We start from the raw sequence: 115343 nt of genomic DNA on the forward strand, positions 1-115343 counted from the left end.
TTTTTTCCGGTGGTGACTCATCTGGATGAGAATGATATTAGCCTGGAGTTTTTTGGCGGTGAAACAGGATATGAAAAATGGAGAAGGCGATATAAGCTCCATGATACGCAGAAAATATTTATTGAACCGAATATTCATTTAACAAAAGTTGTTACGCTCATTCCGCCTGAACAAAAAGAGGATAGTGATTTTTCAGCGATTTATCCTGATGGGAGTACCGAAAAAATTCCGTATATTTATCCTAATTACGAAAAACTGCTATCCATGAAATAACGAAGTCATTATGAAGTTACCTTCAGGGAGGAAAAAGTTGAATTCTCAGTGTAAATAAAGCCCCGCGGGTCTGCACCGGTGGGGCTTTGTCGCGCGGTGCTGATATCTTAAACCTGCGCCTCCAGCCTCACCCGCTGCTGTTCCATCCCGGTAAAAATAGCGTCTGCCAGTTCAGGAGGAAACGAAGCAGGGAGCTGCCTTGCGACATTTTCAATAACGACCGGTACGAGCTCGATGATCTCATCGATCATGGTTTCTATTTGCCGTTTACCTAACCCGCTCTGCTCGCCCTGCTTAATCCAATGCCTGCGCAGGATCTTGCTGATCAGGTAATAAATTGTCAAAATAATCGCGAACCACATTGCCGCGATGCACCTGATTACCCGGCGTAAACGGCAGGGAAAGCGACAAAGGTCGCCCTTGTGAGTCTTCTGTCCATTCGGGCGAGTACTGTAAACGATCCTCGCCTTTTTGCTTTTCCCAGTACCCCACAGGAATACCGTTCATCCATATTGCTAAACGCTGCTGCGCACGACGCATATCATCACCATTGTTCCTTTCTGGCGGGCGTACTTAAATAATCCGGCTTAATTTCCTCCATAGAAGGCCTTTCAGGATCGGATTGTGAGGAAAACACCATCTCAATGCCCAACACATTAAATACCCGAAACAGCCGGTCAAGGCTGGCAGTAGCAGGGTTTGCCTCCAGTCGGGCATATGTCTGCTGGGTCACGCCCAGTTTTTCTGACACATCCTTTTGCGTCAGACCTTTTTCCTTACGGAACCCCACCAGTAACGGACGGAGCTGGTTAAGTGTTTTTAACGGATAGACTGTCTTCATTATGGCGGCTCTGATATCTCTCGTCTTATACAAATTATAAGCTGTATTGAGAACAATACACCCTAAAAGCTGTAAAAACAAAATACAGCCTGCAAGCTGTTAAAGATAAATACAGTTTATAAGCTGTAATTTGCCCACTACTGCCCCCTCATGCTCAAATACCGGTTTCACGCCCGGATGAAACCTCATGAAAAAAAGCGAATTTATCGCTCAGGATTTACTGAGCAAGATTTATCAGAACAGCGGATCGCTGCCGGAGAAGTTACCGCCGGAGCGCCAGTTAGCGGAGGAATACGGGGTTTCGCGCTTTACCGTGCGCAAGGCGCTGGAAAAGCTGGTGAGCATCGGGGCGGTGCGCATTGTGCAGGGCTCGGGAATTTACATTAACCCCGGCGTGAGCAGTAATCCGCTGGTCTACAACTCGATCACCGAAAAGAAATTCGCCGAAATCAGCTTTAAAATGCTGGAGCTGCACAAGCGGCGGCCGGATAAAGAAGAGCAGCAGGTTTTCGATCTGAGTGTGGATGATTTTATCTGGGCATTCACCCGTTTGCGGCGTATCAGCCAGCGCAACGTACAGATTGAATACTCCCGTATGCCTGCCCGTGAATTTGGTGATCTGAATCAGAAGACCATCGAACATTCCATTCAGCAATATGTTCTGAGCAAGGGCTATGCGATTTCACATTCCCTCACCCGCTATCAGGCGGTGACAGTCAATAAAGAACAGGCGCACATCCTGGGATGTAAAAAAGGCATTGCCGCCATGCACATTACCAACAGAGGCATTTTGCAGGGCGGCAAAGTTTATGCGTTCAGCGACATTATCGACATCGATTATTCCTGCACCTATGTCATCCCGTTTAATCAGGACAATCTGGCTTTCCGCCAGAAGTAATACCCTGTTGTCAGGGCGTGTGGATCACACCGTCCGGCAGGCGGCTTTGCGTCCATTCATGCGGACGGTACACCACCGGAAATTCAGCCGCAGCCTGGCTGTTAAAGCCCACGCCAATGCCCGCTTCTTCTCCCGGATAGAAATACCCGTTTTCTGGTACCTGCGCACCGGGGAAGACCTGCTGCGTGTTGGCCGGATACGCGACAAATTCCTGAATTGCCGCATTATGCAGATGAATATTCAGATGCGTATTCACGGCTGCACCAATCGGCGTCATATCAGGCGGACAATGCCACGCCAGTCGCACGCCAAAGCTCTGACAGAAATGCGCCAGCTTCAGCGCCGGGGTGATGCCGCCGATTTGCGAAACATGGCAGCGGATGAAGTCGATCCGGCGATTGACGATCAGATCTTTCCATTCCGCCGGATTATTAAATAATTCACCGGTCGCCAGCGGCACCGCGGTCTGGCTGCGGATTTGCGCCAGCCATTCGTTCTGGTCCGGCGGCAGAATATCTTCGATAAAGTAAGGCCGGTACTGCTCGACGGCTTTGGCGAACTGCACCGCCTGCTGCGGGAACAGCCGTTCGTGAACGTCGTGCAGAATGTGGAACTGATTGCCGTATTTTTCACGCAGCGCTTTGAACATCGCCAGCGTGTTGTCGATGTACTGATCCTGATCGTAATACGCACCCGCCGTCGGTTGGCGGGTGCTGTGGAAATCACGCGCATTACCGCCGTAAAAACCTAGCTGGCAGCGGATGTGGCGGTAACCTTCAGCCAGTAAGCGATCCACTTCTCCGTACAATTCTTCCAGCGTTTCACCGGCCGCATGGCTGTAGGCCGTGACGGCATCTTTCGATTTACCGCCAAACAGATGATACAGCGGCATATCTGCCAGCTTGCCTTTGATATCCCACAGCGCCATATCAATGCCCGCAATGGCGTTATTGATCACCGGTCCGTTACGCCAGTAAGCGTTCACCATCATCATCTGCCACAAATCTTCGATGTGATTGGCATCGCGGCCGATCAAAAGCGGTTTGAGATATTCATCCACCATCAGTTTGACCGCCAGCGGGCGCTGCTGGAATGTCGCGCAGCCCAGACCGAAAATACCACGGTCAGTTTCAATTCTGACAACCACTAAATTATGACGATCAGGGCGCGTTATCTGACATTCGATATGAGTAATCAGCACAGGCTGCATGATAAATCCTTAATAAAGACCGTAATTCCTTTTCACAAAAAGGCGGCGGGAATATTCGTATAGAGGTTATTTCAACGTATTTTCATCCTGCTTGTAAACCTAAAATTCAGGCTTTTATTTTGGTTTGAAAGCATGGCTTAATATCACCAAAAAACAGACCAATTTAACCATGACCCACTAAACCCGCACCGATCAGTGAAGTTCTGTGACGAGGATCCTGTTTTATTGGTTTGTTTTTAAAAATATCCCTCATTACACTCCTCTTCACTCAAATAAAGAATAATTCATTTTTTCGTCGCGGGGTTCAGGGTGAATACAGAAATAATGCTCTCGGTAATTAAACTGGTGGGCGGTGCGGGGAATATTAATAAAGTCTGGCACTGCATGACCCGCCTGCGTTTTGATTTACGCGACGAAAATAAAGTGGCCTGGGATGAGATTAAAAATCTGCCCGGCGTGCTCGGCGCGCAAAGCCAGAGTGATCAGGTGCAAATCATCATCGGACCAAAGGTGAATGTCTGGTACGAGGCCATCGTGTCGCAACTGGATCCGGTGAGCGGCAACGCCGAAACACCAACAGGAAATGTTTCCACAAAAGGAAGAAAAAGCCTGGTGTCGATGTTCATGGATACTGTCTCCGGCGTGTTCGGCCCGATCGTTCCGGCCATTGCGGGCGCGGGGATGATTAAAGGTTTGCTGGCCGGACTGATTGCCCTGAAAGTCATATCGGCTAAAAGCGAAACCGTGATGATCATCGATTTGATCGCCAGCGGCGTATTTTACTTCCTGCCGTTTTTCCTCGCGGTTTCTGCGGCGAAGATCTTCAAAACCAATGAATATCTGGCCGCTGCCGTAGCCGCCTGCCTGATGTACCCGACGCTGATGGACGCGGCGAAAGCACTCGCCAGCCACACGGCCGGGGCACCGACCGCGCTGTACTTTATGGATGTGCTGCCGGTGTCTGTTTTCAACTATTCGGCAAGCGTCATTCCGGTGATTTTCTCGGTGCTGGCGCTGAGTTACATCCATCGCTGGGTCGATAAAATCATGCCGGATGTGCTGAAAACCGTCTTTACGCCGACGCTGACCTTGTTTATCGCGGCGCTGGTGTCACTGACGCTGATTGGTCCGGCGGGGATTTATCTCGGTAAGTTGCTGGCGTTTGGCATTCAGGGATTGTTCGATGTATCGGCGGTGTTTGCGGGCTTTATTGTCGGCGCGATCCGCCCGGTGGCGATCCTCACCGGCATGCATCACGCGATGACGCCAATTGCCTTGCAGAACTTCACCGATCAGGGCTGGGACATGCTGATGCCGATGATGTTTATGGCCAACATGGCGATTGCCGGATCGACCTTTGCGATTTATTTCCACGTTAAAACCCGCGAACAAAAATCCGTGGTGCTCTCTGCGGCGATTTCCGGCTTGCTGGGGATCACCGAACCGGCTTTATTCGGCGTGCTGACGCGCTACAAAAAAGCCTTTATCGCCACCACCATCAGCAGTTCCGTGGCGTCAGCATTTATCGCGTTCTTCGGAGTGCGTTTGTACGGCTATATTCTGTCGAGCATTTTCAGCCTGCCCGCTTACATCGGTCCCTATTTCATTTACATTCTGATGGGCGTAGTGCTGTCACTGGGGCTGTCGTTTACGCTGACCTACCTGATGGTCGTCAAAAACAAAGGCACCGAACAATCGGTGCCTTTGGTGAATCAAACGCGCTGAGATTTATCAGGCCGCTGTCTTTGAATGCGTAAGCTCAGACAGCGGTGCATTCTGAATAAGATTGGTCAGACGCCCGATATTTTCGATTTCCACTTCAATCTTGTCATTCTCATGCAGGAACAACGGCGGTACGCGGGTTTTACCCACACCGCCCGGTGAACCGGTCATGATCACATCGCCCGGAGAAAGCTGGGTGAAGGTGCTGATGTAGGCAATCATCTGCGGAATGGTGTGCACCATATTGGCTGTGGTGTCGTCCTGCACCAGCCGGTCATTCAGCCAGGTTTTGATACTCAGATTTTGCGGGTCGCCGACTTCATCCGGCGTCACCATCCACGGGCCAAATGCGCCTGTCGATGGCCAGTTTTTACCTGCGGTATACCATTTATGCTGCCAGTCGCGTACTGAGCCATCCATGTAGCAGCTGTAACCGGCGACAAAATCGAGTGCGTTTTCTGCTGAAATATTGCGGCCCGTGCGGCCGATAATAATCGCCAGTTCGCCTTCATAATCAAACTGCTCAGAAGAAGCCGGTTTAATGATGGTGCCGTTGTGACCGACCTGCGAATCCGCGAAGCGGACAAACAATGTCGGCGCGTCGCTGGTTTCATTAAATTCTTTGCGTTTTTCCGCGTAGTTCATGCCCACGCCGAAAATTTTGCCCGGCCTGTCGATAACCGGCAGGAAACTGATGTCATTCAGTTGAAGATCCGCAGCGGACTCAACATAGCGTTGCAGTTCTGCAAGTGAATGGCGTGCCATGAATTCGTTAATATCGCGGCATCCTGAGTGACTGCCGACGTCGACAATCCCCTCTTTTTGGTAGATACCGAAGCTTTTGGTGTGGTCTTTATTGATGGTGAAATTAACAATTTTCATAGATGCACTTAGATTCTTATTTTACTTAAAACAGGTAAATTCGCTGGCGTTCGTGTTGCGAAAACGGCGTGCCGGTCACAACGTTGGCGTGATTATTGACCCTGCCTCTCATGCCTTCTACTATATTTTATTATCAAATTGATGAATTTCAGGAATCAATGTTAAATAACAGAGACTTAGAGTATTTCGTGACGGCTGCGCAGATAATGAATTTGAGACTTGCGTCACAAAATTTAAATATAACTCAACCTGCGCTTTCGAAATCCATCACCCGTTTAGAGAAAGAACTGAACATCAAACTGTTCAAACGGGCAGGTCGCGGGCTGGAACTGACCGAGGCGGGACGGGTGCTTTATCAGCGTGGTTTAGCGCTGCAAAGTTCCTATCTTGAGCTTGGGGAAATCATGAATGAACTGAGCAGCGGCGCGGGCGGTATCGTTCGCGTGGGTGTCTCAGGTTCTGCGACACAATTCTTACTGCCTGAAATCTGCAAAATGCTGCAATCGCAGGTGCCGAATATGAAACTGGAAATCCAGATCGGCATGAACGACGTGCTTTTCACGTTGCTGGAACGTCATGCAATCGATGTGATCATCGGTCCGCTGGTCAACTACGACAGTCCGGTGGTGCAGTTGCCGGTAACCGCCGACCGGGTGATCGTCGCCGCGTCACGCGATCACCCGCTGGCCGGTAAACCCGCCAGCCTGCGTGAACTCAGCCGTTATGGCTGGATTTTACCGGCGAAAACCGTGTCGATGCGCCAGTGGCTGGATAAAATGTTCTATGAAAATCATTGCTCACCGCCAGACGTGAAAGTGGAAATCAGCTCACTGGCGTCGGTGCCGGGGCTGATTGCGAAAAGCGGATTGCTGAGCTTTTTGTCGGAGAATATTCTGGTCGAAGAAGAATTCCTTTCGCGGCTGATCCGTATCGATAACGACCAGTTAGTGATGGAACGCCGGGTCGGGATCACCTGGCTGGAAGGTGCGTTTCTTTCACCGGCCACACAGAAAGTGATCGACGTAACCAAAAGCGTTGGGCAAAAAATGCAGATGGAAGCCCGCCGGATCATGGAAGACTGAAATCCGGCAGGCTTGTTTTTACACCAGATGGCAGGCCACGTGATGACCGCTTTCTACCTCACGCAGTAACGGAATTTCTTTATGACAACGGTCGGTTGCACACGGGCAGCGGGTATGGAAACGACAACCGGCAGGCGGTTTTGACGGATCCGGAATTTCACCACTGACCATCGCCACCGGCTCACTGTCCGGATCCAGCGTCGGCACCGCCGCCAGCAGCGCCTGCGTATACGGATGCAGGGGCTGACAGAACAACGCATCGCGGCTGGCCGTTTCCACTAACTGGCCGAGATACATCACCGCCACGTCATCACACAGATGTTCCACCACGCCGAGATCGTGCGAGATAAACAGAAACGTCACGCCGTGATCGTCACGTAAATCCGCGAACAAATTAATGATCTGCGCCTGAATCGACACGTCCAGCGCGGAAATGGGTTCATCGGCAATAATGAAATCGGGTTGCAGGATCAGTGCGCGGGCGATGCCGATACGCTGGCGCTGACCGCCGGAAAACTCATGCGGGAAACGGTTGTAATGCAGCGGCGACAGCCCGCAGATCTTCATCACCTCCAACACTTTCCCGTGCAGTTGCGCCCGCGTACACAGTTTGTGTTCCAGCATTGCTTCACCGATAGCATCACCAATGCGGATGCGCGGGTTCAGCGAACTGTAAGGATCCTGAAAGACCAGCTGGATTTTCGGACGTAACGCTTTCAGTTGCTTAGGTTTCAGTCCGTGCAGGTCTTCGCCACGAAATTTTACGCTGCCCGCCGTTTTGTCATACAGCCCCAGCAACGTGCGTCCGACGGTGGTTTTACCGCTGCCGGATTCACCGACCAGCCCAAAAATCGTGCCCTTGCGGATGTTAAAACTGACGCCATCCACGGCCCGCAACTGCCCGGTTTCCTGCCCGAATACGCCGTCACGGATCGGGAAATACTTTTTCAGGCCATCCACTTCAATCAGATATTCAGCGCTCATGGCTGTAACCCCCTGTTTTCCTTCTCACTGACCGCGTTCAGTCCGCTATAAAAACATGCGGCCTGCCGGAACTGACCTTCCAGCGGCGGAATGCCCTGGCGACATCTTTCCGTGCCGCGGGAACAGCGTTCGGTGAATGCGCAGTAAGGCGGCAGCGCGGCCAGATCCGGTACCTGACCGGGAATGGAATACAAGCGGCGGCGGCGTTCGCCCGGTGTAGGCCTCGAGGCAATAAGTCCCTGGGTATACGGATGCAGCGGATTGCGCAGCACATCGGCGGTCGCCCCCTGCTCAACAATTTTACCGGCGTACATCACGACCACGTAGTCGGCCATCTGCGCGATCACGCCCAAATCATGAGTGATCAGCATCAGTGCCATATGATTTTGCTGCGCCTGTTCACGTAATAAACGCAGGATCTGCGCCTGCACGGTGACGTCCAGTGCAGTGGTGGGCTCGTCAGCAATCAGCAACTGCGGCTTACAGCTCAGCGCCATCGCAATCATGATGCGCTGTAACATACCGCCTGAAAGCTGATGCGGATAACTGGTCATCAGGCTTTCCGCACGCGCCAGCCCGACGTTGGTGATCATCTCCGTCGCATGTGCCCACGCCAGTTTCGGCGATTCACCGCGGTGGCGGATCAGCGGCTCGACAAGTTGCTCACCGAGGGTCAGCACCGGATTCAGCGCGGTCATGGGTTCCTGAAAGATCATCGCCAGCTGGTTACCGCGCAAATCCGCCATTTGTGACGGTCGCAGTTTAAGCAGGTCACGCCCCTGAAACAGAATTTCACCGCCATCAATACGTGCGGCCTGTGGCGGTAACAGCCCCATCAGCGACATCGCCGTGACACTTTTCCCGCAGCCGGATTCACCGACAATACCGACAGTTTGACCTGCCTGAACGTGAAAAGTGACATCCTGTACCGCGCGCACACGGCCCTGATCGCTGGAGAACGACAGCGAAAGCTGATTAAAACGGATCAACGGTTGTGTCATTTCTTGCTCCGTTTCAGTTTTGGATCGAGCGCGTCACGCAGGCCATCACCCAGCACGTTAATCGCAATCACCGTAATAAAGATCGCCACGCCAGGCGGCATCCACAACCACGGGCGACGCTGGAAGTCGATCAGACTGTTCGCCGCATCCATCATATTTCCCCATGACGGCGTCGGCGGCACCACGCCTAATCCCAGATAGCTGAGTGCCGATTCGCTGAGAATGGCGTTCGCCACGGCCATCGTGGCCATCACCACCAGAATTGGCACCGTGTTTGGCAGTAAATGACCGAACAGCCGACGGCGTGAAGACAAGCCGAGCACCTGTGTCGCCAGCATGAAATCACGTTCACGCAGGGAGAGAATTTGCCCGCGCACCAGACGTGCCAGCTTCGGCCATTCCAGCAAACTGAGCATCACGATCACCATGTACACACGGGAATCCGGCGAAAAATCCAGTTCAGAAAGCATCGCGCCCATGAGATACCCGAGTGTCACAGACAGCAACATGGTCAGCATGCCGATAATCAGCGAGATGCGCCCCGCCAGCAGCAGCCGCGTATAGACATCACGCCCGAGAAAATCGGTACCCAGCCAGTGTTCTGCATTCGGCGCTTTGTTGATCATCAGCGCATCGGTGGCATCATCGCGCCAGGGAGAATAGTAAGGACCCACTATGCACCAGACGGCCATAACCAGCAGCAGAACTAAGCAAAACATTGCCAGCCGGTTTTGGCGCAACGCCCGCCAGGCCTGTCGCCAGGGTGACGGTGTCACCTGAGCCAGCACCGGAATTTGCGCTTCGCGCAGACGGCGGTTGGTTGAAAATAAAGAGCCAAACATTACGACCTCACACGGATACGCGGATCAGCCCACGCATACAACACGTCGGCAATCAGATTGCCAAGAATGGTCAAAACCGCCAGAAACAGCGTGAATCCCATCAGGACCGGGTAATCACGCGCTGCCAGTGAATCAATATGAATGTGCCCTGCACCCGGCCAGTTGAAAACTTTTTCGGTGATCAGCGCCCCGGAAAACAGCCCCGGCAACTCAAATCCGAGCAGCGTAATAATTGGCAGCAGCGCGTTTCTCAACGCGTGTTTGAGGATAACCGTGCGTTCACGAAGCCCTTTGGCACGCGCGGTACGGATGAAATCCATCCGCACGACGTCCAGCATACTGGCGCGAAAATAACGCGTCAGGCTGCCCGCCTGCAGCATCACCAGCGCAACGACCGGCAACACCAGATGCGCGGCCACCTGCATCACCCATGCCCAGCCGGTCGCGTCACTGCCGGTGTTAGTCATCCCACCCACCGGCAGCCAGTGAAGATCCACGGCAAACCATTTAATCAGCAGCAGGCAAAGGAAGAAGGTCGGGAAGGACATCGCGGCAAAAATCACAATGCTCACCACATGGTCGAACAGGGAATAAGGCTTCATCGCCGAGACAATGCCAACTGCCAGCGCGATCCCCCAGTACAACACCATCGCAATGGTCGCAAGCAGGAAGGAATTCCAGATGTACTGATTCAGCAACTGGCTGACCGGGATCTGATATTGCAACGAAAAACCCAGATCCCCCCGCAACAGATTCCCCAGCCAGTGCAGATAGCGGCTGAGCAGCGGTTGATCCAGGCCGTATAAGGCTTTCAGTTCAGCAGCGCGTTGTGCAGTCAGCGTAATATTACCATCGATAAAATCACCCGGCGTTTTGGCAAACAGCATGAAAATCAGCAGCGAAGCGAGGAACAACATCGGAATGGTTTGAAGTAAACGACGCAGAATGAAATTTCTCATGACTTTCTCATTGAAGCTGCCGGAAGATCCCGGCAGCGGCGTTATTTCTGATTATTTGACAATTTTGACATCCGGCAGACTGCCGGTCAGGCCGTTGTAGATGTCCGGTTTAAAACCGGTCACGCGGGCGCTGCTGGCTGAAAGAATTTTGCGGTTACCGAGCAGGATCGCCGGCGGATCGTTTGCCAGCACTTTGTACAGCTCGTGGTAAATCGGCTTACGCTTTTCGATATCCAGCGTCGCGTTCCCTTCGTTGATCAGCTTATCGACTTCAGGGTTGTTGTAGCCGGATTCGGTAGCCTCGGTGCTGTAATAATCCCACACGCCATCGTGGGGATCGTTAAGCGTGCTGGTGCTGAACGAGGCCAGATCGTAATTACCCGCTTTACGCTGTGACATCAGGGCGTTGAAGTCCACAACCTGCGGTTTCAGCAATACGCCAATTTTCTGATAGTCTTCTTTTGCGATCGGGATCAGCGCATCGTTCAGCACTTTTTTGCTGACCAGCAGCGTCAGTTCGAGACGTTTACCGTCTTTCACACGAATACCATCAACGCCAACTTTCCACCCTGCTTCATCCAGCAATTTATTGGCCTGCGCCGGATCGAATTTATACGGATTCACGCCATCAGTGTTGTACGCCCAGGAGATAGGCGCGATCGGCTCAATCGCCACAGAGCCGTAACCCTGATAAACCACGTCGATCAGTTTCTGGCGATCCAGCCCGTAGATCAGCGCCTGACGCACTTTCACATCCTGCAACGCAGGGCGATGAACGTTGAATTCAATTTTGCTGTAATCGCTGGATCCATACAGGTTGATATTGGCAAAGCCGAGCATTTTCAGCTGCTCGATGTCATCCGGTCGGGAAGTGAAGGCATCGTAATCAGTATCGCCGGTCTGGAATAACTGGAAGTTAGTCGACGGATTGGTCACGCGATAGATAAAGCGCGGAGTCGGCGGTACGCCGCGATAATAATTGGTGTTGGCGTGGAAACGGATCTCCTGCCCCGGGATGTACTTATCGTACACATACGGGCCATTACCCAACGGTTTGCCATGCAGCGTGCGCAGGTAATCAAGGTTTCCCCGCTGATAGCCTTTGCCGTAATACGCTTTCGACAGCACCGGCCCGCCGATTTTTTGCAACGTGGTAGCCCCCGGCTGTGTGGTGGTGACCTGCAACGTCAACGGGTCAATCACTTTCAGACCACTGATGCTGTCCGCCTTGCCCTGCTTATATTCATCACCACCGGCAATGTGCGCCAGCGTGATATCGGTATCACCATCGTATTTCGGGTCATACAACACCGTCAGCGTGAACGCGACGTCTTCTGCAGTCAGTGGTGAACCGTCACTGAATTTCAGGTCAGGACGTAGTTTGATGGTATAGGTTTTGCCATCCGGGCTGACGGTCCAGCTTTGCGCCAAGCCGGGAACCAGTTTGCCCTGGCTGTCCCAGTCAATCAGACGGGCGAAAATCACGTTAGTGACATTTTCATCCCAGCCGTTGACGAAGAAATACGGGTTAAAAATCCCCTGAGGTTCGGAGATCCCGGCGATCACTGTATCAGTGCGCAGTTTTGCAGCCGCAGGAACCTGGATGACATCTGTTGCCGGTGTGATGCCTTCCTTTAATACATCATCAGCGAATGCAAAAGAAGACAGCATCACGGCGCTGGCCAGTAATGCGATTTTGAAAGAAGCAGTACGGTGCGCGCGTTGTGCGGCTGGCGCGAATGCAGAGCGTAATAACGTAGCCAAAAGACATCCTCATCATAAGTGTGCAAACGGTTTACAAAACATGACAAAGAGTAAGGATGCCGTTTACCCTTGTCTAACAACGAAAAAATATGGCTTATAGCTTTTAAACAGCACGCAGAAAAAGTCGCCAAAACGGCTAATGTGGAAAGATTTCCTGATATTACCCAGTAAGCGCTTACTAACCCGTAAAGCCTTATTTAGAAGGATATGTACGGTGAATACTTGCATTTTGGACAAAAGAAAAACGGCGTATCTCGTGAAAGATACGCCGTTTATTTTTATTTCTGCTTCAGGGGATCAGGCAGCGACTTTTTTGCTACGCGAACTGACTTCTGCCAGGATCGCTTTATGCTTACTCTTCTCGCCGATCAGCTTATACCATCCAGAAAGCTTACGCAGGTCCGGCAAGGTAGCCTTCTCATCCACATCGTAAGCGCTTAGCTTGTCGAGATATTCTTCGAAGATCGTGATGCAACGGCGCGCCCACTCGCCTTCAAGCGCCGATCCGGCAACAGCTCGCGGACGTCGCGGTAAGCGCGGGCGCAGTGGTTTGCTGGCTTCTGGCGCGGATTCATCCACATAGGCAAACTTGATGGATACCACGGTTCTGCCCTGCTTTACTGGCTCCCAGACCACCGAAATATCGGTATTGGCGTTGATCCGGTTGATCGTCGGCTCAAGGAGTTTCTGACGGAAGTCACGATAGTCCTCGTATTTGCCCGCCAAACCGGCCTTCTCGCGCATCCAGTTGAGATCCAGTGTCACTTCTATGGCTTTACCGCTGCGACGCCCGTAGAGGTTCTTAGCTTTGATGAGCCAGCCATACAGCCTTACGGAGAACGGCGTATCAAGTTTTGCGATATTAGCAAAATTCAATTTGGTAAAAGATTCTTTAAGTTCATAAAGATACGGGGCAACATCCTGTCCGAATCGCAGAACCACTGCGCTGTGATCGTCGCTGCTCACATACTCAAGACGTGAAAACCAGGAGAGTTGTACAGTGCGGACCTTGCCGGTTTTTACATCCGGTTTGTAGATGGTGACCGGCTTTTTCATCAGGCTTTCAGCGGCTTCGCGCAACTGGCGGTGGCTGCTGGTCGGGTTTACCCCGTAGATCCGCTGATAGTCCTGAGGGAAAAGTCGATAAAGCGTATCTGGCTGAGGTTTCCTGCTATCAATTTGTGCCAGCGCCAGATTTAGCAGGCGCATTTCATCCAGAGTGACGCTGTAAGCGCCTTCAAGAAGATCATTCCCCTGAACTACGGTGAGTTTATTCAGTTCCATGTAGCAGGATCCATAAGTGGAAAGTAGGTAAATTATTCCACATAAAAAATACCGACGTAAAGTAAAAACAAGGGTTATTTATCCTCTTAAAATCAGTACTTTAAATAAGGATCCGAAAAACCTGATCAGGAAAAATCTCCACATATTGTTTTCAGCGCTTCCAGGGATCCTTTTTCTAATACGTTGGATCGTCGGTTTTTTTACAGGAAATTATTCCACATATGCGGGTGATAACCTTCGCTGAATTTTATCAGCAATGCGCAACCAGACCCTAACCGCGATCAGAAAATCATTCCACATTTGAAGTGCCCATGCACATAAAACCATCAAATTTACCTTTGTGATCCCCTTCTCACTTCGTTCCGGTCCAGGGTTTCTCACCCTGAGCTGATGCACAGGAAAACTTTCCACGTATAGCCAGCATGGGGATCAGAAAATGTCTCCACATTAAGAGGCAATGATCGCGTCAGCAGGAAATTACTCCACATAAGAAACCCGATGGCGCTCACAGAAAATGTTTCCACATACAGACCGGGACGGGATCAGGAAATTTCTCCACCTAAAGTCATGCAATGTGGTTTTTCACCGGGTAAGCATCGTGAATATCATCATCTTTGATCAGGAAAACATTCCACATATAGAGACGTGACGTTGTCACAGTTATTTTAATATGCTGATTTATAACAATTATTATGCAGTAGCGATGAGAAGATGCTTTCAAGGGATCAGATAATGTTTCCACATAGGGAGGTTCAGGATCAGGAAAAGCTTCCACATATCCGCTTCCCTGACCGCCTCAAAGAGGATGGGTCTGCCCTGTCTGCAGGTATTTGGGATCCGTTATCGGAGTACGTGACATAACGTGACGCTGTCACAGGAAATTGTTCCACATATTAATGTTAGCTATGGGATCAGGAAATCCTTCCACTTATGAGAAACGCCTGTTGTGACAGTCGGTTAGGCAGGTGTTAAGCTTACTGCGGCTGTTGACTGGCGGGTAACCGAGATATCCACAGAAAATCATTCCACATAGATAATAGATTGATCCGTAAAGAAATTATCCACAGAAAAAGACTCTACATTTGGCATGAAAAGGATCCACATCCAACAGGAAGGATCTCCACCTGAAGCAGGAAATACCTCCACAATACGTGTAGTAACCTATTGATAATAAATAGTAAAAACCGTCTCTAAAGAGAAAGATCTAAACTTAAAAAATAAACAAAACATTATTTGATCTTGGGATCTGATCACCCCGGAGTAGATAATTCAAGAAGGGATAAGTTAGCGTTGAAGGCAGACAGAGCAATGTTCTCAGGCAAGATGTCATCAGAAACGGGCCTTGGGAGACCCGATCCAGCCAGTAATCAGCACATTATGACCGTTCGTTGGTGATGAGCCAGGCTTCGATCAGCTCTGTCAGGACGTCTTTCATTTCGCGATCTTGCAGGAAGCAACTGGTTTTAAAGCGGCGATGTAGCTCTTCATCGATATTGGTCTGCAATTTCTTCACTGATGCGGGTGGTTTAGATACCGCTTCCAGTGCAGTCGTCAGTTGTCTGTGCTGGCCAAGTTTCATTTTCATTTCAGCAACTCCGTAATTTCTTTGGTCATAATTTCAATTTCACCTTTCGCGTTTCCGTCTGTCGTATCGAAAACGGTGCCGCCATCCATCATTGTGCGGATGTAAACCTGGCGCTGGGTCGTACCAGTACGCAATGCGGGAACGCCGGTATCGGCAATGGATTCTTTCAACACTTCAAGCATTTTAGCTGACGCGACTTTTTTGGTGATAAGAAAACGGGCAATCACCGGCTGCAAGTTTTCGCGAGCTTCCACGACGGCCAGAATAGCGCCACAGGCAGCAAAATCTAAAGGTGACGGTGTCACGGGGATGAGTACAAGGTCACTCACCATCACCGCCGCGGAAGAAATAGCTGATATTGCAGCAGCACCATCGATCACCACGTAATCGTATTCTTTCAGTTGCTTACGGACGGTATAGACTTCTTTTTCTGAAGCCGCTTCTGCAAGATCGAACAGGCATTTGCTTTCGTCATACCAGTTGCTGATACTCCCCTGCGGGTCGGTATCCACCATTACGACCTTGTGCCCTTGCCGGGCAAGACAGGTTGCTATGTTTATAGACGTCGTGGTTTTCCCTACTCCACCCTTCCCGTTCAGGAAAGAAATAATTTTCGCTGCCATGACAACCTCTGATGAAGCGTTCAGTGAAGATAACATGATTCTAAAATCATAAGATTTCAGGATTCATAAACTTTGTAATCATAGGATTCTGAGATTTTTAAATCCATGAATCACAGGATTGTGCTGCTACTATAAAGTTTGCATCCGGGGATTTCAATATTTTAGGATTATCGAATTATAATATCTTGTGATTATGCAATCTCAAGATTATGAGATTATGAGATTATGATGCGTGAAGCCAATGACTAGTCAATCTTGTGATTCCAGGATGATTAAAGCCTGTGATTATATGATTCAGTGATTAGGGTTAGAACGCAGTGGTGATGTCAAAGCAAGTCGGGCATAAGCAGAGTCATCAATGTACATCTCCGGATTTTAGGATTTTTAAATCTTAGGATTACAGGATGCAATGATTCCTTATGAGTTTTGCATGTCTTAAGTACATACAGTTTTACGCCAGACATATGAACATCCTGCTATAAAATCTCACCATCTCACCATCTCACCATCTCACCATCTCACCATCTCACCATCTCACCATCTCACCATCTCACCATCTCACCATCTCACCATCTTCGGATTGCGTGATTTCAGCAGTGGCAGGATTGTTTGATTACAGGATTTTTCCAGTCTCAGGATTTCATTCAACCGGACATAATCTCTTAATCCTGGAAGTATTGGAATCCTGTGATTATCATGAACCAGCTGCTAAATATCTTTGAATCCTGGAATCTCTAAATCCTGTAAGGCTGCTATCTTAGGATGAAAGACGGGCTAAGATTATCCTGTACCAGCCTCCAGGTATTCTATGATTACAGGATAATAGAATCCTAATTAAGATTATAGGATTTCAGGATTACATTAATTAAATACTCTGCTGCCTGGCTATCATGAGATGCAATTGAGAGAATCCTGGAATGCCAGGATGCTTATGTGATTGCAGGATTAACCTCACATTTAGGATTACAGGATTCAAAGATTAGTTGATGTTTTACATGTAGTTACGTCAATTATAGTGATTTCATTTAATGTTATGATTCTGTGATTACAGAATCCTATTAAAGGATTACGTAATCCTGAGATTCCTATTGAGGATTATATGATTACAGGATTCTATGGTGGATCTTCGATTGCAGGATACCATGTGGTTAGCGTCTCAATAGAATCCTGTGATTCTGGTTATCTGAGATTATGCAATCCTGAGATTATGATTGGTCATTCACCTGTACAAATGATTCAGAGATATTGGGATTAAAAGATAGTGGGAATGTCAAATCACCGGATTCGAAGATGCAGGGATTTCAGGATTATGAGAGTGCAAGATGAGGAGATAGTAGAATATAGGTATAGTGAATCCTGACATCTGGTAATCATTGAATCCCAAGATAAAGAATCTTAGGATTCAACAATCATACAATCATACAATCATACAATCATACAATCATACAATCACATAATCAGGTGATTAATGCGTGACAACATCAAGTGCCCGGAGATGTTCAGGTTGCCAGGAAAGAAGCACTTCAGCGCCGGGTTGCCACTCCGGTTTCATGGCTGCTGCAGAAAGTTTGACCATGAAATTATCCTGACCGGCCACTTCTGTCATCATGCGTACGTGATCACCCAGATAAATGAATTGCTGAATTCTTGCCTTCACCTGTTCCGTTCCGGGTTGCGGATTATTTACGTGAATACGCTCAGGGCGAATAGAGAGCAAAATCTTTTTGCCCGGCGAGCTTGGGCGAATTTTTACTGCACGCAGTTGAGTGCCGTCATCGAGTGATGCGCGGTAATAGTCGCCTTCGGCAGCATTGTTGGTGGCCAGCAGGCTGTTATTCTCGCCGATGAACTGAGCCACGAATGCATTATCCGGTTTTTCATAAATCACATTCGGGCTGTCCATCTGCTGGATCACACCATCATTGAACACCGCAACACGGTCAGACATCGTCATTGCTTCGCTCTGGTCATGCGTCACATAAACAATCGTCAGATCCAACATTTTATGAAGTTGCTTAATTTCCATCTGCATATGTTCGCGCAATTGTTTATCCAGCGCACCAAGGGGTTCGTCCATCAGCACCAGCTTAGGTTCAAACACCAGTGCGCGGGCTAACGCAACACGTTGCTGCTGACCGCCCGACATTTGGGCAGGGTAGCGGTCAGCCAGAGATTTGAGTTTGACCATGTCCAGAATGCGGTCAACTTTCTCTTTGATATCAGATTTATTAAGCCGTCGAATGGTCAGTGGAAATGCCAGATTTTCCGCCACGGTCATGTGAGGGAAAAGCGCATAGTTCTGGAACACCATGCCGATATCTCGCTGATGTGGTGGCAAATTATGCAGAGGTTTATCGCGTAATAAGATTTCACCCTGGGTAGGCGTTTCAAAACCTGCAAGCATCATCAGACTGGTGGTTTTGCCGGAACCGGAAGGGCCCAACAGCGTCAGAAATTCTCCTTCGTGCACATCAAGGTTGAGGTTTTTGACTACCAGCTTGTCCCCGTCGTAACTCTTTTTGATATTTTTGAAGCTGACATACGTTCTCATCACAGGCACTCCGCAAATAAAATTATCGAAAATGGGATGACGCGATACGGCACAATTTGTGCATAAAACATCCTCAGAAGGATTGTTTGTCTGGCGTTATTAAAAATCTTTACCATCCGCATCTGACGCTAACAAGCATTTTTTGACAAAATAACACAAAAAATAAGCCTGAGAGAAATCTCGCAGGCTTATGAATTTTATTGTTATTTTTTATTTTAAAAGAGTTTATTGCTAGCAGTAAGATCTGTGTTTTACGCAGGATCAGGCAAATCACCTTGCAGGGTCAGCAGCCTATGGTCAGCCCCCGGGATTGCACCACCGGCTTGCAGCCTGTGTCGCAAACACTCCACGATGTGCCCGAAAGCCGTTTCAATTTCTTCTTCAGGAACGCAACCGTAACCGAGCAAAAGCCCGCGCCGCGGGGCAGGGCGCAGGTAATATGCCGACAGCGGCCGAGTGAGAATTTTTTTCTGCTCCAGCTCTGCGCTCAGCGCCACATCATCAATCGAATCAGGCAGTGACAAAATCAGATGCAAACCGGCGTTGCTGTTTTCACACAGGAATTCCGGACCGAGTTCCTGTCCGATAAGCCGTATCAGGGCATTACGTCGTCTGCCGTAAAGCAATCGCATCCGGCGGATGTGGGCGGCGTAATGCCCTTCGCGAATAAATTCCGCAAGCGTAAGTTGCGTCAGTCCGTTACCGGCACGGTACAACTCGGAGTGCGCAATTTTGAGGCGCGAGGCCAGCGGGCGCGGCAGGACGACATAACTGATCCGCATTGCCGGATACAATGTCTTACTGAACGTACCGATGTAAATCACCGGCGCATCGCTGCTCAGTCCCTGCAACGCGGGGATCGGACTGCCCGAATAGCGAAATTCGCTGTCGTAATCATCTTCAACTACCCAGCTACCTTGCTGGCTGGCGATGGCAAGAATTTTTTGCCGTCGGGCCAGGCTCATCACTGAACCGAGCGGATAGTGATGTGACGGTGTCACGCATATCAGCTTAGGTGCGCGGTCCTGTGGCGGGCTGTCAGGCGGGTTCAACCCGTTTTCATCCACCGGCACCGGCTGAATATCCACGCCGTTGATGGTCAGCACATTGCGTATTCCCCAGTAGCTCGGTTCCTCAATCCAGGCAACATCGCCCGGGTCACAGAGCATTTTTGCCAGCAAATCCAGCGCCTGGTGGGTGCCGGCGGTGATCAGGATCTGATCTGCCGTGCAGTCAACAGACCGCGCTATACGCAAATAATCTGCCAGCGCATGTTGCAGTTGCGGGCAGCCACCATGGCGGGAGTAGGTGAGGAATTCGGGGGGCAGACGACGGCTCAGACGGTTCTGCAACTTACGCCAGATGTCATGCGGAAATTTTGTGACGTCCGGAACCCCGGGCATAAACGCGCCCCACTGATGCGAGGCAACGCCGGTACGCGTCAGCAGTTGAGAACCGCGCTTGGAAAGTGACACGTGGCTGCGAACCGGTGCGCAGCGCAGAGGCGTTTTATCGGCGATCACGCCGTCTTTCGGTAAATCTGCGGGAACAAAGGTTCCGCTTCCGGTGCGGGTCTGAATGTAGCCTTCGGCCTGCAACTGCTCGTAGGCAGCCAGCACCGTGTTGCGCGAAATATCCAGCTCTTTGGCAAGGTCTCTTGAGGCGGGCAAGCGGCTGCCAGGCGCAATACTGCCATCAAATATAGCCTGTTGTAATGCCTGATAAACCCGCTTGTTCAGCGTGCCGGGCCGGGCATCTGAAAGCTCAGTGAGACGTTGCAAAATGAGGTCTGAAAGCAATGAGCGCAAAAGTGGATCCTCAAAATAAATGAAACTGGTTCTGGATTATAGAGCCGCTGGCGGGATAAAAAACAAGTACAGATTGCTAATTCGACAAATTGTTCATCTCGCAACCGGCAATCTATAAAACATCAACCTGAAGGCAGGAGCGAAAGATGAGTCACAGTGAACTGGAAAAACGCCGTAAAGAAGCGACGCCGCGTGGTGTAGGTGTCATGTGTGATTTCTATGCGGCGAAAGCAGAAAATGCCACGCTGTGGGATGAGCACGGGCGGGAATACATCGATTTCACTGCCGGGATTGCGGTTCTGAACACCGGACATCGTCACCCGAAAATCGTTGAAGCCATCCGCAACCAGCTTGACCTGTTCACACACACTTCCTACCAGATTGTGCCTTATGCCAGCTTTGTGAATCTGGCTGAGCGCATCAACGCGATTTCTCCGGTGAGCGGCAAAGCGAAAACCACTTTCTTCAGTACCGGCGCGGAAGCTGTCGAAAACGCGGTGAAAATTGCCCGCTCCGCCACCGGTCGCCCGGGCATCATCACTTTCTCCGGTGCATTTCATGGCCGCACGCTGCTGACTATGGCGTTGACCGGCAAAGTAGTGCCTTACAAAGTGGGCTTCGGGCCGTTCCCGGCCTCGGTCTTCCACGCCCAATATCCCAACGCCGTTCACGGTGTCACCACTGAAATGGCACTCGACAGTATTGAACGTATTTTTCGCAGCGATATCGCGCCGCAGCAAATTGCTGCGATCCTGTATGAGCCGGTACAAGGCGAGGGCGGTTTCAATATCGCGCCGGAAGATTTTGTGAAAGGGCTGCGCGGAATCTGTGACCGTCACGGCATCGTGATGATTGCCGACGAAGTACAGAGTGGCTTTGCGCGTACCGGTAAAATGTTCGCGTCAGAATACTATCCCGATGCCAAACCGGACATCGTCACGATGGCGAAAAGCCTCGGCGGCGGTTTGCCGATCTCGGGCGTAACCGGGCGCGCCGGGCTGATGGACGCACCGGAGCCGGGCGGCCTTGGCGGTACTTACGCGGGTAATCCGCTGGCCGTGGCCTCTGCGCTGGCAGTGCTGGATATCATCGAAGAAGAAAAATTGTGCGAGCGCGCAAATCGTCTGGGTGCAGAGCTGACTGAAGTGCTCGGGAAAGCCAAAGCGAATTGTGCGGCACTGGTGGATGTCCGTGCGCGTGGTTCAATGGTGGCGGCCGAATTTAACGATCCGGTGACCGGAAAACCTTCTTCTGAACTGACCAAACAGTATCTGCGCAAAGCGCTGGACGCCGGATTGCTGATGCTCAGTTGCGGTGTGCATGGCAACGTGATCCGTTTCCTTTATCCGCTGACCATTCCTGATGTGCAGTTTAAAGAAGCCCTGGCAATTTTGTCCCGTGTGCTGACTGACTGAGGAAACCTGTGCATCGGGCTGAGTGATTAGCCGTTCAGACAGAGTGCACAGATGCACGAAAGCAGTGCCAATAATAAGAAACTGAGTGTCATGAGGCATAAAAAAATCACATAACGCCTCTTCAATCCCTGTCCGCCCGCCGTTCTGTGCGTGGCGGATGGACTCAACCGGAATGGCATGGTTTATGCTTTATTATAAAATATGATGCATCATATTTTTAACACTGCCGTTCTCTTAGCGTTTTTCCTTACTTTTTCGTTAACCCAGGAGTCACAGCATGTTCAAGAAAATAGCCCTTACCACGCTTCTTGCAGGGTTGGTGTTTCAGGCTCAGGCGGAATCCCTGACCGTGATTTCTTTTGGTGGCCTGAATAAGGACGCCCAGGACAAAGCATTTTACAAACCTTTTGCGGCAGCAGGAAAAGGCACGATTGAGCCAGGAGAATACAATGGCGAAATGGCGCGCATCCGTGCCATGGTTGAAACCAAACAGGTTGGCTGGGACGTCGTGGAAGTGGAAAGCCCGGAGCTTATCCGCGGCTGTGATGAAGGGCTGTTCGAACCGCTGGACTGGAACAAGCTGGGCGACAAAACGCAGTACGTGCCGGGCGCGGTCACCGAATGTGGTGCGGGCATCTTCCTGTGGTCAACCGTGCTGACTTATGACGCCAGTAAACTGAAAAAAGCGCCAACCAGCTGGGCCGACTTCTGGGACGTGAAAGATTTTCCGGGCAAACGCGCACTGCGCAAGAGCGCCAAATTCACGCTGGAAATCGCCTTACTGGCAGACGGTGTGAAACGTGAAGATATTTACAAAGTCCTGGCAACCCCTGCGGGCGTTGAACGTGCTTTCAAAAAACTTGATCAGATCAAACCGAACATTCAGTGGTGGGAATCCGGTGCACAGCCGTTGCAATGGCTGGTGTCCGGCGATGTGGTCATGACCTCTGCGTATAATGGCCGCGTCAGCGCCGCGCAAGGTGAAGGCCACGATTTCAAAATGGTCTGGGACAACAGTCTCTACGACCTCGACAGCTGGGCCATTGTCAAAGGTTCCAAACACAAAGATCTGGCCGAACAGTTTATAGCCTTCGCCAACAAACCTGAAAACCAGAAAGTCTTTGCCGAAACCATCCCCTACGGCCCGACCGAGAAGTCGGTCACCGGCATGATAGACGCGAAATATGCTCAGAATCTGCCAACCGCTGAGAAAAACCTGGCAGGCGCTTTGCAGGTAGATACTAACTTCTGGATTGAGCATGGTGAAGATCTCGAGCAACGGTTCAACGCCTGGTCTTCTAAGTAGTCGGCCCTTCATCCTTCAAGCTGCACCTGCGCTGGCTTCACTCGTGAACCCCGGTCACATACTCAAGTATGCTCCCGGGGATCCGTCTCGTTCGCCGCCTTGCTGCAACTCGAATGAGTTTGGGCTGTGAGCCCGATAAAAGCATAAAAACCTCGCAGCGGGAGAAAAACATGAGTCAAACCGAAATGTTGACCACACCGGTGACGGAGGGATCAGCAGAAGGGCCAACATTGCGTCAGCGTCTGCGTAAAGTGGAAGCGGCGTATACGCGTCGTTCTTTATTGCTGATCGCGCCGCTGTTGCTGTTTGTTATTGTCAGTTTTCTGTTCCCGATTGCGTCCATTCTGGGCAAGAGTGTGACTAATCCGGAACTGGGCGCAACCCTGCCGGAAACTGTGGCGCAGCTTGCACACTGGGACGGCAAAACCGTGCCGGATGAAGCAACGTTTACTGCACTGGTCACTGATTTGCGTCATGCCCGCAGCAGCGGTCAGATGGCAACCATTGCCAAGCGTTTAAGCTACGAAGATAACCGTTACCGCAGCCTGATCACTGGCACATTACGTCAAGTACCCGCGGGAGGGGGCGCGATCCGTGAACCGTTAATCCAGAGCATGCCGCTGTGGGGTGAACTCAGCACCTGGCAGACGCTGCAACGTGCTTCGGGTCCGGTGACTTCTCTCTATTTATTGTCGGCGTTCGACCGGAAGGTAGACGTGGATACCGGCAAAATTGTCGCACTGCCACCGGATCAGGCGCTGTACGTCAACGTGCTGCTGCGCACATTGTGGATGGCGCTGGTGGTGACGATTTGCTGCGTTGTGCTGGGTTATCCGCTGGCGTACTGGCTGGCAAAACAGCCTTCCGGACGCGCGAATTTGCTGATGATTCTGGTGTTACTGCCGTTCTGGACGTCGTTGATTGTCCGCACGGCCAGCTGGATTGTGCTGTTGCAATCGGGCGGCCTGATTAACCGGGCGTTACTTTCCACCGGCATTATCGATCACCCGCTGGTGATGGTGTTCAACCGCCTCGGCGTTTATATCTCGATGACGCACATCATGCTGCCGTTTATCGTCCTTCCTTTATATGCGGTGATGAAAGGCATTTCGCCTAATTATGTTCGCGCCGCGATTTCATTGGGTGCGCATCCTTTCTCCGCTTTCTGGCGGGTATACGTGCCGCAAACTTACGCGGGTGTCACTGCCGGTGCATTGCTGGTGTTTATGATGGCGATTGGTTACTACATCACGCCTGCGTTGCTGGGCGGTCCGGGCGATCAGATGGTCAGTTATTTCGTGGCGTTCTTTACCAATACGACCATGAACTGGGGCATGGCCGCAGCGCTGGGCAGTCAGTTGCTGGTGATTGTGGTGCTGCTGTACATCGTTTACATCCGCGTTACGCGCACTAAAGCTGAAATTGCAGCGCATTAAGGAGCCCGAAGATGAAACACGCAATGAGACAAAAAGGGGCGTTAATCCTGCGGTTATGGCGCTGGTGTTTTAATTTCTACAGTGCGGCGGTCCTGCTGTTTCTGATTGTGCCGGTGCTGATCATCGTGCCGCTGTCATTTAACGCCGGTTCGTTTCTCAGCTATCCGCTGACAGGGTTTTCGCTGCGCTGGTATCAGACGTTTTTCCATTCCAATGAATGGCTGAGTTCACTGGGTAACAGCCTGCTGATTGCGCCACTGGCGACTTTGCTCGCCACTCTTCTCGGCGTTCTGGCTGCGGTCGGGCTGGTGCGCGGTGAATTTCGCGGTAAATCACTGGTGATGGCCATTCTGATTTCGCCGATGATCGCGCCGGTAGTGATTATCGCCGTTGGCATGTTCTTCTTCTTTGCCCGCGTATCGCTGCTCAACAGTTATCTCGGGCTGGTGCTGGCACATGCATTACTTGGCGTGCCGTTTGTGGTGATCACGGTAGTGGCGATACTCAAAAATTACGACCGCAATTTATCCCGCGCCGCCGCCAGCCTCGGCGCGTCGCCGTGGACCGTATTCCGTAAAGTTACGCTGCCGCTGATTGCGCCGGGTGTTTTCTCCGGGGCGCTGTTTGCGTTTGCGGCGTCATTCGACGAAGTGGTGGTGACGTTATTTCTTGCCAGCCCGCGTCAGCGCACGCTGCCTATCCAGATGTTTGCCGGTATTCGTGAAAACCTCGACCCGACCATTGCGGCGGCGGCGTCGCTGATGGTCGGTGCATCGCTGATTTTGCTGCTGGTGATGGAACTGCTGCGCCGCCGTGGCGAACGTTTGCGTCATTCGCCGGCAACACACTGACGTTAAATTCATCAGAGGACTTTACAGGTCCTCTTTTTTTGATTATTCCTGATGCATCAAATATCAAAAGTAACGGGAGCCATTTCTCATGACTGACACAACTCAGAAAAAAACGCTTTTGCTGACCGGCGCAAGCCGTGGCATTGGTCACGCGACGGTCAAACATTTCTATGCTGCGGGGTGGCGGATTTTCACCGCATCGCGGCAGAACTGGGTGGATGAATGTCCGTGGGCAGAGGGGTTTCTCAATCATATTCACCTGGATCTGGAAGACATCGACAGCGTGCAGAAAGCCCTGCCGATGATCAAAGAACGCCTCGGCGGGCGGCTGGATGCGCTGGTCGATAACGCGGGTATTTCACCGAAAACCCCCACCGGTGGCCGTCTCGGTGTGCTCGACAGTGATTACGCCACCTGGTTGCAGGTGTTTAACGTCAACCTGTTTTCAACCGCCATTCTGGCAACCGGATTATTTGATGAACTGAAAACCGCACAGGGCAGCATTATCAACGTAACCTCGATTGCGGGCAGCAAAGTGCATCCGTTTGCCGGTGTGGCCTATGCCTGTTCTAAAGCGGCGCTCTCGACGCTGACCCGCGAAATGGCACACGAATTCGGCCCGCACGGTATACGGGTAAATGCCATTGCGCCGGGGGAAATTGATACCGCGATTCTTTCTCCGGGCACGCAGGAAATTGTCGAGCGCAGCGTGCCGTTGCAGCGACTGGGTAAGGCTGAAGAAGTCGCTTCACTGATCCATTTTCTGTGCACATCGGGCGCTTCTTACGTGAACGGCGCCGAAATACATGTGAACGGCGGTCAGCATGTCTGAAGCGCCGTCATTGCTCACCACGGAGGTACCGCGTGTCAGCAGGTCGCAGGCCGAAAATATTGCTGCGCAGGTTTACGGGCTGGAAGGCAAAGCGGAGGTGCTGGGCGGCGAACGCGACAGCAATTTTTGCCTGACCACGGGGCCTGGTCACGCTTACATGTTGCGGTTTGTTAATCCGGCGGAAGTGCCCGCAGAAGTGGCTTTCCAGACCGCCATTCTCAGCCATCTGGCGATACGCGACAGCCAGTTGCCGGTGCCACGGTTGCAGGAAAGTCGCCACGGTGAACTTACGCCGCAGGTGACGGTTGACGGACGAATGCTGACGCTGCGTGCTGTCAGTTATCTGCCCGGTATCGCGCAATATCAGGTGTCGCGTTCAGCGGTGCTGATGCGGGAAATTGGCGACACGCTGGCACGGCTGGATATCGCGCTGAGCGATTTTAACCATCCCGGCGCACAGCGTGATCTGCTGTGGGACATCAGCGACATGTCACGCCTCGAGGGCTGGTTAACGCAACTCACTGACCCTGAGCAGCGCCGCACCATTACCCGCGTGCTGGAAACCCACCGGCAAAAAGTGGTTCCGGCCAGCCAGCGGTTGCGCAGACAAGTGATCCACAATGACCTGAATGCCCATAACGTTCTGGTAAACAGCGCTGATCCGCAGCGTCTCGCGGGCATTATTGATTTCGGTGACGCCCTTCACGCGCCCCTGATTAACGAACTGGCTACCGCCCTGGCTTATCAGCTCGACAGCGACGGCGACGATCTTTTCCTTTATTGCCGTCCGATGATTGCTGCGTATACCGCGCGTTTGCAACTCACCGGTGCCGAGCTGGATGTTTTACCGGAACTGGTGGCGTCACGGCTGGCGCTGAGTCTGCTGATTGCCCAGCATCGTGCGGTGCTGTATCCGCAAAACCGTGATTATATTTTGCGTAATCAGGTGCATGCATGGGGAAGTTTATCGCGTCTGATGGCGCTGCCGTTTTCGCAGACTGACCTGATATTTCGTCAGTCATGCGCGTTTGAACAGAAATAAGAGGCCGTTATATGCTCACTCCGAAACAGGTTTTAGAAGGTCGTCAGCAATTTCTTGGCGGCGGTTACCGGCTGTTTTATCAGGAACCGCTGCATGTGGTACGCGGCGAAGGCGTCTGGTTATATGACAGCGAAGGGCGGCGCTATCTGGATGCTTACAATAATGTTGCGTCTGTCGGTCATTGCCATCCGGCGGTGGTTGAAGCCATCACCACGCAGGCCGCGCAACTCAATACACACACGCGTTATCTGAATGATGCGATTGTCGAATTTGCTGAAGATTTCCTGACCGAGTTTCCTCCTGAGTTGCGCAACCTGACCATGACCTGCACCGGCAGCGAAGCCAACGATCTGGCGCTGCGTGTCGCACGACAAATTACCGGCGGGCAGGGCGTTATTGTGACGAGCTGGGCGTATCACGGTGTGACCAGCGCGCTGGCAGAACTTTCCCCCTCGCTTGGTGACGGGTTTGAGCAAGGCAAAAATGTCTGGCTGACTGATGCGCCGGACACGTTCCGCCATCCCGGCGTATTCTCTGCGGGCGTGGAGCGCGCGCTGGAAGAAATGAAACACGCGGGCGTGAAACCGGCGGCGCTGTTAGTGGACACGATTTTCTCCAGTGATGGTGTATTCAGCCCGGACCCGCTGGACATGCAGCGCGCCGTCGGGCTGGTGCGTGCGGCAGGTGGATTATTTATCGCAGACGAAGTGCAGCCCGGTTTTGGCCGTACTGGCAGCCAGCGCTGGGGCTTCGCCCGCTACGGCGTGACGCCTGACCTGGTCAGTCTGGGCAAACCGATGGGTAACGGTCATCCGGTCGCCGGGCTGGTCGGCAGACCGGAACTGTTCGCGGAATTTGGCCGTCGTCAGCGCTATTTCAATACTTTCGGCGGTAACCCGGTTTCCTGCCGCGCCGCGCATGCCGTTTTACAGATTTTGCGTCGTGAAGAGTTGCAGCAGAACGCGCAGATGACCGGCGCAATCTTGCGTGAAGGGCTACAAAAACTGGCGCAACGTTATCCGGTCATCGGCGATGTGCGCGGCGACGGTTTGTTTATCGGTGTGGAACTGGTGAGCGATCAGCGCAATACGCCTGCGCCGGAACTGGCGGCATTTATCGTCAATGAAATGCGCCAGAAACAGGTTTTGATTAGTGCTACGGGACCGGCGGCGAACGTCCTGAAAATTCGCCCGCCGCTGGTCTTCCAGCCGGAACACGCGACGCTGTTGCTGCAAACACTGGCAAGCGTGCTGGCGGAGATGCCGGGATAAGGAACGCACATTTGCGAAACCGAATGTGCTATAGAATTCAGGAACATCGGCTATCCGCGTAATGTATGCGCCTTTAGCTGATGAGGTACTGAATGTTGGGTCTTGAATGTGGCGATTTAAAAATCTTAGTCAATTCATAACAAAAACAGAGTTAACTCTTTATCAAAAAGATCTTTGTTGAAGACCTGGTGAGTGGTATTTTAAAATCACATGAGGGAATTATAAATTACTTGAATGTATTAAGAATGTGATGGTTACTCAGGGAGTAAAGAATGATTTATTCAAGTTGGAAGTGGGTAGTATTACTCCCGTTACTTACAAAACCTGTTTCATTTGTTTTATTTGGTGGTGTGGTCTCTTCACTTATTATTTTCCCTTTATTGTACAGCCAGGATGTTCAGGAGTGGAAAGGCAATATTAATAACATTCAAAATATGGGCAGCTTTTATGATTCAGATAATTTGCAAGGAGATATCTCAGCAGGAAACTATATCAGGAATCCTTCACAATACACTGAGGTGCAAGTTAAGACTTTACTGTTCTCTAAGTCAGGAAATCCGCAAGAATGTAACGCCAAAATCCGAGAGTTTTTAACTTCAGTCAAAAAAATACAGCCTCATAATATTCCCGTTGTATTAAATAAAGTGTGTGCTAATCGTGGATTTGCTATCGGAAGGTTTGCTGATGAGAATACCATCATTTCTATTTTACCCTTGCATGATAAAGGCTACAGTTTAGTCGGGGTTAAAATACGTAAATACTCCATTCTGGGAAAACCCGCTTTCTCGAAATCTATAATGAATTTTTCGAACGTCTGGCCTGCATTAATTATTATCATTTTATCGATGGTTATTAGCTATTTACTGTCATTAATAGCAGGAGGATATCTCCGGGTACTCAATGAATATGCATCTAAAGATGGATTAACAGGATGTTTACGAAGGGAGGCATTTTACGCGAAAGCAAGTTACGAATTAGAAAAATCCAAGAAAAATAACGTGCCTTTTAGTGTTTTAGTGATCGACCTTGATCATTTAAGAGACGTGAATAACACCTATGGCCATGCCAAAGGTGATACGGCTATTTCTCTGATTGCTGAAACAATACTTAAGAGCTTACGTGGAACTGACTTTGTTGGCAGGGTGGGAGGCGATGAATTTATCGTTATACTTAAAGATACCACACCTGCAGATGCATTATTAATTGCAAACAGGATCCGTCATTCAGTGAAGAGTTTAAAACTTGATGATTTATCTTTATCAGTAAGTATCGGTATCTCTCAGTGTGAGAAACAGAATGCAACATTACAAGAAATCATTTCTAAAGCCGATACGAATCTCTATCTGGCAAAGCGTCAGAGAAATGAAGTTGTTTTTGAAAATGATATCCTCAGGTAATTTCTGTTGTCACAGTATGCCAGTTACTACTGGCTGATGTTTTCCTCTATATGTCAAATAAGTGATATTTCACTTAATACATTAAAAAGAGTCCGCGAGATAATCTCAGACCCCCTGAATACCCTTTTTTCTCAGCGCATACGTTAGCACGCACGCTACAGGACTTCGCGACTTACGCTCAGAAACTCGACCATCTTCTGGCTGCCGTCGAGAATGTCTTCCTGAATGGCACGCCTGGCGGTTGCGCCGTCGCCTTTACGCAGTGCAATCAAAATCTCTTCGTGATGTTCAATGGCCATACGTTGTGAGAAATGAGCATAAGCCTGTGCAATCAGCGGGCCGGTGCGCATCCATAAACTGTCGATGAAATTGCTTAAAAGGGGCATCCGCGCACTTTGTGACAGCATCAGATGGAACTCGCTGTTGAGGCGCAGTGCTTCGGGCAAATCTTCGCTGCTGATGGCTTTGCGGTTATCTTTAATATTCTGCGTAATCCGTTGCAACTCATATTCCGTTACCGATTGTGCTGCTTTCTCCGCCCCGAGACCTTCCAGTTCCAGCCGTAAGGTGCGAATTTCCTGATATTGCTGTTCATCGAGCTGCGGTACGCGGATGTCTTTCGGCGTACGCATTTCCAGCGCCTGCTCTTTGGCCAGCTGTAAAATCGCATCCCGCACCGGCGTGACACTGGTACCCACTTGTTCGGCCAGTTCGCGGATACGTAAACGATCATTAGGTTTCAGGCGGCCGGTAATCAGTGCCTCGCGCAAGGTGGCGTAAACGCTGCTGCCCAGATAGGCGTGATTAATTGAGCTGATGGGATAATTCAAAAGTTCACCGTAGCAATGAGAGTGCGCATACCCGGAGTTGGGAAGAGGCCGTGGAAAACGATTATACAACATGATGCATCAAATGTGAGGATGGCGGGGGCAGGCTTTTCTTTCTTTTGAAGTGACTGCCTGGCCAGATATCATGCTGACCAGGCAGGGTTATTACATGACCAGCTTAACTTCCTGCTTCCTGCGGAGCAGGGTCATCCTGCAAGTGCTTTTTAAAGTGTTTCTCAATCTGTTCTAACGTTTTGCCCTGTGTTTCCGGCGCAAAGATAATGGCAAATATTCCGCCTGCGACACCGATGGCGGCAAAGCAGAAGAATGACATCGTCAGCCCGATAGACTCCAGCATGATCGGGAACATAAAGGCGATGGAGAAGTTGGTCATCTGCATGGCAAATACCGATACGCCGTTAGCCATGCCGCGGATGCGCATCGGGAACATTTCCGACAGCAGCAGCCAGGTAACAGGCGACAACGCGCCCTGCTGGAAGCACAGGAAAATCAGCATACCGCCAAGTACCAGATAGCTGCGAACCGCATCGGGATGACCGTTGACAGTTTCCGGCATCAGCCAGGTGACTAATCCGATGGCAAGCAGCGTCAGGGTACAGCCGATCTGACCGGTCAGCAGCAGCGGACGGCGCCCGAAACGGCTGAGCAGCATGATGCCCACAAACGTCATGATCACTGAGATGACCCCGTTGGCGATAGTCGCCATCAGAGACGCATTAGTGCTTAACCCCGTGGCCTGCAACATGGTCGGTGCGTAGAACATAATGGTATTCACGCCGGAGAGTTGTTGCAGCATGGCGATACCAATCCCCAGAAATACCAGGCGTTTCATCCAGACGGAAATAGTCTTCTGGCGGCGGGAATGCTTCTCGCTTTTGGAACTCATGGAACTGCGGATCTCGCTCAGCTCTTTCTCTACTCTGCCTGCCTTACGGGTACGTTCCAGCACGTCACGCGCTTCGCGATAGCGGCCGTGCATGGCATACCAGCGCGGAGTATCAGGCAGGAAAAGCATCCCGACCCACAACACCACCGCCGGAACGCAGGCGACACCCAGCATCCAGCGCCAGGTGGTTTCGCCACCCCACACTTCGTTGATGGCCGCATTACTGGTATACGCAATCAGCTGGCCGGAGACGATCATCAGTTCCTGTAATGTAACGAACTGCCAGCGGCGATGAGAGGGGACGATTTCCGCGATATAGATGGGCACAATCGCTGCCGCGCCACCGACTGCCAGCCCCAGAATAAACCGGCAGATGATCATTATCACGACGTTGGGCGCCATGGCACAACCGAGCGAACCGGCCATAAAGATCAGTGCCATCACCAGAATGACTTTCTTACGTCCGAAACGATCAGCCACGCGACCAGCACAGACTGCACCTACAGCCGAACCCAGTATCAGGAAGCTGGTGACCATCCCGGTTGTTAACGATGTCAGATGCAGATCGTGCTTCATGAACAGCAAAGCACCGGCAATCACCCCGGTATCGTAGCCAAAAAGTAAGCCACCCAGGGTGGCAATAAAGGCAATTACTTTCACCAGCGGTTCGGTCGGTTGTGAGGCTTTCGCCGCATCATCCCGACCGCCACTGTTTATTTTCTCACTCACAGATGCTCCCTAATCATTACTTTTCTTATGGTTTTTGTGTGACTCATGTCACACATTATAAATCTAACGCATAATCCGGATATTGAAAGGAAACGGGAAAAATGAAGGGAAACGAAGGCTGGTGGCGCTGAATTTAACGGGGGGGATGTTACTTTTTGTGACGAGATATTCGTAAAAGTGATTAGTAATGCTTAACAAATAAACATCAAGAATGTCAGGCTCCATCAAACGATGATGAAACCTCTATTCTTACCTAAAAGTGAGTCACCGCGGCATAATTGTGGCGAACGTACCGCGCGCGGCTCGACGCTGCTGGCCACCATATCCAGCTTTCCGCAGGCAGCACGCTTTTCACCACATTTATCCTGATGTATGCCGCTGACAGCCTGAATACGCAGGAAAAATGGCGCGTTGCAGTACCTGCCATGTTGCTGGCTTTTGTCGCCGGTGCGCTGGGCCTTGTCGCTTCAACCGCGCATCTGGGCTATCCGCTGAATGCCTTTCATGCACTGAGTCATATCAGCAGTTCCTGGCTGAGCCGGGAAATCGTTTTCGCCAGTCTCTATCTCGGTATTCTGGGGTTGACCAGGCTGATCGGGCTGGTAGCAAAACGCGTCGTGACTTCTCTTCTGCTGCTCGCTTCTCTTTTGGGCCTGATTGATCTCTTCTGCATGAGCGCGATTTACGCTCATACGTCTGTCGCGACCTGGATGCACATCAATACTAACGTGATGTTTTACCGCGATGACCGGCTGGTGATGCCGCTGACTCGCGTTGCGCCCTGTACTGAAGAATTGCTGATGTGGCACAGCGAATACGGCATCCGTTTTGTTGAGATGAACGCGGAAAGCGCGGCTGGCTGGTTTCAGGCCATCGCCACGCTGAATGTTCGCCTGAAACGAATGCAGGAACCGCTGTGGAATATTGTGCCGCCGTCCCGGCAAACGATGAACGGTTCACGCCGCCGGTGGTTGCATCTTAAAAACGAAGGCGCTTCTGCCGGTAACGTACCTGTCGGGCGTCGGCCCAGGCGCGCCCGTTTTACGCAGATCAGTGAATATCACGTTGATCTCGGCAAACAACGTTGCGTTCTCTGCGGTGCCTGTAGCCGTGTCTGTCCCGAACAAGCCATCCGCCTGGATAATCTGGCATTAACGCTGGATCCTGTTAAATGTACCGGTTGTGGCAACTGCGAGGTGGTGTGCTTCGATGGCGCTATCTCCGTATCCGCGCGTGAAAACAGTGAAAGTCCGTTAACCGTTTCCAGGCTTGAACAAGCAGAATGCCGGGTGTGTGGCTGCATATTTCCCGCCTGGTCTGCGCAGGATAATGAATGTCCGGTATGCCGCCGCCATGTTTTTGGAATGCGTGAGGCCTGAAATGAACATCCAGGCGGGACTGCGTTACACTACAGAGATAATTTTTGGCTCAATTTTTATGCTTTCTGCCGAAAACGAGCCTGTTTTCGGGTCAGAGAACTCTGTTTACACGGCGAAGAAGCGTCAGGTTTTGCCTGAAACGGCGCAAACCTATATTCTATCGGCCAATTTACTGAGACAGTTGCAATGAGGTCTATATGATTATCAAACCACGCATCCGTGGCTTTATCTGTGTTACTGCCCATCCGGAAGGTTGCAAGGCGAACGTTAAAGAACAAATCGACTACGTTACCGCGCAAGGCAAAATCGCAGGCGGTCCTAAAAAAGTCCTGGTGATCGGCGCTTCTACCGGTTACGGCCTCGCTGCCCGCATCTCAGCTGCTTTCGGTTCTGACGCAGCAACGCTGGGTATCTTCTTCGAACGTCCGGGCGATGAATCCAAAACCGCCACTGCGGGCTGGTACAACTCAGCCGCATTCGAAGAATTTGCGGATGCCAAAGGTCTGTACGCAAAAAGCATCAACGGCGATGCGTTCTCTGACGAAGTGAAGCAAAAGACCATTGAGCTGATCAAACAAGATTTAGGTCAGGTTGATCTGGTGGTTTACAGCCTGGCTGCGCCACGTCGTACCCATCCTAAAACCGGTGAAGTGTTCAACTCCACCCTGAAACCAATCGGTAAGCAAGTCACTATTCGCGGCATCAATACCGACAAAGAAACCATCAACGAAACCACACTGGAACCGGCAACACCTGAAGAAATCGCGGGCACCGTGGCAGTGATGGGTGGCGAAGACTGGCAGATGTGGATCGACGATCTGAAGGCTGCCGGTGTGCTGGCTGAAGGCGCGAAAACTACCGCGTTCACCTATCTGGGTGAAGAAGTGACGCAGGACATTTACTGGAACGGTTCTATCGGTGAAGCCAAGAAGGATCTGGACAAACGTGTTCTGGATATCCGTAGCACACTGGCAGAGCAGGGCGGCGACGCACGCGTTTCCGTACTGAAAGCCGTTGTGACGCAGGCGAGTTCTGCTATTCCTGTGATGCCACTGTACCTGTCACTGTTGTTCAAAGTGATGAAAGAGAAGGGCACTCACGAAGGTTGTATCGAGCAGGTTTACGGTCTGTACAAAGACAGCCTGTATGGCGCTGAGCCGTTAGTCGACAACGAAGGCCGTCTGCGCGCTGACCTGAAAGAGATCGCGCCAGAAGTGCAGGCTGAAGTGGGTAAACTGTGGAATGAAGTCACCAACGATAACATCGCTGAACTGACTGATTTTGCAGGCTACAAAAGCGAATTTATGCGTCTGTTCGGCTTTGGCCTGAACGGTGTTGATTATGCTGCCGACACCAATCCTGACGTGAAAATCAAACATCTGATCCAGATGTAATCTGATTTAGCGTACAGAGATTATGCGAACCCGCATCTGCCGAAAGGTGGGTGTGGGTTTTTTTAATGTTTAGTAGATTTCAAAAAGCCACTTTGAAAGCGGCTTTTATAATCAGATAATTAAACTCAACCGTATTTTTTGGCGAAGTTTTCATCTGAATCGCACAGATAAATAATGAATTCAATGAATGCAATTATTGAAGGAATAAACGTCCAGCAGAAGATGAGGTATAAGAACCCTTGCCCGATTTTACCCAGATAGAACTTATGAACACCAAAACCACCCAGGAAGAAAGCTAACAACGCTGCAGCAACCCTGCTTTTAGTCCCCTGAGGATTAATACTTTGAGTGGCGCCACAATGAGGGCATGATTTAGCCGACTCATGGATCTCCTTTCCGCATCCTCTACAAAAAACCATAGATCCCATTTCTATTTCCTTACATGTTATTATTCGGACTAATCTTACCCGTAATTATCATTAAGAAAAAGAGAATGATGATGCTCCAGGCTGATGGGGCGGCGCTCCACCCGTGTACCGCGCGGCCAGTGAATGGTCTTCAATATGCTTTCTCATCAATAAATAACGCCGCAAACCCTAAAGCCTGCGGCGTTCTTATTTCATGACACTCTGCTCGGCACATCAGCCATAGGCCACTTTGTGATTGATATGGTAAAAGGTCGCGGTGGCAGCCATAACGTGTTGCTGCTCTTTACCCGGTTTGTGCGATTCCACATGGGTAATGTGGTAGCCGACAGCGCCTGCATCCAGTGCTTTTTTAACAAATGCATTGTTGAGTTCTTCCATGGAGGTGGCCCAGGACACCGTGCTCACGCCGACAGCTTGCAGCGAGGCGATCTCGCGATGTGATAACCCTGAGCGAACCAAAACAGGCTTAACCGCTTTGGGTGAGAATATGGATAAGACATCATTCACTAAGCCTTTCATGGATTTACTCCTCATCAGGTCATTTTTCTAAATCGGATATTAAGCCGCACCGTTAATCGATCGTTGTGATGACGCATCTGAGATATTTAACGAGCGCGAGGTTAATAAATACCTTTTCATGTAATGACCTTTAGCTTTAATTGCTAATTCTTTGTTAAGCAACCTCCCGCCACAATTAACACGAAAGTAACAGAGGATATTTTCACCTGGTTACAGGTCATGTATTTTTGAAATGAGTGCAAAGAGGGGCACATTTCGCGCCCTGTCTGCAGTATGGGCATTTCACCTTTCGTCCACGATCCGGAGAGTGCGCTGGATAGCGTCGAAGTATTCAGACCCACGGCGCGGGAAGCGGCGGCCAGCATTGCGCTTCGCCAGACCGGTGTCCTCTTGTTATGTCCATTCCAAAACACATTAAAAAATGCCTTCTGCTCTACTAATTGCGAGTCACTTCACATCATCCCTTTCACGAACTCTATATAAAACACCGTGCCAAATAAAAAGAAACATCGTTTCATAAAAACAAATTTCGAATGACGTCTGAGCAAGGATGAATGAGGAATGTTGAAAAAATGTAACGATAAAGTTTCTTATAAAAAGGCCGCAACTTTCAATCAATATAAATTCAATGAAAGAGGGGAAGATGGAAATATTTCTGAGTTTGGTTAAAACACCGGCTGTTATCATTGCGATTATCGCATTTCTGGGATTGGTATTTCAAAAAGCATCAGTATCAAGAATCATCACCGGAACGGCACTTTCTTTTATCGGATTTACCATGATAAAGGTCGGTGGCTCAATCTTAATGAAAGTGTTAACGGCTTTTAGCACCTTGTTTTCTAACGCCTTTAACATTGTTGGTGTGGTGCCGAGTAATGAAGCCATCATGGCAGCAACCATCGATCAGATTGGTTCAACGGCAGCGATAATTCTGTTGTTCTCTATGGTGATTAATATTCTTCTGGCCCGCTTTACGCGTCTTAAATTTATCTATCTCTCGCTGCATCTTGTCCTGTTTATGTCCTTTGCATTAACAGCAGTGCTGATGCAACTGGGTTATAGCTATTATCCCATTATTATCATCTCGTCGATTTTCATCGGTCTTTATATGGCCGCTTCTCCGTTTTTCCTGAACAGATTTAGCCGTGAAATCATCGGTTCTGACGAATATGCCATTTCTCACGCAGCCATATCTTCATATATCATCGGTTCATATATGGGAAAATGGTTCGGTAATAAAAAGACCGATACAGAACATCTCAAAATTAGTAACAAGTTTGATTTCCTGCGTGAACCCAATATCGCCACGCTTTTAACGATGCTGGTTCTTCTGCTGATATCCTGTGTATTCGCTACGCAACCGCAGATCAAAACGGCGATGACGCTTGTGTATGGCGCCGGTGCGGCAGATAAAAATACGATTATTTTTATTCTTGAGCAGTCGGCTGTGTTTGCTTGCGGTCTGTATCTCGCCAAAGCGGGCGTCAATTTATTTACGGCGGAAATCGTACCGGCGTTTAAAGGATTCTCACGAGTTTTCGCACCTGGCGCGGTCCCGGCGGTGGATGTCATGGTGCTTTTCACTAAAGCGCCAAATGCCACGTTGATTGGTTTTCTGGTGAGCTTCTCTGTGGAACTGGCCTGTATTCTCATTTTCCCGTTTGTCGGATTGCCCATTATTGTTCCGGGCATTATGGCGAGCTTTATTACGGGAGGCGCGGCGGCCATCTTCGGTAACGCCACCGGCGGGTTCCGTGGCGCGATTATTGCCAGTGGTATCAACGGACTGCTGTTATGTGTATTACCTGCACTGACGTTGCCATTATTCTCACATCTTGGTGCGCAGGGTGTCACATTTGCTGACCCTGATTTCACCCTCTCTTCGCTGATTTTGGACCATCTGATGGGGCTGTTTAAGTAACCTCAAAGGCGTCTCGTTATCAGCAGGCCGTCACGGCGATTGATGCCCGGCCTCACTCACAGGCTGGCAAAAAAATAATAATCACAGGATTATAAAATCCTGTGATTAGTTTAAACCTCCACCGGTTAACGGTTATTTACGGTTGCTCCACACGGTCTGCACGTTACAGAACTCGCGTAAACCGAAGTGTGAAAGCTCACGACCATAGCCGCTTTTTTTCACGCCACCGAACGCTACGCGCGGGTCTGACGCACTGTAGCCGTTGATAAATACGCCGCCGGTTTCCAGTTCGCCAGTCATCTGTTCTGCCCGTGCCAGGTCGGCGGTATAAATCGTCGCGCTCAGACCAAAATCACTGTCATTCGCCAGTTCGACCGCATGCTCAGCATCGCGTGCAACCGTAATCGCTGCGACCGGACCAAATAACTCCTGACGGAATGCGGTCATTTGTGGCGTCACGTTGCTCAGAATAGTGGGGGCATAGAAGTTACCTTCGCCAGCAATTTTCTCACCTCCGAGCAACAGCGTTGCGCCTTCTGACAGCGTTTGCTGAACCTGCCTGTCCAGCTCATCGCGCAGGTCGTAGCGTGCCATCGGGCCGATGTAGGTGTCGTCGTCCTGTGGGTCGCCGATGACCAGTGCCCGCGTGGCGGCCACAAATTTCTCGGTAAAGGCTTCCAGCACACCTTCTTCAACAATCATACGTTTCGCGGCGGCGCAAACCTGTCCGGTATTCTGATAGCGGCCCGCGACAGCCGCCTTCACCGCTTCATCGAGGTTGGCGTCATTGAGCACGATAAATGGATCAGAACCGCCCAGCTCCAGCACACATTTCTTCAGTGATTTACCTGCCAGCTCCGCGATAGCACCACCGGCACGCACGCTGCCGGTTACCGTGACGGCAACAATGCGCGGATCAGCAATCAACCCGGCAACATCTGCATTCCCGACGTTAATTACGCCAAAGGCCCCTGCCGGGAAACCGGCTTTCAGCGCAGCCTGTTTCACCAGACGGGTCGTGCCCATCACGTTAGGGGCAGGTTTAAGCAGGAACGTATTTCCCGCCAGTAACGCAGGTACCGCGCCGCGCAGGATCTGCCAGACCGGGAAATTCCACGGCATAACCGCCAGGATCATGCCGGAAGGGCGGTAATGAATATGCGCTTCGCCGTTATCGACCATGGTGGGTTCAGGTGCGAGCATCGCCGGGCCCTGCAGGGCATACCATTCGCACAGGCTTGCGGATTTCTCCACTTCAGCGCGCGCCTGTTTAATGGGTTTACCCATTTCGCGGCTGATCATGCGGGAGATATCTTCACTGGCTTCACGAAGTTCTGTCGCCAGATTATGCAGATGGGATGCGCGCTGAGCGATATCCGTTTTGCGCCACTGCTTATAGGCCGCGCTGCCTTGTGTGACTGCCATCTCAAGAGTCAGTGCGGTGTCGAAAGGATACTCTGCGATACGCTGGCCGTTGAACGGGTTGAGCGAAATTGCGTGTGTGTCGGGCGTTGTCATTATGTGATCCTCATTTATCCAGTCCGTTCAGCATAGAGACTTGCGAAGATGAATAAAAATGAATAAAAATAAGTAAACCGTTCACTTTTTGAGAAAGACTATGAATCTGTCACAGCTCGAGATGTTTCGCGCCGTTGCTGAAACCGGCAGTATCAGCGCCGCTGCCCAGCGGGTGCATCGTGTCCCGTCGAATCTGACAACACGCATTAAACAGCTTGAGGCGGAACTGGGCGTCGAATTATTCATCCGCGAGAATCAGCGTCTGCGCCTTTCGCCAGCAGGGCGAAACTTTCTCAGTTACAACAACCGTATTCTCGATTTAGTCGAAGAAGCGCGGGTGTCCGTGGCGGGCACAGAACCGCAGGGGATATTTGCGTTGGGCGCGCTGGAAAGCACTGCAGCGGTGCGGATCCCCACTTTACTGGCGCGTTATCACCAGCAATTCAGCAAGGTTGAACTGGCGCTGAGCACTGGCCCTTCAGGGGAATTGCTGGATAAATTGCTGGAAGGGGCGCTGGAAGCGACGTTTGTCGACGGCCCTGTGCTGCATCCGGTTCTGGATGGCGTGCCAGTGTATAAAGAAGAAATGGTGATTGTCGCCCCCTTACATCACGCGCCTGTGACTCGTGGGCAGGATGTTAACGGGCAGATTCTGTATGCGTTCCGGTCAAACTGCTCTTATCGTCGCCATTTCGAAAGCTGGTTTGCGGATGATGGCGCTGCGCCGGGGAAAATCTACGAAATGGAGTCTTATCACGGCATGCTGGCTTGTGTGATAGCCGGCGGCGGGCTGGCGCTGATGCCGCGCAGTATGCTGGAAAGTATGCCGGGCAGCAGCACGGTGAGCATCTGGCCGCTGGCCGACAATTATCGTTTTTTGACAACGTGGCTGATATGGCGGCGCGGCGCATTAACCCGCAATCTGACAGAATTTGCGGCTCTGGCCTCTCAGTTAACGGTTAACCTTCCGCCACCTGCAAAATAATCTGCCAGTCCAGTGCGAGCTTCAGCGCCACACACGCGGCGCAAACAATAAAAATGGTCTTAAACATAGGGTAAATAAACATCCTGTGTGACGTGAGTCACATTTTAAAGCGATGCTGCGTAAACCGCTTTAAATTTTTTGTGCAGAAGATGCTTTTCGTCGATTTCCGGCAGGAAAATTTTTAGCGAAATGAATAAGAGTAAGCGTGAGATCCGCATCAAAAGAAAAGAACTGGCCCGATTTGTACATAATAGCAACATATGTTATTCACGCACTGATACTCTTATAAAGAGAGGTAAATTTAGCTTAATAATGTTTTCCTGCTTATTTTGAAGTTCTGAAGGTGATTTGTGCGCTGAAAATTTATTAACCCAGATACAATAATTACTTATAAAACTAACGCATTAAAACAAAGAGGCTCACGCAGGAATTGTGTAATAGGTTGTAATATTATCCTGACGCAATTGATATCAATATTGGTTTGTGTAGAATCAGAGTCACTAATTTAATGGCACATATCTAAAGTGAGCACATCATGGACAACGCATTAAACGTTTTGAATAATATCCGTACACTTCGGGCTCAGGCTCGCGAAATGCCTTTGAGTACTCTGGAAGAAATTCTTGAGAAACTGACTGCCATTGTTGAAGAAACTCGCGAAAATGCCAAAGCGCGCAGTGCGCAGCAACAAGAGCGCGACGAAAAATTACTGAAATACCGCGAAATGTTGGCAAACGATGGCATCGCGATTGATGACCTGTTGGGCCACCAGAGCGCGAAAGAAACCACTAAAGCCAAACGTAAGCCACGTCCGGCCATTTACGAGTACACAGACACTGACGGTTCTAAAAAGACCTGGACGGGTCAGGGTCGCACGCCTTCTGCCATTAAAGCAGCGCTGGATGGCGGCGCTACACTTGAAAGCTTCCTGATCGCGCGCTGACCTCACGGCTGATGTGCTGCGCTTTTCTGCCCCGCTTTTTAGCCGGGCAGAAAAACGTACTTCACCGCCAGTTTTTATTCTGCTGTTCCCCCTTTTAAAAATTCTCGCGTTTCTGGGGATTTTTTCCTTTTCATTACTCTCCGTCATTGTTCTTAAGGTAAGCTTAAGTCTGCATAAGTAAGGTTAACGTCTCTTCGTTTACCGGAACTTCTATGCGTACCCGATATTCTTTCGTTCAAATTATGCTCCACTGGCTGGTGTTTGTGTTAGTCGTACTGACCTATGCCACGATGGATATAAAAGGGTGGTTTGCAAAAGGCACGCCAGCGAGGGAGTTATTAGCCCTTACGCATTACAGCCTGGGATTTTGCGTATTATTCCTGATGTGTATGCGTCTGTTTGTTCGCGCAATGTATGTCACGCCGCCGGTTAAACCCGTGTTGTCGCGCTGGCAGCATTATTTGTCAGGTTCGGCTCATGTACTTATATATCTGATGTTTTTAAGCTTGCCGGTGCTGGGCATCTTGTCACGTTATTATGGCGGCCATGACTGGACGATGTTTAACATCCTTATGCCTAAAAGTGTTTTTCCGGATCTCCCTTTACAGAAACAGTTTAAAACGCTGCATGAATGGCTCGCGAACGCCGGGTATTATCTTATCGGATTACATGCTCTGGCTGCCCTCTGGCATCACTATCGCCGGCGCGATAACACGCTAATCCGGATGTTACCTTCGCGAAAATAACCCGCGGATGCGTGGGTCTGAGAAACCGTTGCAAGTTTCTGGTATCAACGGAGCGATTAACGTGACGGAAGGAACAATGATGATATCCAGTGCGAGGGGGCATATTGCCTGCTAATAAATGCGGCAGTATCCTAAAGCCCTTCTAATCAAAAGGATATTGAAATGGATACTACTGAAACACTGGGCGGTACATACTTTTATCACGGCAACGCCAATCTGAGTAATCAAGAGTTATTTGGTCTGATTTTTATTGAAAGCTTATCAAATCACCTCGGGTTAGATACTACGGCTACAGTTCTCATTATTACAGGGCAGCCTTACATTCCGGTTCCGGGCAAGATGGTAACTGCAATACCGGGAACAAGCGTGGCGTCAAAGCTATCGAGGGCCCTTTTAAAGCAAGCGAAACTGCCCTTTGGCCTTAAAGCGTGGACGCCGGTTGGTAAGTCGTTCAATACCTTGACTATGCGAAAAACCACAAAATGGGCTGCACTGATAGATAGATATGTCCCCTTTGTTGGATATGCAATGGCGGTCATATTAATCCAGCAGGTGGCAGCCGAAACCAGATCAAAATATAATTTAATAGCCCGTCCAGAAGATCGTATTGCATGGACATACTTTTAATGGAAGAAAAAGTCTTATCAATGTTCCGCGAGGAAATACCTGGCTACTACGATTTCGATTTGAAAAGAGAGGTTCCGCTTGAGTTTGATACCGAGCTACAAGATTTTGCTCCAGGTGATGATTTCGTATATGCCCTCGAAGCTTATGAAAAAACCTTTAAAGTGGACCTGTCAGTCGTAAATTGGTCCTTCTACTTTCCCTGGGAAAACCTTCCGTTTTTCACTCGCTGGTTTAAGGTTAAGCGTAAGGACATAGAAAAGACCAGAAAGCCCTTAACTGTAAGAATGTTCGCAGAATCGGCTAAGGCGGGTAAATGGCTTTATGATTAAGGGGCTTTAGCCCCTTTTTTAATCATGCGGTTTGGCGATCATTCCACGAGTCAGCAAAGATAATGTTCCCATCATTATGCTTCCAGGTGATTTTCTCGTAACGCAACTCAACAGTTTCCATATGATTTTCATTCGGATTGCTGGCTGCGGCCATTGCTGGTGTAATCGAAACGATACGCACCTTTTCCAACAGCATGTTGAAATACTCCACTTCCTGACCAGCATCATTGATCCGATACCATTTGATTTCAGCTGAAGCAAGGCATTGACCCGTTGCCACTGCCTTGTAGATGTATGGGCTGGACGAATCGAACTCTTTAACCACAAGCAATGGTGAGTGCATCCGTGTACCCGTCACTTTGCCCGTAGCGTTATCAGTGGGAATCATTAAGTTGTGGTGAAAACCTCGAACCTCAATACTGTATTCCCGATCTTTAACATCCACACCGCCTTTAATCAGTGCTCCGCCGTCGTCTTTAAGCCATAAATATGCCGGGATTGCCATTTCCGAAAATTCCTTTTTAAAAGTGAGGCTTAAAATTATTCCTTTGTTCAGCCAGGCACAATTAGCGACTGTTGTAATAGACTGATTTTCAGATATTTATTATTCATTGCGGGTTATCATCGGGATGAATGTTGAATGCGCCCGTTCAGCATTTTAATTTGCATAAACAGGCGCAAAAATTTTACTGTTTTACGCCGTTCTTCTGATACACACACAAATGCGTATACGCCGCCTGCAACAATGGAATATTGATCCCCACACGCGTTGCGCGCTCAACCAGATCGCCAATAATCTGCTCTGCTTCGATGGGGTAACCCTGCATCATATCGCGGTACATGGAGGAGGTCTGCGGTGAGTTTTTATCAGTGACAGCGTCCCTGACTTTTGCCACGGCAGCGGCGCGTTCCGCGTAGCCAAAGGCTTTCATGGTGGTCAGCGCCTCGGTGACAATGGCCTGTGCGAACTCCGTCCCGCCTGGCGCAGACGCCACCTGGCCGATATTGCCGCGCATGGAGCAGGTGATCGCGCCGAAGCTTGAAAGCAGCAGCCACTTCTCCCACAAATCACTGATAATGGTTTCAGAAAGCACCGCCTCGATATCCGCACTCTGGAATGCCTGATCGACTTTCAGGATGCGTTCAGTTTTTTCGCCGGAGAGTTCACCGTAAATAATCTGATGCAATGGCGTCATCTGATGAATATGTCCGTCAGTATCCAGCGTCGCGTTGATTTTGCACAAACCACCGATTAACGCATGTTCACCAAAACGCAGGCTCAGCGTCTCCATATGTTTCATTCCGTTCAGCACCGGCATGACCATCGTGTTTTCACCTACTACCGGCGCGATATCTTTCATTGCTGCTTCCAGCCCGAAACTTTTTACAGTCAGCAAAATCAGGTCATAAGGCCCGGTCAGCTGCGATGCCTGTAAGACATTGGGCTGGAAATGGAAATCACCGTGCGGACTGTGAATGGTTAGCCCGTCCTGCTGAACGGCCTGCGCCCGTTTTTCACGTAAAAGAAACGTCACATCCTGCCTGGCCTGCGCCAGACGGGCGCCAAAATACCCACCGGTCGCACCAGCACCCACCACTAAAATTCTCATGCGTTATCCTTTTTTATCAAGACATTCAGAAACCCTGTGTTTGTTTAAACTACGGGAGGAGGGCGGCAGGGATCAAGAGCCATGATGAATGAGGGATTTTTGAAGATTTTGCCGCGTGATACTATGCCCCATCACTATTTCAACAAGGAGCACTGAATGGCAGGTTATCAGCCTCCGTACAGTATCACACCGCATATCCTCAACCGGGTTGTGGACGTCGGGGAATTGCTGGGGCGTTGGGCTGCGCATGCTGAACAGTCATCTGTGCTGCTGCGAAAAGAAAACCGTATCCGCACGATTCAGGCTTCACTCGCTATCGAACACAACAGCCTGTCGACACCGCAGGTGACCGCCATTATGGAAGGGAAACGCGTGCTGGCGCCGCAAAAAGATATTCAGGAAGTGCGTAACGCCATTCTGACGTACGAACAGTTACCGGCATTGAAAAGTCATCGTCTTGAGGATGTTCTGAAAGCTCACCAGACGCTGATGCTCGGACTGGTGGATGCGCCCGGCCACCTGCGCAGCGGCAATGTGGGTGTGTATCGTGACAATCGGCTGATTCATATGGCACCACCGGCCGGGCAACTCCCGCGTCTGATGTCAGATTTGCTGAACTGGCTGAAGGAAACGGATATCCACCCGCTCATCGCCAGTTCGATTTTCCATTATGAGTTTGAATTTATTCACCCGTTTGCCGACGGTAATGGCAGGATGGGGCGCTTATGGCAGACGCTGATCCTCAGCCAGTGGCGTTCAGAGCTCGCCTGGCTGCCGGTAGAAACGCTGATCCATAATCAGCAGCAGGATTACTACCGCATTCTTGGCGAATGCGATCGCGCCAGCGACTGCACGGCATTTATCAGTTTTATGCTCGATAAACTGGCGGAAGCGTTACGTGAAGGCATTGAAACGCAATCCTCACACTGAACGTCAATGACTCATTCGACACCCCCCGCCCGAAGACGGGGGAGTTACACCGTTATTTCCCCCGCGCCAGAACCTTGCGGTACAGCACCGGCAGTGAAATCACCACGATCAACATCGCACCGACAATCACCGACATCACGATACCCGGCACATTCAGCAGACTGAGGCCGAAAGTCAGCAGCCCCATCAGGAACGCGGCAATAATTACGCCGGTCATGCTGCCGGAACCACCGAGCACGCTGACACCGCCGAGCACGGCCATGGTAATCACGCTCAGTTCCCAGCCGAGCGCCAGCGTCGGACGCGTACTGCCGAGCCGTGAGGTCAGCAGCACCGCTGCCAGTCCGGACATCACCCCGACCAGCACGAACAGCGTCAGATTATGGCGTTTCACGTTAATCCCGGAGTACCACGCGGCGACCGGATTGTTGCCGATGGCATAGGTGCGGCGTCCAAAGTTAGTTTTGTGCAGCAGGAAATAAAACACCGCGCCCAGCACCAGGAACAGCGCAAATTCAAACGACAATGGCCCCCAGACATAGCCCTGACCAAACCACGCGAAACTGGCGGGATATTTATTCAGCGACTGATCGCCCAGTAGCACGTAGGTAATGCCACGGAACAAGCTCATGGTGCCGATGGTAATCACGATAGACGACAGATTCAGCCGGGTGACCAGCAGGCCGTTAATCAGCCCGCACAACAGGCCGACGCTCAATCCGACACCGACCAGCGCCGGTGTTGGCAAACCGGCCTGCGCGCAGAATCCCATAATGGTGGAACTCAGCGCCATGGTTGAAGCGACCGACAAATCGATTTCCCGGGCGATAATCAGCATCGCCATCGGCAGCACAATGATGGCTTTTTCGGTGAAGTTAAACGTCGCGTCCGACAGATTCCATATATTGAGGAAATACGGCGAGGCGAACGCATTCACCACAAATACCAGCAGCGTCACCAGCAGTAAAAATCCTTCCCAGCACATCAGGCGGCGGAAAAACGGCGTGACAGCCATGGTGGTGTTTTCTCCGGCAGCGGAATGCGGCGTGTTGCGCGACGTTAAGGTCTTGTTCATGATCTTACCCCTGTTTCAGTTCGCACAGGCTGGACGGCGGGAGAGTGGCGCAGAATCAGCCGTCCTTTACGTTTGTTGGCGCGTTCGTTGAGGATGACGGCAATCACAATCACGCCGCCGGAAATCGCCATCTGCCAGAACGGCGACACTTCAATCACCGGCAGGGCATTGTTGATGACGCCGAGGAACAGCGCGCCCAGCAGGCAACCGACCACCGAGCCGATGCCGCCCATGGTGCTGATCCCGCCAATGACGCAGGCTGCAACAATTTGTAATTCAAAGCCGTTGGCGACGTCCACGTAAGCCACGGCGAAGCGTGAGATCCACAGATAGCCGCAGAAACCCGCCAGCGCGCCGGAAAGGCAGAAGCTGACGAACTGCATTTTGCCTGCGTTGATGCCGGTGTAATACGCCGCCGTGGCGTTGCCGCCAGCCGTGTAAAGTGCGCGTCCGGTCCGGCTGTAACGCAGGAAATACGCCACCAGAATCAGCGCGGCAATCGCACACCAGCCGAGCAGCGGCAGACCAATAAAGGTGGTGCGTGGCAGACTGAGGAATTCTGGGCTCATCTGATGGGCATTGATCCAGCCGCCGTTGGAAAGCAGGAAGATAATGCCGCGATAAATGCTCATGGTGCCGAGCGTCACCACAATCGGCGGAATACCCACTTTCCACACCAGGAGGCCATTAATCGCGCCCATCACCAGCCCGAGTACGGTTGCCAGTAACACCAGTGACCACACCGGAATATCCGGATGATGGAAGTTAATCAGCGCGACGATCATGCCGGTCAGCGCCAGATTGGCGGCCATCGACAAATCGATACCTTTGGTCAGCAAAACCATCATCTGCCCGAGCGCCAGGATGATCAGAATCGAGGTATCGTTAAACATCTCCAGCAGGTTTCCGGCACCGATAAACTCCGGCGAGCGCACGCCGACGCCCAGCACCATCAGTACGATGACCACCGCCAGCAGCAGCTCGCGGTATTTCAGCAGGTTCTTGATCATGCTGCCTCCTCGCCCGCGCCGCTGGCGGCGCTGACAATCATTTCTGCGCTGGCTTCACCGGCGTTGAATTCGGCGACCATCAGCCCTTCATGCATCACAATGATGCGATCGGCCATGCCCATGACTTCCGGTAATTCGGAAGACACCATAATCACCGCCAGCCCGCGCCCGACCAGTTCAGACATAAACTGATGCACTGCCGCTTTCGAGCCGATATCAATGCCTTTGGTCGGTTCATCGAGAATGATGATGTCCGGTTTGGTCGCCAGCCATTTGGCGATCACCACTTTCTGCTGATTTCCGCCCGACAGCGTGCCGACGGCCTGTTTCCAGCTTGACGCTTTCACCTGCAACCGTCTGGCGTAATCATCGGCCAGCGCCCACTCTTTTTTGTCGTTGAGCACGCCGCGCGGATTAAGCTGGCTGAGTTGCGGCAGGCTGATGTTCTGGCTGATGGGCAAATCAATAATCGCGCCTTGTTTCTGGCGCTCTTCCGGCACATACACAATTCCTGCGCGGATGGCCTGAGAAGGACGGGAAAAATGGTGTTCTTTGCCGTTGATCAGAATTTTGCCGCCGTTCGGTTGCGTGACGCCAAATAACGCCTGCATCAGTTCGGTTCTTCCCGCACCGACCAGCCCGTAAAAACCGAGGATTTCGCCTTTGCGCAGTGAGAAGTTAATGCCTGCGAATTCTGTCGGATGGCTGAGGTTTTGCACTTCCAGTACCGTGTCGCCCGGTTCGCAGTTCACTTTCGGGTAAGCCTGACTGACTTCACGTCCTACCATCATGGTCACCATCTGCTGTTCGCTGATGTCGCTGATTTTGCCGGAGCCGACATAGCTGCCGTCGCGCAAAACGGTGTAGTAATCGGAAATGGAGAAGATCTCGTCGAATTTGTGCGAGATAAACAGAATCGCTTTACCCTCCTGTTTCAGGCGTTCGACAATCTGATAAAACTCAACGATTTCATGCTGAGACAGGGCGGCAGTGGGTTCGTCGAGAATGACCACCTGCGCATCAAACGACAGCGCACGGGCGATGGCCACCATATGGCGCTGCGCGATGCTTAACTCTTTCAGAATGGCATGCGGATCAATGTTTACTTCCAGACGCGTCAGAATATCGCGTGCCTGCTGATGCATCGCCGGCCAGTTCAGACGTTTAAAAATGCCGCGGTAAAGATAGTGACCGACGAAGATATTCTCGGTCACGGAAAGCTCGTCAAACAGCACGGTTTCCTGATGAATGGCGGTGATGCCGATTTTGTGTGCGGATTCCGGATTCGGCAGTTTTATCGGAATGGCTTTATAGTGCAACTCGCCTTCTTCCGGCTGATAAATGCCGGTCATGACTTTCACCAGCGTCGATTTCCCCGCGCCGTTTTCGCCAATCAGGGCGGTTACTTTTCCCGGATACAAATCCACATGAACGTTATTTAACGCCCTGACACCCGGAAAGACTTTGCTGATGCCCTTCAATGACAACAACGGTGTCGCTGAATCACTCATGGAGTTTCCCCTGTCTGGCTAAGTACAACAAAACGGCTGAACGGTAACCCGGTCAGCCGCATTCAGGATCAGAAGATTTTAGAGAATTTATCGATGTTGCTGGCGTCGTAGACAAACGGTTCAGCCATGGCGCCGCTGCCGTCTGCATCGAGTTTCACTTTGCCTAAACGGCCCATGCTGGCTTCGGTTTTAGTGGCGGTGCCTTTCACTAAATCATCAGCCAGATAAGTGGCGGCGTAACCCAGGTCAATTGGGTTCCAGATAGCAAAACTTTTGGTGGCGCCCGATTTTACTGCGCCCGCCATTTCAGACGGCAGACCCAGTCCCGTTACATACACCTTGCCGATTTTGCCCTGATCTTTCACTGCCTGTGCGGCCGCCACGATACCCACGGAAGAAGGGGAAATAATCACTTTCAGGTCCGGATAGGATTTCAGCAGGCCAATGGTTTCGCGGTAGCTTTTATCTGACAGATCATCGCCATAAGCGACCGTCACCAGATTCACCGAAGGGTATTTCGGCAGCACTTTTTTCATTTCCGCAATCCACAGATTCTGGTTGGTGGAGGTTGGCGTGGCGCTCAGGATGGCTACATCGCCTTTTTCTACGTTCAGGGCTTTCAGCGCATCGGCGGCCAGTTTGACGTTGGTTTCGCCAATCAGCGCGTTGTTAGACGGATTAAGGTGGATCTGGCGGCCCTCTTTGGCGACACCGGAATCCCATGACACGACTTTAATGCCGCGCTGCATGGCTTTTTTCAGCACCGGCACCAGCGCATCCGGGTCATTGGCGGAGACAGCAATGGCATCGACGCCCTGGGCGATCAGGCCATTGAGCACTTCTATTTGCGCCTCGGCGGTGGTGGTGGTCGGGCCGGTATAAATCACTTTCACATCGCCCAGTTCTTTAGCTGCCTGCTGTGCGCCAACGTTTGCTGCTTCAAAAAAACCATTACCCAACGATTTTGCTACCAGGGCGATCTTCACTTCTGCCGATGCCGCGCCTGCCAGCAGGATGCTGCTCGCCATCAGGGTAAGGCTCAGTACGTGTTTTAATTTCATTTTTTGTACTCCGCATAAGTCCGCATAAAGTTTAACGACCAAAAAGTTGCCGACGCGCCAGGCGCATGATCACGACTCTAGGAGGTTGCTGACAGCCTCACCTTTCCGCGAGTGCCAGTTCAGTGCGAACTATGGCAAAGACGCAAAGGTTTGAGCGAACAACCTCACAATTTGATAACAATCTTATTTCAGGCAGGCTAAACGGTCAGAAAAACACACATTACCGGTTTCAGAAAACCGCACTGAAATAAGGCATAAAGCTACGCAGAACGCCGGATTGCACCGGATTTCATCAGGCGGGAAATGTTTTGTTCAAAAGCGGCTGGCGGATCACAGTTTCAGCCCGATGGCTGCCCCGGCGACGACTAAGATATTACGATAGTGTTAATAAGGAGTCGGAAATGACCGTGTTACGCAGTAGTGAGTATTTCCCCTCAGGAGATTTCCCGGTCGCCATTGAACCCCGTTATCCGCAGGAAACTTTTCCTGAACATCATCATCAGGATTTCAATGAAATTGTCCTGGTCGAGCAAGGTACCGGCACGCACGTTTTTAATGACCAGCCGCTGATCCTCAGCGCGGGGAGCGTCTGTTTTGTGCGTCACAGCGACCATCATCTTTATGAAGATACCGAAAACCTGCATCTGACCAACGTGCTGTATCGCAGCCCGAACGCGTTTCGTTTCCTTAATGGCGTCGGTGATTTATTGCCGCAGGAAGTGGACGGGGTGTATCCGGCGCACTGGCGCATCAGCCCGACTCAGATTGTGCAGGCCAAAACGCTGATTAATTTGCTGGCGCGACAACCCGCCATGCAATCGCCGGAATCTCAGGCTCAGCAGGAATTATATTTTATGCAGCTCTTATTATTGCTGCGCAAAGGCAGCCGTGATGTCGGATATCGCGGGCAGGGCGGTGACCTGAACAATGTGCTGGACTGGATGAATGAACATTATGATGAGGAAATCGACTGGCCGGCACTGGCCGCGCAGTTCTCGATGTCGCTGCGTACCTTGCATCGTCAGATGAAACAACAAACCGGCTGCACACCGCTCAATTACCTCAACCGCCTGCGTCTGCTCAATGCGCGCAACATGCTGCGTTTCAGCGACAGCCCGATCACCGAGATTGCCCACAACTGTGGTTTCTGCGACAGCAATTACTTCTCCACATTGTTTAAACGTGAATTTGGCTATGCACCCAGAAGTGTTCGTCAGTATCAGTAAGCGGAACCCTGTATTTTGCAAAATTGTTATGTCGGGCCGTCCGACCATGACATTTTTGCCATTTCTTAAAGTTAAGTGGCAATCACGGAAAGGTAAAAACCAGACGGATAGAACAGGCTGTTAAAACTTCACAAAAAAGAACTTTTTTATTAACAACTCGTTCATCAACTCTATCCGTATTTTGGAGACCCTTACATGAGCACAGTTCAGAAACGTATGTACATCAACGGCGAGTTCGTTGAAAACACCGGCGGTAAGTGGATCGACGTTGTGAACCCGGCGACAGAACAGGTGATTTCGCAGATCCCTGAAGGCTCAGCAGAAGACGCCAGAAAAGCCATTGATGCAGCAGAAGCGGCGCAGCCGGGCTGGGAAGCGTTACCTGCGGTAGAGCGCGGCGTGTGGCTGCATAAAATCGCCGACGGTATTCGTGAGCGCGAAGCTGAACTGACGGAAACCATTATCGCGGAAGGCGGCAAAACCTACGGCCTGGCGCAAACCGAAGTACTGTTCACCGCCGACTACCTTGATTACATGGCGGAATGGGCACGCCGTTACGAAGGCGAAATCATTCAGAGTGACCGGCCAAATGAAAACATCTTTGTGTTCCGCAAAGCCATCGGCGTGACCACCGGTATTCTGCCGTGGAACTTCCCGTTCTTCCTGATCGCCCGTAAAGCCGCCCCGGCGCTGATCACCGGCAATACTATCGTCATCAAACCGAGTGAAATCACGCCAAACAATGCGGTGATTTTCGCGGAAATTATTCACAAAATTGGCCTGCCAAAAGGTGTGCTGAATATTGTCACCGGCTACGGCCCGACCGTCGGGCAGGAACTGGCGGCGAATCCTAAAGTCGGCATGGTCAGTCTGACCGGGAGCGTGGCTGCAGGTATCGCCACCATGACTGCGGCGGCACAGAACGTTACCAAAGTCTCACTGGAACTGGGCGGCAAAGCACCAGCCATCGTGATGAATGACGCCGATTTGGATCTGGCGGTGAAAGCCATCGTGAGCTCGCGCGTCATCAATACCGGGCAGGTGTGTAACTGCGCGGAGCGTGTTTACGTGCAGGAAGGCGTATACGACGAATTCATTTCGCGCATCAGCGAAGCGATGAAAAAAGTGACGTTCGGCAATACCGCCGAGCAAAAAGAGCTGGATATGGGACCGCTGATCAGCGCGGCGGCATTGCAGCGTGTGGAAGATAAAGTGGCGAAAGCCGTGTCACAGGGCGCAAAAGTGCTGCTGGGCGGCAAACGTCATGGCGACAAAGGTTTCTTCTATCAGCCGACGGTGCTGGTGGATGTGAAGCAGGACATGCCGATCATGCATGAAGAAGTGTTTGGTCCGGTGCTGCCGGTCGCCACGTTCAAAACGCTGGATGAGGCGATTGCCATGGCAAACGACAGCGAATATGGCCTGACGTCATCGATTTACACCAGCAATATAAATACGGCGATGAAAGCGCTGAAACAGCTGAAATTCGGCGAGACTTACATCAACCGTGAAAACTTCGAAGCCATGCAGGGCTTCCATGCGGGCTGGCGTAAGTCGGGCGTCGGTGGTGCCGACGGTAAACATGGCTTGCAGGAATATCTGCAAACGCATGTCGCGTACCTGCAGTTCCATTAATTAACACACTGTGGCCGGAGCAGGGGAACCTGACTCCGGTTTTGCTGACTTTCACCTGACAAGGAAACCCCATGAGCCGCAACGATTTCCTGACCGGCATTCGTCAGCATAAATTCATGCAAACGCTGTTCCCGCCACCGGCTGAAAAATCCCATCCGCAGCAAGAATTTGGCCGTGCGCTGACCCTGATGGGCGGTATCTGGGATGACCGGTTCCTGCGGGCACCGCAAAATGGCTACACCACGCTGAATGCCTATCTGCGCGGGTTATATCCGGCAGACTCGCTGTTTTGCTCCGCCACGCCGGAGATTATCGCAGAGAGGAGTCTCGACGCCCGTACTCAGGCGGCATCGCTGAAAGATGTTGATGTCGGCGTGGTCCGTGCCTGTTTTGGTGTCGCAGAAACCGGCGCCGTCTTTCTCAGTGATCCGCAACTTTGTGTGAACACCCTCAGCGCGATGGCTAAAAACCTGGTCGTGCTGCTCGACGTTAACCACATCATCGAACATCTGCATCTCGCCCACCGTCAGCCGCAACCTTTCAATGCCCGCTACACCATTATGATCACCGGCCCGGCGGCGATGGCCGACAGCGAAAGTGCGCTGATGCTGGGTGCCAAAGGCGTCCAAAGCCTGCGGGTGATCGCGCTTTAAGTCCGAAAACCCACGGATCCTGCTGTACTCATCCCGCTTAAAATAACTCCTGTAAATAAAATAAATCCTATCTGATACAATCAGTAAACGGGTGCACAACGGGCGTGCCCTGACTTTTTACGGCAAGTGAGTGCGGCAACCATGAGCGTGATACAGAGCCTTATCAAACAAGCATTTGGAACCGGTAACAGCAACGAAGCAGCCACTTTCCTGGCCAGTGCGTGCAACCGGATGAAAGCCATGGATAAAACAACCATCGCCCGCGAAGTGGAAAGCGCGCTCAGAGGCATCAGTTTCAGCCGCGCCGAGACAGATAAGGCAAAAGTAAAAACTGTTTATAAAGACACCGCCGTCACGCTCGAAAAGCTCGCCTCACTGGAAAAACAGGTGTACAGCCTGAAGAATGAACTGGCCGTTGCGCGTAACCAAACAGGCAAAGGCAATACAGAAGACGCTGAGCGGATGAAAGGGGAGTTGTTGCGTCTTAACACCCGCATCAGCGAACTGCTTCGACAATCTGACATACAGAAAAAGCAGCATGCCGATGAACTGGCATTGTTGCGTTCGCGCCAGCGTGCAGACGGCCATTCAAACTCCGCAGAACTCGATGCCGCCAACAGCCTGATTGCGTATACCGGCAGTCAGATGACCGCGATGGCGGCGGCGCGTGATGCGCTGCAACAGCGTTTAACCCGGCTGGAAACCGAGTCGGAACGCCGTGTGCGTGAGGAAGAAGATAAACGCCATGCCGCCAACCGCCGTGCTGACGGGAATTACGCCCTGCTCGGACAGCAGAAAGAACTGACGGCCGAGGCGAACCGTAAAATCACGCAGCTACGGGCCAGCCTGAAACTCGAAGAGTATGAAGGGCAGAACGCGAAGAACGAAAAGGCAAAACTGAAGAAGCAGATTGCCGAGCTGGAAGATGAAAACAGCCGCCTGGCCGAACGCTTGTGTGATAACGAAGAAGACTGCGAACGGCTCAGTAATGCGCTGGAAAGAACAAATCAGGAATTTGCTGCCTACAAAAAGCAAAAAGAACGCCTGACCCGCTGGATCCACATACCCGGCGCCATGATGGGGATTTCCGTCGTTGCGCTGGTATTGTACTCAGATGCCCAACCCGGACATCTGTTTGACAGTCTCGCCCCCGCTGTATTTCTGGGCAGCGTCGTCTATGCCCTTTCCCTGATGATTGCGTTTACCCGCAGGGCGTAACCGGGGGGGCGTTGCCTGCCTTTACTTCACTGCCCCCATTGCCGCCTGCTCAATCAGTGCGGCCACTTCTTTTGGATGTGATTCATAAACGGAATGGCTGGCGCCTGCGATTTCCACGGTGTGGCTGTGTGCGCGTTTGGCGTACATGCGTTCTAAATCAGGGTTAATGATCTTGTCGGACTTCGCCACCATGTACCAGCTCGGTTTCACTTTCCAGGCCGGATCAGGAATGTTCGCAGTAAATACGCTGGCGGATGTCAGCATCTGGGCCTGCGCTTCAAATTCAGCCTGTTTACGTGGCAGGTCTGCGGCGAAATCAGACGGGAAATTGGCCGGATTGATGTACAGGAAACCGTCCGGTGTTTTCACAAACGGATGCGCGGAGTTCGGGAATTTCTTACCGTTAATCGCTTCGGTTTCCCCGTTGTCCAGCGCATGCGCCGCGATATACACCAGCCCCGCTACGTGCGGATCGTTGCCTGCTTCAGTAATAATCGCGCCGCCATAACTGTGGCCGACCAAAATGGCAGGGCCGTTTTGTCTGTCCAGAATACGTTTAGTGGCTGCAACGTCATCGGCAAACGACGTCAGTGGTTCCTGTACCAGTGTCACTTTATAGCCATCGCGGGTCAGAATGTCATATACCGGACGCCAGCCAGAGCCGCCAACAAACGCGCCGTGAACCAGCACGATATTTTTCACTGGCGCAGCGGTGGCTGCCTGGCAACCGAACGCCGCAGTGGCGGCAAACAACAATGTTGAAACTACACGTAAACGCATGGCACGACCTCTTTTACTGTGATCAGAAATGAAACTCAGTGTGTGATGCCACTTTGCGTGTGGCGCTCTGACAGAGGAGTGACCTGCGGATGACAAAAAAGTCATAAAGCCGCTGACCCGCAGGATGCGGTGAAAACGTTTCCCCGGCTTTATTTGCGGGTATTTTAAGCGCTGTGAGAATTCTCCATTTTATATCTTTTGTAAAGACGCCACGGTTTCATTACACGGAACTTATCGTCTGAAAAAACAGCGATGAATATGCCGCTGTCTTGAAATAGTGGTCTATATTTATTCTGAAGTCTGCGCCTTCGTCTGGATTTCGAAAGATAAAAAGGAATTAGCCAGCTGAAAATATTCTCTGATAAATACGCATCAGGTGCATTTTTGTTTTCCGGTAAATCACCTAATTATCAGTTGGTTGTATATTGTGTAATCGTTACCACTGAGGCGCGGATAAATACCGGGAGATCGTTGGATGATTTTTCGAATGAAAGCGGATGTTTATTTTGTGTCGGAATATAAACGGTATCAGACGAATAAAACCCTGTATTTTGCGCGGAGATAGAATTTGAAAATGGCCTCAGATGTACACTGCGTGCGGTATTTTGTTAAAAAGTTATATTTGTAAAGTTGCGTATGTACTAACAAGAAGAAAAAATCTATAGTGAGCCCCTTCACGGCTCTCAATCAGATTGGTCAATTTATGTCTACTTCTTATGTCCAGAATTGAGAGATGCGTCGTATTTTTTGACTCAACCTTTTAACGTAAAACAAAAGAACTCATAAAGTGAACGCCAAAACCTCTGCTTTTATCATCACGTTTTTGTCATTTTTTAACCCGGTATCAGTCAGTTACGCCCAGTCTTCGACAGCGTCGCCGAAAGATGATGCGGGTGACACCGCCGGCTCATCAACAATGATGGTCATCAAGCGTGAAAGCACCGGTAAATTATCCGAACTCGATACCCCGGCGGCGGTCAGCGTGATTGATGGCGGGGATTTCAGAAACAGCAAAGCGCAGGTCAATCTGTCTGAAAGCCTTGGCAGCGTCCCCGGTTTACAGGTTCAGAACCGCCAGAACTATGCGCAGGATCTGCAACTTTCCGTTCGCGGATTCGGCAGCCGTTCCATGTATGGCGTGCGTGGTGTGCGTATTTACGTTGATGGTATTCCGGCCACCATGCCGGACGGGCAGGGACAGACCTCCAATATTGACCTGAACTCGGTAGAGCGTGTTGAAGTGCTCCGCGGGCCGTTCTCAGCGCTGTACGGCAACGCCTCCGGCGGCGTGGTGAACGTCGATACCCAAACCGGTTCACAGCCTGCCAAACTGGAAGCGGGCACTTATTTCGGCAGCTACGGTTCGTTTCGTAACAGCGTCAAAGCCAGCGGCGCAACCGGCGACGGCACCCATGCCGGTGATGTGAATTACCTGATTTCCGGTTCCCGTTTCACCACTGACGGCTACCGTGACCATAGCGGTACGCAGAAAAATCTCGGCAACGGCAAACTGGGCGTGCGTATTGATGATGACAGCACCCTGACGCTGATGTTTAACAGCGTGTCCGTGGATGCCAACGATCCGGGTGGCCTGACAGAATCTGAATGGCATGATGACCCGAAGCAGGCCAAACGCGCCGATCAGTACAACGCACGTAAGAGTCTGGATCAGACTCAGGTCGGGTTACGCTATCAGCGTCAGATGGGTGAAAACGACGAGTTCAGCCTGATGACTTATCACGGCGAACGCCACACGACGCAGTACCAGACCATTCCGGCGGCATCGCAGAAAAATCCGCTGAACGCGGGCGGGGTGATTGTTCTGGAACGTAAGTATTCCGGTGTGGATACCCGCTGGAAACATGACGATCAGATAGGTTCCGTACCGTTTTCCGTCACCGGCGGTCTGGATTATGAAACCATGACCGAGCGTCGTTTCGGTTATGAAAACTTCAATGATGAAGGCGATCTGGGCGTGAAAGGCGACGAACGTCGCAACGAAAAGAATGTGATGTGGAACCTCGATCCCTATCTGCAAACCACGTGGAACCTGACATCGCGCTGGACGCTGGATGCCGGTGCGCGTTACAGCACCGTGAGTTTCGACTCGCAGGATTATTACATTACCGGCAGCAACCCTGATGACAGCGGTTCGCGCCGTTATCACAAACTGCTGCCGATGGCGTCCCTGAACTATGCCGTGACGCCTGCACTGAACACTTATATTTCGGCCGGGCGCGGTTTCGAAACGCCGACCATTAACGAGCTTTCTTACCGCACCGACGGTAAATCTGGCCTGAATCTGGGACTGGAACCTTCCACCAGTAACACCGTGGAACTGGGCAGCAAATGGCGCGTGGGCAACGGTTTAGTGACCGCTGCCGTCTTCCAGACCGATACCGATGACGAGCTGATTGTGGCACAAAGTGTCGGCGGGCGGTCGAGCTACACCAACGCCGGTAAGACACGCCGTCGCGGTCTGGAACTGTCGTTAGATCAGCAGATTGAAGAAAACTGGCGCGTGAAAATGGCCTGGACGCTGCTCGATGCTACTTTCCGCAACGAGACCTGTGGCGCGGGTGATTGCACACCAGCAGGCAACCGACTGCCGGGTATTGCGCGCAACATGGGCTACGCTTCTCTTGAGTGGGCACCGGTTGACGGCTGGCACGCGGGCGCCGATGTGCGATACATGAGCGACATTGAAGTAAACGACGAAAACAGTGAACAGGCCCCCGCTTATACCGTGGCCAGCGTGAATGCGGGTTACCGCTTCAACTGGAACAAAGTGACGCTCGACCTGTTTACCCGCGTCGACAACCTGTTCGACAGAAATTATGTCGGTTCTGTGATTGTTAATGAAGGCAATGGCCGTTATTTCGAACCGGCACCTGGCAGAAACTACGGTGGCGGCGCTACGCTTTCTTATAGTTTCGAATAACTTTTAGTCAGTACGTTCAGTCAGCAGAACAACGAACCACGCGGTGCTGCCCGTTACCTGCACTTTTTGAAGCGGGGCAGCACATGCAAGGAATGACACCCGGTGAGAACCGGATGTTCTTGAAGATTCGGGCTATGCCTGAATCGACGATTATAAAAAATCAGTAAGGTCATCAACTATGGAAACGAAAGCCTCGTTATCACGCATCGTCGTCATAATTACCGCTTTGTTCGCCGCGTTAAGCGGGATTTATCTTCTTGTCGGCGGTATCTGGCTGGCAAAATTAGGTGGTTCTCTTTATTACATTATTGCCGGTGTTATCTCGCTGGTTACCGCGTGGTTGCTGTATCGCCGTCGCTCTTCTGCATTACTGCTGTACGCAATCTTCCTGTTCGGCACCACGGTGTGGGCGGTGTGGGAAGTAGGCACAGACTTCTGGGCACTGACGCCGCGTTTAGACGTCACCTTCTTCCTGGGCCTGTGGATCCTGCTGCCGGTTGTGTATAACCAGATGCTGGCGAAAAACGCTTTCGCACGCGGCGCTCTGGCCGTTTCCCTGCTGTTCACCGTGATTGTGCTGGCGTACTCCGTCTTCAACGATCCGCAGGAAATCAACGGCACCCTTAAAGCTGCCGATGCTGCACCGGCAGCAACCGATTCCGGCGTTCCTGCCAGTGACTGGCCGGCCTATGGCCGTACTCAGGGCGGTACCCGTTACTCGCCACTGAACCAGATCAACGATAAAAACGTCAGCAAGCTCGACGTGGCCTGGACTTTCCGTACCGGTGATCTGAAGACCCCGAACGATCCGGGCGAAATCACTGACGAAGTGACGCCAATCAAAATCGGCGACATGCTTTACCTGTGTACGCCGCACCAGAAGCTGTTTGCTCTGGATGCCGCGACCGGTAAAGAGAAGTGGAAGTTCGATCCGCAGCTCAATTCTAACCCGACCTTCCAGCACGTGACCTGTCGCGGTGTGTCTTATCACGAGACCACACCTGCTGCACAAGGTGATGCGGCTAATGGCGCAGCGCCTGCTGTCTGTTCACGTCGTATCATTCTGCCCGTCAACGATGGACGTCTGTTTGCGCTGGACGCTGAAACCGGCGCACGTTGCCCGGCATTCGGTAACAACGGTGAGCTGAACCTGCAAGGCAACATGCCTTACGCAACGCCAGGCCACTACGAGCCAACGTCACCGCCAATCATCACTAAATCTGTGATCATCGTGGCGGGTGCGGTTACCGATAATTACTCAAACCGCGAGCCTTCCGGCGTGATCCGTGGCTTTGATGTGGAAACCGGCAAACTGCTGTGGGCCTTCGATCCGGGTGCGGCTGAACCGAACAAAATCCCTGAAGATGGTCAGCACTTCACGCCAAACTCCCCGAACTCATGGGCGCCTGCGGCTTATGATGACAAACTGGATCTGGTCTACCTGCCAATCGGCGTAGCGACACCAGATATCTGGGGCGGCAACCGTACTCCGGAAATGGAACGTTATGCGAGCGGCCTGCTGGCGCTGAATGCGACCACCGGTAAACTGGCGTGGTTCTATCAGACCGTTCATCACGACCTGTGGGATATGGACGTTCCGGCGCAGCCAACGCTGGCTGATATCACTGACAAGAGCGGCAACAAAGTTCCTGCGATTTATGTACCGACCAAAACCGGTAACATCTTCGTGCTGGATCGCCGTGACGGTAAGCTGATTGTTGATGCACCTGAAAAACCTGTTCCGCAAGGCGCAGCGAAAGGCGACCACGTTTCTCCGACTCAGCCGTTCTCCGAACTGACTTTCCGTCCGGAAGCCAAACTGACCGGTAAAGACATGTGGGGCGCAACGATCTATGACCAGCTGATGTGTCGTGTGATCTTCCACAAACTGCGTTATGAAGGCACCTTCACACCGCCATCCGAGCAGGGCACGCTGGTGTTCCCGGGTAACCTCGGTATGTTCGAGTGGGGCGGTATTTCTGTGGATACCGACCGTCAGGTGGCTATCGCTAACCCGATCGCACTGCCGTTCGTGTCTAAACTGATCCCACGTGGTCCTGGCAACCCTATGGAGCCAGATGAGAACGATAAAGGCGGTTCCGGTACTGAGACAGGCATTCAGCCACAGTACGGCGTGCCATTTGGCGTGACGCTGAACCCGTTCCTGTCTCCGCTGGGCTTCCCTTGTAAGCAGCCTTCATGGGGTTACATCTCCGGCGTTGACCTGAAAACCAACGATATCGTGTGGAAAAAACGTATCGGTACCGTGCGTGACAGCTCACCATTACCGCTGCCGTTCAAAATGGGTATGCCAATGTTGGGCGCACCGATTTCTACCGCCGGTAATGTGTTCTTCATCGCAGCGACCGCAGATAACTACCTGCGTGCATTTGATATGAGCAACGGTGACAAACTGTGGGAAGCTCGTCTGCCAGCAGGTGGCCAGGCGACCCCAATGACTTACTCTGTGAATGGCAAACAGTACGTTGTTATCGCAGCAGGCGGTCACGGTTCGTTCGGCACCAAACTGGGCGATTACATTATCGCTTACGCACTGCCAGACGCTGACGCTAAATAATTAGCTGTCATAAGCTCTGAAATCTGAAAGGCCGCGCAAGCGGCCTTTTTTATGGCTACAACGCCCGTAGCCATCGCGCCGGATTTCCGGCGTAAACGCCTTTCACCGTGATGTCTTTCGTCACTACGCTTCCCGCACCAATCACTGCGCCATCGCAGATTGTGACGCCCAGAATGGTCGCGCCGCTGCCAACAGACACATCGTTACCCACGCGGATCCTGGCCCATGAATCCCGGTCGGAATTGGGTTTTCCTCCCTCAAACATATCGTTCGCAAACATCACGCCGTGGCCGATAAAGCAGTTTTCCCCGACAGTGACATATTCACAAATAAAGGTATGCGACTGGATTTTTGTCCCCCGTCCGATGCTGGTGTTGGCCTGAATTTCCACAAAGGGCCCGACAAAAACGTCATCACCGAGAGTACAGTCATACACATTAGCGGGTTCGTAAATCACCACATCCTGGCCTGCTTTCACATTACGGATTTGCACGTTGCGTGAGGTATGAGGCATTTTATTTCTCCTGTCCGAGGTTAAACGAACAATATCGCTGAATTTTTCTGGCGGAGTAATCGGTACTTTCTGGTATCACTCGGGAATGCATTTGCAGGATATGAGCGGACGAAAAGTCATGATACTGGCCTTTCTGTGTGCGGTAATCACATCCGGTCTTGGCCTCGGGGTTAAAAACCTCATGACCGATTCGCCTGAGGAAGCCTGGCATAATTTCAGTCAGCAAATCGACAGAGAACATGCGAAAGGCGTGTACCCGTTCAGACTGGATTTTTATACCGTTGTGCAAGATGCGAGAATAGATGGTCAGACACTTAACTACACCTACGCAATAGAAAATATCCGGCTGACAGATATCAGCTTGAAACGCAGAGCAGAGCATGTTTCACCCGGTTCTTTTGTACCACCGCGATGGTGCAGAAATATGGTTTGCGGGTGGAATATGATTATACGCAGGGGATGACTGAAAAAACGTATTCGTACAATAAAAAGGATTGCGTGGGCTGAGAAATCGCTCACTGTGAAGGGAACTCAAACAATAAAAATGCTATCTGCGAAGTTATGGAAAACAGTGCCTGCAGGCTTTCAGTGGGCGCTGTCTGGCCGTAATACCCCGTAATGTAATGCGTTGTCGCTATGCTGGCTTCGCCAAAATTCCCGTACTCACTCCATTTTTCAGACTCCAAAAAAATTTTCCATCCACCTGTTATTCTTATGTGTCGATTGTACACATCAAAGATCGCAAAGTTTTCCTGTGGTGTGGCTAGGGATTGTCACGCACATTGATGACCTTTCGCAGATGGGCAACATCCTTTAGCGGTGGCAGACCAAAGATGCGGGCGTAATCCCTGTTAAACTGGGGCACACTCCTGTACCCCACTTCCTGGGCAACAAACGTCACGCTTTGTTGCCTGCCTAATAACATCGTTCTGGCATGAAGTAGCCTAACGCGCTTTTGATACTGTAAAGGACTCATGGCCGTGACGGCTTTAAAGTGACGATGAAAAGCCGATACGCTCATCGCCTCCCGTTCGGCCAATGATTCAACGACAAACTCTTCTGTAAAATTATGTCTTAACCAGCGAATGGCATTGCCGATTCGGGCCAACATCGTGCCCGGAGAAGCAATGTCCCTCAGCATCCAGCCATGAGGTCCTTTCAATACGTGATACAGAATTTCGCGCTCATAATTGGGCGCGAGGGCGGGGATATCGTCGGGGGTCTTCATCAGACGCAGCATTCTGACCCACGCATCAAGAAGTTCCGATGTCACTGAGGCAACAGAGAACGCGCCTTCCGGTCTGTTTTTCATGGCTGATTGAGGTAAATCGTCCAGCATAGCAGCCACCCGTTGAGGTTCCAGGGTCAGACTCACCGCCAGATACGGTTCTCCCGTCGCAGACGGATGAACAGCACCCACTGCAGGTAAATCAACCGACATCACAAAATACGAGGCAGGGTCATAGTTGAAAACCCGGTCTCCCACCGTCATCGACTTATTTCCCCTGAGGATCAGATTGATCATTGGCTCATAAACCGCAGCCAGTGCCGAAGCCGGAATATTTCCCTGAACCATCGCGACGCGTGGGATCCCCGTCTCCGTTCGCCAGTTGCTGGCGTGTGCGGCAAGACCACAAAGCTCATCAAGCTGGGATTGCATCATCATGTCTTACATCCTCGGTCTCATCGTTGAAAGGAGCATAAAGCAGAAACAGGCAAGAATCGAGCAGGAACACGGAAGCCCCTGTTTGACCCTTATCTTACTATTACTCCAACGCAAACACAGAGAAAGGAAACATCATGAAAGTTATTCTTGTAACAGGTGGAAGCAGTGGTATCGGAGCCAGTACGGCTATCCAGTGTGCCGCACGCGGTATGGGCGTGGTACTCACCTACCATAATCATCCCGAAGCCGCTGACAAGGTTATCAAACAAATCGAAGCGACTGGCGGTAAGGCTATCGCTGTCCAGCTTGACGTTTCGCGCTCTGAAACTTTCCTTACCTTTAGGAAGACCCTTGAGGATTTACTACACCGTTTCTGGCAACGTTCTGATTTTGATGTACTAATCAACAATGCCGGTTTCGGCCTTTTTAACCCGATTGAAACGGTGACAGAAAATGAGTTCGACAGTCTGTTCAATGTTCACCTTAAAGGCCCGTTCTTCCTGACACAGGCTCTTTTGCCCGTCCTTGCTGATGGGGGGCACATCGTGAATGTGACCAGCGCAACGACACGCGTTGCGACTTCAGGCGTGGCGCCTTATGCCGCTTTCAAAGGAGGGCTCGAGGTACTGACACGCTATATGGCCAAGGAGTTTGGGCCACGCCGTATTCGCGCAAACGCTATTTCTCCAGGTGCAATTCGTACCGGCCTGGGCGGCGGCCTGAATGATGAGTTCGAAGCCTTACTCGCTTCACAAACAGCGCTTGGACGCGTTGGGGAGCCTGACGATGTAGGTAAGGTCATTGCGAGTCTGGTGTCGGATGAAAATGGCTGGGTTAATGCTCAGTCCATCGAAGTGGCTGGCGGCTATCACATTTAATGATGACAGGAGGCTCTATGATCGATCATATCTTTCTATCGGTGACTGAAATCGGGCGTTCCGTTGCGTTTTACACCGCAGCCCTGGCGCCTCTCGGCGTCACCGTTCGCCTGGACTATGACGGAAATGATGGGCCGCCGGGGCATCCTGACCTCAAAGGCTTTGGTGCCAACGGCCGGATATTTTTCTGGCTGCGCGAGGGGGACGCTGCAGGCGGGGCCACGCACGTTGGCTTTGTCGCCAATAGCAAAGAAAGGGTTGATGAAGCCTATGCCGCAGCAATGAGTGCGGGAGCCGCTGACAATGGTGCGCCGGGCGCACGCCTTTATTATGATCCCCGTTATTACGCTGCCGGTGTTATCGATCCCGACGGCTACACCCTGGAATTCGTCTATAAAAGTTGGCAGCACACCTCGTCATGAAAACATTACTTATTTACGGTGCCACCGGTTATACCGGACGCATGATTGCCAAACAGGCAAAAGACGCTGGTCTCAATTTCGTGATTGCCGGCAGAAATAGAGAAAAACTGGATGAACTGGCGAAAACATTGGACGTAAGGGCCCATGCTTTTGCGTTGGATGATGCCGGGGCTCTCCCTCGTCATTTAGACGGGATAACGGTTGTATTGAACTGCGCCGGTCCTTTTGCTCACACCTCAGAATCACTGATGCGAGCCTGCATTATTCAGGGTGTTCATTACCTGGATATTACTGCAGAAATCAACGTTTATCGGCTGGCGGAGTCACTGCATGATCTCGCCTCCACGGCCAGGGTCATGTTACTGCCTGGTGTGGGATGGGATGTTGTGCCAACGGATTGTCTCGCGGTGACGATAGCTGAAAAGGTGCATGAGCCTGTACGCTTGAGAATTGCGCTGCAGGTTGCAGGCTCAATGTCACGGGGTTCGGCCTTCAGTGTGGGAGAGATTATCAGCGCGGGTCTGCTTGCCAGGGTCAATGGTGAACTGACGACGAAAACCGATGCCAAAACAGACTTTTTTGATTTTGGTGAAGGGAAAGTAGAATGTGCGCCACTCTCTTTCGGTGATCTTGTTACTGCATGGCATTCAACCGGCATTCCAAATATTGAAATGTATGTCCATGTGAGTGGCGATGCCTTTCCATCCGGAGATTTATCACGCTTGCCTGATGGCCCCTCTCAGGAAGAGCGCGCAGGTAATGTCGCTCGTGCAGTGGTAGAAATGACCGGGGTTGATGGTGACATTCACCATGCAGTCATTGAAACGGTCAACGGATATTCCTATACGCCACTCGCTGCGGTCGAAGCCGCCAGACGGGTGCTTAGCGGAGCAAGCCAGCCTGGATTTCAGACGCCGGCTAAAGTATTTGGTGCAGATTTTGCGCTGAGTATTCAAGGGACGCGTATTTCCATACTCTGAGCCATAGGTGTGTAAAGCCATGCTAAAGCTGCGTGGCAGTTGACTGGTTTTATCAGCAGGCAAGTTGATTATGCAGCTTCAGTCTGACTGGCCAGTCATCTATCAACTTTCCTCGGTTAATCAGCACCGCTGCCGCTTATTGGCCATACCTGGCGGTGGATATATCGCGTCTGACGCCAGGCAGCCATATCATTACGCGTTTGTCTGCGCATTGCACAGCGGATCGCCGTTCTAAGCGCGGCAGTCAGTCTCGAGCATCTGTTCAATAAGATTGCGCACCGTTGGCAATCGCTCATGCCTTCGAAATAGTGCCGCCACCTCCGAAACAATAGCAGGGCCGGCAATTTCTCTGAAAACGACATTCGGCAATTGAATCGTGTTGATCAGCACACTGGGAATGATTGCGACACCCATACCCAGCGCTACTTGTGTCAACACCGCAACCAGAGTTCCGGGCGACGAGACGATATGTGGATCGAATTTTCCACGCCTTGCGACCTCACGCAAGCCCAGACCTTGTTCTGGGATCACAAACGACTCATTGGAAAGCGCGCGCGGGAGTATGTCCGTCGACATCTTCGACAGAGCGTGGTCTGCCGGCAGAGCCACACAGAATCGGTCCCGTGCCATGACATGGCTGGAGACAGACAGAGGCAGATGCACGGGCGTTCGGACAAAAGCCAAATCTATCCTGCCTTCCCCAAGGAGCGGCATGATCTGCTCGGTGGGTAATTCCTTCGTGTTAAGCATAACGTCGGGCCATTTATTGCGAAACCGCTGGACCTGTTCCTGGAGTACCCCGAAAAATGCCGCTGAACCAACATAACCTATCTCCACTCTTCCAACCTGACCACGCCCGGCGCGTCGGCCCACGTTGATCGCTCTCTCAAGCTGTTCGAGTGTTGCACGCGCTTCCGTCAAAAATATCTCTCCGGCTGGCGTCAGATGAACTGTTCGTTTTGTTCGGTTAAATAGACGCGCTTGCAGCATGCGCTCCACCTCCTGAATCTGTGCGGTGAGGGTGGGTGCAGACACGCCCAACTGCTCAGCTGATCGAGAGAAGTGCAGATTTTCAGCAACAGTGATGAATGAACGGAGATGACGTATATCCATGGTAGTCGAATTTCCTATTCAGTTTTACTGAATTATAAGAACAAATCACTTTAATGAACTGAATTATTTTCTCTGTTTAAATCAATGAACCTTCCTTCTCAGGAGTTAACTATGTATCACCTTTCCAATCTCACCACATCCCTTGTACTTGCCGGGTCTCTTGCGCTGGCTTCACTGCCTGCAACGGCAATCGAGTTGCCGAGCCAGCCAGTGCTGACTCTCTCCGTCGCTCAGCAGGTACTCACCGCTGCACAAGACAAAGCGCAAACGTCCGGGTGGCCGTGCGTGATCGCAGTTGTCGATAGTGCTGGCTCGCCCATCGCTCTGGTACGCATGGATAACGCGGCTGTGCCGGCAGGCGTCGAACTTGCTCCAGGCAAGGCACGGACCGCAGCTCTTTTTCGTCGACCCAGCGGCGCATTAGAGGACGCAGTCAATGGTTCAAGACCGGCCGCCATTACCGCCCAGGGCTTCGTTCTGATGCGTGGTGGCCTTCCAATCGTCTTTAATGGTCACACTGTGGGAGCGATCGGGGTATCCGCAGACACGCCCCAACATGATGAAGAAATCGCTCAAGCCGGGTTAGCGGCTTTCAATAAAAAGCTCACACCGTGATGAATCATGCAGTTTCTGCACGGGAGAAAAGAGAGCCTTATCCACCACGTGAGGAATGTTCCCAATGACGATGCGTAACCGGAAACTTGCACAGACAGGAGAGGCGGGGGCTATCATTTTCGATCTGGATGGTACTCTTGTCGATTCAGTGAGCGATATGACAGCCGAAATAAACAAAATACTGGTCGAAAGAGAGCTTGAGCCTCTGCTCGTCAAAACTACTTCAAAATTTCTCGGTGACGGAATGAGGTCATTTGCCAGGCGAGCATTCAGCTTACGTGGCATGAATGACCGGGAAGACGCGCTGAATACCTTCGTCTCGCGCTACCGACGTTCGGCCCATTCGCTCACGACTCCTTATGAAGGTGTAAAGGAGACGCTTAGCGCCTTGCGCGAGAGGGGATGGCGGATATCCGTCTGTACAAATAAAGACGAATCGATTGCCACTGCTATTCTCAAAGAAACTGGCCTGTTGAAGTATATGGATGTTGTATGTGGTGGAGACACCGTCTCCTTTCAGAAACCTGACCCCAGACACCTACACGCAGTTGTAGCACGTGCCGATTACGGTAAGCTTCATAAGATAATGATCGGAGACAATAAGAATGATTTTGAGGCCGCCCAGGGATACGAAATGTCGTTTGCATTTGCCAATTGGGGTTATGGATCTCTGGTGGACGAGAGTGAAGCAGTCATTCTCAGAAAATTCATAGATATTCTCGACTTCGTGGATTTACCATCTTGATGAACCATCGTGTATTTGTTGACCACTTCAATGCCGGATGGCAGGGAAATCTGGACATAGGTTTCGCTATTTCCCGCAGCCTGTCACTTGCGGATAATTGCGGCAAACCAGCATGAGTTTATGTTTCGGTTCAAAACCTTTATCCAGCATGCATTGCTGAACTTTCGCGGCCTTAAGAATGGTCGGAACGAAAGGAACCGAGCCTAGCGGTTTCGGATATCCGCATTCATACATCATTTGTAACGCGAGCTTATCGTTCTCCACAGCGTGTGAAAAATGCAGTGAGGCGCCCGCTTTACGCCAGCTGATGAGCTGTGACTCATCCCGGCCTGAATCCGGTTTGATCGGGTGAAAACCCTTATCGGCGACAAAAGGTAGCGCTTCGAGCTGTCGCTGACTGAGCGGATGTCCCTGTTGTTTCTCGATGCAGGCAGGGGTGTTTTTGTAGTAATCGCAAATATGGAAATCGCCCTTATAGGTAAATCCTTTCCCCTCCATGCACTGGTAATACAGCACCGTTTCATTGTCGGTAAAAGAAGGTTCCGGCCCCGGAAGCGGGACGCCGCATTGCCCCATCGCAACCCGCGCGTCATCTATGGTGCTGCCAGGGCGCTGCCACTGCGTTAAATCAGGCGGGGGCGGACACCCGGTGAGCAGAAAAACCGAACCGATCAGTGCAGATGAAGAAACCAGAGAAGTGATGCGGGGCATAAAAATCCTTTTTAATAATAATGTTATAGAATTCTTTGACTCCCTTAATGCAGCGGGAGTGGCATGAGAAGGATAACTTTAGTTCAGTTTCAGGAAACAGAAGCGTTTATATGTCCTGAAGTAAGGAGAAGACAGATGACCGTTGTTTTGGATGAAGGCACGCCAGCGGCTGAAACTCTGGCGTGACACTGCGCGGAACTAAGAAGCACAGCCCTCTGGCTTAAATACCCGTGTTATGGACGCCGGATTATTGGCCAGTTTATTGGCCGGTCTGCGCGGACGGGCAACGAGTTCTCCGCCACAGTTGGGGCATATCCCGTGAAGTTTGTCTTCGGCACAGGTTACACAGAATGTGCATTCAAACGAGCAAATTCTGGCATCAGCAGCAGGGGGGAGATCGGTATTGCAACACTCGCAGTTGGGTCTCAGTTCCAGCATAGAATTTATCCTTCAACAGTATGACTTCAGGGATAACCATCAGACGTTCGCCGGTCTGTTTCGTCATAAACATATCCTGAAACAGGTGTTTGGGAAAGATCCGGCGCAAGGACTGACCGGAATAACAAAACATCTGCGGCAATCGCTGGAATGCGTATCAGAACCCGTTGATTTAAGCAGAGCGCCTGTGAGGGCGCTCCGGGTTGAGCTGTTTACTCTATCGACAACCGGTAAACCCGCAGGCGATACCCGTCAGGATCCAACGCGAGAAAGGTATAGCCGAAATCCATCTCAACAGGTTCCTGCATTATCTCAATTCCCTTATCGCGCCAGAGAGAGCAGAGAGCATCGACCTGTTCATTGCTGTCAGCAGAAAAGACGATCTCACCATTTCCGGCATAACCTTCAGCGGCGGGTTCGACAGTATGCTTTGACCAAAGGCCCAGCCTCATCCCTGAGGGTAGAACAAACATGGCGAAAGTGGCTGAAACCTCAACGGGTTGTTTTTCCAGAAGTTCTTCATAGAATCTGGCGCTGACCTGCGGATTGTTGACGTACAAAATAACAAAGTTTGAATCAATCATTAGTGGCTCCTCAGGAATGAAAAGACATCCGGTTTGATGTCTGTTACTGAGTATCTTAGTGGCCACCACTGCCAGTTTCTGTCAGGAGTGATTCGGGTTACTGAGGTGAGATTTGTTCCTTATCCTGCCACTCTTTCAGCAATCTCTGACGCCGCCTTGGGTAGCGCTCATCCGTTCGTTTGAGAGACATAATGCAGTCGGTGCGGAAATGACGAAAGCTCTGACGCGACTCGCACCATGCGATCAGTATCTGAACCTGATCGAAATAACCGAGGGCAAATGGCCAGATCACCCGGGAGGAACTTTCATTTTTCAGGCTGCGATAAACAATTTCAATTTTACGTTCGTCTTTAATTGCCTGACGGATTTGCGGCAACAAGGCTGCGTCTGCGCCAGAATTGTCTGCTGGGCCGATGAGTAAGGTTGTCGATTCCAAAGACATGCGCAGATCTTCGGGCAGCACCGCTGCAATTTTGGCAAGCGCGTTTTTTGCTGCCGCGCTCAGTTGCCCGTCGCTACGTCTGGATACCCAGCGGGAACCCAACACCAGTGCCTGGATTTCATCCTCGGAAAACATCAGAGGAGGAAGCATGAAACCGGGACGCAAAATATATCCCAGCCCCGGCTCGCCCTGAATATCGGCTCCCTGCTCCTGCAATGTTGCGATATCCCGGTAGAGCGTTCTGACGCTGATATTGAGTTCCGCAGCCAGCGTTAACCCGGTCACCGGAAACCGGTGGCGGCGGAGGATCTGAATTAAATCAAGCAAACGCTGGGAACGGGACACGGTGTTACTCTCTTAGGTATCGGTTATCTATTATTTCCATTATTTCTCCGCCTGCAAGTGACCGCGCTGACCTCGCAGGCGGCTGAGGCTTATCACACTCGCCAGCACCGTCGCCATCACCGCGACCCACAAACTGACCTTCACCGCCTGCGCTTCGTGTAACACCGTGCTGGCAGAATAAAGTGTCAGGATAATGCCGACGCACGCCGTTCCCAGACACTGTCCGAAGGTGCGCATAATGGCCAGTACGCCGGAGGCATAACCGCTGTTTTCCCGTGAAGCGTTGGAGAGCATTTCGCGGTTGTTCGGACTCTGGAAACAGCCGAAACCCAGTCCGCAGATAAAGCTTCTCAGGCCGATATCCCAGACCTGGGGTTGCGCGGGGAGTTGCGCGAGTAACAGTAATCCCACCGCAAATACCGCCAGACCCACAGTAGAAATAATGGCGGCCGGATAACGGTCGGCAAGGCGTCCTGCATGCGGTGCCGCCAGAATAATCCCCAGCGGCCAGGGCGTGAAAAGTAATGCGGAAACAAAGGCGCTGTAACCGTAAACGCTCTGAAACAGGAACGGCAGCGCGACAAAGGTGATGCCCTGGCTGACGAATGAGGCCAGCGAGGTGAAGGCCGCCAGCGTGAACCGGGTGGAGGCAAACATGCCGAGCGGCAGCAGCGGTTTTGGCGCCCGACGCTGACGCCAGACAAAGGCCACGCCTGCAATTATCGCCGTCAGGCCATAGGTTATGGCGGTGGCAAGTTTGTCATTTCCCGGATGCGCAAAGGATTCTGCCGCCATAATCAGCGCGCCCAGTGCGACTGCCGATAAAATCGCCCCGGCAGTATCAAACGGCTGGCGCGTACTGGCGGGGTTTGATGGCACCACGCGCAGCGTAAGAATGACCGCAATAATGCCGAGCGGAATATTGATCGCGAACAGCCACTGCCAGCTCATCGCCGATAATATTGTCCCGCCCAGCACCGGCGCGACAGCGGTGCTGGTGGCGATCATCAGAGCATTCAGCCCCAGTATTCGCCCGAGAAGGCGGTTGGGGAAAACGGAGCGCAATATCGCCGGGCCAATACTCAGCGTGGCTGCTGCGCCAATTCCCTGAAGCACCCGCATGATAATTAACATGTTGAGCGACGATGCCAACGCACACCCCAAAGAGGCAAGGGTGAACACCGTCAGTCCGGCGGCAAACAGCGGACGGAAACCGATGCGGCTGGCCAGCGCGGCGAAGATTGCCAGTGTCATGGACGCCGACAGCAGATAACCGTTCGACACCCAGACCGCTGCACCTGCCGAGATATCCAGTGCATGTGCAATCTGTGGCAGTGCGATGTTGACCATCGAACCGTCGAATACCGCCATCGTTGCCATGATCATCACGGCGGCCATGGCAAATCCCCTTTCACGGCCGGGTAATCCTTCATCGCCTGGTTTGTCGGAAAATAATTCCATAACGCATTCGCCTTATTGATATTGAGTCAGGTAACTATACCGGCAGGTAATATAGTGCGGAAGACGCAGCATCTGCACTTAATACCTGCACCAAACGCCTTCTCTCATTATTGCCGTTGCGTTACTCTGTTCAGATGACTGAACCCGATCTGAACTTACTTATTGCACTTGATGTGCTGCTGGCTGAAGCAAGTGTAGCCGCTGCTGCCCGACGTCTGGGATTAAGCGCCTCTGCCATGAGCCGTACACTGGGTCGCCTGCGCGAAACCACCGGCGATCCGCTGCTGGTGCGCGCCGGACGAAATATGGTGCTGACGCCTTATGCCGAAGAAATCCGCCAGCGCACCCGGAATGTGGCGTTTGAGGCGCGCGCCCTGTTGCGGCCTTCATCAGCAGATTTCAATTTAGCCAGACTTGAGCGTACTTTCCTGATCCGTTCCAACGATGGTTTTGTGGTGGCATTTGGCGCGGCGATGATTGCCGCCGCTGCGCAGGTGGCCCCGTCCGTATGTTTGCGATTTATGCCAAAACCGGAAAAAACCTCAAATGCCTTGCGGGAAGGGCGGGTGGATCTTGAGATTGGTGTTTTAGGCGAAATGGGACCGGAAATTCGTTTGCAAACTTTGTTCCGCGACAGGTTTATGGGCGTGGTGAGAAAAGGTCATCCGCTGGCGCTTAAGAAAACGATCACCGCGCACGAATACGTGTCGTTCGGGCATGTTGTCGTTTCACGTCGCAACAACACTTACGGACCTGTGGATGACGCGCTGGCCGAAGTCGGGCTGAAAAGGAAAATTGCCGCCGTCGTGCCGGGTTTTTCCGCCGCCCTGGCGATTGCGCAAAACTCCGATCTGGTGGCGCTGATCCCCGCGTCATTCCTGATTGCTGAGCCAGACCGGTTATATGCTTTCGAACTGCCGCTGGAAACCCGTGAAATCACGATTTCCCAGATGTGGCATCCGCGTTCAGAAGTTGACCCTGCGCACCGCTGGCTGCGGCAACTGGTGTTGGGTGTGTGTCGTGATAAGGTGACGCTGTAACGCGTTACTCTACCTCCAGATAATGCCTGAGTGTCATCCGCAGGTCAGGCGTTAATTCTTTGATGTTATTCAGCATCCAGCGCAGGTACATCGGGTCGTCTTCGGCGATTTCAGCAATTTTCCTGCCGCGATATTTCCCAAACATCATGGTGCTGACCAGCGCAGGGCGGCCGGTAATGGTCACCATTTCTTCCGGTGTCCAGCCTGATTCATCCATGATGCGGATAAGTAACGCGGCGGTGATGTAGCAATCAAACAACGCGCGGTGATGATGCAGATCCGCAGGCGTTGCCACGTCCAGCTTGAGGGATTTGTAGAGCGCCATGTTGCTGTATTTGATCCCCGGCCATAAACGGCGGGAAAGTTTCACGGTGCAAATCCAGTCACCCGGCATATCGGGTAGCATGCGCTGGTCAAAGCTGGCGTTATGGGCCACATAATATTGGCTGCCGTGATAACGCGGAATGATCTCTTCAATCCACGGTTTGTCGGCCACCATGGCCTCGGTAATTTTGTGGATGGCCATTGCCTGATGGCTTATCGGCCGGTCGGGGCGCACCAGATCACTCATCGGGTTGACGATTTTCCCGTCTTCAATGTCGACCGAAGCCACTTCAACCACGCCGCCTTGTAATCCACAAGTTTCCGTATCAATAACGCGCAACATATTCCACTCCGACTGGTCAGCAAACACCTTCTAAAAACGTTAGCCTAACGGATTGACTTCCTCGTGCCCACTTTTCTCATCACAAAGTAAAGGCCGCAATATCCCCCTACATCCCATCCGTCTATTTCCTGTACAGATCACACTTCCCCTCACTTTCGTGAAAATGCTCACATTCCGTCGTGCAGATGCCCAAATCTACCGGCAAATTTTCGGCTTTTAGCCGTGGAAATGCGTCACCAAACTGGCTAAGTTCAATAATGAAACGCTATTTTATTATTGTTGGATTGCGGTTTTAAAGAAGTGTGAGAGTGCTCACACTGCTGAATGGACGCGCAATGATAAAGCGCTCTGAAGAGCGTTAACTCTCTCAGTAATGGCAGGTATCGCTGTGAAAATAAGTTCTGTTGAAGTCTCTGTTTTTACTTATCCGACCCGTCGCGTTTCTGACAGCGCGGGTCATTCTCATCCGGGTGAAGAAAGTCAGGCGAAAATGGCCATGTTAACGATCACCACTGATGAAGGTGATTGCGGATATTCGTTCGCACCGCCGGAAGTGGTGCGTCCGCATGTGGTGAACGCATTTTTCAGGAAAGTGCTGATAGGCCAGAACCCGTTCGACCGCGAACGCCTCTGGCAGGATCTGGTTCACTGGCAACGTGGCAGTGCGCATCAGCTGACCGAGCGGGCACTGTCGTTTGTCGAGCAGGCATTGTGGGATCTTATTGGCCGCAAACTGAATATGCCGGTGCACAAACTGCTGGGCGGTTTTCGCGAAAAAGTCCCGGCTTACGGCAGCACCATGTGTGGCGACGAACTGAAGGGCGGGCTGTCGACGCCGGACGAATTCGGGCAGTTTGCCGAAAAACTGGTGGCCCGCGGTTATCAGGCTATCAAGCTGCACACCTGGATGCCGCCGGTGGCATTTGCGCCGGATCCGAAAATGGACATCAAAGCCTGTGCCGCCGTACGTGAAGCGGTCGGCCCGGATATCGAACTGATGCTCGACGGCTATCACTGGTACAGCCGCAGTCAGGCGCTGACCATCGGTAAGGCGCTGGAAAAACTCAACTTTGCCTGGTTCGAAGAACCGATGGAAGAAGAGAGCATGGCTTCTTATGCCTGGCTGGCGGAAAACCTGTCTATCGACGTGATCGGGCCGGAAAGTCTGGGTGGCAAGCACCACAGCCGTGCGGACTGGGTGAAGGCCGGTGCCTGCGACATTTTACGCGCCGGTGCCAACGGCGTCGGCGGCATCTCGCCGTGCATGAAAGTCGCCAGTCTGGCGGAAGCTTTTGGGATGGACTGCGAAGTGCACGGCAACGGCGCGGCGAGTCTGGCGGTGGTCGGCGCAATCCGCAACTGTCGCTGGTACGAACGCGGCCTGCTGCATCCGTTCCTGGAATACGACGAACCTGCTGCATACCTGAACAGCATTGTTGACCCGATGGATGAACACGGCTTTGTTCATCTTTCTGACCGCCCCGGCCTCGGAGAGGACATTAATTTTGATTACATAGAAACCCATACCGTCAGCCGCGACTGACCTGCGGGCAGAAAAAAATAATAAACCTCTGACTCTACCCGGAAGGTACATCATGAACTCTGGCAAACCGTGGGGCGCATGGCTTTTCGCGCTCCTGCTGATGACGGCTGGCTGGACGGCGCAGGCAAAAACGCCGCCCGACCAGCTGATCATCGGCATGAACATGAATAACCTGTTAACACTCGATCCGGCAGCGATGACCGGCAATGATATTGTCGGCATCGTGGTCAACCTTTATGACCCGCTGATTGAGCTTGATCCGCAACAACTCACCAACGTGCGCCCGGCGCTGGCGACCTCGTGGGAGGTCAACGACGCCCGCAACCTCATCACGTTTCATCTGCGCGAAGGCGTGAAATTCCACTCCGGCAATCCGGTGACTGCTGACGATGTGGTGTGGTCGATGCGCCGCATTCTGCACCTCAATCTGGCACAGGCCTCGGTGTGGAAATCCTACGGATTCAGCAAAAAGAATGTCGATGAGATGGTGCGTTCGCCGTCTCCCGGTATCGTCGAAATTCAGTTACCCAAACCCAATGATCCGAAACTGGTGATCTACTCGCTGGCGGCGCTCGGCAGCGTGGTGGCGCTGGACAGCAAAACCGTGCAGGCCCATGAAGTGAATGGCGACTGGGGTAACCGCTGGCTGACCACCAACGAAGCCGGTTCCGGGCCATTTCGTCTCGACAGCTGGCAGGCGAAAGATGTGCTGAACATGAGTCGCAATCCGCAGTACTGGCGCGGTGAACCGAAACTGTCGCGCGTGGTATTCCGTCATTTTCAGGAATCCCAGACGCTGCGCCTGATGATTGAAAAAGGCGATCTGGATATTGCCAATAACATGGCGGTGTCTGATGTGAAAGCGCTGAGCCACGACCCGGCCATGCAGGTCGATCAGGTGAAAAAAGGCACCATTTATTACGTGGCGATGAGCATGAAAGAGCCGCATTTCGCTAACCCGAAAGTACGCGAAGCGGTGCGCTATCTGATTGATTACCAGGGTATCGGCAAGGCGCTGATGGACGGTTATGGCATCGTGCATCAGCGTCCTATTCAGGTCGGTATGCCTGCCACGTTGCCGGATCCGGGTTATAAGCTGGATATCCCGCGTGCCAGAACTTTGCTGGCGGAAGCCGGTTATCCCGACGGTTTTGATACTACGCTGCGGGTGCTGGCCGATCAGCCGTTCCTCAATATTGCGATTGCGGTGCAGTCCACGCTGATGCAGGCAGGGATCCGCGCCAAAATCGTTACCGGTACCGGCAACCAGATTTACGGCGCGATGCGTGAACGCAAGTTCGACATGCTGGTCGGGCGCGGCGGCAGCGGCGTGGAACCGCATCCGCATTCCAGCCTGCGCGCGCTGGTCTACAACCCGGATAACAACGATGCGGCACGGTTGACCAATTTTCAGGGCTGGCGCACCGGTTTCTATGACAAACAGCTGAATGCGGATATCGATCAGGCGCTGCTTGAACGTGACCCCGAGAAACAGAAACAGGATTACTTCGCCATTCAGCAACGTTACGACGCGCTGATCCCGGCGCTGGTGCCGCTCTCGCAAATGGTTGATTCCATTGTGGTGCGCAGGGACGTCAAAAACTACCTGCCGCATCCTTCTGCCACCACGTTCCTGCGTGACGTCTGGAAAGATGAACCTGCTGACGTGCAGCCAACCGGAGGTAAAGGGTTATGACCATGCAAATTCCGGCTCCTGCTTCAAAGCAAACGGCGCGGATGTCACTCCCCGCCGGGCGCATCGGCAAACGTCTGGTGCAGGTGGCGGTCACACTGTTCGGACTGCTGCTGCTGACGTTTTTTATCGGCCGCGTGATGCCGGTGGATCCGGTGCTGGCGATTGTCGGACCGGACGCCGACCACAGCACCTATGAGCAGGTTTACCATCAGCTCGGCTTTGATAAACCGCTGTGGACGCAGTTCGGTATTTACCTTTCCGGGCTGGCGCATGGCGATTTGGGCAATGCGCTGCTGACCGGTAAACCGGTGACGCAGGACATTCTGCGCGTGTTCCCGGCCACCATGGAACTGGCGACGCTGGCGATCATTCTCGGTGCGGGCGTCGGCATTCCGCTCGGTGTGCTGGCGGCGGCAAAACGCAACAGCATCGCGGATTATGTGGTGCGCATCATCAGCCTGGCTGGTTATTCCACCCCGATATTCTGGGTCGGCATGATGGGCTTGCTGGTGTTTTACGCCTGGCTGGGCTGGGTCGGTGGCGCCGGACGGCTGGATTTCAGCCTCGACGGACAGGTTACCCGCCACAGCGGTTTTATGCTGATCGACGCACTGATCGCAGGCAACTGGGAAGTGTTTCGCAACGCGCTTAATCATCTGATTTTACCCGCGTCACTGCTCGGTTTTCACTCGCTGGCCTACATCAGCCGCATGACCCGCAGTTTTATGCTGGCGCAGCTTTCGCAGGAATTTATCATCACCGCCCGCGTGAAAGGGCTGAGCGAATGGCATGTGCTGTGGAATCACGCGTTCCGCAATATTCTGGTTCAGTTGCTGACTGTGGTGGCGCTGGCATACGGCTCGCTGCTGGAAGGCGCGGTGCTGATCGAAACCGTGTTTTCCTGGCCGGGCTTCGGTTCGTATCTCACCAGCAGCCTTATGCTGGGCGATATGAATGCGGTGATGGGCTGCGTGCTGGTGGTGGGTATGATTTTCGTGGTGCTGAATTTGCTCTCTGACCTGCTGTATCAGGTCTTTGATCCGAGGACAAAAGTATGACGATTTCCCTTGATTCCGTCACGCTCAGCGCGGGCGACGAAAAACGTCAGCGTGTGAAAAGGGCGTTTGGCCGGGCGGGCCATTTTCTGTGGCAGATGGCGTGTAATCCGCTGACCGCCATCGGTGGCGCGATTGTTCTGGTGCTGATGATTGTGGCGGTTTTTGCGCCGTGGATCGCACCGTTTCATCCGCTGGTGCAGGATTTAAACAATGCGCTCAGCCCGCCGTCGGCGGCGCACTGGTTCGGCACTGACGAGTTTGGCCGCGATATCTTCAGCCGTCTGGTGTATGGCTCGCGTATCACGCTGTACATCGTGTTGCTGGTGTCAGTTACCGTCGGGCCGCTCGGTTTGCTGCTTGGCGTTACCGCCGGTTATTTCGGCGGGAAAACCGACATGGTGCTGATGCGCGTCACTGACATCTTCATCTCGTTCCCGAGTCTGGTGCTGGCGCTGGCATTTGTCGCGGCACTCGGGCCGGGGCTGGAACATGTGGTGATCGCCATTACGCTCACCGCCTGGCCACCGATTGCGCGTCTGGCGCGGGCCGAAACGCTCTCGCTGCGACAGGCTGACTTTATCTCGGCGGTGCGTTTGCAGGGCGCGAGTCCGCTGCGGGTGTTGTGGCGTCACATTGTGCCGCTGTGCCTGCCGTCGGTGATCATCCGTATCACCATGAATATGGCGGGGATTATCCTGACCGCAGCCGGTCTGGGCTTCCTCGGGCTTGGCGCCCAGCCGCCGGATCCGGAATGGGGCGCAATGATATCAAGCGGCCGTACGTACATGATGGAGTGCTGGTGGGTGGCAACAATCCCCGGTCTGGCGATCCTGATTAACAGCCTGGCGTTCAACTTCTTAGGAGATGGCCTTCGTGACATTCTCGATCCCCGAAATGACTGACGCTCCGGCGTTACTCGATGTGCAGGATTTGCACGTCAGCTTTGTGAATGGCCGTCAGGTCACGCAGGCAGTACGCGGCGTGTCTTTCCAGCTCGGGCGCGAAAAACTGGCGATAGTCGGTGAATCCGGCTCGGGTAAATCCACCGTAGGTCGCGCGTTATTGCATCTGCATCCTTCAAAAGCGCAGATCACCGCCAGCAAAATGCAGTTCGCCGATGTCGATTTGCTGCGTGCCAGTCCGAAGCAAATGCGTCAGGTACGCGGCAAGCGTATTTCTATGATTATGCAGGACCCGAAATATTCGCTGAATCCGGTGCTGTGCGTCGGCGATCAGATTGCTGAGGCATGGCGTTCACACCACAAATGTTCCTATAACGATGCTAAAAACAAAGTGCTGAACATGCTCGACGTGGTGCGTATCCGCGAACCTGAACGTGTATACGGCCTGTATCCGCACGAGATTTCCGGCGGACAGGGGCAGCGCATCATGATCGCGATGATGCTGATCACTGACCCGGAAATGGTGATTGCCGATGAGCCGACCTCGGCGCTTGATGTGTCGGTGCGTTTGCAGGTGCTGGCGCTGCTCGACGACCTGGTGAAAACGCGCGGTCTGGGGCTGATATTTATCAGTCACGACATCAATCTGGTGCGCAGTTTCTGCGACCGCGTGCTGGTGATGTACGCCGGGCGCATTGTCGAATCCATTGCCGCAACCGATCTGGATAACGCGCAGCATCCGTACACCCGTGGTCTGCTGAACGCGCTGCCGGACATGGATAACCGCCGTTATCCGCTGCCGGTGATGCAGCGTCAGGCCAGCTGGCTGACCGATTAAGGAGCACGTATGCCACAGAAAACGATGATAGACGTGCGCAACCTGAACCTGAGTTTCGGTGAGGGCGCGAAGACCACGCAGGTGCTGACCGATGTCAATATCGCCGTGCGCGAAGGTGAGATTTTCGGGCTGGTGGGCGAATCCGGTTCCGGTAAAACCACGGTGCTGAAATGTCTGGCGGGATTGTTTACTCACTGGAAGGGCGAGCTGGAAATCGACGGCCAGCAGCTTGAGCACCGCATTGGCCGCGAGCGTTGCAGACTGGTGCAGATGGTGTTTCAGGATCCGTATGGTTCACTTCATCCGCGCCACACCATTGGCGATATTCTGGAAGAACCGTTGCAAATCCACCGTATCGACCAGCGGGAGCAGCGGATTAACACCATTCTGGAAAAAGTCGGTCTGAACCGCGCATTTCGCAGCCGCTACCCGCATCAGCTTTCCGGCGGTCAGCGTCAGCGTGTGGCGATTGCGCGGGCGCTGATCCTTAAACCACGTGTTCTGCTGCTCGATGAACCCACGTCTGCGCTGGATGTTTCCGTGCAGGCGGAAATCCTTAATTTGCTGTTCGATCTTCAAAAAGAGGAAGGGTTGACATATCTGATGGTGACACACGATCTGGGGGTTATCGCCCATCTTTGCCAGCGTGTTGCAGTAATGAAATACGGCAAAATCCTCGAAACGCTGGACACTGATGCCTTGCTGCGCGGCGATATCCGGGATGATTACACCCGCGTGCTGGTCGATGCCAGCCGTGACTACAGCCGGGAAATGGCGGCAAAAGTGATGCTATAGGAAGGAGAAAAGGCCACTGTAGCGGCAGTGATGCAGCGGCCTTTTTACCTCTTATCCCTGATTCTGCCCAGTTTCATCGTCACCTGTTCCGGCATTTTATCCAGATTATCTTCCCGCAACCCCAGTACCACGTTATAACCCGCGAACAGAGTGCGATCGCCCAGACGCGGCAGCGGTGCGCATCTTTCCCCGTGCGGGTAAACGCTATCTCATAGCGCAGAATATCGCTGATAGCCTCGCTGCCGCTGAATTTGAGCACCGAAATATCAACGCCGGGCTGCTGAGATTCAAGTCTTTTAAGACGTAGCTGATAATGGTTGTGGACCGGTAATTTACTGCCTGCAAGAATATATTCCTGAATGCTCATTTTTTAATTCCCTTTGACACAACGCAGCATGTGGCTGGTTAATCGACACCCTGTTTACTGGTTATGAAATGAATCCATTGTGTTTCGTTATCGTAATGCCAGATAAATGCCGGCGAAGCGGCTCAGAATTGAACGGTAGTGTATGAGTGGATTGAGGGATGTCGTTCAGGGTTGACAGAATGGCGGAAGCTGTTTAATTTCGTTGATACTATCAACTAACAGAGTTAAAGATGACGGCCATTCATTCGATCCGCACCGAGCTGCGTTACCTTGTCAGGGAGCTCGGGTTGCTGGATAAAAACTGTTTTCGCTCGGGTTTATCTCTTACGCAGGCGCATCTGCTGACCTATCTTTCAAAGAACGGCGTGACGTCTTTTGCTGAGTTATGCCTGCAACTGAGCATGGATAAGGCCTCGCTAAGCCGCACGCTTAACGTGCTGGCCGGAAAAAATTATGTTGAACCGGTCGCCGGAGTGAAAGACAAGCGGCATAAAAGTTTTCAGCTGACGACGGCAGGTGCGCAGTGTTTAGCCGCGGCTGATGCTTCGGCGGATAATGAATTTTCATTTGTTCAAAATGCAATGGAATTACAGCAAGCACAGGAAATAATTAATGGGTTACGTGCGTTGAGAATAAATACTTTCCGGCGGAATGCCGCACGTCATCCGCAAAGAATACAAATTGAAATTATGCGCAGTAATTACCTTCCCGAAGTGACAAAACTCTTGATGGAGACTTTTTCGCAGGAACAGAATATTCCGCAGGCGCTTATTCTGTTACCCGCAGAGCTTAAAACTAAATGCTGGATAGTTCGCTCGGGAGAATATGTTCTGGGCACTGTCGCCTGCTGGCAGGAAAATAACGAATGGCACTGGGGAAGATTTGCCGTTAATCCTTGTTATCGCGGGATGGGCATCGGCAGGCAACTGGCGCGGGTTTCCCTGACGGAGATGCTTGAAGAAACAGATAACGTGATAATGGAGGCGCGGGATTCCACGGTCAGGATCATCAGCGAGCTGGGTGGAAAAATCACCGGGCCCACCCGTGATTTCTACGGCATGCCCATCACGCCGATGCATCTGAAAAAAGAAGATTTTGAGCACGTAACAAAACAGCGAAAAAATACACGTCTGACCGGAGATTGACAGTGGGGCGACATTGAGTCTGGCCGGTCATCAGGGCGGCAGTGCCGTCAGATTGGCGCGAAAATAATGATTCAGGTAACAGTTCAGCCAGCCCTGCCGGTTTTTTTCCAGCGCAAACTGCTCATCGTCACCGCCATCACGGACAGCAGCGCCAGCGCACCGGCAGGCGCGAGCACACTCCACGGGGCGCGTTCAATATAGGGCATCCCTTCCGCCAGCACGCGTCCCCATTCCGGGGCGGGCGGGGATGCGCCAAGCCCGAGAAAACCTAATGACGCCAGCGCCAGCGCGATGCCCGGTAAACGCAGCAGGGCATGGCGCAACAGCGGACCCGCGAGCGCAGGAAACACATAAAATACATTACGGCGCAATGCACCCACGCCAATGACCGCAAGCATCTGCATGTATGGCCTTGCGCGGATTTCGGCCACCAGCGCGGCGGTATGTGCTGCCAGCGGCGCCCAGCTGACGGCGGTGACGGCAATCGCCGCGCCGGTGGCGGTTGGGCCATTGATGGCAGCGATCACCAGCCCGGCAATGACCGGCGGCAGTGCGTTAGTGACTTCAATCGGGCCGGTCATAGCACGGGGAAAAGCACCGGTAATCACGCCTGCGAGCAGGCAAATCAGTGAAACACTCAGTGCCTGCAAACAGGTGCTGAATGTGCCACGCGCCACGCGGGCGAGAAGGTCACGGCCCATCGCGTCAGCGCCAAACGGCAAAGCGAAAGAGGGGGATTGCAGGCGCAAATACTCTGATGTCAGCGGGTCGCGCGGCAAACCGGCGAGAACCATAACGACCAGAACGCTCAGACAAAGCCACGGCAGCCATGCCCGCTGTTTCTCGGGCGTGGCATCGGGTTGCGGAACCGGCACCGCACCCAATGACAACGCACGGCCCAGTAATATCCGCCGCATGCCGCCCGTCAGCATGCCGATGGCGGAGGCCAGCAGCAGCAGGATCAGCACGCCGGTTTGTAACGCCGGTAAATCTCCCGCTGCCGCCGCGCCCAGCGTAGCGCGCCCCAGGCCGGGGATGGCGAAGACTTTTTCCACCGCGATTGCACCGCCGGTCAGCGACACCAGCACCAGTCCGGTTAACGGCATTACCCCGGGCAATGCGCGCCGGATGATGGCCAGCGCGGTATGGCGGCGCGAAATGCCCAGCACGCTCCAGGTGGTCAGCCAGCTTTCATTAAAGACACCGCTGAGGGCATCGGAATACAGCCGCCCGAGATAGCCACCTGCCGGAATGCCCAGCGCCAGCGCAGGCAGCACAGCGTAATACCAGCCGGACCAGCCATAAGGCGGGAAAAATTTCAGCCAGACAGCGCCGGTAATCAGCAGCACTGACGCCAGTAAAAACTCGGGCAGCGCGGTCAGCAGTGCCGCCAGAAAACCGGCCGGGCGTGCCGTGCCGCCCTGCAAGCCACGAATCATCGTGCCCGCGCATAACAGCAGTGCAATCAGAAACGCCACGCCAGCGGAAACCGCCATCAGCGTCAGTGAAACGCCAGTGGCCCGCAACATGCCGGGTAAAACCGGCATGCCGGATACCCAGGAAATTCCCGCGTCACCCCGCAACAAACCGGCCAGCCAGTGCGTCAGTGCATGCCATGGCCCCTGATCTAACCCCAGCGTCAGGCGGATCGCATTGAGCGTTTCTGCCGTGGCTTCCTGCTCACCGGATCTTGCGCGCAGCAAGGTCAGTGCCGGATCACTGCCCGACAGCCACGGCAACAGGCCGATCAATACCACGATGGCGGCCAGCGTCAGCAAGCGCGAAATCAGCGGTATCCACGCGCCGCCGGTCTGGCTCATGCGAACACGGCTGACGGCCATGCAGGTGCGGCAATACAGAGATTCACTCATCAGTCGGCCTGAACCGCACGTTGTGTCGCGGCATTGATTAATGTGCGTTCACGCGGGTCGCGCACCGCGTCACGAATATCCGCTGCTTCGCCCTGAATCACCCGTTCATGCAACATTGGAATGGCGGCATCCGTGGCGAGGATCAGGTTTTCAGCCTGCATGATCGCCTGACGGCGTTCAGCGCCCGCCGGAATAACGGCAGCCTTTTGCAGCGCCTGATCGATGTCAGGGCGGCAAAGCTGCGCAATGTTAAACGACCCTTTGCAGGCAAAATCGCTGTACATATAGGCCACCGGGTCGCCGGAATCCAGTACCGTCGCACGGGATAAAATAAAGGCATCGAACTTGCCTGCCAGCGCGTCAGATTCGATTTGTGAGTATTCGCGCACTACCTGTTTCACAGTAAAACCGGCGGCCTTCAGTTGTTGCGCAAGGTACACCGCCACCTCCGGCAGTTCAGCGCGGTCACTGAATGTCGCTAACGTGATGGTTTCACCGGCCGGTTTACGGGCAGCTACCGGATGGCTCACCGGCTGGCGCAGTTGTGCTGCCCAGGGGAGTGCCGGACCGAGCAGACCCTGCGCCACATCGGCGCGTTTTTCGTAGACATTATCCACCAGTTGCTGACGGTTAATCGCCTCGCGAACGGCGGCACGCAGCGCCGGATCCTGCATGACGCCGAGGCGCGTATTGAGATACAGCGTGTTGGTGCGCGGCATCGGCACCTCGTGGATTAAGTTCTGATCGAGCAGCGGGGCCTGAGACACGGGAATGGCTTCGACAATATCCGCTGTGCCGCTGCGTAATGCCGCGCCGCGTGCGGTGCCGTCCGGCACGAAACTGACATCAATGCCGCTGGCTTTGGCCTTTTCACCCCAGTAACCGGCGAAACGTTCAAGCCGGGCGCTGCTGGTGCCATTCACCTGCACCAGTTCAAACGGGCCGGAACCGGTATGGCGTGGATCGACCACGCCGCTGGCGCTGTAGGCTTTTTGTGAAAGAATCGCCAGTTGCGGGCTGGACAGACGCTGCGGCAGCAACGGATCTGGCAGTGCGGTGGTCACAATCACCGCCAGTGCGCCGTCAGCCACGGCGGTCAGTTGCACGCCATCCAGAATGCGCGGTTTCGGCGCGGCATGTGCGGCGACGGTCAGTGCATTCACCACTGTGGCGGCATCAAGCGGGCTGCCGTCGTGGAATTTCACACCGGCACGCAGCGCGAAACGCCAGCTGTTATTACCGATTGGCTGCCAGCGGATGGCCAGCGCCGGTTGCGCTTCGCCGAGCTTATCGAGCGTCACCAGCGTCTCTGCTGTACTCCAGCGTGAGAGTTTAAATGCATCGTCGCTGAGCGGCGTCAGACCGGAACGCGGCGGCTGTAACATCGCCAGCCGCAGGCGTTGATCCGCGCTTTTTTCGGGGGTTTTATCGGCTTCACTGAAGCAACCGGTCAGTAAAAGGGCAGCAGAAAGCAGCCCGGCCAGCGGGCTTACACGTAACAGAGACATCAGAAGTTCCTTGTCAGATTGCAGGAGGGGGCAACTGGCGGCAGATTCGCCACATCGCCAGCGCGCTTAAAAAGGGAACGGCGGCCAGCGCCAGCCACGGAATCACTGCGCCCGGAGACGGTGTCAGGGCGTTATCGAGCAGGCCACCGAGCAGGAAATTGCCCGCGAGCACCGCAGCGCCGCCCATCGACGACAGCGCACCATAATGCGCACCGAGATTATGTTGCCCGGCAAAGCGCGGAATGAGATCCATCCCGACCGGCACAATCAGCATCTGGCCGACTGTCAGCAGGGTAATCAGTAATACGGAAGGCAGCAGCCGCAGCCAGCCTTCCGGCGGTATTGTCCAGGCGAAAAGCGCCACGGCGATAAACGCGGAAGACAGCAATCCGAAGCCCGCAGGTAAAATCCGCGCCGCGCCTACCCGGCGGGAAAAACGCGCCAGCGGCATTTGCAGAACGATCACCAGAACCGAGGCCAGCACGAACAGCGGCCCGAGGTCCTGCTCGCTGCCGCCCGAACGGCGCAGCTCCACCGGCAGCGCCAGATACAACTGGTTGTAGCTGAACAGATAAGCGCTGTAGGCAATAATAAAGGCCACAAAACGCGGCTGACGGAAGGTCTGCCACCACGGCACAATTTTCAGTTCAGCGGCGCGTTCCGGCGTGGCGGGCAGCGTGAAAAACAACACCACCAGCGCCATCAGAAACAGACCGGAACCGGCCAGCGCCACCGGCTGAAAACCGTAACCGGACAGCAGCGATCCGAGCAATGGCCCCAGCACCGCACCCAGTTCCGCGCAGACCGCCGAGAGCGCGAACCATTCTGCCCGGCTGCGTTTTCCGGCTTTCTCGCTGTGCGTTCCTGCCTGTGCCAGCAGCGCTTCGATCGAAGGGGAAAACAGTGCGCCGCCGATGCCGGTCAGACAGGCGCCGAGAATCACCGGTGCCAGTGTGTCGGAAAGCCCGAGCAGCAGAAAACCGGTGATACGCACCACGCAGCCCAGCAGAATGATGATCCGTGCGCCGTAGCGGTCAGACAGTGCCCCGCCGAGCAAAAACATGCCCTGTTGCGAGAATGTCCGCAAACCCAGCACCAGCCCGATCGCCCAGCCGGAAAGCAATAAATCGTCGCGCAGAAAAATCGCCAGGAACGGCACGACGGCATAAAAGCCAATGTTAAATACCAGATTGCTGGCGAGCAGCAGCGGTGGTTTTGGCGCAGAAGCGCGGGCAATGGAACGGGTCAGCATCCGGTTATCCGTTAACGGTCAAAGGTAAATGAGGAATGGCCTGCAGCAGTTGCCGGGTATGCGTATGGTCCGGGGTGCGCAAAATATCCTGTGTGGCGCGGTCTTCCACAATTTTGCCGCCGTGCATTACCAGCAACCGGTCGCATAGCCCGGCCACCATCGAGATATCGTGCGTGACCATCAGCAGGCCCATGCCATTTTGCTGCGTCACCTGTTGCAGCAGTTGTTTGATCTGCCCGCGCAGGGGAAGATCCAGCCCGCTCACCGGCTCGTCGGCCACCAGAAATTGCGGGCGGATCGCCAGCGCACGGGCAATCGCCAGCCGCTGCGCCTGCCCGCCGGAGAGTCCGGCTGCCGTACGCCCTATCAACGTTTCGCTCAGGCAGACCTGCGCCATCACGTCAGTCACGCGCAGACGGATATTGCCGCTAAACCCGAGGCGTTTCAGCGGTTCGGCAATAATCTGATAAACGGTCTGAGCCGGCGGCAGCGAACCGGCCGGATCCTGCGGAATGTACTGCACGCGCTGCCGGTATGCGCGCAGAGACCGCGCAGAGCCGGGGCGAATTTTAACACCGGCGCAATATACTTCACCGCTGTCGGGAGATTCAAGCGCCAGCAAGATTTTCAGCAGGGAGGATTTTCCACAGCCGGACGCGCCGACCAGCCCGAGCGTTTCGTGGCGGCCGATACGCAGCGACAGATGCTCAAAAAGCGCAGCGTGCTGCCTGCGCCAGCCGGACCGCGGCAGGGCGAGATGGCGGCTGACGTTATGCAGATGCAGAAACGGTTCGGTGATCAGATGCAGTGAAGATTCCATCAGACAGCAACCCCGCGCAGCGACGCGGCATTCTGATGCAGCGCGGCGGCCTGTCTTGCAGCGTGAACCAGTTTTCTGGAATAAGGATGTTGCGGATGACGGAGTAACTGCGCCATACCGGCAGATTCCACCAGCACGCCGTTTTCCATTACCAGTGCGCGCTCGCATAGCTGCGCGGCGACGGCAATATCATGGGTGATAAACAGCAGCGCCCGGGGTGATTGCGGGCGGGTGCAGGCCTTATGCATGACCTGTAAAACCTGTTGCTGGGTCAGCACGTCGAGCGCGGTGGTCGGTTCATCCGCCACCAGCAGCGAAGAAGAGGATTGCATCGCCAGCGCCAGGCACAAACGCTGGCGCTGACCGCCGGAAAGCTCCGCCGGATAACGGGTGGAAAATTGCGCAATATCGCCCAGCCCGACGGCATCCAGCATCGTGCAGATTTCGTCTTCGCTGGTGGCGGGCAGGGCGAGACGTAGCTGTTTTCCGAGCGTCATCAGCGGGTTCAGTGCGGTGGAAGAATCCTGAAAAACCGTGGCGACGCGGCTGGCAGCACAACGTGAAACCGGATGTCTGCCGCGCACTTCAACGCTATTCACCCGAATACTGCCGCCGGGTATCGCGCCCGCAGGCAGCGTGCCGGTGATGGCTTTGGCAGTCAGTGATTTACCGGAGCCGGAAGCACCAAGCAGACAAACCCGTTCGCCCGCACTGACGCTGAAACTCAGTCTGCTGACGCGTTCTTCACCTGCGAGCCGCACTGTCAGCCCTTCCACCGCGAGAACCGGTTCAGTATTTTGCGTCCTGTTGTGTGTCATTCCCTAAACCTGTTCATCGCTGCGACTGTTTTGATATGTGATAACATAACAAAATGTGTCAATTTAATGCAAAAGGTTTTGTGATTTTCTCTGTGCTATTTGCCGGTGCAACTGTGTGCAGCACCCTTTCAGGCAGCGAAATGATGAGTTCGCCGCTGTCGTAGCCGGGACATGATGAAGCAAAGCTGGCAGGAACAATCAGATGACGCGAGATGAATTAACATCTCTCATCATCCTCATGTGACGACATTGAATATCTATTTGATCTGCGAGAAGTGCGGGGAACGCCAGTGCAATTTAGGGGTTAAAAAGCATTGTGGCTGTGCGATGGGTTGTTCATTCATCAGATCACTGATCATGCTGAAGCAGTGCATAGCCAGCTCCCCGCAGTCCTGAGCGACGGTATCAATTTTCACGGACAGCGAGTCGTAAAGATAGTGATCGTCAAAACTGCAAAGATGGATATCACTCTCAAGCAATTGATGCTGGCTCATATAGCGCAGAACCCCTTCCATCAAACCGCAGGAGGCCACGAAAAGCGCTTTGGGTGGACGCCCAAGCCGGGCACACAGTTGGGCAAACATTTCGTAGCCGGAGCTCGGGTGGTAGTTGCCGTACACAATCCAGTCGGGGTCGAGACTGACACCTTCCCGCTGCAGGCCAAGCTGATAGCCTGCGAGGCGATCGCGGGTCGGAGAAATTCGCGGCTGGCCGCCGATAAAATAAAACTCGTCCCGCTGAATTTTCGCTATCCGCGAAACCAGTTCTGCTGAAGATTCGATGGCTTCACAGACAACAATAGGGAGCTGCGTGTCCTGCATATGACGGTCAAACAAAACGACGGGGACTTGCTGGCTGATTTTTACGTATTCCGCATCGCTGAGCATGCTGGACGCCACAATCAGGCCATCGACCTGACGCTGGATGAGATTATTGACCACCATGGTTTCCTGGCTGGTATTTTCATCCGTACAGGCAATCAGCAGCTGCATGCCGTTCTCACGACACAGTGTTTCAAGTTCGTTAGAACAGGCAGCAAAACCGTAGTTGGTCATTTCCGGCACCACCAGCCCCAGGGTGAAACTGCGGCTGACATTCAGCGAGCGGGCGTGAATGCTCGGCTGATAATGATGTTCAGCCGCCACGGCGAGCACCCGATCCCGGGTAGGATCGGAGATACGAAACTTCTTGCTGTGCCCGTTGAGTACCTGGCTGGCAGTCGATTTCGATACGCCAGCCAGTTCGGCTATGCCACTGATAGTGATGCGTTTGGTCTTTTTCACTGCGCCATATTCTGTTGTCCGGAAAGACATTTATTCTATCACGCATTCCGCCAACGACCAGTGGCGCAGCGTAATCTGATGAGAACCCTGCAAGTTCAATTGTGCTGGTAAAACAGGGAAATAGCGTGCGGACATCACCGCTTCTCCGTCATTAATGAAAATTTCAAGGCTCGATGCATCGCTTAACACCGTCAGCTTACGTAACTGCCCCTGCCAGACACGATGTTCAGGCTCACCCGTACGCCGGTTTTTACGGCTTAAACGCAATTCTTCCCCGTCGAAGCTGAGGGTCATATCACCACCAAAATCGGCGATGAAGGGGTGTTCAGTGACAATCTCTGTCTCGGCGTGGGTGATGTCCAGAGGCAGGCAATTGTCCGCAATCCCTTGCCATGTCTGCTCGTCACGACGAAGTTGTTGCAGTTCACGGGCCGGTTTCTGGATGATTTTTCCCGCGACCAGTGTCAGTTCGCGCGGGCAGGTCAGGGTATGCAGCCAGCCGTTTTGTATTGTCGGCTGGTAAAATTCATCACCGTCCGGGATCCCCATCCACCCAATCAGCAGCCGTCGCCCGTCATCCGTCTGTGTGGTTTGCGGTGCATAAAATTCGAACCCCAGATCCAGTTCAGCGAAATCGCCGTGCGTAAACGTGGCATTGGCGTAATCCAGTTGCCCGACAAAATAACCCGACTGGAAGGTATTCAGATAACGGTCAGATTCCGCCGCTAAACCTTGCGGGCAGCAAATCAGAATGTCGTTTTCGGCCAGCCGGAATAAGTCCGGGCACTCCCACATGTAACCGAACTCACCCAGCCCGTGTAAACCCGAACCGGCAATTTCGCCGAGCAGATCCCACGCGGATAAATCGTCAGATCGCAGCAATAACACTTTGCCCTGAAGGCTGAGATCCTGAGCGCCCAGCACCATGTACCAGTGTTTGTCATGCCACCAGACTTTCGGATCACGCACATGTCCGGTATAGCCTTGCGGCAGGTTGAATACCGGCCCGGTTTTATCAAACTCACCCTCAGCATTTTCGCGCGCCAGACACTGAAACGCCGTGCGGCTGCCATCGGGATATTTCACGTTGCCGGTGTAAATCAGCGTCAGCTGGCCGTTGTCTGTTACGGCTGAGCCGGAATAACAGCCGTGGGTTTCGTATTCTTCTGACGGCGCCAGCGCCAGTGGTTCATGCTGCCAGTGAAGTAAATCTGCTGAACTCCAGTGCCCCCAGAACTTGGCACCGTGCGCGCAGGCCAGCGGGTTCCATTGATAGAACAAATGGAATCGACCGTTATGCTGGATAAAGCCATTAGGGTCATTGAGCAGCCCGACCGGCGGCGCGAGATGCCAGCCGGGACGGTACGGATCTGCCGCCGCTCTGACCTGACCGGCCACCACACTGCGCAGCGCTTTTTTCAGCAAACTGACTTCTGTCATTTTTCACTCTCCGTGTTGTATTTCAGCAGCAATGACAACAGGAATGCGCTGCCGAAGGCAATCACCAGACCAATCAGGTAGCTGAGAATCGAACTGGACTGCACGATGGCCAGCCCCGGAATACCGGTCAGGCCAACCGCCGTCATATTGACGTGCATCGCAACCACCCAGGCGCCGCCAAGCGCACCGCCGACCAGAGCGGCGAGAAACGGTTTCATGAAGCGCAGGTTGATACCAAAAATTGCCGCTTCCGTTATGCCCAACATCGCGGAGAATGCTGAAGGCACGGCAATGGCTTTAATTTTCGCATCACGCGTTTTGAAATAGACCGCAAGACAGGCTCCTCCCTGTGCAACATTCGCCATCGACCAGATAGGCAGCAGGAAATTCACCCCGATATTCGGGTTCCCCAGCAAACCGGCCTCAATCGCATGGAAGCTGTGGTGAATACCGGTGATCACGATAACCGAATACAATCCGCCAAACACCAGACCTGCCACCCAACCGGCATGGGTAATTAACGTGCTGAGAATAAAGGAGATACCGTCCCCGAGCGCACGACCCGCAGGGCCGATGATCAGGAAAGCGATAAAACCGGAAATGATGACCGTCAGGAAAGGCGTCAGGATCAGATCCAGTGCATCAGGGATCACTTTGCGCAGGCGTTTTTCGATGAAGCTCATAAACCAGACCGCCAGCAAAACCGGGAATACCGTGCCCTGATAACCGATCATCGCAATTTCGATACCAAAGAAATTCATGGTATGGAAACCACTGGCAACGCCCCAGGCGTTAGTCAGTGCCGGGTGAGTCAGAATGCCACCCAGTGTTGCACCCAGGAACGGATTACCGCCAAATTCGCGCGCGGCAGTGAAACCAATCAGGATCGGCAGAATGATAAATGCCGCCGAGCTGAACATATCGAGCATGATAAAAATCGCGCTCTCAGGGTTGGCCCAGCCGTAGGTTTTCACCATGCCGAGCAGCCCCATCAGCAGGCCGGATGCGACAATCGCCGGAATAATCGGCACAAAGATATTCGACAGCACGCGCGCGAGTCGCTGGAAGGGATTGAGTTTTCGCGCCGCAATATCGGCGGCTTCGGATTTGCTCGATTCGCTGATACCGGCCACTTTAATAAACTCGGCGTACACCTTGTTCACCAGTCCCGTACCAAAAATGATCTGAATCTGTCCGGCGTTGCTGAAACAGCCTTTTACGCCTTCCACTTTTTCGATAGCACTTTTGTTGATCAGACTGTCGTCTGCCAGCACCAGGCGCAGACGTGTGGCACAGTGTGCCGCGCTGGCAATATTGTCCTTCCCACCCAACAGCGGAAGCAGCTCAGTCGCGATTGCATTGATGTTCATAGAATCCCTTAATTTATCTTTACCGTTAACACCCGGTCAGACCGGGTGCTTTTTTTTTAAAATCAAACCCTGCCGTTTAGAACCAGGTTTCCATCTGGATGCCGAAATTCCACTGTCCGCCCGCCGTAAAGCCATCTGTACCAAATGAATCACTGGAGGAATAACTGTCGAGTTCTTTGCTCCAGTCCATGTAAGTGGCAAAGAAGCGAATTTCAGGGCGGCTCAGCATGTTGCTGATATCGCCCACTTTGAAGGTTGGTGCGAAGGTCAGTTTGTAGAAACCGCCTTTCACTTTGTTGTAATCGCTGTAACCCTGCGGATTGAGATCCATATACTGATAGCTGCCTTCATACGCCAGCTCGAAGTTCTCGGTAATTTGCTGAATCAGCCGGGTGTTGAAGGTCAGCCATTTATAGTCATCGCCGGAGACATAACGGTCTTTGCTCTGCTGAGCCAGAACAGCCGGAGCAATACTCCAGTTTTTGCTGATCGGTGTGATGCCGTAGGTTGCCAGACGCAGCGTACTGGCATCGTCAGTCAGATGTCCGTCAGAGCCCAGTGCTTTCACCTCCGCCCCCAGTCCGTGACCGTAAAGCAGCGCGGTTTTGGATGACCCTTCACGCAGACCATAGAAACTGTCGCCGTGGTACGCCAGCATGGTATGGAAGCCGGTGTCCGCCGCATTAGTGATCCCATTTGTGCCGGTATTTTCGCGATCCTGATTGTTTTTGGCACGCAACCCGCTCAGCATCCACTGGAAAGGCCCGGCATAGTTGTTGGCTGTGACAATGTAATTTTCGATGCGGGTATCATCGTTGTTATCGTCTTCAAGATCGTCAAAGTTTCTTCCGTAAAGCGAGAAGTTACTTTTCAGGTTATCTCCCCATTTGACGTCATAGATCCCGCCGCCGGTCCCCGCCAGGAAGATGATGTCGGAATCAAGCCAGTGAATGTCGAAATTATCGCGGTCAAAGCGTTTACCCGCCCACAGCGTGGAATCTTTCCACGGACCGGTGAACGTCGGCAGCGAGCCGAGTTCAACAAAGGCCTGACGGATATTTAAATCGCTGGTCGCGCCGGTCCAGTCGTTGTAGCTGCGCTGACCGTCAGCCAGCATAACTTTGTAGCGGGAAGTCGCACCGCTGGCCATTGTCTGGTTATGCTCCAGATTCAGCTCAACGTAGGTGTTGTTTTCATTGCCAAGACGCCCGACTGCACCGCCGGTTTGTCCGGCAGGCGTCACGTACGGGCCGCTTTCCGTGGAGGTCGCCGAGTCATTCATGATCACGCCGGAACGGGCATATCCCGTGAATTTAAACCCGCTGTTATCACTGCTGTTTTTATTGTTATCAGCGGCTAACGTTTCAGTGCGTTTAGCCACATCGGCGGTTTGCTGCTGGGTGATTTCAGCCGTCTTCGCCACCTGACGGGTTTGCTGTTCGTTGCTGGCGGTGCGTGTTTCGAGTTGCTTAACCTGCTGTTCTGCCTGCGTAGCACGGGCTTCGGCCTTAGCGGCGCGGCTTTCGGCGAGTTGTAGTCGTTTTTCCATCGCCGCAAAGCGCGCTTCAATCGCACTGGCGGAGATATCGGCACCCTGGGCCGCAGAAGAAAGAATAAGTCCAATAGCAACAGCAAGATAGCGAGGTTTCATCATCATTTTTATCCCTTCAGAGGAAGTTTAATTATTATGGGAAAACCATTTTGCTAAATTGCTAAACTGGTTTTCCTGAGCACAATAAACACCCGTTATGTATTTACGCAACGAAGTTCGGCAGCCTTGTGCTGGATTTGTGATCTTGCTGGCAATTCCATCTCTCGTCCTGAAAATTCATTTGCTCTTGATTAGCTAAACCGGTTCTTCTATTTTATCGACAGACGATTTATCAGGATTTAAAAAAGGAATGAAGATGAATAACCGGGTTTGGGTTTTGGGTGACGCGGTGGTGGATCTGATCGCTGAAGAGGATGACCGCTTATTAAAATGCCCGGGCGGGGCACCGGCGAATGTTGCCGTCGGGATCCGCCGCCTCGGGGGAGACAGCGCATTTATCGGGCGCGTGGGCGATGACCCTTTCGGGAAGTTCCTGATGAAAACCCTCGCGGATGAGGGGGTGAATATTGACTGTATGTACCTTGACCCTCATCACCGTACCTCCACCGTGGTGGTGGAAAACGATGCTGACGGCGAACGCTCTTTTACCTTCATGGTGCGTCCGGGTGCGGATTTATTCCTCCAGGCAACCGACATTCCGGCTTTCCATCCCGGGGATTTCTTGCATTTATGCTCAATCGCGTTATCTGCGGAACCTTCACGTTCCTCCGCCTTTCTGGCAATGGCGAAGATGAAAGCGGCAGGGGGTTATGTCTGTTTTGATCCCAATATCCGGCATGACTTGTGGTCTGATGAGGGACAACTGCGTGAAAATCTTGCCCGCGCCTTGTCGCTGGCTAATGTGATTAAAGTCTCAGAGGATGAGCTGGAATTTCTGACGGGCGAAGCGTTGCTGTCGGAGGGGATGCTGCGTCTGTGTGACCGCTATAATCCCGAACTGCTGCTGGTCACGCAGGGAAAACTGGGGGTTTCGGTTTACCGGAAAAATAATGCCAGTCTGCAGCACTATCCGGCCCGCGAAGTGAAAGCGGTGGATACCACCGGTGCCGGAGATGCTTTTGTCGCCGGATTACTGGCCGGGCTGGCGCAACACTGGCCGCTGACCTCGGAGAGTGTCTGGCAACAGATCATTCATCAGGCACTGGCATGCGGTGCTCTTGCTACCACCGCCAGAGGCGCAATGACCGCATTACCCGACAGCGTTACCTTAAAAGCGTTCTCTTCTCAGGGGTAACCGCGCCCGACGATGTTGCCCGGACCGCAACTGTTCACCCGACGAAAATAATGTAAGTAATCTGTAATCCAACGTCATGTTTTACGAAAATCAAATGTTTGCCGCTGAACCTCCTATATATCCCACAGTCTGTTAGCGAGGTTATTTCTTCTGATAGCAAAGTATTTTGTTAACAGGAATTTTTGTTAGTTGAAAAACGGCGAGCACGGATCACATGACAATGAAAAAATTACTCTTAGCGTCGCTGCTGTTCAGCAGTGCCCCGGTTTTTGCTGCCGGCGGGTTTGTCGTAAAAGACATTCACGTCGAAGGATTGCAGCGGGTCACCGTCGGCGCAGCCTTGCTGAGCATCCCCGTGCGCGTGGGCGATACGGTATCCGATGACGATATCAGCCAGACGATCCGTGCCTTGTTTGCGACCGGCAATTTTGACGATGTGAAGGTGCTTGAAGATGGCAACACGCTGATTGTTCAGGTGAAAGAGCGGCCAACGATTGCCAGCATTACGTTCTCGGGCAACAAAGCCATAAAGGACGAGATGTTGCAGCAGAACCTGGAAGCCTCAGGGATCCGCGTCGGGGACGCGCTGGATCGCACCACCATTTCGTCGATTGAAAAGGGACTGGAGGATTTTTATTACAGCGTCGGCAAATACAGCGCGAGTGTAAAAGCGGTGGTGACGCCGTTGCCGCGTAACCGCGTGGACGTGAAACTGGTCTTTACCGAAGGCGTGTCGGCAAAAATTCAACAAATCAATATTGTGGGCAATAAAGCTTTTACCAGTGACGATTTAATCGCCCATTTCCAGCTACGTGATGAGGTGCCGTGGTGGAATGTGATTGGCGATAAAAAATATGAAAAACAAAAACTGTCAGGTGATTTAGAAACACTTCGCAGTTTTTATCTCGACCGCGGTTATGCCCGTTTTAATATTGATTCCACCCAGGTCAGTTTAACGCCGGATAAGAAAGGGATTTATATTACCGTCAATATTACTGAGGGTGCGCAATATACCGTGTCCGGCGTAGTGGTGACCGGCGACATGGCCGGACATTCTTCCGAAATTGAATCGCTCGCCGCCATTCCTGCCGGTGAATTGTATAACGGCGCGAAAGTCACCAAAGTGGAAGGTGACATCAAAAATCTGCTGGGCCGCTATGGCTATGCCTATCCGCATGTCACGACGCAAAGCGACATTAATGAAACGGATAAAACCGTGAAACTGCATATCAGCGTGGATACCGGCAACCGTTATTCGGTGCGCCGCATTCGTTTTGAAGGCAATGACACCTCGAAAGATGAAGTGCTGCGGCGCGAAATGCGCCAGATGGAGGGCGCGTGGCTGGGCAATGATCTGGTGCAGAAGGGCAAAGATCGCCTCAACCGTACCGGCTATTTCGAGTCGGTTGATGTGGATACCCAGCCGGTGCCCGGTTCAGCGGATCAGGTTGATGTGGTGTATAAAGTTAAAGAGCGTAACACCGGCACATTCAACGTGGGCCTGGGTTATGGCACCGACAGCGGCATCAGTTATCAGTTGGGCGTAACGCAGGACAACTGGCTGGGCAGTGGTAATACGGTCAGTTTCAGCGGCACGCGCAACTCTTATCAGACCTATGTCGAAGTCTCGGCCACCAACCCGTATTACACCGTTGATGGCATCAGCCTTGGCGGCAAAGTGTTCTACAACCATTACGACGCGGAAGATAACGATCTGGCGGCGTATAATCTGCAAAGTTACGGCACAGGCGTGAATCTTGGCCTGCCGGTCAGCGAAAACAATACGCTGAATCTGGGGCTGGATTACGTTCACAGTACGCTGAGTGATATGGAACCGCAGGTCGCGGTCTGGCGCTATCTCAATGCCAGCGGCGTACAGCCGGGGGTGGTAACGACCTCCACCAACAGCGATGCTCAACTGAGCACCAATGACTTCTTCGCCAGTGTCGGCTGGGCGTATAACGATCTTAACCGTGGCTTCTTCCCGTCATCCGGCACGCGCGCCAGCCTGGCGGCAAAAGTGACCACGCCTGGCTCGGACGACAGTTATTACAAAATCACCTTTGATGCCAACCATTACATTCCGCTGAGCGACAAATCGGACTGGGTATTAATGGGCCGCGCCAAAGCCGGTTACGCGGCAGGCATTGGCAGCAACGAAGTCCCGTTCTACGACAACTTCTACGCAGGTGGCTCCAGCTCGGTTCGCGGTTTCTCCTCCAACACCATCGGGCCGAAAGCGGCGTATTACAAATGCAGCAGCGCGGACAGCTCGTATTCCACCTGTCCGGTGACCAAATCGACTGATGCGGTGGGCGGTAATGCGATGGCGATTGCCAGCGCGGAACTGTATGTGCCGACGCCGTTCATCAGCGAGAAATACGCCAGTTCAGTGCGTACCTCATTATTTGTCGACTCCGGTACGGTGTGGGATACGAGATGGAAAAATACCTCAGCGACCGAAGCCGCGGGTATTCCGGATTACAGCGACCCGACACATATTCGTGTTTCCAGTGGTATTGCGCTGCAATGGCAATCCCCGCTCGGCCCGCTGGTATTCTCTTATGCGCAGCCGCTGGTGAAATATGAAGGGGACAGTGCGGAGCAATTCCAGTTTAATATCGGTAAGACGTGGTAATAATAACGCTGTCTTACAAAGTTATTACTTTTTACAGACGCAATGAGAATAGAAAATAAATCTGATTCAATTATAATGCCGGCATGATGTTTATTGAGCAACCCTTAGGGTAAAACATCATGCCATTATAATATTGTTGGAGTTCTTCCTTTTAAGGGCTGCCCCTGTGCGGCCCTTCTTTTTATTCGTTTATCACAGCAGAAATAAGCGATTATTCTGCTTTGTGGTAATTCCCTTGCGCATCGGCACTTTCAAAAATCATTGAAACGGAATTGACACAATGGCGCAGATTCTTCTCAGTTAAATATTCCCCCTCAAAGACATGCCCCAGATGTGCCTTGCAGTTGGCACACACAATTTCTGTTCTGCGGCCATCGGCATCCGGCACACGTTCAACCGCACCCGGAATTTCATCGTCGAAAGCGGGCCAGCCGCAATGGGATTCGAATTTGTGTTCTGAGGAATACAGCGGCGCAGAACATCTTTTACAGACGTAACGGCCCGGTGAAAAGTGGTCGTTATACTCACCGGTATTCGGGTGCTCTGTCCCTTTGTTTTCGATGACAAAACGTTCAAAATCATTCAGTTCTCTGTTCATTATCATTGCTCCTGGCAGGTGACATTGCAGCCTTATAGTGTAGCGCTATATTGGGGCGACATATCAAGCTGCAAGTGCCCTCCTGCCATAGTGTGCTATTTCACGCCGCCGCCCAGCGTCTGCCACAGGGTGATACGGTTTTCAAAATCAGTCTGTTGCAGGGCAATCAGGTCGGTCTGCGCCGACCACAGTGAACGCTGATCGGTAAGCACCGTCAGATAATCGCCCGCACCGGTTTCATAACTGCGGCGCGCCAAATCGTAACTGCGCTGTGCGGCCGCAACATATTGCTGCTGGGCATCCATCTGTTCACTGAGCGTGGCACGGCGGGCGAGGGCGTCCGACACATCTTTAAAGGCGCTCTGGATGGCTTTTTCATACGCGGCAATCAGCCCCTTTTTCTCCGCTTCAGCGTAGCGCAACTGCGCGGTATTACTGCCGCCGGTAAACAGAGGCAGGCTCAGGCTGGGCGCGAACGACCACACATTGCTGCCGTGGCTGAACAGGTTCGACAGCGAACTGCTGCCGACGCCTGCGCTGGCAGTCAGCGAGAGCGTCGGGAAGAAATTCGCCCGCGCTGCGCCGATATCCGCATTGGCACTTTTCAGGTTATGTTCCGCTTCCAGCACGTCCGGGCGGCGCAGTAATACCGACGACGAAATCCCGGCGGGCACCAGTTTGATGGCCTGCGGTGCCAGGCTTTCCAGCGTACCCGGCAACAGATTTTGCGCCACGGTGTCGCCTGCCAGCAGATTCAGGGCGTTGATGTCCTGCGCGACCAGCGTCTGGTAGCTGGCGACACTGGCGCGTGCCTGCTGATAAATCGCCATCGAAGAGCTGACGTCCGGCCCCGAGGCGACGCCTTCCTGTTGCCGCCGTTGCGTAATGCTCAGCGAATCCGCCGCGCTTTTCAGTGTGTCCTGCGCCAGTTTCAGATTGCTGTTGTCCGCCGCCAGTGTGATCCACGCGGTGCTGGTTTCTGAAATCAGCGTCAGGCGGGTGTTCTGCGCGGTCGATTCACTCGCCAGCCAGGTTTCTTTTGCCGCTGTGCTCAGGCTGCGGTTACGGCCAAACAGGTCGATTTCAAAACTGCTGACCGCGCCGTCGGCGGTGGCGCTGCTGCTGACGCCTGCATCCTGCGTCCGGCTACGGGTTTGCGAAAGCTCCGCATCCAGCGTCGGGAACAGGCTGGCGCGTTGCTCGCCATACAGCGCTTTGGCGGCTTCAATATCAGCAATCGCTTCCTGCAAATCGCGGTTGCTGGTCAGCGCTTTGGCCACCACGGCATTCAGGCGCGCATCGGCCATGATGCCCTGCCAGTCGCTCAGCACCGTGGTGGCCGCTGGCTGTGCGCCCTGCGCAGGCCAGACTGCAGGCACCGGCGCGGCAGGGCGCTGATAATCGGGATCCAGCGAGATACAGCCTGCCAGCAACATGGCCAGCGAAATAATACTCAGACGAAAAATCATGCTGACTCCTGCGCGTCTTTGTGACCGGTGAAGACTTTTTTCACCAGCACGAAGAACAGCGGAACAAAGAAAATAGCCAGTAAGGTGGCGGTCACGGTGCCGCCAATAATGCCGGTACCGATGGCGATGCGGCTGTTAGCCCCTGCGCCGGTTGCGACTGCCAGCGGCATCACCCCGGCGATAAAGGCCAGCGACGTCATCAGGATCGGGCGTAAACGGGTGCGGGCAGCGGAGAGCGCGGCAGCGGTCAGGGTGCTGCCTTGTTTGAGCGCTGCTTCGGCAAACTCAACTATCAGGATGGCGTTTTTCGACGACAGACCGATGGTAGTCAGCAGCGCCACCTGGAAGTAAACGTCGTTATTCAGGCCACGCAGTTCGGCGGCAAGGGATGCGCCAAGCAGACCGAGCGGGATCACCAGGATCACGGAGAACGGCACGGACCAGCTTTCGTACAGTGCGGCGAGACACAGGAATACCACCAGAATCGAGATGGCATACAGACTGAGTGCCTGACCGCTGGCGAGCTTTTCCTGCAGAGAGAGTCCGCTCCATGCCCAGGTTGAACCGGCGGGTAATTTATCCGCCAGCGCTTCCATTTTTGCCATCGCCGCGCCGGAACTGTAGCCGTCGGTATTCTCGCCCTGGATCTCATAGGAAGTTGATCCGTTATAGCGCGCCAGACTTTCCGGGCCATAGGTCCAGTGGGTGGTGGCGAAGGCGGAGAACGGCGTCATGCTGGTACCGTCGCTGCTGCGCACAAACCATTTATTCAGATCCGCCGGTTTGGAACGAAACTCACTGTCGCCCTGGATATACACTTCCTTGACGCGGCCACGGTCAATGAAATCATTGACGTAAGTGCCGCCCCACGCGCTGCTCAGGGTGGCAGTGACATCGCTGAGCGTCAGCCCGAGCGCCACGGCTTTGTTGTTGTCGATATCCACCTGCAACTGTGGCATTTGTGGCAAATCATTGGCGCGAACCGATTGCAGTTCCGGACTTTTGGCGGCCAGCGCCAGCAGTTCGGTGCGCAGTTTGAGTAAGTCCGCGCGGCTGGTGCCGCCGGTAGCCATCAGCTCAAAGGTGAAACCGTTGCTTTGCCCGAGCCCGTCCACGGAAGGCGGCGTCATGGCGATGACTTTTGCGTCGCGGATCACCGTCAGATCCCGCATCGCGCGACCGGCTACCGCCTGCGCGGTGTTTACGGCACCCGGACGTTCATCCCAGTTCTTCAGTGACACAAACGCCATCCCGGCATTCTGACCGCTGCCGCTGAAGTTAAAGCCGGTGATGGTGAATATGACGTTGGTATTGGCTTTCTCTTTGCCGAGGAACCACTCTGTAACACGGGAATTGACGGCTTCGGTACGGTTCGCTGTCGCCCCTGCGGGCAGGGTGTATTGCACCATGACTTCGCCCTGATCTTCAGACGGCAGGAAGCTGGTCGGCAGTTGCCACATCAGCACGCCCATCAGTGCGGCCATGGCGCCGTAAATCAGCGCCATCGCCACCGGACGGCGCTGCACATGCGTCACGCCATTTTCGTAGCGTTGCTCAGTACGCGAATACAAACGGTTGAAGCCGCCGAAGAAACCACGGGTAGCCTGTGGTTTATGGCGCAGAAAAGCGCCGCACAGCGCCGGTGTCAGGGTCAGCGCCACCACCACGGAAAGTATCATGGCGGAAATAATGGTGACGGAGAACTGGCGGTAAATCACGCCGGTTGAGCCGCCGAAAAACGCCATCGGCAGGAACACGGCAGAGAGCACCAGCGCAATCGCCACCAGCGCGCCGGAGATTTCTCCCATCGACTTCTCGGTGGCCTCGCGGGCGGGAAGCCCTTCATCACGCATGATGCGCTCAACGTTTTCCACCACCACGATAGCGTCATCCACCAGCAGGCCGATGGCCAGCACCATCGCGAACAGCGTCAGGGTGTTAATGGAATAGCCGAACAGCGCCAGTACGCCAAACGTGCCGAGCAGTACCACCGGCACCGCCAGCGCGGGGATCAGCGTGGCGCGCAGATTCTGCATAAACAGATACATCACCACGATGACCAGCACGATGGCTTCGATCAGCGTTTTAATGACGTCTTCCACCGACACTTTAATAAATTCGGTGCTGTCTTTCGGATAGGCGACGTCATAACCTTTCGGCATGCTGCGCTGGTATTCGCTGATGGTGTTTTTCACCAGCGTGGCGGTATCGAGCGCGTTGGCACCCGGCGATAACATCACCGCCATACCCGCCGCCGGATGACCGTTCAGTTGTGAAGACGCGGTGTAATCTTCGCTGCCCATTTCGACGCGGGCGATATCACTGATGCGCACCACCGCGCCGCCGGTATTGCCTTTAACAATGATGTTACGGAACTGCTCCGGCGTTTGCAGACGTGACTGGGCGCGCACCGTGGCGGTCAGTTGTTGTGAGGTGGAAGATGGCAGACCGCCAATTTTACCGGCGGAGATTTGCACGTTTTGCGCTTCGATGGCCGTTTCCACATCTGACGGCATCAGGTCATACGCCGCCAGTTTGGTGGGATCCAGCCAGATGCGCATGGCGTATTCCGCACCAAACACCTGCAAGCTGCCGACGCCGCTGACGCGCGCCAGCGGATCCTGCATATTACTGACCAGCCAGTCGGCGATATCCGAGCTGCTGGTTTTGTCGGTTTTATCGTACACCGCCATGATCAGCAGGAAACTGGACTGCGACTTGGTGACCGTCACCCCGGCTTCCTGTACTTCCGTCGGCAGGCGTGATTCCGCCTGCTGGACTTTGTTCTGCACCTGCACCTGCGCGGTATCGGCATTGGTGCCCTGTTTGAAGGTGACGGTGATATCCACCGACCCGTCGGAACTGCTGCTGGAGCTGAAATACAGCAGATTATCCAGGCCGGTCAGTTGTTGTTCGATGACCTGCGTGACGCTGTTCTCCAGCGTTTCGGCGTTAGCCCCGGAATAGGTGGCTTTGATTTTCACTGAGGGAGGCGCGACGTCCGGATACTGCGCGACCGGCAGCGTGCGGATCGCCATAATCCCGGCCATCATGATCAGAATCGCAATCACCCAGGCAAAAACCGGGCGACGCACAAAGAAGCGGGAGAACATCAGGCGGCTCCTTCTGTGCTTTTCGCAGCGGCGGCGTTATTCACTTCAACCGGTTTCACCGTATCGCCCACCGTGACTTTGTCACTGCCTTCCACCAGCACGCGATCACCCACCTGCAAGCCTTTGACAATCAGCCAGTGGGTACCGGTAGCCTCGCCGGTTTCGATATGACGTTGTTCGACTTTGTTGTCGGCGGTGACCACCAGCGCGGTGGCGTCGCCTTTGGCATCCCGTGTCACACCTTGTTGCGGTGCGAGCACGGCATTTTCGACGACGCCTTCATCCACGTCAGCGCGGATAAACATTCCCGGCAGTAAAACGTGTTGCGGATTCGGGAACACGGCGCGCAGCGTGACCGAACCGGTGGCTTCATCGACCGCCACTTCGGTCAGTTCCAGACGACCTTTTTCGGGGTAGGTTGAACCGTCTTCAAGGGTGAGCGTGACACTTAAAGCATCGCTGTTCGTTGCCAGTGCGCGTTTACGCAGACTGAGCAAATCGGCGCTGGAACGGGTGAGATCCACGTACATTGAATCGAGATTTCGCACCGTCGCCAGCGCGGTGTCCTGCGCGGCAGAGACCAGTGCGCCCGGTGTAACGGAGGAAATGCCGATACGACCGGCAATCGGCGACGTGACCCGCGTCCAGTCGAGATTGATTTTGGCCGATTCCAGCGATGCGGCTTTTTCATCAACGCTGGCGCGGTCTTCTGCACAGGCCGATTGCGCATCTTCCGCATCCTGCTGCGACACGCCTTGCTCTTTCACCAGTACGGCATAACGGCGGGCTTTCTGGCAATCCGAGAGCACCAGCGCTTTGGCGCTTTTCAGTGCAGCGGCAGCCTGATCATACGTCGCTTTATACGACGACGGATCAATCTGATACAGCGCCTGACCGGCTTTAACCCAGTCGCCTTCGGTGAATAAACGTTTTTGAATAATACCGCCGACCTGAGGCCGCACATCCGCCGTCAGTGTGGCGGTGGTCCGGCCGGTTAATTCGCTGACCAGATTGAACGATTGTGCTTTTAGCGTGACGACGCCCACTTCAGCGGGCGCGGCAGTGGGCTGAACCGGTGGTGAATTATCGCAACCACTCAGCGCGATAAGTATCAATAAGCAGGAGAATCTTAAAAGCATTTTGGTGTCCGTAAATAATAAATAATATAATTAAAGGCAAAGGAGTCCCGGCTGTTTTATCGAAATAAAACAGTCAGGATCCCGTTAAAATTATTTAAAGATGTGCCGTTGTTTATAAATCAGGAATCATAAATCATGAATTTTCTTCGTGACCTCATTAATGTATTTAACCATCTGCTGATATATTTCCGGCGTGACCTCACCGTTATAGGCTTTCGTCCGTACGGTGATTTTTAAATTCTCAATGGCGTAAATCATTTCAGGTGCGGGCGGCGGGTTATTTTCAATCACGCGCTTTTTCATTTTTTCTTCTATGGCGCGGATTTCGTTTCTTCTTGCCGCCAGATATTCAGAACCGGCCGGTGTCATGGAAAACTGTTTTTTCCCGCCTTCTATTTCTGCGGCGGTGGCAAAGCCGTTGTCAACAATATGCGCCAGGATCGGGTAAATCACGCCGGGGCTGGGGATGTACACCCCCATAGAATAGCCTTCGATGGTTTTGATAATTTCGTAGCCATGCACCGGGTTTATCTGGATCAGATGCAACACAAACAGCGCCAGTTCCTGACGGGTGAACAGTTTGCTTTTACGCCGTACAGCAGGTTCGGTTTTGCTCATGATTTTTCTCCTTCGCTGATTGCCGACGACCTCAAGATATATCTTACAAGTTTGCAGGGCAAGACAGTGACGGAGCGGGAAACTAACGTAAGGATAGTGTTAATGCGTTGTTTTGTAATGACTAAATCATGATGGCGCTCTCAGGTTCGCCCCTGTTGCTGACACTTCTTAACAGTTCAGAACAGGGGTAACTGATTGATCTTGAGATAAACGGCGGAAAGATGCCGTAAACCTATTTTTGCCGTGTAAGCATTGCGAAAAAGTCCGGTTTTCAGCGGCAGTGGCGGCTTTTTATGGCATCTGAAACATCGGCGGCCAGTGCCGCAATCAGTTTCTGTTGCGCGGTGATAAGTTCCGGCACGCCACCCGTGACAGCAATCTGATGCTGTGAGCGACAGGTCAGCATTTTTTCATCTGCGCCAAAACGCAGTTGCCAGCGGGCTGTCAGGCTGGCGCGACGTTGCGGCCAGGCATCCAGTTGCTGCACGGTTACGCGCAGGGTGATAACCGGTTTATCGGGCGGCGGGGTCAATTCGCGGATGTCTGTTGTATTCAGCGAGCGTTCAAGCTGCGCCGACAGCGCACTGCGTATTTCCTCCGGCAGCGGCGCGGCCCACAACGCGCTATCCGATATCACGATTTCGCCGTCACTTTTACGTATCACCAGTTGCGGCTGATTAAGCTGTTCAGGCACGGTCACCGGTTGTACGCGCAGCACAAATGCAGCCGGTGGTATCGCAGACGGCGCATTCTCCGCTGGTGTGATCAGGGTGTAATAATGAGGCGCAGGAGAGGCGCAACCGCTTAACCCCAGCAGGAGGCAAACCCCGGTTATCACGCGGATGACATTCATGGTTGCTCCTTATTTTCACTGTTTCTGCCAGCGATCAGCGCCTGTGGCTGGCGCGTGAGCAGGCCGGTGAGGGTGCGCAGGGAATATAATGTTCGCTGGAATTCGGCCAGCGTTTGCAACAGCGGGGAGTCCGCCGCCAGCAGGGTTTGTGCGCTGCCCATCGTCTGATCGAACTGGCGCAGGGTTTGCGTGGTTTGTGGCAGAACCTGACGGTTCACCTGAATCAACGTCTGATTGAGGTTGCCCAGTGTGGCATTCAGATTGCTGCCAATCGACTCAATGGGCATTGTCGATAACTTGCCAATCAGTGTCGCGAGCTGTTCCTGCAGATGATCAAAGCCGCCATTGAGTGTCGGGATCTGCAACGGACGCGCAGTCATATCAAAAGACACCGGCAGCGCCGAAGGCACAAAATCGAGCGAGATATACAACTGTCCGGTGAGCAGATTGCCGGTGCGCGCCTGCGCCCGCAGTCCGTGTTTCACCATGTCGCGCAGGAACGTGGCAGCCTGCTGCTGGCCGTCTTTTTCAGGTTTGGGCAGTTTCTCCTGCACATGCCCTAAGCGGTTCGGATACACCTCAATCGTCACCACCGAGATAAACCGTGAAGCGGCAGGGTCGTAATCGAGCTCAATCGCCGTGACTTTCCCGAGCTTCACGCTGGAAAACTCCACCGGCGCGCCGGTTTTCATGCCGCGCAGCGACTGCTGGAAGCGCAACTGCAACACCTGCGGCGTGCCGTCCGGCGGGGTCATTGCCGAGGCCTGATCGTCTGCCAGCGTATATACGCGGTGGCTGGCTGCCGGTTTTGCCGTGCTGTCGTCAGGTGGATTGGCAAACGCGATGCCCCCGGCAATCACCGATGCCATGGTCTGTGTTTTGATCTGCAAACCTTCAGAATCGAGCGATAAATCCACGCCGCTGGCATTCCAGAAACGGGTGGCGGAAGTGACGAACCGGTCATACGGCGCATCGATAAATACGTTCAGGCTGACGCCTTTGCCGTCAGGGCGCAGCGCATAGGAAGAGACCCGCCCGACCGGCACGCGGCGGTAATACACCGCCGAACCGATATCCAGTGAACCCAGATCGTCGGCCACCACTTCAAACTGTTTGCCGGGCATACCGTTGATCACCGCCGGGGGCGATTCCAGCCCCTGAAAGTCACTGCCGGATTTCTGCGATGTGCCGGTATCAAGGCTGATATACGCGCCGGAAAGCAGGGTATCGATACCCGATACGCCGCCCATGCCGATGCGCGGACGCACGACCCAAAAACGGGTGTCTTCTCTGGGCAGATTTTCGGCGTTTTTCATCAGTGAAACGGTGACCAGCACGCGGCGGCTGTCGGGGCTGAGCGAAATCGATTTCACCCGCCCGACCGTGACGTCTTTGTATTTCACTTCGGTTTTACCGGCTTCTAATCCGCTGGCGGTCTGAAAAGTAATGGAGATTTCCGGGCCGGTATCCGCCCAGACCTGTAACAGCAAAAACAAACCCACTGATGCCGCTATGGCGGGCACCAGCCAGATCAGCGAGGGGCGAAAACGGCGCGGGACAATGTCCGGCGGGGGTGAAGCGTGTTCAGTCATTATTCTGATTTTCCCAGAGCAAACGCGGGTCGAACTTCAGGGCAGCCAGCAGGGTGAAGATCACCACTGCGCCAAAAAAAACAATACCGATGCGCGGTTCGGCAGTGCTGAGGCCGGGGAACTGCACCAGCGCTGCGATCAGCGCGACCACCATCACATCGAGCATCGACCAGTAACCGATATGTTCCGTCAGGCGGAACAGGCGTGAGCGACGAAGCTGACCGGAAGCGGGACGTCGTTGTACGGCGATCAGCAGCCCGCCGAGGATCAGGAACTTGGCACACGGCACGACAATGCTGGCGGTAAAAATGATCGCTGCGATGATGTAATCACCGGCATTCCAGAACCCGGCAATACCGCCCAGAATGGTGCTTTCACTGCCGCGACCGGCAAAACTGTTGTACATCACCGGCAGTAAATTGGCGGGCAGATACAGCAACAGCCCGGTGAGCAGCAATGCCCATGACTGGCTGAGGCTGTCCGGCAATCGCGGATGCAGCGGCGCATGGCAGCGCGGACACGGCAACGCCCGCACGCCAGGCACCTGTTCGCAGGCCAGTCCGCAGACATGACAGCGCACGATGCCCTGCGTTAATGCGTGCGGAACCGGCGTCATTCGCGCTGGCCTTTCAGCGTTTTGAGGCTCCACAGCGGGTGGAAATCCTGATGGTTGATCACCGGTAATAACAGGCACAATCCGAGCAGCGCCCATGTGCCGGGGCCGGGGGTGATTTGCACCAGCCCCGAGAGTTTGATGGCGGCGATAAGAATGCTCAGCAACGCCACTTCCGCCATGCTCCAGGGTGCCAGCCCGGCCAGTAAACGCATCGCAGAAGCGAGCCCCGGCGCGGCTTTTTTCCGGCAGGCGTGCCATAACACCCAACCCAATAAGAGAATTTGCAGACACGGACAGACGATGATCAGCATGGCCAGCGGAATGGCCAGTGGCGATGCGTAGCTGTACGCCAGCGCCATCGCGGTTTGCCACAACGTTGCCGCCTGCACCTGACCATGAAACTGAATTTCCAGCACCGGAAAGGCATTGGCGATAATGAAAAACAGCGCGGCGGTGACCGTCAGCGCAAACCATTGTTCCAGACTCAGCCAGCTTCCCCGATACAGTACGGCACGGCAACGCTGGCAATGTGCGGCCTCGCCGGACCGCACAGGTTTTCGGGTATACAGACTGTCGCAATGTTTGCAAACCACCTGCTGCGGATAGATTTTCATGGTGATGTCCTGTGTCCTGCCGTCACTTATTTCAGCTGTGCCTGCAACTGTTCCGCGCCTTTATCCAGCCCGGTTTCGGCCGCACTCAGCGCACCCCAGGTCGCGCCAATGTTCAGCGAGTTCGGGTATTGCTTCGCGATATAAGCCTTCAGCAACTGATTGGAGGGGGCGTCATAAATTTCCACCGCATAACTCACGGAGCCGGTGAATGAACCCTGTTTGCCGCGCACTGACTGCACGATGTTGTACGGCCCGCCCATCAGATCAAAGCGGGTGAACGTGCCCAGAAACGCGGTGGTGGTTTGCGCGCCGGTGAGCGTCAGCCGGATACGTAAGGTGCCGGGGGTAATAGCGTTGGTCAGCGGGAAACGCCCGCCGACACGTTTGCCGAACTGCTGCTGCATGTACGCCGCCAGTTGCTGTTTTTGCTCCGCCGTGACGTCATCAAACTGGGCATCCTTGCCCTGATAAATCACCACCGGATCGAGGATCGCGCGGCTGTATTTATTCCAGTCCGTCGGGGTGTTGTAGCTGTATGCGATATGGCCTGAATCGTCCTGGGTATCAGGTTTCATTTGTGGAGAAGAGGTGACCCCGGTGTAGGGCACAGGCTGGGTACTCGCGCACCCGGTGAGAAAACCCAAAGAAATCAAAGCCGCCAGAGAATAGCCGTAAACGGATGCAGACATTTTCCTACCTTTTTAAGAATCGTCACGGGACGTCGGTTTCGGTTTATTTCAAAACCGTACGGTACGGTTCATTTATGGAGTAATAAAATTCCCATGTCAAGAAAATGTACAGGTGGGTTTAGTTTTGAGGAGAAGGTCACAAGGCGTAAAAAAGGCGTCATGTTTGCACATGACGCCTTTGATGTTGTCCGTTCGGGCGTTATCGGTTAGAAATCGACGTTCACGCCCAACTGGAAGCTGCGACCCGGCATCACGGCCAGCGCTTTGTTGTACTCATCCTGATTGGTGGTTTCGGTCAGGGTGCGGCTGCTCAGGTAATCCCAGTATTTGCGGTCGGTGATGTTATAAACGCCACCGCTGAGTTTCACGTTCTTCGCGACTTTCCAGTAGGCCGTTGCATCCACCATACCGTAGCCCGGCACATTCATGTATTCGGTGGTGGAACCCGTGATTGGCGTCCCGGCATTGGTGTAGCTCTGTCGGTTAGTCGCTTCGGCTTTTTTGCCTTTCACGAAGGTGGCGGTCAGGGCGGTGCCGTAGATGCCGGATGGCGCATCCCATGCCACGCCAGCCACAAACTTCATTGGCGGCACGCTGTCGAGGTCAACATATTTGTCGCCATCGTAGCTGGATTTCGATTCACCCTTGGCATAACCCAGTGCGAAGGTGGTGCTCAGGCCATCAACGCTGCTGAACCAGGTACCGTAGTTAATTTTGGTGCTCAGATCGCCACCGTAGATAAAGGCTTCATCGCGGTTTTCGGCCTGATAAATCGTATAAATATTGGAGGGCACGTTGGTGAACATACCCGGACTGCCCGCGCGGGTGTAACGGGTGTTAGCAATGAAGTTTTTGTAGGTGTTATAGAAGAGAGAAGTCTTGAAGGTCACGCCTTCCGTGGCTTCGCCTTTCATGCCCCATTCAAAGTTATTGCTGGTTTCGGTTTTCAGATTAGTGTTACCGATCAGCGCGTACTGACCACGGCCTGCGTAGTTAGAACCGAGGTTCCAGGAGCCGTAAAGCTGGCTGGCATCCGGGAACTGGGCACCGCGCTGGTACTGCAGGTAAGTCATCAGCTTAGGGGTGATGTCATAGGTGAAGGCCAGTGATGGCAGGGCCTGTGTATCGGAGTTGGCTTTACCGTACAGGGTGGAAACCTGATCTTCAGAAACAATGCTGTTGGATAAGTCTGACAGGTTTTCTGCCTTGGTATTCTGATACGCGACACGCACCGCAGGCACCACAGAGAAGTTATGGCCGTCGAGGTCAAACTTAATGGTGTCTTGCAGGAAACCGCCGAGGATATACGTCCGGCTGTTAGCTTCCGGCTGCATGATAGTCGTGAAAGCACTTTGATCCGGGCTTTCGCGGAACGGACGTTCAGTGTTGGACACGCGGCCGTTGATACCGGCACTCAGCTCATGACGACCCAGCGTTTTTAGCCAGCTGGTCTCCGCGCCGTAGGTGTTAACGTCATAGTTTGAGTAGACGTTCATCATCTGCTTACTTTCGTTTGGCAGATAGGTGTTGTCGTGTGCCTGGGTGTACTGGTAATACACTTTCGAGACGATGGCATCCACGTAATCGTTGAATGGCGTCCATTCATCTTTCAGGCTCGCGCCCCAGCGGCGGGTGTTACTTTGCTGTTGTGCGGTACCCAGAATCGCGCTGCCAGCATTGTTCCAGGTATCGTAATGGGTGTGGTTCACTTTCTCGTAGTAATCGAGGGTACCGGTGATTTTATGCGCATCATTCGGCTGCCAGATGACCGACGTCATAATGGCGTCAGAGTGCCAGTTGGCCGGATACGCATCGAGCGTATCGCTGTTGTTGCTGGTTTCCTGGCCGTCGCGGCGGCTGATGGCGATCAGGCCCCGCAGGGTTTCGTCACCGGCGGCAGCGGTGATGCCGTTGTGCCAGGAACGATCCGAAGAATCATAATCAGACTGGTAACCGAAATAGACTTCCTTGCCCGGACGCAGGTAATCGTCGGCAGATTTTGGCAGGAAGGAAACGGCACCACCGATGGAGGTGTTGGCGCGATCGGCTGATGTGGCGCCGGATTCAATATCCACCTGACCGTAAATATACGGGTCGATGTAATCGCGGCCAATACCAAAGGTGTTCAGGCCCGCACGGCTGACGTAGCTGCGCCCGGTAGCGTTTGGCTGCGGTATACCGTCGACGTCAATACCGACGCGGTTGCTTTCCAGTCCACGGATGTTATAGCCGGTATAACCGCTGCGGTCGAAGCCGCTTTTGCCGTTGCCGGAGCCGCCACTCGCGCCGGTCGCGGTGATCAGCGGCTCATAACGCATGATAGTGCCGAAATCATTACCGCCTTTTCGCTGCATTTCTGCCGCCGTGATGGTGGTTTTCGAGCCTGGTTTTTTATCCGGCATCGTTTCGGTGACAGTCATGACTTCTTCATTGTTCTGCGCCAGATCCTGCGCGGTACGCACCGCCGGTTTTTTTTTGATGGCTTCAGAAGATTGCGTATTGCTTGCTGTGAGATCGGTATTGTCTTTAACGGCTTCCGCTGCATTTACGTTAAAGGTGGTGGTGAGAATCGTCCCCATGAAAATGACGTTTTTCACCAAACCCTGCTGTGTAAAGGATTTGAACATTTGTTATAAGTCCTGGACTAATTTTTTTAAGTTCTGCTCGCATTTACTGCCTTTCGACAAATCAGACGCGCTGGTCATCTGCATGCAATTCTTCCGTGAAAAGGCCATTATCCTTATAAAATATGGGTTTATTTAACATCCGCACCCATTTCGGCTTCGTGAGAATGATAATGATACTGATAATTGTTATCAACAAAATGATAAAAAAAATGTAATTCTTAACGAAATCTTTGCAATTCGTCTTTCGAAACGGGCCAGGGGGGCGCGGCTTTACAAGCCGGAAAGGCATGGTTAGAGTGGGTACAAATAGAAACTGTACCGTACAGTTAAGGAGTGAAAATGAAAGTACGTACCGAGGCCAGAAGGGATGCGATTGTGGATGCCGCGGCGGAATTATTTCAGGAGTGCGGCTACGAGCGTGCTTCGATGAACGAGCTTGCCCGGCGGCTTGGCGGATCAAAAGCCACACTTTACAATTACTTTTCCTCCAAAGAATCGCTGCTGGTGGCGGTGGTTAAAGCCTACGCCACCGGGCATCTTTCCGATGCCGTTGACGGGCTTTCCGCCCCCTTGCCTGATCTGCCGCTTGAAACGGTGCTGACCCGTTTTGGTGAAAGAATGTTGCTGGTGCTGACCAACGACGGTACCGCGCTGGCGGTATACCGGATGGTGATTGCCGAAGCCGGGCGTTCTGACATCGGTATGTTGTTTCACGATGCCGGTCCGGGTGAAGCCATCGAATCACTGGCGGCATTTTTAGCGCTGGCGATGCAAAAAGGGCAACTCGGCAATGCCGATGCCGATTTGCGCGCCCGCCAGTTTCTGGCGCTGGTGACGGCGCAAACCAATATGCGTTTGTACCAGAGCGACCCTGCGCCACTGGACGTCATCGAGATCAAGCAACTGGTGAAAAACGCCGTCGAGATGTTCCTGTACGGCGCCGTGCGCTAGCCATTCTTCCTCCGGCCACTGCAATCCGAAGCCATCCACCGCGATGGCTTTTTTGTTTTTCCTTACACTTTCCGGGATTGCGGAAAACATGACTAAGATATATCTTTCAGCAAACCTTACCGCAAAAGAGAGAACGTGATGGCACAACATCGCACTGAAACCCCTGCCGCAAATCTGCCGGTTCGTGTCAAAAACGAACTGGTTTTCCGTCATATCACGGTAAAAAGCAGTGAAACGATTTCCGGCTGTTTTAAACGCATTGTATTAAACGGCGACGAACTGAGCGGGTTTACGTCACGCGGCTTCGATGACCACATCAAACTGTTTTTCCCGGCGAATCCGGGGGATGTCATTACACCACCCACTGCAACCGAAGAAGGGATCGTGTGGGGCGAAGGGCCGCGTCCGCTGAACCGCGAATACACGCCGCTGCATTACGATGCACAGACCAGCGAACTGACGCTGGATTTCTATATTCACGACGGGGGTGTCGCCAGCGAATGGGCGGCGGGTGCGAAACCGGGCGATAAACTGATCATCGGCGGGCCACGTGGTTCACTGATCATCCCGACTACCTATAAATGGCAGTTGTATGTCTGTGATGAAACCGGCCTTCCGGCGGTGAAACGCCGTCTGCGCGAGCTGAAACAGGCGGCGTCTGACGCCAAAATCACCGTGCTGGTGAAAGTGAAAGACGTGAGTTGCATCAGCTATTTAGATGATGAACAAGACTTCAACATAGAATGGATTGTCAGCGACGGGCACAACGGATATCAGGAAGATGACGCGGCAGTTAAAAAACTGAAAAGCCTGCCGCTGCCGGAAAGTGATTACTACATCTGGGTCACCGGTGAAGGGAAATTCGCCAAAGGGCTGAATGATTATTTCGTGGAAACCCGTGGATTAGATGCGAACCTGGTGCGTTGTGTGGCCTATTGGCATAATAAATAACGATGATGAATCATAAACACCGCCGCGAAAGAATGTTCGAAACGGGGGATATCCGCCTGCTGATGCTGCATTTTTTGCAGCGGCGTCCCGCCCACGGTTATGAGCTGATCAAGGCCATCGAAGAATTATCCAAAGGTGAATACACGCCGAGCGCCAGTATCATTTATCCGAACCTGACCTTTTTAGAAGAACAGGGGTTGATTTCGGCCAGCCAGGAAGAGGGCGGTAAGAAGCAATATGCGATTACACCGGAAGGTTCGCAATCGCTGGCTGAACAGGGAGAACTGCTCGGCTCAGTGACGGAGAAACTGCATTCGCTGGCGATTTTATCCAACAATCGCAGCATTCCTGAAATGCAGCGCGCGATAAACAATATCCGCATGGCGCTTAACCTGCGGCTGGCGAAAGGCCCCATCGGACAGGAGACACTGTATAAAATCACCGATGCGTTAGACCGGGCAACAAAAGAAATCGAGCGCAGTTAGCCGTACCTCAGAAAGCAAAAAGCCTCCGGATGGAGGCTTTACTGTCCCGGTATTGTCACTTATCTTCCGGCCACGGGGTCAGTATTTCATAACCATCTTTCGTCACCGCAATCATATGTTCCCATTGTGCGGACAACGAATGATCTTTAGTCACCACGGTCCAGCCATCGGGCAGGACTTTGTTTTGTTTTTTACCGGCATTGAGCATCGGTTCGATGGTAAATAACATGCCTTCCTGCAATACCAGCCCGTGACCTTGCTCGCCATAGTGCAGCACCTGCGGATCTTCGTGATAGCCCATGCCGATGCCGTGGCCGCAATACTCTTCCACAATGGAAAACCCTTCGCGTTTCGCCACCGCAGCAATCGCAAAGCCGACGTCGCCGAGCGTTGCGCCGGGACGTACCACTGCAATACCGGCCATCATTGCTTCATAGGTGGTATCCACCAGACGGCGCGCCATAATGCCGGGTTCACCGGCGTAATACATACGGCTGGTATCGCCGTACCAGCCGTCTTTGATCAGCGCCACGTCGATGTTAACAATGTCGCCTTTTTTCAGCGCCTTATCGGAAGGAATGCCGTGACAAATCACGTGGTTGACGGAGGTGCAGGTGGTTTTCTGATAGCCGTGATAACCGATATTGGCCGGGATCGCCTGCAATTCGTTGACGATAAAATCGTGGCAGATGCGGTCCAGTTCGTTAGTCGTAACGCCTGGCACTACGTACGGCGTGATCATATGCAACACGCGCGCCGCCAGTTTACCGGCGATACGGGCTTTATCGATGCCTTCCGGCGTTTTGATCATGCGGTTATTGTTGACGAAATACCTGCTGTCTAAACCATTATTCATTGCTTGCCTTCCTGTGTGTGCC

The 115343-nt window shown here is 53.0% G+C and carries 101 protein-coding genes and 4 pseudogenes (1 of these 105 running past the window's edge); 45 read left to right on the plus strand and 60 right to left on the minus strand.

Going from position 1 to position 115343, the window contains the following annotated elements; all coding sequences use genetic code 11:
• Nucleotides 1-273 (plus strand): annotated as a pseudogene (locus tag EX31_RS26110) (hypothetical protein); the annotation flags it as partial.
• Between the two features lie 107 nt (nt 274-380).
• Here EX31_RS26110 and EX31_RS26115 read toward each other — a convergent pair.
• The 3 genes and pseudogenes from EX31_RS26115 to EX31_RS00015 form a co-directional block, all read right to left on the minus strand.
• Complete coding sequence (locus EX31_RS26115; RefSeq protein WP_162906103.1) at nt 381-635, minus strand: type II toxin-antitoxin system HipA family toxin; 255 nt, start codon at nt 633-635, stop codon at nt 381-383.
• A pseudogene (locus EX31_RS00010) lies at nt 592-813 on the minus strand (HipA N-terminal domain-containing protein); the annotation flags it as partial. The pseudogene EX31_RS00010 and the gene EX31_RS26115, both read right to left, overlap by 44 nt.
• Nucleotides 814-817: 4 nt before the next feature.
• On the minus strand, nt 818-1114 hold the full coding sequence (locus EX31_RS00015; protein ID WP_037033204.1) for a helix-turn-helix domain-containing protein: 297 nt from the start codon (nt 1112-1114) through the stop codon (nt 818-820).
• Between the two features lie 187 nt (nt 1115-1301).
• Here EX31_RS00015 and EX31_RS00020 point away from each other — a divergent pair, with 187 nt between their 5' ends.
• Complete coding sequence (locus EX31_RS00020; RefSeq protein ID WP_037032703.1) at nt 1302-2012, plus strand: GntR family transcriptional regulator; 711 nt, start codon at nt 1302-1304, stop codon at nt 2010-2012.
• A gap of 10 nt (nt 2013-2022) precedes the next feature.
• Here the strand turns inward: EX31_RS00020 and EX31_RS00025 are convergent, their stop codons facing one another.
• Nucleotides 2023-3222: an enolase C-terminal domain-like protein gene (locus tag EX31_RS00025; protein WP_037032704.1), complete on the minus strand. Its 1200-nt coding sequence runs from the start codon at nt 3220-3222 to the stop codon at nt 2023-2025.
• Nucleotides 3223-3546: 324 nt separating this feature from the next.
• Between EX31_RS00025 and EX31_RS00030 the strand changes: the two genes are divergently transcribed.
• Nucleotides 3547-4947: a PTS transporter subunit EIIC gene (locus tag EX31_RS00030; RefSeq protein WP_014416613.1), complete on the plus strand. Its 1401-nt coding sequence runs from the start codon at nt 3547-3549 to the stop codon at nt 4945-4947.
• Nucleotides 4948-4953: 6 nt separating this feature from the next.
• Here EX31_RS00030 and EX31_RS00035 read toward each other — a convergent pair whose 3' ends face one another.
• Nucleotides 4954-5826, minus strand: a complete 873-nt coding sequence (locus EX31_RS00035; RefSeq protein ID WP_037032705.1) for a fumarylacetoacetate hydrolase family protein — start codon at nt 5824-5826, stop codon at nt 4954-4956.
• Between the two features lie 158 nt (nt 5827-5984).
• Here EX31_RS00035 and EX31_RS00040 point away from each other — a divergent pair, with 158 nt between their 5' ends.
• Nucleotides 5985-6908, plus strand: coding sequence for a LysR family transcriptional regulator (locus EX31_RS00040; RefSeq protein WP_013577986.1), 924 nt, complete (start codon nt 5985-5987; stop codon nt 6906-6908).
• An 18-nt stretch (nt 6909-6926) separates the two neighbouring features.
• On the opposite strand, the gene EX31_RS00045 is transcribed toward EX31_RS00040, so the two are convergent.
• From EX31_RS00045 to EX31_RS00090, 11 genes are all read right to left on the minus strand, one after another.
• Nucleotides 6927-7892, minus strand: coding sequence for an ABC transporter ATP-binding protein (locus EX31_RS00045; RefSeq protein ID WP_037032706.1), 966 nt, complete (start codon nt 7890-7892; stop codon nt 6927-6929).
• On the minus strand, nt 7889-8893 hold the full coding sequence (locus EX31_RS00050) for an ABC transporter ATP-binding protein (protein WP_037032707.1): 1005 nt from the start codon (nt 8891-8893) through the stop codon (nt 7889-7891). The genes EX31_RS00045 and EX31_RS00050 overlap by 4 nt, the downstream gene beginning before the upstream one ends.
• The gene (locus EX31_RS00055; RefSeq protein WP_037032709.1) at nt 8890-9735 is read right to left on the minus strand and encodes an ABC transporter permease; all 846 of its coding nucleotides are present in this window, start codon (nt 9733-9735) and stop codon (nt 8890-8892) included. Before EX31_RS00055 ends, EX31_RS00050 begins: the two co-directional genes overlap by 4 nt.
• Nucleotides 9735-10694, minus strand: a complete 960-nt coding sequence (locus EX31_RS00060; protein ID WP_013577990.1) for an ABC transporter permease — start codon at nt 10692-10694, stop codon at nt 9735-9737. Before EX31_RS00060 ends, EX31_RS00055 begins: the two co-directional genes overlap by 1 nt.
• 51 nt (nt 10695-10745) lie before the next feature.
• Complete coding sequence (locus EX31_RS00065) at nt 10746-12365, minus strand: ABC transporter substrate-binding protein (protein WP_231576018.1); 1620 nt, start codon at nt 12363-12365, stop codon at nt 10746-10748.
• Nucleotides 12366-12755: 390 nt separating this feature from the next.
• Nucleotides 12756-13742, minus strand: a complete 987-nt coding sequence (locus EX31_RS00070; protein WP_013577992.1) for a replication initiation protein — start codon at nt 13740-13742, stop codon at nt 12756-12758.
• Between the two features lie 565 nt (nt 13743-14307).
• Entirely contained in the window at nt 14308-14517 is a 210-nt protein-coding gene (locus tag EX31_RS25875) for a hypothetical protein (RefSeq protein WP_156106947.1), read from the minus strand.
• 600 nt (nt 14518-15117) lie between these two features.
• Nucleotides 15118-15327 (minus strand): plasmid partition protein ParG, encoded by a 210-nt coding sequence (locus EX31_RS00075; RefSeq protein ID WP_013577993.1) that lies wholly within the window; start codon nt 15325-15327, stop codon nt 15118-15120.
• Nucleotides 15324-15950, minus strand: coding sequence for a ParA family partition ATPase (gene parA, locus EX31_RS00080; protein ID WP_013577994.1), 627 nt, complete (start codon nt 15948-15950; stop codon nt 15324-15326). Before parA ends, EX31_RS00075 begins: the two co-directional genes overlap by 4 nt.
• A 1465-nt stretch (nt 15951-17415) precedes the next feature.
• On the minus strand, nt 17416-18501 hold the full coding sequence (locus EX31_RS00085) for an ABC transporter ATP-binding protein (RefSeq protein ID WP_037032711.1): 1086 nt from the start codon (nt 18499-18501) through the stop codon (nt 17416-17418).
• Nucleotides 18502-18752: 251 nt separating this feature from the next.
• On the minus strand, nt 18753-20309 hold the full coding sequence (locus EX31_RS00090) for a MocR-like pyridoxine biosynthesis transcription factor PdxR (protein WP_037032712.1): 1557 nt from the start codon (nt 20307-20309) through the stop codon (nt 18753-18755).
• 146 nt (nt 20310-20455) lie between these two features.
• Here EX31_RS00090 and EX31_RS00095 point away from each other — a divergent pair, with 146 nt between their 5' ends.
• The 8 genes from EX31_RS00095 (at nt 20456) to EX31_RS00130 (ending at nt 29859) form a co-directional block, all read left to right on the plus strand.
• Nucleotides 20456-21724, plus strand: a complete 1269-nt coding sequence (locus EX31_RS00095; RefSeq protein ID WP_037032713.1) for a 4-aminobutyrate--2-oxoglutarate transaminase — start codon at nt 20456-20458, stop codon at nt 21722-21724.
• Nucleotides 21725-22001: 277 nt separating this feature from the next.
• Nucleotides 22002-23030, plus strand: a complete 1029-nt coding sequence (locus tag EX31_RS00100; RefSeq protein ID WP_037032714.1) for an ABC transporter substrate-binding protein — start codon at nt 22002-22004, stop codon at nt 23028-23030.
• A 170-nt stretch (nt 23031-23200) separates the two neighbouring features.
• Entirely contained in the window at nt 23201-24466 is a 1266-nt protein-coding gene (locus EX31_RS00105; protein WP_037032715.1) for an ABC transporter permease, read from the plus strand.
• Nucleotides 24467-24489: 23 nt separating this feature from the next.
• Nucleotides 24490-25317 (plus strand): ABC transporter permease, encoded by an 828-nt coding sequence (locus EX31_RS00110; RefSeq protein ID WP_037033206.1) that lies wholly within the window; start codon nt 24490-24492, stop codon nt 25315-25317.
• An 88-nt stretch (nt 25318-25405) separates the two neighbouring features.
• Complete coding sequence (locus EX31_RS00115; RefSeq protein ID WP_014416620.1) at nt 25406-26149, plus strand: SDR family NAD(P)-dependent oxidoreductase; 744 nt, start codon at nt 25406-25408, stop codon at nt 26147-26149.
• Nucleotides 26142-27191: a phosphotransferase gene (locus EX31_RS00120; RefSeq protein WP_037032716.1), complete on the plus strand. Its 1050-nt coding sequence runs from the start codon at nt 26142-26144 to the stop codon at nt 27189-27191. Before EX31_RS00115 ends, EX31_RS00120 begins: the two co-directional genes overlap by 8 nt.
• An 11-nt stretch (nt 27192-27202) precedes the next feature.
• Nucleotides 27203-28462 carry an aspartate aminotransferase family protein gene (locus EX31_RS00125; RefSeq protein WP_013578003.1) on the plus strand — a complete coding sequence of 420 codons (1260 nt, stop codon included), beginning with the start codon at nt 27203-27205 and terminating at the stop codon, nt 28460-28462.
• Nucleotides 28463-28734: 272 nt separating this feature from the next.
• Nucleotides 28735-29859: a GGDEF domain-containing protein gene (locus tag EX31_RS00130; RefSeq protein WP_037032718.1), complete on the plus strand. Its 1125-nt coding sequence runs from the start codon at nt 28735-28737 to the stop codon at nt 29857-29859.
• A gap of 155 nt (nt 29860-30014) precedes the next feature.
• Here EX31_RS00130 and EX31_RS00135 read toward each other — a convergent pair whose 3' ends face one another.
• The gene (locus tag EX31_RS00135) at nt 30015-30689 is read right to left on the minus strand and encodes a GntR family transcriptional regulator (protein WP_037032720.1); all 675 of its coding nucleotides are present in this window, start codon (nt 30687-30689) and stop codon (nt 30015-30017) included.
• Nucleotides 30690-30864: 175 nt separating this feature from the next.
• Nucleotides 30865-32322 (minus strand): sugar porter family MFS transporter, encoded by a 1458-nt coding sequence (locus EX31_RS00140; RefSeq protein ID WP_037032721.1) that lies wholly within the window; start codon nt 32320-32322, stop codon nt 30865-30867.
• Between the two features lie 278 nt (nt 32323-32600).
• Here EX31_RS00140 and EX31_RS26230 point away from each other — a divergent pair, with 278 nt between their 5' ends.
• Nucleotides 32601-33701, plus strand: coding sequence for a DmsC/YnfH family molybdoenzyme membrane anchor subunit (locus tag EX31_RS26230; RefSeq protein ID WP_231576007.1), 1101 nt, complete (start codon nt 32601-32603; stop codon nt 33699-33701).
• A 197-nt stretch (nt 33702-33898) separates the two neighbouring features.
• Nucleotides 33899-35095, plus strand: a complete 1197-nt coding sequence (gene fabV / locus EX31_RS00160; protein WP_013578012.1) for an enoyl-ACP reductase FabV — start codon at nt 33899-33901, stop codon at nt 35093-35095.
• Between the two features lie 125 nt (nt 35096-35220).
• Here fabV and EX31_RS00165 read toward each other — a convergent pair whose 3' ends face one another.
• On the minus strand, nt 35221-35523 hold the full coding sequence (locus EX31_RS00165) for a TM2 domain-containing protein (protein WP_013578013.1): 303 nt from the start codon (nt 35521-35523) through the stop codon (nt 35221-35223).
• 213 nt (nt 35524-35736) lie between these two features.
• The gene (locus tag EX31_RS00170; RefSeq protein WP_013578014.1) at nt 35737-36042 is read right to left on the minus strand and encodes a YdgH/BhsA/McbA family protein; all 306 of its coding nucleotides are present in this window, start codon (nt 36040-36042) and stop codon (nt 35737-35739) included.
• A gap of 643 nt (nt 36043-36685) precedes the next feature.
• Here EX31_RS00170 and EX31_RS00175 point away from each other — a divergent pair.
• The gene (locus EX31_RS00175) at nt 36686-37963 is read left to right on the plus strand and encodes a PTS ascorbate transporter subunit IIC (protein ID WP_013578016.1); all 1278 of its coding nucleotides are present in this window, start codon (nt 36686-36688) and stop codon (nt 37961-37963) included.
• A 132-nt stretch (nt 37964-38095) separates the two neighbouring features.
• Here the strand turns inward: EX31_RS00175 and EX31_RS00180 are convergent, their stop codons facing one another.
• Entirely contained in the window at nt 38096-39481 is a 1386-nt protein-coding gene (locus tag EX31_RS00180; RefSeq protein WP_037032723.1) for an aldehyde dehydrogenase family protein, read from the minus strand.
• Between the two features lie 100 nt (nt 39482-39581).
• Between EX31_RS00180 and EX31_RS00185 the strand changes: the two genes are divergently transcribed.
• The 5 genes from EX31_RS00185 to EX31_RS00205 all read left to right on the plus strand — a co-directional run bounded on the left by EX31_RS00185 (nt 39582) and on the right by EX31_RS00205 (nt 43111).
• Nucleotides 39582-40466, plus strand: a complete 885-nt coding sequence (locus EX31_RS00185) for a putrescine utilization regulator PtrR (RefSeq protein ID WP_037032724.1) — start codon at nt 39582-39584, stop codon at nt 40464-40466.
• Between the two features lie 535 nt (nt 40467-41001).
• Nucleotides 41002-41409 (plus strand): H-NS family histone-like protein, encoded by a 408-nt coding sequence (locus EX31_RS00190; RefSeq protein WP_013578019.1) that lies wholly within the window; start codon nt 41002-41004, stop codon nt 41407-41409.
• A gap of 212 nt (nt 41410-41621) precedes the next feature.
• A complete protein-coding gene (locus EX31_RS00195) occupies nt 41622-42155 on the plus strand; it encodes a cytochrome b (protein ID WP_037032725.1) in 534 nt (177 codons plus the stop codon).
• Between the two features lie 162 nt (nt 42156-42317).
• The gene (locus EX31_RS00200) at nt 42318-42782 is read left to right on the plus strand and encodes an STM2901 family protein (RefSeq protein ID WP_037032726.1); all 465 of its coding nucleotides are present in this window, start codon (nt 42318-42320) and stop codon (nt 42780-42782) included.
• A complete protein-coding gene (locus tag EX31_RS00205; protein ID WP_037032727.1) occupies nt 42767-43111 on the plus strand; it encodes a DUF1493 family protein in 345 nt (114 codons plus the stop codon). Before EX31_RS00200 ends, EX31_RS00205 begins: the two co-directional genes overlap by 16 nt.
• Before the next feature lie 22 nt (nt 43112-43133).
• On the opposite strand, the gene EX31_RS00210 is transcribed toward EX31_RS00205, so the two are convergent.
• Complete coding sequence (locus tag EX31_RS00210; protein WP_037032729.1) at nt 43134-43616, minus strand: Hcp family type VI secretion system effector; 483 nt, start codon at nt 43614-43616, stop codon at nt 43134-43136.
• A gap of 181 nt (nt 43617-43797) precedes the next feature.
• The gene (locus tag EX31_RS00215) at nt 43798-44721 is read right to left on the minus strand and encodes a ketopantoate reductase family protein (RefSeq protein WP_037032731.1); all 924 of its coding nucleotides are present in this window, start codon (nt 44719-44721) and stop codon (nt 43798-43800) included.
• Between the two features lie 156 nt (nt 44722-44877).
• Between EX31_RS00215 and EX31_RS00220 the strand changes: the two are divergent.
• Nucleotides 44878-45648 (plus strand): annotated as a pseudogene (locus tag EX31_RS00220) (Fic family protein); the annotation flags it as partial.
• A gap of 55 nt (nt 45649-45703) precedes the next feature.
• Here EX31_RS00220 and EX31_RS00225 read toward each other — a convergent pair.
• From EX31_RS00225 to rhaS (EX31_RS00240), 4 genes are all read right to left on the minus strand, one after another.
• A complete protein-coding gene (locus EX31_RS00225) occupies nt 45704-46666 on the minus strand; it encodes an ABC transporter permease (protein WP_099049221.1) in 963 nt (320 codons plus the stop codon).
• 56 nt (nt 46667-46722) lie between these two features.
• Nucleotides 46723-47736: an ABC transporter permease gene (locus tag EX31_RS00230; RefSeq protein ID WP_037032734.1), complete on the minus strand. Its 1014-nt coding sequence runs from the start codon at nt 47734-47736 to the stop codon at nt 46723-46725.
• Nucleotides 47733-49247: a sugar ABC transporter ATP-binding protein gene (locus EX31_RS00235; protein ID WP_037032735.1), complete on the minus strand. Its 1515-nt coding sequence runs from the start codon at nt 49245-49247 to the stop codon at nt 47733-47735. Before EX31_RS00235 ends, EX31_RS00230 begins: the two co-directional genes overlap by 4 nt.
• A 68-nt stretch (nt 49248-49315) precedes the next feature.
• The gene (gene rhaS, locus EX31_RS00240; RefSeq protein ID WP_013578029.1) at nt 49316-50308 is read right to left on the minus strand and encodes a rhamnose ABC transporter substrate-binding protein; all 993 of its coding nucleotides are present in this window, start codon (nt 50306-50308) and stop codon (nt 49316-49318) included.
• 401 nt (nt 50309-50709) lie between these two features.
• On the opposite strand from rhaS (EX31_RS00240), the gene rhaS (EX31_RS00245) reads away from it, so the two are divergent.
• From rhaS (EX31_RS00245) to EX31_RS00260, 4 genes are all read left to right on the plus strand, one after another.
• Nucleotides 50710-51534 carry an HTH-type transcriptional activator RhaS gene (gene rhaS / locus EX31_RS00245; protein ID WP_037032737.1) on the plus strand — a complete coding sequence of 275 codons (825 nt, stop codon included), beginning with the start codon at nt 50710-50712 and terminating at the stop codon, nt 51532-51534.
• A 195-nt stretch (nt 51535-51729) separates the two neighbouring features.
• On the plus strand, nt 51730-53169 hold the full coding sequence (aldA, locus tag EX31_RS00250; protein ID WP_037032738.1) for an aldehyde dehydrogenase: 1440 nt from the start codon (nt 51730-51732) through the stop codon (nt 53167-53169).
• A 71-nt stretch (nt 53170-53240) separates the two neighbouring features.
• Entirely contained in the window at nt 53241-53822 is a 582-nt protein-coding gene (locus tag EX31_RS00255) for a LutC/YkgG family protein (protein ID WP_037032739.1), read from the plus strand.
• Between the two features lie 240 nt (nt 53823-54062).
• The gene (locus EX31_RS00260; protein WP_231576008.1) at nt 54063-55040 is read left to right on the plus strand and encodes a coiled-coil domain-containing protein; all 978 of its coding nucleotides are present in this window, start codon (nt 54063-54065) and stop codon (nt 55038-55040) included.
• A 21-nt stretch (nt 55041-55061) separates the two neighbouring features.
• Here the strand turns inward: EX31_RS00260 and EX31_RS00265 are convergent, their stop codons facing one another.
• A complete protein-coding gene (locus EX31_RS00265; RefSeq protein ID WP_037032742.1) occupies nt 55062-55820 on the minus strand; it encodes an alpha/beta hydrolase in 759 nt (252 codons plus the stop codon).
• A 787-nt stretch (nt 55821-56607) separates the two neighbouring features.
• On the opposite strand from EX31_RS00265, the gene pqqU reads away from it, so the two are divergent.
• Nucleotides 56608-58761, plus strand: coding sequence for a TonB-dependent receptor PqqU (gene pqqU, locus EX31_RS00270; RefSeq protein ID WP_013578037.1), 2154 nt, complete (start codon nt 56608-56610; stop codon nt 58759-58761).
• A gap of 178 nt (nt 58762-58939) precedes the next feature.
• Nucleotides 58940-61339 carry a glucose/quinate/shikimate family membrane-bound PQQ-dependent dehydrogenase gene (locus EX31_RS00275; protein ID WP_013578038.1) on the plus strand — a complete coding sequence of 800 codons (2400 nt, stop codon included), beginning with the start codon at nt 58940-58942 and terminating at the stop codon, nt 61337-61339.
• 55 nt (nt 61340-61394) lie between these two features.
• Here EX31_RS00275 and EX31_RS00280 read toward each other — a convergent pair whose 3' ends face one another.
• A complete protein-coding gene (locus tag EX31_RS00280; RefSeq protein WP_037032743.1) occupies nt 61395-61853 on the minus strand; it encodes an acyltransferase in 459 nt (152 codons plus the stop codon).
• Between the two features lie 763 nt (nt 61854-62616).
• Entirely contained in the window at nt 62617-63519 is a 903-nt protein-coding gene (locus tag EX31_RS00290; RefSeq protein ID WP_081925092.1) for an AraC family transcriptional regulator, read from the minus strand.
• A gap of 134 nt (nt 63520-63653) precedes the next feature.
• On the opposite strand from EX31_RS00290, the gene EX31_RS00295 reads away from it, so the two are divergent.
• Genes EX31_RS00295 through EX31_RS00305 form a run of 3 tightly spaced genes read left to right on the plus strand, consistent with a single transcriptional unit; the run spans nt 63654 to nt 65799 of the window.
• Nucleotides 63654-64397 (plus strand): SDR family NAD(P)-dependent oxidoreductase, encoded by a 744-nt coding sequence (locus EX31_RS00295; RefSeq protein ID WP_037032745.1) that lies wholly within the window; start codon nt 63654-63656, stop codon nt 64395-64397.
• Between the two features lie 17 nt (nt 64398-64414).
• Entirely contained in the window at nt 64415-64819 is a 405-nt protein-coding gene (locus EX31_RS00300) for a VOC family protein (RefSeq protein ID WP_013578042.1), read from the plus strand.
• The gene (locus EX31_RS00305) at nt 64816-65799 is read left to right on the plus strand and encodes a saccharopine dehydrogenase family protein (RefSeq protein ID WP_037032746.1); all 984 of its coding nucleotides are present in this window, start codon (nt 64816-64818) and stop codon (nt 65797-65799) included. Before EX31_RS00300 ends, EX31_RS00305 begins: the two co-directional genes overlap by 4 nt.
• 231 nt (nt 65800-66030) lie before the next feature.
• Here the strand turns inward: EX31_RS00305 and EX31_RS00310 are convergent, their stop codons facing one another.
• Entirely contained in the window at nt 66031-66912 is an 882-nt protein-coding gene (locus EX31_RS00310; protein ID WP_037032747.1) for a LysR family transcriptional regulator, read from the minus strand.
• A 111-nt stretch (nt 66913-67023) separates the two neighbouring features.
• Here EX31_RS00310 and EX31_RS00315 point away from each other — a divergent pair, with 111 nt between their 5' ends.
• Both EX31_RS00315 and EX31_RS00320 read left to right on the plus strand, forming a co-directional pair.
• A complete protein-coding gene (locus EX31_RS00315; protein WP_037032748.1) occupies nt 67024-67527 on the plus strand; it encodes a GlcG/HbpS family heme-binding protein in 504 nt (167 codons plus the stop codon).
• Between the two features lie 64 nt (nt 67528-67591).
• On the plus strand, nt 67592-68272 hold the full coding sequence (locus EX31_RS00320) for an HAD-IA family hydrolase (protein ID WP_051930965.1): 681 nt from the start codon (nt 67592-67594) through the stop codon (nt 68270-68272).
• A 66-nt stretch (nt 68273-68338) separates the two neighbouring features.
• Here the strand turns inward: EX31_RS00320 and EX31_RS00325 are convergent, their stop codons facing one another.
• From EX31_RS00325 to EX31_RS00340, 5 genes are all read right to left on the minus strand, one after another.
• A complete protein-coding gene (locus EX31_RS00325; protein ID WP_013578045.1) occupies nt 68339-68983 on the minus strand; it encodes a hypothetical protein in 645 nt (214 codons plus the stop codon).
• A 198-nt stretch (nt 68984-69181) separates the two neighbouring features.
• Entirely contained in the window at nt 69182-69421 is a 240-nt protein-coding gene (locus EX31_RS25025) for a DUF1272 domain-containing protein (RefSeq protein WP_072012244.1), read from the minus strand.
• 212 nt (nt 69422-69633) lie between these two features.
• Nucleotides 69634-70005, minus strand: coding sequence for a VOC family protein (locus EX31_RS00330; protein ID WP_037032749.1), 372 nt, complete (start codon nt 70003-70005; stop codon nt 69634-69636).
• Nucleotides 70006-70102: 97 nt separating this feature from the next.
• The gene (locus EX31_RS00335) at nt 70103-70792 is read right to left on the minus strand and encodes a helix-turn-helix transcriptional regulator (RefSeq protein ID WP_013578048.1); all 690 of its coding nucleotides are present in this window, start codon (nt 70790-70792) and stop codon (nt 70103-70105) included.
• 39 nt (nt 70793-70831) lie between these two features.
• Nucleotides 70832-72253: an MFS transporter gene (locus EX31_RS00340; RefSeq protein ID WP_037032750.1), complete on the minus strand. Its 1422-nt coding sequence runs from the start codon at nt 72251-72253 to the stop codon at nt 70832-70834.
• 134 nt (nt 72254-72387) lie between these two features.
• Here EX31_RS00340 and EX31_RS00345 point away from each other — a divergent pair, with 134 nt between their 5' ends.
• Nucleotides 72388-73293 (plus strand): LysR family transcriptional regulator, encoded by a 906-nt coding sequence (locus EX31_RS00345; protein ID WP_037032752.1) that lies wholly within the window; start codon nt 72388-72390, stop codon nt 73291-73293.
• Nucleotides 73294-73297: 4 nt separating this feature from the next.
• On the opposite strand, the gene exoX is transcribed toward EX31_RS00345, so the two are convergent.
• Nucleotides 73298-73960, minus strand: a complete 663-nt coding sequence (gene exoX, locus EX31_RS00350; RefSeq protein WP_013578051.1) for an exodeoxyribonuclease X — start codon at nt 73958-73960, stop codon at nt 73298-73300.
• A 388-nt stretch (nt 73961-74348) separates the two neighbouring features.
• Here exoX and EX31_RS00355 point away from each other — a divergent pair, with 388 nt between their 5' ends.
• From EX31_RS00355 to EX31_RS00380, 6 genes are read left to right on the plus strand one after another with little or no spacing between them, the layout of a single operon-like run.
• Nucleotides 74349-75503, plus strand: coding sequence for a mandelate racemase family protein (locus EX31_RS00355; protein WP_037033211.1), 1155 nt, complete (start codon nt 74349-74351; stop codon nt 75501-75503).
• A 52-nt stretch (nt 75504-75555) separates the two neighbouring features.
• Complete coding sequence (locus EX31_RS00360; RefSeq protein WP_037032753.1) at nt 75556-77199, plus strand: ABC transporter substrate-binding protein; 1644 nt, start codon at nt 75556-75558, stop codon at nt 77197-77199.
• Nucleotides 77200-77240: 41 nt separating this feature from the next.
• Entirely contained in the window at nt 77241-78257 is a 1017-nt protein-coding gene (locus EX31_RS00365) for an ABC transporter permease (protein WP_037033212.1), read from the plus strand.
• A complete protein-coding gene (locus EX31_RS00370; RefSeq protein WP_013578055.1) occupies nt 78254-79159 on the plus strand; it encodes an ABC transporter permease in 906 nt (301 codons plus the stop codon). The genes EX31_RS00365 and EX31_RS00370 overlap by 4 nt, the downstream gene beginning before the upstream one ends.
• On the plus strand, nt 79131-79997 hold the full coding sequence (locus EX31_RS00375; RefSeq protein WP_037033213.1) for an ABC transporter ATP-binding protein: 867 nt from the start codon (nt 79131-79133) through the stop codon (nt 79995-79997). The genes EX31_RS00370 and EX31_RS00375 overlap by 29 nt, the downstream gene beginning before the upstream one ends.
• A gap of 24 nt (nt 79998-80021) precedes the next feature.
• On the plus strand, nt 80022-80792 hold the full coding sequence (locus EX31_RS00380; RefSeq protein ID WP_037033214.1) for an ABC transporter ATP-binding protein: 771 nt from the start codon (nt 80022-80024) through the stop codon (nt 80790-80792).
• A gap of 44 nt (nt 80793-80836) precedes the next feature.
• Here the strand turns inward: EX31_RS00380 and EX31_RS25885 are convergent.
• Nucleotides 80837-80971, minus strand: a pseudogene (locus tag EX31_RS25885) (type VI secretion system baseplate subunit TssG); the annotation flags it as partial.
• Nucleotides 80972-81389: 418 nt separating this feature from the next.
• Between EX31_RS25885 and EX31_RS00390 the strand changes: the two are divergent.
• Complete coding sequence (locus tag EX31_RS00390; protein ID WP_037032755.1) at nt 81390-82304, plus strand: bifunctional helix-turn-helix transcriptional regulator/GNAT family N-acetyltransferase; 915 nt, start codon at nt 81390-81392, stop codon at nt 82302-82304.
• 83 nt (nt 82305-82387) lie between these two features.
• On the opposite strand, the gene EX31_RS00395 is transcribed toward EX31_RS00390, so the two are convergent.
• The 9 genes from EX31_RS00395 to EX31_RS00435 all read right to left on the minus strand — a co-directional run bounded on the left by EX31_RS00395 (nt 82388) and on the right by EX31_RS00435 (nt 94323).
• Nucleotides 82388-84175 (minus strand): ABC transporter permease subunit, encoded by a 1788-nt coding sequence (locus EX31_RS00395; protein WP_037032756.1) that lies wholly within the window; start codon nt 84173-84175, stop codon nt 82388-82390.
• Nucleotides 84175-85683 carry an ABC transporter substrate-binding protein gene (locus EX31_RS00400; RefSeq protein ID WP_037032757.1) on the minus strand — a complete coding sequence of 503 codons (1509 nt, stop codon included), beginning with the start codon at nt 85681-85683 and terminating at the stop codon, nt 84175-84177. The genes EX31_RS00395 and EX31_RS00400 overlap by 1 nt, the downstream gene beginning before the upstream one ends.
• 13 nt (nt 85684-85696) lie before the next feature.
• A complete protein-coding gene (locus tag EX31_RS00405; protein ID WP_037032758.1) occupies nt 85697-86935 on the minus strand; it encodes an MDR family MFS transporter in 1239 nt (412 codons plus the stop codon).
• A gap of 4 nt (nt 86936-86939) precedes the next feature.
• Nucleotides 86940-87755: an ABC transporter ATP-binding protein gene (locus tag EX31_RS00410; protein ID WP_037032759.1), complete on the minus strand. Its 816-nt coding sequence runs from the start codon at nt 87753-87755 to the stop codon at nt 86940-86942.
• On the minus strand, nt 87755-88573 hold the full coding sequence (locus tag EX31_RS00415; RefSeq protein WP_037032760.1) for an ATP-binding cassette domain-containing protein: 819 nt from the start codon (nt 88571-88573) through the stop codon (nt 87755-87757). Before EX31_RS00415 ends, EX31_RS00410 begins: the two co-directional genes overlap by 1 nt.
• A 257-nt stretch (nt 88574-88830) precedes the next feature.
• Complete coding sequence (locus EX31_RS00420) at nt 88831-89886, minus strand: LacI family DNA-binding transcriptional regulator (RefSeq protein WP_037032761.1); 1056 nt, start codon at nt 89884-89886, stop codon at nt 88831-88833.
• The gene (locus EX31_RS00425; protein WP_037032762.1) at nt 89887-91296 is read right to left on the minus strand and encodes a sucrose-6-phosphate hydrolase; all 1410 of its coding nucleotides are present in this window, start codon (nt 91294-91296) and stop codon (nt 89887-89889) included.
• Nucleotides 91293-92666 (minus strand): sucrose-specific PTS transporter subunit IIBC, encoded by a 1374-nt coding sequence (locus tag EX31_RS00430; protein WP_013578077.1) that lies wholly within the window; start codon nt 92664-92666, stop codon nt 91293-91295. The genes EX31_RS00425 and EX31_RS00430 overlap by 4 nt, the downstream gene beginning before the upstream one ends.
• A 76-nt stretch (nt 92667-92742) precedes the next feature.
• Entirely contained in the window at nt 92743-94323 is a 1581-nt protein-coding gene (locus EX31_RS00435) for a carbohydrate porin (protein ID WP_037032764.1), read from the minus strand.
• A gap of 250 nt (nt 94324-94573) precedes the next feature.
• On the opposite strand from EX31_RS00435, the gene EX31_RS00440 reads away from it, so the two are divergent.
• Both EX31_RS00440 and bamA read left to right on the plus strand, forming a co-directional pair.
• A complete protein-coding gene (locus EX31_RS00440; protein ID WP_037032766.1) occupies nt 94574-95512 on the plus strand; it encodes an aminoimidazole riboside kinase in 939 nt (312 codons plus the stop codon).
• A 214-nt stretch (nt 95513-95726) separates the two neighbouring features.
• Nucleotides 95727-98150 (plus strand): outer membrane protein assembly factor BamA, encoded by a 2424-nt coding sequence (bamA, locus tag EX31_RS00445; protein WP_037032767.1) that lies wholly within the window; start codon nt 95727-95729, stop codon nt 98148-98150.
• A gap of 211 nt (nt 98151-98361) precedes the next feature.
• Here bamA and EX31_RS00450 read toward each other — a convergent pair whose 3' ends face one another.
• The 11 genes from EX31_RS00450 to EX31_RS00500 all read right to left on the minus strand — a co-directional run bounded on the left by EX31_RS00450 (nt 98362) and on the right by EX31_RS00500 (nt 112030).
• The gene (locus EX31_RS00450) at nt 98362-98748 is read right to left on the minus strand and encodes a methionine-R-sulfoxide reductase (protein WP_037032769.1); all 387 of its coding nucleotides are present in this window, start codon (nt 98746-98748) and stop codon (nt 98362-98364) included.
• Between the two features lie 95 nt (nt 98749-98843).
• Nucleotides 98844-100214, minus strand: coding sequence for an efflux transporter outer membrane subunit (locus EX31_RS00455; protein ID WP_037033215.1), 1371 nt, complete (start codon nt 100212-100214; stop codon nt 98844-98846).
• On the minus strand, nt 100214-103330 hold the full coding sequence (locus EX31_RS00460; RefSeq protein ID WP_037032770.1) for an efflux RND transporter permease subunit: 3117 nt from the start codon (nt 103328-103330) through the stop codon (nt 100214-100216). The genes EX31_RS00455 and EX31_RS00460 overlap by 1 nt, the downstream gene beginning before the upstream one ends.
• A complete protein-coding gene (locus EX31_RS00465) occupies nt 103330-104469 on the minus strand; it encodes an efflux RND transporter periplasmic adaptor subunit (protein ID WP_037032772.1) in 1140 nt (379 codons plus the stop codon). The genes EX31_RS00460 and EX31_RS00465 overlap by 1 nt, the downstream gene beginning before the upstream one ends.
• A 126-nt stretch (nt 104470-104595) precedes the next feature.
• Nucleotides 104596-105087, minus strand: coding sequence for a PadR family transcriptional regulator (locus tag EX31_RS00470; RefSeq protein WP_037032774.1), 492 nt, complete (start codon nt 105085-105087; stop codon nt 104596-104598).
• Between the two features lie 271 nt (nt 105088-105358).
• Nucleotides 105359-105940 (minus strand): PqiC family protein, encoded by a 582-nt coding sequence (locus tag EX31_RS00475; RefSeq protein WP_037032775.1) that lies wholly within the window; start codon nt 105938-105940, stop codon nt 105359-105361.
• Nucleotides 105937-107532: a PqiB family protein gene (locus tag EX31_RS00480; RefSeq protein ID WP_037032776.1), complete on the minus strand. Its 1596-nt coding sequence runs from the start codon at nt 107530-107532 to the stop codon at nt 105937-105939. The genes EX31_RS00475 and EX31_RS00480 overlap by 4 nt, the downstream gene beginning before the upstream one ends.
• Nucleotides 107525-108148 carry a paraquat-inducible protein A gene (locus EX31_RS00485; protein ID WP_037032777.1) on the minus strand — a complete coding sequence of 208 codons (624 nt, stop codon included), beginning with the start codon at nt 108146-108148 and terminating at the stop codon, nt 107525-107527. The genes EX31_RS00480 and EX31_RS00485 overlap by 8 nt, the downstream gene beginning before the upstream one ends.
• Nucleotides 108145-108762: a paraquat-inducible protein A gene (locus EX31_RS00490; RefSeq protein ID WP_013578089.1), complete on the minus strand. Its 618-nt coding sequence runs from the start codon at nt 108760-108762 to the stop codon at nt 108145-108147. Before EX31_RS00490 ends, EX31_RS00485 begins: the two co-directional genes overlap by 4 nt.
• 26 nt (nt 108763-108788) lie before the next feature.
• Nucleotides 108789-109451, minus strand: coding sequence for a DUF3313 domain-containing protein (locus EX31_RS00495; RefSeq protein WP_051930966.1), 663 nt, complete (start codon nt 109449-109451; stop codon nt 108789-108791).
• 206 nt (nt 109452-109657) lie between these two features.
• Complete coding sequence (locus tag EX31_RS00500; protein ID WP_369794753.1) at nt 109658-112030, minus strand: TonB-dependent receptor domain-containing protein; 2373 nt, start codon at nt 112028-112030, stop codon at nt 109658-109660.
• A 387-nt stretch (nt 112031-112417) separates the two neighbouring features.
• Here EX31_RS00500 and EX31_RS00510 point away from each other — a divergent pair, with 387 nt between their 5' ends.
• The 3 genes from EX31_RS00510 (at nt 112418) to EX31_RS00520 (ending at nt 114465) form a co-directional block, all read left to right on the plus strand.
• Entirely contained in the window at nt 112418-113029 is a 612-nt protein-coding gene (locus tag EX31_RS00510) for a TetR/AcrR family transcriptional regulator (protein WP_037032783.1), read from the plus strand.
• A gap of 138 nt (nt 113030-113167) precedes the next feature.
• Complete coding sequence (locus tag EX31_RS00515) at nt 113168-113980, plus strand: siderophore-interacting protein (RefSeq protein ID WP_037032784.1); 813 nt, start codon at nt 113168-113170, stop codon at nt 113978-113980.
• 2 nt (nt 113981-113982) lie between these two features.
• A complete protein-coding gene (locus EX31_RS00520; RefSeq protein ID WP_223509528.1) occupies nt 113983-114465 on the plus strand; it encodes a PadR family transcriptional regulator in 483 nt (160 codons plus the stop codon).
• A gap of 55 nt (nt 114466-114520) precedes the next feature.
• Here EX31_RS00520 and map read toward each other — a convergent pair whose 3' ends face one another.
• A complete protein-coding gene (gene map / locus EX31_RS00525) occupies nt 114521-115321 on the minus strand; it encodes a type I methionyl aminopeptidase (protein ID WP_051930967.1) in 801 nt (266 codons plus the stop codon).
• Nucleotides 115314-115343 carry the 3' portion of a ParD-like family protein gene (locus tag EX31_RS00530; RefSeq protein ID WP_013578096.1) on the minus strand. 225 nt of this gene lie beyond the right edge of the window, so only the last 30 of its 255 coding nucleotides appear in the window; the start codon falls outside the window, past its right edge — the gene reads right to left on this strand; it ends in the stop codon at nt 115314-115316. Before EX31_RS00530 ends, map begins: the two co-directional genes overlap by 8 nt.

The organism is Rahnella sp. WP5 (genome assembly GCF_000745615.1).
GTDB classification, from domain to species: Bacteria; Pseudomonadota; Gammaproteobacteria; order Enterobacterales; family Enterobacteriaceae; genus Rahnella; species Rahnella aceris.

Coding starts and splice junctions, on each gene's coding strand:
- EX31_RS26115 (WP_162906103.1), bottom strand. CDS start 635: ATGTGGTTCGCGATTATTTTGACAATTTATTACCTGATCAGCAAGATC.
- EX31_RS00015 (WP_037033204.1), bottom strand. CDS start 1,114: ATGAAGACAGTCTATCCGTTAAAAACACTTAACCAGCTCCGTCCGTTA.
- EX31_RS00020 (WP_037032703.1), top strand. CDS start 1,302: ATGAAAAAAAGCGAATTTATCGCTCAGGATTTACTGAGCAAGATTTAT.
- EX31_RS00025 (WP_037032704.1), bottom strand. CDS start 3,222: ATGCAGCCTGTGCTGATTACTCATATCGAATGTCAGATAACGCGCCCT.
- EX31_RS00030 (WP_014416613.1), top strand. CDS start 3,547: ATGCTCTCGGTAATTAAACTGGTGGGCGGTGCGGGGAATATTAATAAA.
- EX31_RS00035 (WP_037032705.1), bottom strand. CDS start 5,826: ATGAAAATTGTTAATTTCACCATCAATAAAGACCACACCAAAAGCTTC.
- EX31_RS00040 (WP_013577986.1), top strand. CDS start 5,985: ATGTTAAATAACAGAGACTTAGAGTATTTCGTGACGGCTGCGCAGATA.
- EX31_RS00045 (WP_037032706.1), bottom strand. CDS start 7,892: ATGAGCGCTGAATATCTGATTGAAGTGGATGGCCTGAAAAAGTATTTC.
- EX31_RS00050 (WP_037032707.1), bottom strand. CDS start 8,893: ATGACACAACCGTTGATCCGTTTTAATCAGCTTTCGCTGTCGTTCTCC.
- EX31_RS00055 (WP_037032709.1), bottom strand. CDS start 9,735: ATGTTTGGCTCTTTATTTTCAACCAACCGCCGTCTGCGCGAAGCGCAA.
- EX31_RS00060 (WP_013577990.1), bottom strand. CDS start 10,694: ATGAGAAATTTCATTCTGCGTCGTTTACTTCAAACCATTCCGATGTTG.
- EX31_RS00065 (WP_231576018.1), bottom strand. CDS start 12,365: ATGCTGTCTTCTTTTGCATTCGCTGATGATGTATTAAAGGAAGGCATC.
- EX31_RS00070 (WP_013577992.1), bottom strand. CDS start 13,742: ATGGAACTGAATAAACTCACCGTAGTTCAGGGGAATGATCTTCTTGAA.
- EX31_RS00075 (WP_013577993.1), bottom strand. CDS start 15,327: ATGAAAATGAAACTTGGCCAGCACAGACAACTGACGACTGCACTGGAA.
- parA (WP_013577994.1), bottom strand. CDS start 15,950: ATGGCAGCGAAAATTATTTCTTTCCTGAACGGGAAGGGTGGAGTAGGG.
- EX31_RS00085 (WP_037032711.1), bottom strand. CDS start 18,501: ATGAGAACGTATGTCAGCTTCAAAAATATCAAAAAGAGTTACGACGGG.
- EX31_RS00095 (WP_037032713.1), top strand. CDS start 20,456: ATGAGTCACAGTGAACTGGAAAAACGCCGTAAAGAAGCGACGCCGCGT.
- EX31_RS00100 (WP_037032714.1), top strand. CDS start 22,002: ATGTTCAAGAAAATAGCCCTTACCACGCTTCTTGCAGGGTTGGTGTTT.
- EX31_RS00105 (WP_037032715.1), top strand. CDS start 23,201: ATGAGTCAAACCGAAATGTTGACCACACCGGTGACGGAGGGATCAGCA.
- EX31_RS00110 (WP_037033206.1), top strand. CDS start 24,490: ATGAGACAAAAAGGGGCGTTAATCCTGCGGTTATGGCGCTGGTGTTTT.
- EX31_RS00115 (WP_014416620.1), top strand. CDS start 25,406: ATGACTGACACAACTCAGAAAAAAACGCTTTTGCTGACCGGCGCAAGC.
- EX31_RS00120 (WP_037032716.1), top strand. CDS start 26,142: ATGTCTGAAGCGCCGTCATTGCTCACCACGGAGGTACCGCGTGTCAGC.
- EX31_RS00125 (WP_013578003.1), top strand. CDS start 27,203: ATGCTCACTCCGAAACAGGTTTTAGAAGGTCGTCAGCAATTTCTTGGC.
- EX31_RS00130 (WP_037032718.1), top strand. CDS start 28,735: ATGATTTATTCAAGTTGGAAGTGGGTAGTATTACTCCCGTTACTTACA.
- fabV (WP_013578012.1), top strand. CDS start 33,899: ATGATTATCAAACCACGCATCCGTGGCTTTATCTGTGTTACTGCCCAT.
- EX31_RS00165 (WP_013578013.1), bottom strand. CDS start 35,523: ATGGGATCTATGGTTTTTTGTAGAGGATGCGGAAAGGAGATCCATGAG.
- EX31_RS00170 (WP_013578014.1), bottom strand. CDS start 36,042: ATGAAAGGCTTAGTGAATGATGTCTTATCCATATTCTCACCCAAAGCG.
- EX31_RS00175 (WP_013578016.1), top strand. CDS start 36,686: ATGGAAATATTTCTGAGTTTGGTTAAAACACCGGCTGTTATCATTGCG.
- EX31_RS00180 (WP_037032723.1), bottom strand. CDS start 39,481: ATGACAACGCCCGACACACACGCAATTTCGCTCAACCCGTTCAACGGC.
- EX31_RS00185 (WP_037032724.1), top strand. CDS start 39,582: ATGAATCTGTCACAGCTCGAGATGTTTCGCGCCGTTGCTGAAACCGGC.
- EX31_RS00190 (WP_013578019.1), top strand. CDS start 41,002: ATGGACAACGCATTAAACGTTTTGAATAATATCCGTACACTTCGGGCT.
- EX31_RS00195 (WP_037032725.1), top strand. CDS start 41,622: ATGCGTACCCGATATTCTTTCGTTCAAATTATGCTCCACTGGCTGGTG.
- EX31_RS00200 (WP_037032726.1), top strand. CDS start 42,318: ATGGATACTACTGAAACACTGGGCGGTACATACTTTTATCACGGCAAC.
- EX31_RS00205 (WP_037032727.1), top strand. CDS start 42,767: ATGGACATACTTTTAATGGAAGAAAAAGTCTTATCAATGTTCCGCGAG.
- EX31_RS00210 (WP_037032729.1), bottom strand. CDS start 43,616: ATGGCAATCCCGGCATATTTATGGCTTAAAGACGACGGCGGAGCACTG.
- EX31_RS00215 (WP_037032731.1), bottom strand. CDS start 44,721: ATGAGAATTTTAGTGGTGGGTGCTGGTGCGACCGGTGGGTATTTTGGC.
- EX31_RS00225 (WP_099049221.1), bottom strand. CDS start 46,666: ATGGCTGTCACGCCGTTTTTCCGCCGCCTGATGTGCTGGGAAGGATTT.
- EX31_RS00230 (WP_037032734.1), bottom strand. CDS start 47,736: ATGATCAAGAACCTGCTGAAATACCGCGAGCTGCTGCTGGCGGTGGTC.
- EX31_RS00235 (WP_037032735.1), bottom strand. CDS start 49,247: ATGAGTGATTCAGCGACACCGTTGTTGTCATTGAAGGGCATCAGCAAA.
- rhaS (WP_013578029.1), bottom strand. CDS start 50,308: ATGAAATTAAAACACGTACTGAGCCTTACCCTGATGGCGAGCAGCATC.
- rhaS (WP_037032737.1), top strand. CDS start 50,710: ATGACCGTGTTACGCAGTAGTGAGTATTTCCCCTCAGGAGATTTCCCG.
- aldA (WP_037032738.1), top strand. CDS start 51,730: ATGAGCACAGTTCAGAAACGTATGTACATCAACGGCGAGTTCGTTGAA.
- EX31_RS00255 (WP_037032739.1), top strand. CDS start 53,241: ATGAGCCGCAACGATTTCCTGACCGGCATTCGTCAGCATAAATTCATG.
- EX31_RS00260 (WP_231576008.1), top strand. CDS start 54,063: ATGGATAAAACAACCATCGCCCGCGAAGTGGAAAGCGCGCTCAGAGGC.
- EX31_RS00265 (WP_037032742.1), bottom strand. CDS start 55,820: ATGCGTTTACGTGTAGTTTCAACATTGTTGTTTGCCGCCACTGCGGCG.
- EX31_RS00275 (WP_013578038.1), top strand. CDS start 58,940: ATGGAAACGAAAGCCTCGTTATCACGCATCGTCGTCATAATTACCGCT.
- EX31_RS00280 (WP_037032743.1), bottom strand. CDS start 61,853: ATGCCTCATACCTCACGCAACGTGCAAATCCGTAATGTGAAAGCAGGC.
- EX31_RS00290 (WP_081925092.1), bottom strand. CDS start 63,519: ATGATGATGCAATCCCAGCTTGATGAGCTTTGTGGTCTTGCCGCACAC.
- EX31_RS00295 (WP_037032745.1), top strand. CDS start 63,654: ATGAAAGTTATTCTTGTAACAGGTGGAAGCAGTGGTATCGGAGCCAGT.
- EX31_RS00300 (WP_013578042.1), top strand. CDS start 64,415: ATGATCGATCATATCTTTCTATCGGTGACTGAAATCGGGCGTTCCGTT.
- EX31_RS00305 (WP_037032746.1), top strand. CDS start 64,816: ATGAAAACATTACTTATTTACGGTGCCACCGGTTATACCGGACGCATG.
- EX31_RS00310 (WP_037032747.1), bottom strand. CDS start 66,912: ATGGATATACGTCATCTCCGTTCATTCATCACTGTTGCTGAAAATCTG.
- EX31_RS00315 (WP_037032748.1), top strand. CDS start 67,024: ATGTATCACCTTTCCAATCTCACCACATCCCTTGTACTTGCCGGGTCT.
- EX31_RS00320 (WP_051930965.1), top strand. CDS start 67,592: ATGACGATGCGTAACCGGAAACTTGCACAGACAGGAGAGGCGGGGGCT.
- EX31_RS00325 (WP_013578045.1), bottom strand. CDS start 68,983: ATGCCCCGCATCACTTCTCTGGTTTCTTCATCTGCACTGATCGGTTCG.
- EX31_RS25025 (WP_072012244.1), bottom strand. CDS start 69,421: ATGCTGGAACTGAGACCCAACTGCGAGTGTTGCAATACCGATCTCCCC.
- EX31_RS00330 (WP_037032749.1), bottom strand. CDS start 70,005: ATGATTGATTCAAACTTTGTTATTTTGTACGTCAACAATCCGCAGGTC.
- EX31_RS00340 (WP_037032750.1), bottom strand. CDS start 72,253: ATGGAATTATTTTCCGACAAACCAGGCGATGAAGGATTACCCGGCCGT.
- EX31_RS00345 (WP_037032752.1), top strand. CDS start 72,388: ATGACTGAACCCGATCTGAACTTACTTATTGCACTTGATGTGCTGCTG.
- exoX (WP_013578051.1), bottom strand. CDS start 73,960: ATGTTGCGCGTTATTGATACGGAAACTTGTGGATTACAAGGCGGCGTG.
- EX31_RS00360 (WP_037032753.1), top strand. CDS start 75,556: ATGAACTCTGGCAAACCGTGGGGCGCATGGCTTTTCGCGCTCCTGCTG.
- EX31_RS00365 (WP_037033212.1), top strand. CDS start 77,241: ATGTCACTCCCCGCCGGGCGCATCGGCAAACGTCTGGTGCAGGTGGCG.
- EX31_RS00370 (WP_013578055.1), top strand. CDS start 78,254: ATGACGATTTCCCTTGATTCCGTCACGCTCAGCGCGGGCGACGAAAAA.
- EX31_RS00380 (WP_037033214.1), top strand. CDS start 80,022: ATGATAGACGTGCGCAACCTGAACCTGAGTTTCGGTGAGGGCGCGAAG.
- EX31_RS00390 (WP_037032755.1), top strand. CDS start 81,390: ATGACGGCCATTCATTCGATCCGCACCGAGCTGCGTTACCTTGTCAGG.
- EX31_RS00395 (WP_037032756.1), bottom strand. CDS start 84,175: ATGAGTGAATCTCTGTATTGCCGCACCTGCATGGCCGTCAGCCGTGTT.
- EX31_RS00400 (WP_037032757.1), bottom strand. CDS start 85,683: ATGTCTCTGTTACGTGTAAGCCCGCTGGCCGGGCTGCTTTCTGCTGCC.
- EX31_RS00405 (WP_037032758.1), bottom strand. CDS start 86,935: ATGCTGACCCGTTCCATTGCCCGCGCTTCTGCGCCAAAACCACCGCTG.
- EX31_RS00410 (WP_037032759.1), bottom strand. CDS start 87,755: ATGGAATCTTCACTGCATCTGATCACCGAACCGTTTCTGCATCTGCAT.
- EX31_RS00415 (WP_037032760.1), bottom strand. CDS start 88,573: ATGACACACAACAGGACGCAAAATACTGAACCGGTTCTCGCGGTGGAA.
- EX31_RS00420 (WP_037032761.1), bottom strand. CDS start 89,886: ATGTCTTTCCGGACAACAGAATATGGCGCAGTGAAAAAGACCAAACGC.
- EX31_RS00425 (WP_037032762.1), bottom strand. CDS start 91,296: ATGACAGAAGTCAGTTTGCTGAAAAAAGCGCTGCGCAGTGTGGTGGCC.
- EX31_RS00430 (WP_013578077.1), bottom strand. CDS start 92,666: ATGAACATCAATGCAATCGCGACTGAGCTGCTTCCGCTGTTGGGTGGG.
- EX31_RS00435 (WP_037032764.1), bottom strand. CDS start 94,323: ATGATGATGAAACCTCGCTATCTTGCTGTTGCTATTGGACTTATTCTT.
- EX31_RS00440 (WP_037032766.1), top strand. CDS start 94,574: ATGAATAACCGGGTTTGGGTTTTGGGTGACGCGGTGGTGGATCTGATC.
- bamA (WP_037032767.1), top strand. CDS start 95,727: ATGACAATGAAAAAATTACTCTTAGCGTCGCTGCTGTTCAGCAGTGCC.
- EX31_RS00450 (WP_037032769.1), bottom strand. CDS start 98,748: ATGAACAGAGAACTGAATGATTTTGAACGTTTTGTCATCGAAAACAAA.
- EX31_RS00460 (WP_037032770.1), bottom strand. CDS start 103,330: ATGTTCTCCCGCTTCTTTGTGCGTCGCCCGGTTTTTGCCTGGGTGATT.
- EX31_RS00465 (WP_037032772.1), bottom strand. CDS start 104,469: ATGCTTTTAAGATTCTCCTGCTTATTGATACTTATCGCGCTGAGTGGT.
- EX31_RS00470 (WP_037032774.1), bottom strand. CDS start 105,087: ATGAGCAAAACCGAACCTGCTGTACGGCGTAAAAGCAAACTGTTCACC.
- EX31_RS00475 (WP_037032775.1), bottom strand. CDS start 105,940: ATGAATGTCATCCGCGTGATAACCGGGGTTTGCCTCCTGCTGGGGTTA.
- EX31_RS00480 (WP_037032776.1), bottom strand. CDS start 107,532: ATGACTGAACACGCTTCACCCCCGCCGGACATTGTCCCGCGCCGTTTT.
- EX31_RS00485 (WP_037032777.1), bottom strand. CDS start 108,148: ATGACGCCGGTTCCGCACGCATTAACGCAGGGCATCGTGCGCTGTCAT.
- EX31_RS00490 (WP_013578089.1), bottom strand. CDS start 108,762: ATGAAAATCTATCCGCAGCAGGTGGTTTGCAAACATTGCGACAGTCTG.
- EX31_RS00495 (WP_051930966.1), bottom strand. CDS start 109,451: ATGTCTGCATCCGTTTACGGCTATTCTCTGGCGGCTTTGATTTCTTTG.
- EX31_RS00500 (WP_369794753.1), bottom strand. CDS start 112,030: ATGGGGACGATTCTCACCACCACCTTTAACGTAAATGCAGCGGAAGCC.
- EX31_RS00510 (WP_037032783.1), top strand. CDS start 112,418: ATGAAAGTACGTACCGAGGCCAGAAGGGATGCGATTGTGGATGCCGCG.
- EX31_RS00515 (WP_037032784.1), top strand. CDS start 113,168: ATGGCACAACATCGCACTGAAACCCCTGCCGCAAATCTGCCGGTTCGT.
- EX31_RS00520 (WP_223509528.1), top strand. CDS start 113,983: ATGATGAATCATAAACACCGCCGCGAAAGAATGTTCGAAACGGGGGAT.
- map (WP_051930967.1), bottom strand. CDS start 115,321: ATGAATAATGGTTTAGACAGCAGGTATTTCGTCAACAATAACCGCATG.